At 71.6% G+C, this 115,343-nt stretch carries 94 protein-coding genes, 1 pseudogene and 1 riboswitch (2 of these 96 only partly in view); of the genes and pseudogenes, 68 read left to right on the forward strand and 27 right to left on the reverse strand.

Annotated features, from left to right (window positions below):
* On the reverse strand, nucleotides 1-436 hold the beginning of the coding sequence (locus DN051_RS35585; protein WP_112440746.1) for an MFS transporter. The gene continues 830 nt to the left of window position 1, outside the view; the window shows 436 of its 1,266 coding nt (coding positions 1-436); its start codon is at nucleotides 434-436; its stop codon lies beyond the left edge, outside the window.
* A gap of 74 nt (nucleotides 437-510) precedes the next feature.
* Between DN051_RS35585 and DN051_RS47575 the strand changes: the two genes are divergently transcribed.
* The 3 genes from DN051_RS47575 to DN051_RS35600 are packed head-to-tail and all read left to right on the forward strand — an operon-like array spanning nucleotide 511 to nucleotide 4,530.
* Nucleotides 511-1,347: a (2Fe-2S)-binding protein gene (locus DN051_RS47575; protein WP_342781501.1), complete on the forward strand. Its 837-nt coding sequence runs from the start codon at nucleotides 511-513 to the stop codon at nucleotides 1,345-1,347.
* On the forward strand, nucleotides 1,334-2,323 hold the full coding sequence (locus DN051_RS35595) for an FAD binding domain-containing protein (RefSeq protein ID WP_112440748.1): 990 nt from the start codon (nucleotides 1,334-1,336) through the stop codon (nucleotides 2,321-2,323). Before DN051_RS47575 ends, DN051_RS35595 begins: the two co-directional genes overlap by 14 nt.
* On the forward strand, nucleotides 2,320-4,530 hold the full coding sequence (locus tag DN051_RS35600; RefSeq protein WP_112440750.1) for a xanthine dehydrogenase family protein molybdopterin-binding subunit: 2,211 nt from the start codon (nucleotides 2,320-2,322) through the stop codon (nucleotides 4,528-4,530). The genes DN051_RS35595 and DN051_RS35600 overlap by 4 nt, the downstream gene beginning before the upstream one ends.
* An 18-nt stretch (nucleotides 4,531-4,548) precedes the next feature.
* On the opposite strand, the gene DN051_RS35605 is transcribed toward DN051_RS35600, so the two are convergent.
* Nucleotides 4,549-5,364, reverse strand: a complete 816-nt coding sequence (locus DN051_RS35605; protein ID WP_053762434.1) for an IclR family transcriptional regulator — start codon at nucleotides 5,362-5,364, stop codon at nucleotides 4,549-4,551.
* A 357-nt stretch (nucleotides 5,365-5,721) separates the two neighbouring features.
* On the opposite strand from DN051_RS35605, the gene DN051_RS35610 reads away from it, so the two are divergent.
* The 12 genes from DN051_RS35610 to DN051_RS35665 all read left to right on the forward strand — a co-directional run bounded on the left by DN051_RS35610 (nucleotide 5,722) and on the right by DN051_RS35665 (nucleotide 17,916).
* On the forward strand, nucleotides 5,722-7,056 hold the full coding sequence (locus DN051_RS35610; RefSeq protein ID WP_199314757.1) for an SLC13 family permease: 1,335 nt from the start codon (nucleotides 5,722-5,724) through the stop codon (nucleotides 7,054-7,056).
* 5 nt (nucleotides 7,057-7,061) lie between these two features.
* Nucleotides 7,062-8,270, forward strand: coding sequence for a CaiB/BaiF CoA transferase family protein (locus tag DN051_RS35615; protein WP_162625029.1), 1,209 nt, complete (start codon nucleotides 7,062-7,064; stop codon nucleotides 8,268-8,270).
* 3 nt (nucleotides 8,271-8,273) lie between these two features.
* Nucleotides 8,274-9,491 (forward strand): CaiB/BaiF CoA transferase family protein, encoded by a 1,218-nt coding sequence (locus DN051_RS35620; protein ID WP_053762431.1) that lies wholly within the window; start codon nucleotides 8,274-8,276, stop codon nucleotides 9,489-9,491.
* A gap of 1 nt (nucleotide 9,492) precedes the next feature.
* On the forward strand, nucleotides 9,493-10,296 hold the full coding sequence (locus tag DN051_RS35625) for an enoyl-CoA hydratase/isomerase family protein (RefSeq protein WP_053762430.1): 804 nt from the start codon (nucleotides 9,493-9,495) through the stop codon (nucleotides 10,294-10,296).
* 26 nt (nucleotides 10,297-10,322) lie between these two features.
* Nucleotides 10,323-10,760: a Zn-ribbon domain-containing OB-fold protein gene (locus DN051_RS35630; protein ID WP_112440757.1), complete on the forward strand. Its 438-nt coding sequence runs from the start codon at nucleotides 10,323-10,325 to the stop codon at nucleotides 10,758-10,760.
* Complete coding sequence (locus tag DN051_RS35635) at nucleotides 10,757-11,899, forward strand: thiolase family protein (RefSeq protein WP_112440759.1); 1,143 nt, start codon at nucleotides 10,757-10,759, stop codon at nucleotides 11,897-11,899. The genes DN051_RS35630 and DN051_RS35635 overlap by 4 nt, the downstream gene beginning before the upstream one ends.
* A 13-nt stretch (nucleotides 11,900-11,912) precedes the next feature.
* Nucleotides 11,913-12,536 (forward strand): SDR family oxidoreductase, encoded by a 624-nt coding sequence (locus tag DN051_RS35640; protein ID WP_112440761.1) that lies wholly within the window; start codon nucleotides 11,913-11,915, stop codon nucleotides 12,534-12,536.
* An 8-nt stretch (nucleotides 12,537-12,544) separates the two neighbouring features.
* A complete protein-coding gene (locus DN051_RS35645; RefSeq protein WP_199314759.1) occupies nucleotides 12,545-13,327 on the forward strand; it encodes an SDR family NAD(P)-dependent oxidoreductase in 783 nt (260 codons plus the stop codon).
* A gap of 413 nt (nucleotides 13,328-13,740) precedes the next feature.
* Nucleotides 13,741-14,307: a hypothetical protein gene (locus DN051_RS35650; RefSeq protein WP_162625030.1), complete on the forward strand. Its 567-nt coding sequence runs from the start codon at nucleotides 13,741-13,743 to the stop codon at nucleotides 14,305-14,307.
* Between the two features lie 2 nt (nucleotides 14,308-14,309).
* Nucleotides 14,310-14,957 carry a DedA family protein gene (locus DN051_RS35655; RefSeq protein ID WP_112440765.1) on the forward strand — a complete coding sequence of 216 codons (648 nt, stop codon included), beginning with the start codon at nucleotides 14,310-14,312 and terminating at the stop codon, nucleotides 14,955-14,957.
* A gap of 73 nt (nucleotides 14,958-15,030) precedes the next feature.
* Nucleotides 15,031-15,594: a MarR family winged helix-turn-helix transcriptional regulator gene (locus DN051_RS35660; protein WP_199314760.1), complete on the forward strand. Its 564-nt coding sequence runs from the start codon at nucleotides 15,031-15,033 to the stop codon at nucleotides 15,592-15,594.
* Between the two features lie 438 nt (nucleotides 15,595-16,032).
* Nucleotides 16,033-17,916, forward strand: a complete 1,884-nt coding sequence (locus DN051_RS35665; protein ID WP_112440767.1) for a LamG-like jellyroll fold domain-containing protein — start codon at nucleotides 16,033-16,035, stop codon at nucleotides 17,914-17,916.
* A gap of 135 nt (nucleotides 17,917-18,051) precedes the next feature.
* Here the strand turns inward: DN051_RS35665 and DN051_RS35670 are convergent, their stop codons facing one another.
* Nucleotides 18,052-18,525, reverse strand: a complete 474-nt coding sequence (locus DN051_RS35670; protein WP_112440769.1) for a MarR family winged helix-turn-helix transcriptional regulator — start codon at nucleotides 18,523-18,525, stop codon at nucleotides 18,052-18,054.
* 224 nt (nucleotides 18,526-18,749) lie between these two features.
* Here DN051_RS35670 and DN051_RS35675 point away from each other — a divergent pair, with 224 nt between their 5' ends.
* Nucleotides 18,750-19,583, forward strand: a complete 834-nt coding sequence (locus DN051_RS35675; RefSeq protein WP_112440771.1) for an oxidoreductase — start codon at nucleotides 18,750-18,752, stop codon at nucleotides 19,581-19,583.
* Nucleotides 19,584-19,665: 82 nt separating this feature from the next.
* Here the strand turns inward: DN051_RS35675 and DN051_RS35680 are convergent, their stop codons facing one another.
* The 3 genes from DN051_RS35680 to DN051_RS35690 all read right to left on the reverse strand — a co-directional run bounded on the left by DN051_RS35680 (nucleotide 19,666) and on the right by DN051_RS35690 (nucleotide 22,658).
* Nucleotides 19,666-20,313, reverse strand: a complete 648-nt coding sequence (locus DN051_RS35680; protein ID WP_053762420.1) for an FMN-dependent NADH-azoreductase — start codon at nucleotides 20,311-20,313, stop codon at nucleotides 19,666-19,668.
* Between the two features lie 147 nt (nucleotides 20,314-20,460).
* Nucleotides 20,461-21,762, reverse strand: a complete 1,302-nt coding sequence (locus tag DN051_RS35685) for an FAD-binding oxidoreductase (RefSeq protein ID WP_112440773.1) — start codon at nucleotides 21,760-21,762, stop codon at nucleotides 20,461-20,463.
* Nucleotides 21,759-22,658, reverse strand: coding sequence for an LLM class flavin-dependent oxidoreductase (locus DN051_RS35690; protein ID WP_162625031.1), 900 nt, complete (start codon nucleotides 22,656-22,658; stop codon nucleotides 21,759-21,761). The genes DN051_RS35685 and DN051_RS35690 overlap by 4 nt, the downstream gene beginning before the upstream one ends.
* A gap of 92 nt (nucleotides 22,659-22,750) precedes the next feature.
* Between DN051_RS35690 and DN051_RS35695 the strand changes: the two genes are divergently transcribed.
* The 6 genes from DN051_RS35695 (at nucleotide 22,751) to sbnA (ending at nucleotide 31,963) form a co-directional block, all read left to right on the forward strand.
* Nucleotides 22,751-23,137, forward strand: coding sequence for a winged helix-turn-helix transcriptional regulator (locus DN051_RS35695; protein ID WP_112440777.1), 387 nt, complete (start codon nucleotides 22,751-22,753; stop codon nucleotides 23,135-23,137).
* A 419-nt stretch (nucleotides 23,138-23,556) separates the two neighbouring features.
* Nucleotides 23,557-26,046 carry a Pls/PosA family non-ribosomal peptide synthetase gene (locus DN051_RS35700; protein ID WP_112440779.1) on the forward strand — a complete coding sequence of 830 codons (2,490 nt, stop codon included), beginning with the start codon at nucleotides 23,557-23,559 and terminating at the stop codon, nucleotides 26,044-26,046.
* Nucleotides 26,046-28,727, forward strand: a complete 2,682-nt coding sequence (locus tag DN051_RS35705; protein WP_112440781.1) for a non-ribosomal peptide synthetase — start codon at nucleotides 26,046-26,048, stop codon at nucleotides 28,725-28,727. Before DN051_RS35700 ends, DN051_RS35705 begins: the two co-directional genes overlap by 1 nt.
* Nucleotides 28,728-28,785: 58 nt before the next feature.
* A complete protein-coding gene (locus tag DN051_RS35710) occupies nucleotides 28,786-29,820 on the forward strand; it encodes a TauD/TfdA family dioxygenase (RefSeq protein ID WP_053762416.1) in 1,035 nt (344 codons plus the stop codon).
* The gene (sbnB, locus tag DN051_RS35715; protein WP_112440783.1) at nucleotides 29,817-30,887 is read left to right on the forward strand and encodes a 2,3-diaminopropionate biosynthesis protein SbnB; all 1,071 of its coding nucleotides are present in this window, start codon (nucleotides 29,817-29,819) and stop codon (nucleotides 30,885-30,887) included. Before DN051_RS35710 ends, sbnB begins: the two co-directional genes overlap by 4 nt.
* Nucleotides 30,888-30,940: 53 nt before the next feature.
* Entirely contained in the window at nucleotides 30,941-31,963 is a 1,023-nt protein-coding gene (sbnA, locus tag DN051_RS35720) for a 2,3-diaminopropionate biosynthesis protein SbnA (protein WP_053762414.1), read from the forward strand.
* Nucleotides 31,964-32,211: 248 nt separating this feature from the next.
* Here the strand turns inward: sbnA and DN051_RS35725 are convergent, their stop codons facing one another.
* A complete protein-coding gene (locus tag DN051_RS35725; protein WP_112440785.1) occupies nucleotides 32,212-32,949 on the reverse strand; it encodes an anti-sigma factor in 738 nt (245 codons plus the stop codon).
* Nucleotides 32,946-33,558 (reverse strand): annotated as a pseudogene (gene sigK / locus DN051_RS35730) (ECF RNA polymerase sigma factor SigK). Before sigK ends, DN051_RS35725 begins: the two are co-directional and overlap by 4 nt.
* 264 nt (nucleotides 33,559-33,822) lie before the next feature.
* Here sigK and DN051_RS35735 point away from each other — a divergent pair.
* The 4 genes from DN051_RS35735 (at nucleotide 33,823) to DN051_RS35750 (ending at nucleotide 39,563) form a co-directional block, all read left to right on the forward strand.
* Entirely contained in the window at nucleotides 33,823-35,370 is a 1,548-nt protein-coding gene (locus DN051_RS35735) for an FG-GAP-like repeat-containing protein (RefSeq protein WP_162625032.1), read from the forward strand.
* Between the two features lie 232 nt (nucleotides 35,371-35,602).
* A complete protein-coding gene (locus DN051_RS35740; protein WP_112440789.1) occupies nucleotides 35,603-36,289 on the forward strand; it encodes a FadR/GntR family transcriptional regulator in 687 nt (228 codons plus the stop codon).
* On the forward strand, nucleotides 36,286-37,725 hold the full coding sequence (locus DN051_RS35745; protein WP_112440791.1) for a hypothetical protein: 1,440 nt from the start codon (nucleotides 36,286-36,288) through the stop codon (nucleotides 37,723-37,725). Before DN051_RS35740 ends, DN051_RS35745 begins: the two co-directional genes overlap by 4 nt.
* Nucleotides 37,722-39,563, forward strand: coding sequence for a GMC family oxidoreductase (locus DN051_RS35750; protein WP_112440793.1), 1,842 nt, complete (start codon nucleotides 37,722-37,724; stop codon nucleotides 39,561-39,563). The genes DN051_RS35745 and DN051_RS35750 overlap by 4 nt, the downstream gene beginning before the upstream one ends.
* A 118-nt stretch (nucleotides 39,564-39,681) precedes the next feature.
* Here the strand turns inward: DN051_RS35750 and DN051_RS35760 are convergent, their stop codons facing one another.
* The gene (locus DN051_RS35760) at nucleotides 39,682-40,182 is read right to left on the reverse strand and encodes a DUF6174 domain-containing protein (protein ID WP_112440795.1); all 501 of its coding nucleotides are present in this window, start codon (nucleotides 40,180-40,182) and stop codon (nucleotides 39,682-39,684) included.
* Nucleotides 40,183-40,420: 238 nt separating this feature from the next.
* Between DN051_RS35760 and DN051_RS35765 the strand changes: the two genes are divergently transcribed.
* Nucleotides 40,421-40,855, forward strand: a complete 435-nt coding sequence (locus tag DN051_RS35765; protein ID WP_053762406.1) for a DoxX family protein — start codon at nucleotides 40,421-40,423, stop codon at nucleotides 40,853-40,855.
* Between the two features lie 132 nt (nucleotides 40,856-40,987).
* Complete coding sequence (locus tag DN051_RS35770; protein ID WP_112440797.1) at nucleotides 40,988-42,397, forward strand: alpha/beta hydrolase family protein; 1,410 nt, start codon at nucleotides 40,988-40,990, stop codon at nucleotides 42,395-42,397.
* A 104-nt stretch (nucleotides 42,398-42,501) separates the two neighbouring features.
* On the opposite strand, the gene DN051_RS35775 is transcribed toward DN051_RS35770, so the two are convergent.
* Entirely contained in the window at nucleotides 42,502-43,362 is an 861-nt protein-coding gene (locus DN051_RS35775) for a DUF5996 family protein (protein WP_246041158.1), read from the reverse strand.
* Between the two features lie 375 nt (nucleotides 43,363-43,737).
* Between DN051_RS35775 and DN051_RS35780 the strand changes: the two genes are divergently transcribed.
* Nucleotides 43,738-44,196, forward strand: coding sequence for a VOC family protein (locus DN051_RS35780; RefSeq protein ID WP_053762404.1), 459 nt, complete (start codon nucleotides 43,738-43,740; stop codon nucleotides 44,194-44,196).
* A 56-nt stretch (nucleotides 44,197-44,252) separates the two neighbouring features.
* Here the strand turns inward: DN051_RS35780 and DN051_RS35785 are convergent, their stop codons facing one another.
* Nucleotides 44,253-44,864, reverse strand: coding sequence for a TetR/AcrR family transcriptional regulator (locus DN051_RS35785; protein WP_112440799.1), 612 nt, complete (start codon nucleotides 44,862-44,864; stop codon nucleotides 44,253-44,255).
* Between the two features lie 179 nt (nucleotides 44,865-45,043).
* Between DN051_RS35785 and DN051_RS35790 the strand changes: the two genes are divergently transcribed.
* From DN051_RS35790 to DN051_RS35805, 4 genes are all read left to right on the forward strand, one after another.
* The gene (locus tag DN051_RS35790) at nucleotides 45,044-45,616 is read left to right on the forward strand and encodes an ester cyclase (RefSeq protein ID WP_234389028.1); all 573 of its coding nucleotides are present in this window, start codon (nucleotides 45,044-45,046) and stop codon (nucleotides 45,614-45,616) included.
* A gap of 185 nt (nucleotides 45,617-45,801) precedes the next feature.
* The gene (locus DN051_RS35795) at nucleotides 45,802-46,302 is read left to right on the forward strand and encodes a winged helix-turn-helix transcriptional regulator (RefSeq protein WP_112442659.1); all 501 of its coding nucleotides are present in this window, start codon (nucleotides 45,802-45,804) and stop codon (nucleotides 46,300-46,302) included.
* Between the two features lie 84 nt (nucleotides 46,303-46,386).
* Nucleotides 46,387-46,893: an SRPBCC family protein gene (locus tag DN051_RS35800; protein ID WP_112440801.1), complete on the forward strand. Its 507-nt coding sequence runs from the start codon at nucleotides 46,387-46,389 to the stop codon at nucleotides 46,891-46,893.
* A complete protein-coding gene (locus DN051_RS35805) occupies nucleotides 46,893-47,951 on the forward strand; it encodes an LLM class flavin-dependent oxidoreductase (RefSeq protein ID WP_112440803.1) in 1,059 nt (352 codons plus the stop codon). The genes DN051_RS35800 and DN051_RS35805 overlap by 1 nt, the downstream gene beginning before the upstream one ends.
* A 74-nt stretch (nucleotides 47,952-48,025) precedes the next feature.
* Here the strand turns inward: DN051_RS35805 and DN051_RS35810 are convergent, their stop codons facing one another.
* A complete protein-coding gene (locus DN051_RS35810) occupies nucleotides 48,026-48,886 on the reverse strand; it encodes a lysophospholipid acyltransferase family protein (RefSeq protein ID WP_162625033.1) in 861 nt (286 codons plus the stop codon).
* 183 nt (nucleotides 48,887-49,069) lie between these two features.
* Here DN051_RS35810 and DN051_RS35815 point away from each other — a divergent pair, with 183 nt between their 5' ends.
* From DN051_RS35815 to DN051_RS35870, 12 genes are all read left to right on the forward strand, one after another.
* Nucleotides 49,070-50,482, forward strand: coding sequence for an NsdA family TPR-like regulatory protein (locus DN051_RS35815; protein ID WP_246040704.1), 1,413 nt, complete (start codon nucleotides 49,070-49,072; stop codon nucleotides 50,480-50,482).
* A gap of 221 nt (nucleotides 50,483-50,703) precedes the next feature.
* Nucleotides 50,704-51,798, forward strand: a complete 1,095-nt coding sequence (locus tag DN051_RS35820) for a Dyp-type peroxidase (RefSeq protein ID WP_112440807.1) — start codon at nucleotides 50,704-50,706, stop codon at nucleotides 51,796-51,798.
* Nucleotides 51,779-52,600, forward strand: a complete 822-nt coding sequence (locus tag DN051_RS35825; protein ID WP_112440809.1) for a family 1 encapsulin nanocompartment shell protein — start codon at nucleotides 51,779-51,781, stop codon at nucleotides 52,598-52,600. The genes DN051_RS35820 and DN051_RS35825 overlap by 20 nt, the downstream gene beginning before the upstream one ends.
* A 146-nt stretch (nucleotides 52,601-52,746) precedes the next feature.
* Entirely contained in the window at nucleotides 52,747-52,962 is a 216-nt protein-coding gene (locus DN051_RS35830; RefSeq protein WP_234388577.1) for a twin-arginine translocase TatA/TatE family subunit, read from the forward strand.
* 170 nt (nucleotides 52,963-53,132) lie between these two features.
* Nucleotides 53,133-54,212, forward strand: a complete 1,080-nt coding sequence (locus tag DN051_RS35835) for an enoyl-CoA hydratase/isomerase family protein (protein WP_112440811.1) — start codon at nucleotides 53,133-53,135, stop codon at nucleotides 54,210-54,212.
* A 273-nt stretch (nucleotides 54,213-54,485) separates the two neighbouring features.
* Nucleotides 54,486-54,676, forward strand: a riboswitch (cobalamin riboswitch).
* A gap of 40 nt (nucleotides 54,677-54,716) precedes the next feature.
* Nucleotides 54,717-55,106 (forward strand): (2Fe-2S) ferredoxin domain-containing protein, encoded by a 390-nt coding sequence (locus DN051_RS35840; RefSeq protein ID WP_112440813.1) that lies wholly within the window; start codon nucleotides 54,717-54,719, stop codon nucleotides 55,104-55,106.
* Nucleotides 55,107-55,236: 130 nt separating this feature from the next.
* On the forward strand, nucleotides 55,237-56,226 hold the full coding sequence (locus tag DN051_RS35845) for an ABC transporter substrate-binding protein (protein WP_112440815.1): 990 nt from the start codon (nucleotides 55,237-55,239) through the stop codon (nucleotides 56,224-56,226).
* Nucleotides 56,227-56,351: 125 nt separating this feature from the next.
* Nucleotides 56,352-57,350: a FecCD family ABC transporter permease gene (locus DN051_RS35850; protein ID WP_112442663.1), complete on the forward strand. Its 999-nt coding sequence runs from the start codon at nucleotides 56,352-56,354 to the stop codon at nucleotides 57,348-57,350.
* On the forward strand, nucleotides 57,347-58,165 hold the full coding sequence (locus DN051_RS35855; protein WP_112440817.1) for a heme ABC transporter ATP-binding protein: 819 nt from the start codon (nucleotides 57,347-57,349) through the stop codon (nucleotides 58,163-58,165). Before DN051_RS35850 ends, DN051_RS35855 begins: the two co-directional genes overlap by 4 nt.
* Nucleotides 58,166-58,255: 90 nt before the next feature.
* Nucleotides 58,256-58,975, forward strand: coding sequence for a (2Fe-2S)-binding protein (locus tag DN051_RS35860; RefSeq protein WP_381275481.1), 720 nt, complete (start codon nucleotides 58,256-58,258; stop codon nucleotides 58,973-58,975).
* A 498-nt stretch (nucleotides 58,976-59,473) separates the two neighbouring features.
* Nucleotides 59,474-60,781: a bifunctional class I SAM-dependent methyltransferase/N-acetyltransferase gene (locus DN051_RS35865; RefSeq protein WP_112442667.1), complete on the forward strand. Its 1,308-nt coding sequence runs from the start codon at nucleotides 59,474-59,476 to the stop codon at nucleotides 60,779-60,781.
* Between the two features lie 594 nt (nucleotides 60,782-61,375).
* A complete protein-coding gene (locus tag DN051_RS35870; protein ID WP_112440819.1) occupies nucleotides 61,376-65,461 on the forward strand; it encodes a discoidin domain-containing protein in 4,086 nt (1,361 codons plus the stop codon).
* Between the two features lie 55 nt (nucleotides 65,462-65,516).
* On the opposite strand, the gene aceE is transcribed toward DN051_RS35870, so the two are convergent.
* Entirely contained in the window at nucleotides 65,517-68,195 is a 2,679-nt protein-coding gene (aceE, locus tag DN051_RS35875) for a pyruvate dehydrogenase (acetyl-transferring), homodimeric type (RefSeq protein ID WP_112440821.1), read from the reverse strand.
* A gap of 235 nt (nucleotides 68,196-68,430) precedes the next feature.
* On the opposite strand from aceE, the gene DN051_RS35880 reads away from it, so the two are divergent.
* A complete protein-coding gene (locus tag DN051_RS35880; protein WP_107093755.1) occupies nucleotides 68,431-69,660 on the forward strand; it encodes a glycoside hydrolase family 88 protein in 1,230 nt (409 codons plus the stop codon).
* A gap of 64 nt (nucleotides 69,661-69,724) precedes the next feature.
* Here DN051_RS35880 and DN051_RS35885 read toward each other — a convergent pair whose 3' ends face one another.
* Nucleotides 69,725-73,435: a S8 family serine peptidase gene (locus DN051_RS35885; RefSeq protein WP_112440823.1), complete on the reverse strand. Its 3,711-nt coding sequence runs from the start codon at nucleotides 73,433-73,435 to the stop codon at nucleotides 69,725-69,727.
* A 215-nt stretch (nucleotides 73,436-73,650) separates the two neighbouring features.
* Nucleotides 73,651-74,526, reverse strand: a complete 876-nt coding sequence (locus DN051_RS35890; RefSeq protein ID WP_112440825.1) for an SDR family NAD(P)-dependent oxidoreductase — start codon at nucleotides 74,524-74,526, stop codon at nucleotides 73,651-73,653.
* A 69-nt stretch (nucleotides 74,527-74,595) separates the two neighbouring features.
* Here DN051_RS35890 and DN051_RS35895 point away from each other — a divergent pair, with 69 nt between their 5' ends.
* The gene (locus DN051_RS35895; protein WP_112440827.1) at nucleotides 74,596-75,303 is read left to right on the forward strand and encodes a TetR/AcrR family transcriptional regulator; all 708 of its coding nucleotides are present in this window, start codon (nucleotides 74,596-74,598) and stop codon (nucleotides 75,301-75,303) included.
* A gap of 25 nt (nucleotides 75,304-75,328) precedes the next feature.
* Here DN051_RS35895 and DN051_RS35900 read toward each other — a convergent pair whose 3' ends face one another.
* The 4 genes from DN051_RS35900 to DN051_RS35915 form a co-directional block, all read right to left on the reverse strand.
* Entirely contained in the window at nucleotides 75,329-75,955 is a 627-nt protein-coding gene (locus tag DN051_RS35900; protein WP_112440829.1) for a hypothetical protein, read from the reverse strand.
* Nucleotides 75,956-76,122: 167 nt separating this feature from the next.
* Nucleotides 76,123-77,223, reverse strand: coding sequence for an AI-2E family transporter (locus DN051_RS35905; protein WP_112440831.1), 1,101 nt, complete (start codon nucleotides 77,221-77,223; stop codon nucleotides 76,123-76,125).
* A gap of 133 nt (nucleotides 77,224-77,356) precedes the next feature.
* The gene (locus DN051_RS35910; protein ID WP_112440833.1) at nucleotides 77,357-78,949 is read right to left on the reverse strand and encodes a glycerol-3-phosphate dehydrogenase/oxidase; all 1,593 of its coding nucleotides are present in this window, start codon (nucleotides 78,947-78,949) and stop codon (nucleotides 77,357-77,359) included.
* The gene (locus tag DN051_RS35915; protein WP_112440835.1) at nucleotides 78,946-79,545 is read right to left on the reverse strand and encodes a TetR/AcrR family transcriptional regulator; all 600 of its coding nucleotides are present in this window, start codon (nucleotides 79,543-79,545) and stop codon (nucleotides 78,946-78,948) included. Before DN051_RS35915 ends, DN051_RS35910 begins: the two co-directional genes overlap by 4 nt.
* Nucleotides 79,546-79,659: 114 nt before the next feature.
* On the opposite strand from DN051_RS35915, the gene DN051_RS35920 reads away from it, so the two are divergent.
* The 3 genes from DN051_RS35920 (at nucleotide 79,660) to DN051_RS35930 (ending at nucleotide 83,198) form a co-directional block, all read left to right on the forward strand.
* Complete coding sequence (locus tag DN051_RS35920; protein WP_112440836.1) at nucleotides 79,660-81,267, forward strand: FAD-binding oxidoreductase; 1,608 nt, start codon at nucleotides 79,660-79,662, stop codon at nucleotides 81,265-81,267.
* A 53-nt stretch (nucleotides 81,268-81,320) separates the two neighbouring features.
* Entirely contained in the window at nucleotides 81,321-82,199 is an 879-nt protein-coding gene (locus DN051_RS35925; RefSeq protein ID WP_053756039.1) for a YegS/Rv2252/BmrU family lipid kinase, read from the forward strand.
* Between the two features lie 129 nt (nucleotides 82,200-82,328).
* Nucleotides 82,329-83,198: a hypothetical protein gene (locus DN051_RS35930; RefSeq protein ID WP_112440838.1), complete on the forward strand. Its 870-nt coding sequence runs from the start codon at nucleotides 82,329-82,331 to the stop codon at nucleotides 83,196-83,198.
* 101 nt (nucleotides 83,199-83,299) lie between these two features.
* Here the strand turns inward: DN051_RS35930 and DN051_RS35935 are convergent, their stop codons facing one another.
* A complete protein-coding gene (locus tag DN051_RS35935; RefSeq protein WP_246040705.1) occupies nucleotides 83,300-83,938 on the reverse strand; it encodes a TetR/AcrR family transcriptional regulator in 639 nt (212 codons plus the stop codon).
* Between the two features lie 149 nt (nucleotides 83,939-84,087).
* Between DN051_RS35935 and DN051_RS35940 the strand changes: the two genes are divergently transcribed.
* Nucleotides 84,088-84,825 carry an SDR family NAD(P)-dependent oxidoreductase gene (locus DN051_RS35940; RefSeq protein WP_199314762.1) on the forward strand — a complete coding sequence of 246 codons (738 nt, stop codon included), beginning with the start codon at nucleotides 84,088-84,090 and terminating at the stop codon, nucleotides 84,823-84,825.
* Between the two features lie 57 nt (nucleotides 84,826-84,882).
* On the opposite strand, the gene DN051_RS35945 is transcribed toward DN051_RS35940, so the two are convergent.
* From DN051_RS35945 to DN051_RS35960, 4 genes are all read right to left on the reverse strand, one after another.
* Nucleotides 84,883-86,085 (reverse strand): PP2C family protein-serine/threonine phosphatase, encoded by a 1,203-nt coding sequence (locus tag DN051_RS35945; protein ID WP_246040706.1) that lies wholly within the window; start codon nucleotides 86,083-86,085, stop codon nucleotides 84,883-84,885.
* 176 nt (nucleotides 86,086-86,261) lie between these two features.
* On the reverse strand, nucleotides 86,262-86,900 hold the full coding sequence (locus DN051_RS35950; RefSeq protein ID WP_112440841.1) for an HD domain-containing protein: 639 nt from the start codon (nucleotides 86,898-86,900) through the stop codon (nucleotides 86,262-86,264).
* A 99-nt stretch (nucleotides 86,901-86,999) separates the two neighbouring features.
* Entirely contained in the window at nucleotides 87,000-87,965 is a 966-nt protein-coding gene (locus tag DN051_RS35955; RefSeq protein ID WP_246041160.1) for a GlxA family transcriptional regulator, read from the reverse strand.
* A gap of 153 nt (nucleotides 87,966-88,118) precedes the next feature.
* Entirely contained in the window at nucleotides 88,119-88,946 is an 828-nt protein-coding gene (locus DN051_RS35960; protein WP_053756034.1) for an alpha/beta fold hydrolase, read from the reverse strand.
* Nucleotides 88,947-89,331: 385 nt separating this feature from the next.
* Between DN051_RS35960 and DN051_RS35965 the strand changes: the two genes are divergently transcribed.
* Nucleotides 89,332-90,294 (forward strand): SLAC1 family transporter, encoded by a 963-nt coding sequence (locus DN051_RS35965; protein ID WP_112440842.1) that lies wholly within the window; start codon nucleotides 89,332-89,334, stop codon nucleotides 90,292-90,294.
* 26 nt (nucleotides 90,295-90,320) lie between these two features.
* On the opposite strand, the gene DN051_RS35970 is transcribed toward DN051_RS35965, so the two are convergent.
* Nucleotides 90,321-93,185 carry an AfsR/SARP family transcriptional regulator gene (locus DN051_RS35970; protein WP_112440844.1) on the reverse strand — a complete coding sequence of 955 codons (2,865 nt, stop codon included), beginning with the start codon at nucleotides 93,183-93,185 and terminating at the stop codon, nucleotides 90,321-90,323.
* A gap of 151 nt (nucleotides 93,186-93,336) precedes the next feature.
* Here DN051_RS35970 and DN051_RS35975 point away from each other — a divergent pair, with 151 nt between their 5' ends.
* A complete protein-coding gene (locus tag DN051_RS35975; RefSeq protein WP_112442675.1) occupies nucleotides 93,337-94,383 on the forward strand; it encodes a class I SAM-dependent methyltransferase in 1,047 nt (348 codons plus the stop codon).
* A 198-nt stretch (nucleotides 94,384-94,581) separates the two neighbouring features.
* Here the strand turns inward: DN051_RS35975 and DN051_RS35980 are convergent, their stop codons facing one another.
* Entirely contained in the window at nucleotides 94,582-95,868 is a 1,287-nt protein-coding gene (locus tag DN051_RS35980; RefSeq protein WP_112442677.1) for an ATP-binding protein, read from the reverse strand.
* Nucleotides 95,869-96,091: 223 nt separating this feature from the next.
* On the opposite strand from DN051_RS35980, the gene DN051_RS35985 reads away from it, so the two are divergent.
* The 10 genes from DN051_RS35985 (at nucleotide 96,092) to DN051_RS36030 (ending at nucleotide 108,964) form a co-directional block, all read left to right on the forward strand.
* Nucleotides 96,092-98,506: a SpoIIE family protein phosphatase gene (locus DN051_RS35985; protein ID WP_112440847.1), complete on the forward strand. Its 2,415-nt coding sequence runs from the start codon at nucleotides 96,092-96,094 to the stop codon at nucleotides 98,504-98,506.
* A gap of 455 nt (nucleotides 98,507-98,961) precedes the next feature.
* On the forward strand, nucleotides 98,962-99,990 hold the full coding sequence (locus tag DN051_RS35990) for a LacI family DNA-binding transcriptional regulator (protein ID WP_053756030.1): 1,029 nt from the start codon (nucleotides 98,962-98,964) through the stop codon (nucleotides 99,988-99,990).
* Between the two features lie 100 nt (nucleotides 99,991-100,090).
* Complete coding sequence (locus DN051_RS35995) at nucleotides 100,091-101,362, forward strand: extracellular solute-binding protein (protein ID WP_053756029.1); 1,272 nt, start codon at nucleotides 100,091-100,093, stop codon at nucleotides 101,360-101,362.
* Between the two features lie 9 nt (nucleotides 101,363-101,371).
* Nucleotides 101,372-102,331: a carbohydrate ABC transporter permease gene (locus DN051_RS36000; RefSeq protein ID WP_112440849.1), complete on the forward strand. Its 960-nt coding sequence runs from the start codon at nucleotides 101,372-101,374 to the stop codon at nucleotides 102,329-102,331.
* Between the two features lies 1 nt (nucleotide 102,332).
* Nucleotides 102,333-103,226, forward strand: coding sequence for a carbohydrate ABC transporter permease (locus tag DN051_RS36005; RefSeq protein WP_079000221.1), 894 nt, complete (start codon nucleotides 102,333-102,335; stop codon nucleotides 103,224-103,226).
* A 6-nt stretch (nucleotides 103,227-103,232) separates the two neighbouring features.
* Nucleotides 103,233-104,306, forward strand: a complete 1,074-nt coding sequence (locus tag DN051_RS36010; RefSeq protein WP_053756027.1) for a glycoside hydrolase family 130 protein — start codon at nucleotides 103,233-103,235, stop codon at nucleotides 104,304-104,306.
* Complete coding sequence (locus tag DN051_RS36015; RefSeq protein ID WP_112440851.1) at nucleotides 104,303-105,520, forward strand: Gfo/Idh/MocA family protein; 1,218 nt, start codon at nucleotides 104,303-104,305, stop codon at nucleotides 105,518-105,520. The genes DN051_RS36010 and DN051_RS36015 overlap by 4 nt, the downstream gene beginning before the upstream one ends.
* Entirely contained in the window at nucleotides 105,517-107,163 is a 1,647-nt protein-coding gene (locus DN051_RS36020; RefSeq protein WP_112440853.1) for a glycoside hydrolase family 13 protein, read from the forward strand. The genes DN051_RS36015 and DN051_RS36020 overlap by 4 nt, the downstream gene beginning before the upstream one ends.
* Nucleotides 107,160-108,536, forward strand: coding sequence for a phosphomannomutase/phosphoglucomutase (locus tag DN051_RS36025; protein ID WP_112440854.1), 1,377 nt, complete (start codon nucleotides 107,160-107,162; stop codon nucleotides 108,534-108,536). Before DN051_RS36020 ends, DN051_RS36025 begins: the two co-directional genes overlap by 4 nt.
* Nucleotides 108,537-108,724: 188 nt before the next feature.
* Nucleotides 108,725-108,964: a hypothetical protein gene (locus DN051_RS36030; RefSeq protein ID WP_112440855.1), complete on the forward strand. Its 240-nt coding sequence runs from the start codon at nucleotides 108,725-108,727 to the stop codon at nucleotides 108,962-108,964.
* 54 nt (nucleotides 108,965-109,018) lie between these two features.
* On the opposite strand, the gene DN051_RS36035 is transcribed toward DN051_RS36030, so the two are convergent.
* Nucleotides 109,019-109,645 (reverse strand): RNA polymerase sigma factor, encoded by a 627-nt coding sequence (locus DN051_RS36035; RefSeq protein WP_112440856.1) that lies wholly within the window; start codon nucleotides 109,643-109,645, stop codon nucleotides 109,019-109,021.
* A 155-nt stretch (nucleotides 109,646-109,800) separates the two neighbouring features.
* Here DN051_RS36035 and DN051_RS36040 point away from each other — a divergent pair, with 155 nt between their 5' ends.
* The 5 genes from DN051_RS36040 to DN051_RS36065 all read left to right on the forward strand — a co-directional run.
* Nucleotides 109,801-110,796, forward strand: a complete 996-nt coding sequence (locus DN051_RS36040; RefSeq protein ID WP_112440858.1) for a MerR family transcriptional regulator — start codon at nucleotides 109,801-109,803, stop codon at nucleotides 110,794-110,796.
* A gap of 418 nt (nucleotides 110,797-111,214) precedes the next feature.
* Nucleotides 111,215-112,462, forward strand: a complete 1,248-nt coding sequence (locus DN051_RS36050) for an NAD(P)/FAD-dependent oxidoreductase (RefSeq protein WP_112440862.1) — start codon at nucleotides 111,215-111,217, stop codon at nucleotides 112,460-112,462.
* A 256-nt stretch (nucleotides 112,463-112,718) separates the two neighbouring features.
* Nucleotides 112,719-113,954 carry a lycopene cyclase family protein gene (locus DN051_RS36055; RefSeq protein WP_053756018.1) on the forward strand — a complete coding sequence of 412 codons (1,236 nt, stop codon included), beginning with the start codon at nucleotides 112,719-112,721 and terminating at the stop codon, nucleotides 113,952-113,954.
* Nucleotides 113,951-114,679, forward strand: coding sequence for a methyltransferase domain-containing protein (locus DN051_RS36060; protein WP_112440864.1), 729 nt, complete (start codon nucleotides 113,951-113,953; stop codon nucleotides 114,677-114,679). Before DN051_RS36055 ends, DN051_RS36060 begins: the two co-directional genes overlap by 4 nt.
* Nucleotides 114,680-114,732: 53 nt before the next feature.
* Nucleotides 114,733-115,343 carry the beginning of an FAD-dependent oxidoreductase gene (locus DN051_RS36065; protein WP_425471798.1) on the forward strand. The gene runs 883 nt beyond the window's last position, so the window shows 611 of its 1,494 coding nt (coding positions 1-611); its start codon is at nucleotides 114,733-114,735; its stop codon lies beyond the right edge, outside the window.

Raw genomic sequence — 115,343 nt, forward strand, 5'->3', positions numbered from 1 at the left:
GGTGGAGCCGGCCGAGGGCCGTACCGGCGCTGCTGGTGAGCAGTCCGACGCCCACCCCCTGCACGAGTCGCGCCAGCCCCAGCACCCAGGCGCCCGTGGCCAGCATGAACGCCAGGAAGCAGCACACGATGACGGCCAGCGAGACGATGATGGTCCGCTTGGAGCCGATGTGCTCCGACAGGCTGCCCGCGAGCAGCAGGGTGAGGACGGCGCCGACCGCGTAGCAGGCGTAGATGACGGTCGTGGTCATCGTGTCGAGGTGCCAGCGCTGCTGGTAGAGGCCGTACAGCGCGGACGGCGCGCTGCTGGCGGCCATGACCACGAAGACGGCGCCCGCCACGGTCCAGAACTCCCAGCGCCGGCGTGCCCGTTCGGCGCTCCGGATGCGAGGAGGGCGCTGGTCGCGTCGCACCCGCGACACCGCGCTGGAGATCATGGAACGTCCTTCCCCGCACCGCCGGTGCCGGCTCTTCGGGCCGCCCGGGGCACTTCGCGATTTCAGGTGCACTCATGGTCGGCGCGGTCGGCGCGGGCATCCAGGCACATGTCTTCCTGGGCAGGCGAACCTGGGAAAGCCAGTACCAGGATCCGGAAATTCCGCGATGGGTGGCCGGCGGAAATTCCGTCGTGGAAAGGGAAGTTGCGGTCCGTGTGCGATCTGAGTCCCCGGACCGGGGCCGGGGGTTCGTCGGTGCCGCGGTTTCCTTGGATGGCGAGTGCGCCGACCCGGTTCTACCATCAAACAAATACTGCCCGAGTGATGAACGATTCCTGCCCATGCCTCGCCATGGCAAGCATCAATCGAATCGAGGCGCTATGAAGCATGCCGAGACCGCGGCGCGCACCAGGGGAACGACATCAGAGATTCCGGACGTGGACGTCACGCTGAACATCAACGGCGAGTCGTACCGTCTGCGGTTCGACTCGCGCGTGACGCTGCTCGACGCCTTGCGAGATCACCTCGGGCTCACCGGGGCGAAGAAGGGCTGTGACCAGGGCGCTTGCGGTGCCTGCACGGTCCTGGTCGACGGGAAGCGCATCGTGGCCTGTCTCGCGTTGGCCGCTCAGTACGAAGGCCGCGAGATCACCACGATCGAAGGGCTCGCCGAGAACGGCGAGCCCCATCCGATGCAGGAGGCATTCGCCCGGCACGACGCGTTCCAGTGCGGCTACTGCACACCGGGGCAGATCATGTCGGCGGTGTCCTTGATGGCCGAGGGCCGGGCCGGCACCGACGACGACATCTGCGAGTACATGAGCGGCAACATCTGTCGTTGCGGGGCCTATCCCAATATTCGTGCGGCGATCCGCGAAGTGGTGACGGAGGGAAACGATGCATCCCTTTGAATACGTCCGAATCGCCGACGCCGAACAGGCGGTCGCGGTGGTGACCGCGGACCCGGACGCGTCGTTTCTCGCCGGGGGCACCACACAACTGGATCTGATGAAGGACGGGGTGCTGGAGCCCGACCGGCTCGTCGACATCACGCGGCTGCCGCTGCGGGGCATCATGCACGGGGAGACGTCCGTGCATGTGGGTGCGCTGACGAGCATGGAGGAACTGGCGGCGGACACCCTGCTGCGCGAACGGCTCCCCTTCGTGCGTGAGGCGCTGCTGCTGGGCGCCTCCACTCAGTTGCGGAACATGGCCACCATCGGCGGCAACCTGTTGCAGCGTGCCCGCTGCCGGTACTTCCGCGACCCGACGGTCGCCGCGTGCAACAAGCGCAGCCCCGGTTCGGGGTGTGCCGCGATCACCGGCAACCAGCACATGCACGCGATCCTGGGGACGAGCGAGCACTGCATCGCGCTGCACGCCTCGGACGTGGCGGTGCCCTTCGTCGCGCTGGACGCCGTGGTGCACGTGCAGGGCAGGAACGGCTCGCGGTCGATCCCCCTGACGCGGTTCTACCTCCCGCCGGGCACGACACCGCACATCGAGAACGTGCTGGAGCACGGTGAGCTGATCACCGAGGTCGAGATCCCGCTGCTGCCGGAAGGAACGAGGTCGCACTATCTCAAGGTGCGCGACCGCGTGTCCTACGAGTTCGCGCTGACCTCGGCCGGCGTGGCTCTGCTGCTGGACGGTGACACCGTCCGGGAGGCCCGCGTCGGTCTGGGCGGGGTGGGTACCGTCCCGTGGCGGGCCTGGGGTGCCGAAGAGGTGCTCCGCGGGGCCGCGGTGAGCGGTGAGACGTTCCGCGCGGCGGCCGAGGCGGCGCTGGAGGGAGCCAGGACGCTGCCCGGAATCGCGTTCAAGGTGGAGTTGGCCAAGCGCACCCTGGTGCGTGCGCTGGAGACCGTCGCGGGAGTTCCGTCATGACCACTGTCGAAGGCGCTCGCACGGTCGTCGGTGCAGGGCTGGACCGTGTGGAAGCCCCACTGAAGGTCACGGGGTCGGCCCCCTACCCCAACGACTTCAGCTACCCGGGCATGGTGCACGCCGCCCTCGTGGGCAGCACGATCGCCGCGGGACGCATCCGCCGCATCGACGCGTCCGCGGCCCAGTCCGCTCCCGGCGTCCTCACGGTGATCACACATCTGACCGCGCCGCAGCTGGAACGCGGGCCGATGACGCTGCTCGGCCCGTCGCCGCCGGCGCCCATGCAGGACGACCGGATTCTGCATTACGGCCAGCCCGTCGCCGTCGTCGTGGCCGCCAGTCTCGAACAGGCCCGGCACGCCGCCTCCCTGGTGCGGGTGGAGTACGAGCCGACCGAGGCGCTGCTGGACGTGGAGGATCCCCGGGCGGAGATCCTGGTCGATCCCTGGGGACTGGACACCGAGCGCGGCGACGTCGCGGCCGGGTTCGCCGCCGCGGACGCCGTGGTCGAGGGCCGGTACACGACCCCTGACAACACCAACAACCCGCTCGGTCTGATGGCGACGATCGCATCCTGGCACGGTGACTCGCTGACGGTCCACGACTCCACCCAGTGGCCGCATAACGTACGCAACTCACTCGCCGCGATCTTCAAGATCCCCGAGAGCGGCATCCGGGTCCTCGCGCCGTACGTGGGCGGCGGCTTCGGCGCCGGCCTGCGGGTGTGGCCCCACACCGTGCTGACCGCGCTGGCCGCCCGCGAGGTCAGGCACCCGGTGAAGCTGGTGCTGACCCGGCCGCAGATGTTCACCTCGGTGGGACACCGGCCCAACAGCGTCCAGCACATCAAGATCGGCGTCACCGCGGCCGGCGACCTCGTCGCCATCGAGCACCGCGGCATCTCGTCGGTGGCGATGGAGGACGACGACTACGAGCCGGTCTCCCTCGGTTCGGCGGTCGCCTACACGTGCCCCAACGTGTTGACCCGTGACCGGCAGGCGCGGCTGAACGTCCCCTGCCCGGGGTCCATGCGCGCCCCCGCCGAGGGACAGGGGAACTTCGCCCTCGAGTGCGCCATCGACGAAGCGGCCCACGCCGTCGGCATGGATCCGCTGGAGTTCCGTCTGCGGAACTACACCGAGGTCCACCCCGTGCTCGGACTGCCCTGGTCGAGCAAGGCCCTGCGGGAGTGCTACACGCGGGGCGCGGAACGGTTCGGCTGGTCCCGACGCACCCCGGAAACCGGGTCCATGCGCGACGGCCGCTGGCTGATCGGATACGGCATGGCCGGGGTGAGCTACCCCTTCTACCAGGTGCCCTGCCAGGCGCGGGTCTCCGTGCGCCGCGACGGGTCGGCCTTCGTGCGCAGCGCCGCCACCGACATCGGCACCGGGACTTACACGGTGATGACGCAACTCGCCGCCGAGCTCCTCGGTCTGGACATCGACCGGGTCCGGTTCGACCTCGGGGACTCCGACATGCCCTACGCGCCGCAGGCCGGCGGTTCCGGTCTGACCGGGGCGCTGGGCAACGCGCTGCACACCGCGTGCGGCAACCTCGTCAGGGAGTTCCTCGAGATCGTCCGCGACGACGAGGCGTCGCCGCTGCGCGGTGCCGGCCCCGATGACGTGACGACGGGGGAGGGCCGTCTGTACCGTACCGACGCCCCCGACCGGGGCGAGAGCTTCACCGACATCCTCGGCCGGCACGGGCTCGAGGAGATCAGCGCCGACGGCCGGAGCACTCCGCCCGAGGCGCAGCAGCTGGGCAAGGCCACGGCCGGTGCCTTCGCGGCCAAGTTCGTGGAGGTGCGGATCGACCCCGGGCTGGGTCTGCTGCGGGTCACCCGGGCGGTCTCCGCCGTCGACGGCGGCCGGATCCTCAACGAGAAGACCGCCGCGAGCCAGATCGTCGGCGGCACCGTGGGCGGCATCAGTCAGGCCCTGTTCGAGGAGACCGCGACCGACCCCGGCACCGGACGTATCGCCAACGCGACCTTCGGCGACTACCTCGTGCCCGTCAACGCGGATGTTCCCGACATGGACGTCATCTTCTGCGGCGCGCCGGACCCGGCCAGCGCACTGGGTACCAAGGGCGTCGGAGAGATCGGACTGGTCGGCGTCGCGGCAGCCATCGGCAACGCGATCCACCACGCCACGGGCCGCCGTCTGCGCTCCCTCCCGTTCACGATCGACCAACTCCTCTGAGCCGACGAGGTGCCGCCGCTACTTCCCGTTCCTGCGGCGCTGTTCGAAGTCGCGGATCTCGTCGATGGTGCGCAGCGGAACCGTGTCCTCGGCGGCGCCCAACTGCCGTGAGATCTGCGCAGCCGCGAGCGACATGGCCGAGACGACGAACGGCAGCCGGTCCGCGGAGAGGCGTCCCCTGGGAGCGGACACGTGCACCGCGGCGCTGACGGAGCCGGCGGCGTCGACGATCGGCGTCGCCAGGCCGAGGATGCCCTCGACGCTCTCCCCGTCGCTGACGCTGTACGACCGGGCGCGAATGATCTCGTACTCGGTGCGCAGCCGCTCGCGGTCCACCAGGGTGTGCGGGGTGAACTGTTCGAGTCGGGCGGCCTGAAGGACCCGCTGCTCCAGGTCCGGGTTGTAGGCGGCCATCAGCTTGCCGACGCTGGAGCCGTGCAGGGGGCGGCCGCCGCCGAGCTTCATCACCACGGACAGGGTCTGCCCCGCCTCGTGCCGGTCGGCGTAGACGACGCTCGACCCGCTGCGCACGGCCAGATACGTGTTCTCGTTGATCTCCTCGCACAGGTCGGCGAGGTACGGCTGGCTGACATGCCGTAGATCGACACTGTCGACGATCGACAGCGCGAGGACGACCGACCGCGGTCCCAGCGCGTAGGTGCGCTGGCCCAGCATCTTCACCGCGTCCAGCCCGACGAGCGTCTGCAGCAGGTCGTGCGCGCTGCTCATCGGCAGCTCGAGATCGTCACTGAGGCGCTTGAGCGTGCACCCCTCCTGGTGCTGGGCCAGATAACCCAGGATCCCCAGCGCCCTGTCGATGCGGGCCGGATTCATCGACGACTCCTCTTTCTGCGGCGGTCGACGGGACCGGTACGCGTGCGCCGGCCGTCTCGGCAGAAACCCTATTCGAGTCCGGGTCCCACCCGGTGCGGGCTCTGCCCGTCGCCCGTTCCCCCTGCTCGGGCCTTTGGGGCGTCGAAGGAGCAGATGAGGCCCGCAGGAGGCGGGCCACGGGATCCGGCCTCTTGACGGCTCCTTGCTGCCTCCTTAGCATCACTGCTACGTAAATGCGGAGTTAACTTCGAGATCTCGAAGTTTCTGGTGCCGATGCCCTCCGTCCGATGCCTCCGTCCGTGCCCGCAGCGGACGTCCGGCCGGACGGCAGCAAGATCCGGTTTCAAGGAGACACGCTTGTCCGAACAACTCGTGTCGATCGTCGCGTTGCTGGCGATCTTCCTGATAGGCACGCTTCGCGCCGTCAACCTCGGTGCTCTCGCCCTGGTCGCGTCGTTCGCCGTGGGGGCCGCGACGCTGGGGATGGAGACTCCCGAAGTGCTCGCGGGCTTTCCGGCCGAGCTGTTCGTGATCCTGGTCGGTGTCACCTACCTCTTCGCCATCGCCAGGAACAACGGCACGGTCGAGTGGCTCGTCCAGGCCGCCGTACGAGTCGTCGGCGGCAGGGTGGCCGCGATTCCCTGGGTGATGTTCACCATCAGCTGCGTGCTCGTCTCGCTGGGCGCGGTCAGCCCGGCGGCCGTCGCGATCATCGCCCCGATCGGGATGACCTTCGCCGTCCGGTACGGCATCAACCCCCTGCTGATGGGCCTGATGGTCGTCCACGGCTCCGCCGCCGGGAACTTCTCCCCCATCGGAGTCCTGGGTGTCGTGACCAACGGTGTCGTCGACAGCAGCGGGATCGCCGGCGACCCGACCGTCCTGTTCCTGGCGAACCTGATCTTCAACGTGCTGCTGGGGGTCGGCATCTACCTGGCGTTCGGCGGCCGGCAGCTCATGACCGTCGGAGTCAAGGGCTCCGACAGCGGCGGCACCGGAGGCACGTCCGGCCGCCGCGAGCCGCACCACTCGCCGTCCGGCACCACCACCGTCCTCGCCACCGAGCCGCCGCAGACCGCCGTCACCGACGGGCTGTCGCTGAACCGGGACCGCGTCGTCACCCTGTGCAGCATGGTCGCGCTCGTCGTCGGCGCCCTGGTGTTCGACCTCGACGTCGGGCTGATGTCCCTGACCGCGGCCGTGCTGCTGACCCTTCTGTCACCCGGCAGCGCCAAGGACGCCGTCAGCCAGATCAACTGGGGTGTCGTGCTGCTGGTGTGCGGCATCGTCACCTACGTCGCGCTGATGCAGGAGATGGGCACCGTCGAGTACCTCGGCGACGCGATCTCCGAGGTGGACGCCCCGCTCCTGGCCGCCCTGCTGATCTGCTACATCGGCGCCGTCGTGTCGGCCTTCGCCTCGACGACCGGGATCCTCGGCGCGCTCATCCCGCTGGCCGTACCGCTGCTCGCCACCGGCCAGGTCAGCGCGATCGGTCTGGTGGCCGCCCTGTCCATCTCCTCCTCGGTCGTGGACAGCAGCCCCTTCTCCACCAACGGCGCCATGGTGGTCGCCAACGCTCCCAAGGAACAACAGGCCATGGTCTATCGGCAACTCATGAAGTGGGGCTTCGGCCTCGTCCTGGCCGCACCGGTCGTCAGCTGGGCCGCGCTCACGGTGGTGGCGGGGTGACGACCGTGAACGCCACGACGCCCCTCACCCCGCTCGACGGCATCCGGGTCGTCGACCTCAGCACCGGCCTCGGCACCTACGCGGGACGGCTGTTCGCCGATCTGGGAGCCGACGTCATCAAGGTCGAACCAGCGGGCGGCGCCCCCGAACGGGCCGTCCCCCCGCTCACCGAGGGGGGCCTGAGCCTCGCCTTCGCCTTCACCGAGGCCGGCAAGCGCAGCGTGATCCTCGAAGGGTCCGACGCCGACCGGGCCGAGCAGTTGGAGAACCTGCTCGGCACGGCACAGGTCCTGCTCACCAGTGAGGGGCCGGGACGGCTGCGCGAGCGCGGTCTGCGCCCGGCGGACGTCACGCGGCGGCACCCGGCGCTGGTCCATGTGTCCATCAGCCCCTTCGGCCTCACCGGGCCCTGGGCCGACCGCCCCGCCTCCGACCTCACCCTGCTCGCCGCGGGCGGCCTGCTCGCGCTGGCCGGGGACCCCGACCTGCCGCCCGTCCGCGCTTGGGGCAACCAGACCTCGATCATCTCGGGCGTGCACGCCGCCACGGCCGCCCTGATCGCCGTACTGGTCCTGGAGGAGACGGGACGCGGACAGATCGTGGACGTCTCGGCGCAGGAAGCCGTGGCCCATTCGCTGGAGAACGCCGTGCAGTACGTCGACCTGGAGCAGTCCGTGCGCCACCGCGTCGGGTCGGGTCCGGTGGAAGCCGGTACCGGGCTGTTCGCCTGCTCGGACGGGTGGGTCTACCTGGTGGGCGGCCTCGGCGGACTGCCCCTCGCCTGGAACGCGATCACCGAGTGGCTGGAGGGCGCCGGTGTCGCGGGCGCCGCGACGCTGCGCGAGCCCCGCTGGCTGGCGCGCGACTGGCGGCGCAGCGCCGAGGGGGTGCGTACGTTCCGGGATCTCTTCGAGCGTTTCGCGGCGCCGCGCACGAAGCGGGAGCTGTACGAGGACGGGCAGAGCAGGGGCATCAGCATCGCCCCCGTCTCGACGCCGGACGATCTCCTGGCCAGCCCGCAGCTGGTCGAACGCGGCTTCTTCCGCCCGATGACGGTCGACGGCAGGACCCTCGCCTTCCCGGGTTCCCCCTACCGCTTCGAGGGTCTCGACGTCGCGCCCGGCATCCCCCCGGCACGACCGGGCGCCGACACACGGGCCGTGCTGGACGCGCTGCCCGCGGCCGCCCGAACCACCGCACACAGCAAGGAGTAGCCGATGTCCTCCCGACTGCCGCTCGAAGGGGTGCGCGTCGCCGACTTCACCTGGGTCGGTGCCGGGCCCTTCCTGACCAAACCGCTCGCCGACCACGGCGCCGACGTCATCAAGATCGAATCACGGACCCGCACGGACCCCATCCGCAGCATGGCGCCGTTCCGCGACGGCCGCCCCGGCCCGAACCGCAGCGGCTACTTCGCCAACCGCAATTCGAGCAAGCGCTCCGTCTGCCTGGACCTCAAGTCCCCTCGGGGCAAGGAACTGGCGCTCGACCTGATGGCCAGGAGCGACGTCGTCGCCAGCAACTTCACACCCGGCACCATGGACCGGCTCGGGCTGGGCTACCAGGACGCCGTCGCGGTGAAGCCGGACATCGTGTACCTCGAAATGCCCATGCAGGGAAACACCGGGCCGCACCGGGACTTTCGCGGTTACGGCCTGACCATCGCGGCGGCCGGCGGGCTGCTGGGTCTCACCGGCCACCCCGAGCGGCCGCCGGTCGGAACGGGGACCAACTACCCCGACCACGTGCCCAACCCCCTGCACGCCGCCGTCGCGGTACTCGCGGCTCTGCGCCGCCGGCGCCGGACCGGCCAGGGCCAGTACATCGAGCTCGCGCAACTGGAGTCGACCACCAACGTCATCGGCCCCGCGCTGCTGGCGGCGGCGGCCGGCCGGCGCGTCGACCGCTCGGCCAACGAGGACGGCGCCGCAGCCCCGCACGGCGTCTACCCGTGTGCGGGGGAGGACCGCTGGTGCGCCGTCGGCGTGTTCACCGACCAGCAGTGGCAGGCCCTGGTCGAGGTGCTCGGCGCTCCGGAATGGGCGGCGAAACCCGGTCACACCACGCCGGGCGGCCGCTGGGCGGCCCGACGGGAACTCGACGCGCTCGTCGCCGACGCCACCTCGACCTGGGAAGCGTCGGAACTGGCCGACGCCCTGAGCGCCGCGGGAGTTCCGGCGGCGGTCGTCAGCGACGCGGCGCAGATCCTCGCGGATCCCCAGCTGAACGCGCGCGACCACTGGAAGACCCTGGAGCACCCCGAGATGGGCTCCAGCGTGTACGACAACATCCCCTACCGGCTGTCCGAGACCCCTGGCCACCTTCGCGGGCCGGCCCCTGTGCTGGGCGCCGACACCCGCGACGTCTGCCTGGACCTGCTGGGACTGACACCGGACGAGTACGAGCACCTCGCAGCACAAGGAGTCGTGGGCTGACATGGCCATCGAGACAGAGCGCGCCGGCCGGACCCTGGTCGTCCGGCTCAACCGCCCGGAAGCGCTGAACGCCCTGGACGTCGAGGCGATGCGCGCCCTCAACCAGGTCCTGCGCGACTTCCGCGACGACCCGACGCTCGCCGTCGGCATCATCACCGGCACCGGTGACCGTGCCTTCTGCACGGGCGCGGACCTGAAGAAGACGCTTCCCCCGCAGACCTCCTTCGCACAGGCGTACTTCGCGCCCTACGAGCAGAGCGTCGACGACGGTCTGTACGTACGGGCCATCACGCTCAGCGAACTGAACATCGGCAAGCCGCTCATCGCCGCCGTCAACGGGCACGCGCTGGGGGGCGGAGCCGAGATCGCACTCGACTGCGATCTGCGGATCGCCAGTGAGAACGCCACGTTCGGCCTGCCGGAGGCCCGTTGGGCGAGTGTGCCCGCGGTGGGCGGGGTCTCCAAGCTGCTGCGCGCGGTCCCGCGGGCCGTGGCGATGAAGATGATCCTCACCGGTGACCGCATCGGCGCCGAGGAGGCCCACCGCGTCGGCCTCGTCAGCGACCTCGTCCCGGCCGAGGACCTGCTGCCCGCGGCCCTGAAGCTGGCCGACCGGATCACCGCCAACGGACCCCTCGCGATCAAGAGCCTGAAGGCTCTCGCCGACCGCACCCAGGACATGCCCCTGACCCAGTCCGTGGCCGTCGAACAACTCCTGTGGGGTGTCCTGCGAGACACCGACGACCGGGTGGAGGGACGGACCGCTTTCGCCGAGCGGCGTCCCCCCGAGTACCACGGCCGCTGAAGCGGCCCGAGGAAGGACAAGAACCCATGTCAGCATCCCCGACACCCGCGGTGGCCCGCCAGGTCGGCGCCGCCTGGACCCAGCAGGACGGTGAGCGCACCACCCTCACCGTCACCGTCTGCCGTGCCTGCGCCGGCCGCTGGTTCCCGCCCCGCGACACCTGCTCGACCTGCGCCTCCGACGATGTGGAGGACGTCACCAGCGACACCCGCGGCACCGTCTACGCCTCCAGCGTCGTCAGGACCGCCCCGCGCGGCTTCCAGGCGCCCTACGTGCTGGCGTACGTCGACATCAGCGGTGTCCGCATTCTCGCCCACAGCCCCTCGTCCGACCGTGCCCTGACCCCCGGCACCGAGGTGGAACTGACGGTCGCACCGATCGCCGACTCCGCCGAAGGCGCGGTCCTGTCCTACGCCGTGACCCCGATCGACGACCAGCCCGCACCCACCGGAGAACAGCGATGAAGCCCGTCCATGTCGCCGGCGCCGCCGTCCACCCCTTCGGCAAGCACCGCGACCTCAACGCGGCCGAGCTCGGCCACCGTGCCGTCCGCGCCCTGCTCGACACGACGGGGATCACCCCGGACGCCGTGGACACCGGTTTCGTCGGCTCGTCCTACGGCGGTTCCCTGCTGGCCCAGCGGATCCTGCAGCGCGTGGGCGTGTCGGGGCAACCCGTCTTCACCGTGGAGAACGCCTGCGCGAGCGGCGCGTCCGCGGTGCATCTCGCCTGGCAGGCGGTGGCCTCCGGTGCCGCGCAGGCCGTGATCGCGGTGGGCGCAGAGAACCTGTCGGGCTTCGGCGGGGGCACCTTGCCCCTGACGACCAATGACATCGAGATCGAGCAGGGCGTCATCATGCCCGCCGCCTACGCCATGCGCGCCCAGCGCTATCTGCACGACTTCGGTGCCACGGTGGACGATCTGACCGCGGTCTCCGTGAAGAACCGGGCCAACGGCGCCGACAACGAGCGGGCGCACTTCCAGCGCGAGATCTCCGCACAGGACGTCGCCGAGTCCCGGCCCGTCGCCGACCCGCTCCGCCTGCTGCACTGCTGCCCCAACAGCGACGGCGCCGCCGCGGTGCTGCTGTGCTCCGAGGAGTTCGCCGCGCAGCTGGACACGCCGAGCGTCCGGCTCCGCGCCAGCGTGGTCCGCTCCGGCACCTTCCACACCCAGTACCGGGACATGACATGGCCCGACATCACCGAGCGCACCGCGAAGGCGGCCTACGCGATGGCGGGACTGGGCCCGGCCGACCTCGACCTGGTCGAGCTGCACGACGCCTTCAGCATCGCCGAGCTCCTGCACTCCGAGGCGCTCGGCCTCGTCGAGCGCGGCAAGGCGTACCAGGCCGTGCGCGACGGTGAGTTCGACCGGCACGGCCGGGTCGCGGTCAGCCCGAGCGGCGGCCTGATGTCCCGCGGCCACCCGGTGGGCGCCACCGGAACCACCCAGATCTGCGAGGCGTACTGGCAGCTCACCGGCCAGGCGGGCGCGTTGCAGGTGCCCGGCGCCTCCGTGGCGCTCACCCATGTGACGGGTGGCGGCATCTTCGGTGTCGACAACGGTGCTTGCTCCGTGCACATCCTCACCGCCGACTGAAAGGCCCAGTTCGATGTCCGCCCCACTCACCTCCCGTCGCGCCCTCGTCCTGGACCCGGCCGGCACCGCCACGGCGAGCGCCATCACGACCCGTCTGAAGTCGGCGGGTCACGTCGTCGAGACCCACGCGGTCTTCGCCGATCCCACCGGCCCGGTCGACGCGTTCGTCTACGAACCCGGCCTCCTGGACGGCACACCCACCCGCAACTCCGCCGAGCGGCTGCTCACCGTCGTGTCACGGCTGACCCCCTTCCTGCGCACACCCGAGGAGGGCGGGTCCCGGATCGTGGTCGTCGCGAGCCGTGACGGCCTCGGCTGGCCGAGCCGGCCGGAACTGGCGGCGCAGAGCGGTGCGCTCGTCTCCGCGGCACGCAGCCTCGCGCTGCAGCTGGGCCGTACGGGCACCACGGTGAACGTGGTCTCCGCGCTGCCCCCGCAGGGCAGTCCCCTGCGCGCGGCCGGACGCCCCGAGAACACGCACCTGTACGAGCCCGAGGCGCTGACCCCGCAGCCGGTCACCGTGGACGACATCGCGGAGACCACCGCCTTCTTCCTGGACTCCCGCAGCGGCTACATCACCGGCCAGGTGCTCAACTGCTGCGGCGGCGCGAGTCTTCTGTCGAGCCTCTCCGTCTAGGACCCACCATGATCAATACCGAAGGACACACCATGGATCTCGACGGACAGGTCGCGGTGGTCACCGGCGGAGCCAGCGGCATCGGCTGGGCCATCGCCCGCGACTTCGCCGCAGCCGGCGCGAAGGTGGCGATAGCCGACATCGACGAGGAACGGGCCCGGACCGCGGCCCGGGAGATCGCCGACACCGGTGCCACGGCCGTCGGGCTGCCCGTCGACGTCAGCTCGCGCGCGGCGGTCACCGGACTGTTCGCCGCGGTCGACGCGCAACTCGGCCCGGTGGACATCCTCGTCAACAACGCGGGCATCAGCGTCGACCGGGGAGTCCGCCGCATCACGGACGAGGAGTGGGACCGGACGCAGGCCATCAACCAGACCGGCGTGTTCCTGTGCAGCCAGGCCGCGGCCGGCTCCATGATCCCCCGTCGTACCGGGCGCATCATCAACATCGCCTCCCGGGCCTGGCTCGGCTGGTACGGGCAGCTCGCCTACGCCACCTCCAAGGGCGGCGTGGTCTCCGCCACACGGTCCCTCGCCATCGAGCTGGCGAAGTACGGCATCACCGTGAACTGCCTGGCGCCCGGACTGATCGACACACCGCTGCTGCGCCGGGAACCGCAGGAGGTCATGGACCGGCTCCTGACGGCACAGCCCATGGGGACGATCGGTGCCCCGGCCGACGTCGCCTGGGCCGCCCACTACTTCGCGGGTCCCGCCAGCCGTGCCGTCACCGGTCAGGTGATGTACGTCTGCGGCGGCAAGAGCCTCTACGCCCAACCGGCCAGGGGCTGAACCGGCCGGCACGCCGAGGGCAGTTCGACGATGCCTGTGCGGCGTGTCCTCGATCTCCGGTTCATTTCGTTCTCCCCGTTCTCCCGTTCTCCTCGCACCCCGTTTCCGTTCCGGAGACACGGATGAGGATTCGGTGTTCCGGAACACGGCCCGGCCGTGTGCGGACTTCGGTCCGTGCGCGGCCGGGCCGCTCCGTTCGGCGGCCGCCCGTGCCGTCTGCCGCCGTTCGTCTGTGATGAGGCCAACAGAAAGCGGAGGGGTGCCTCGGGTTATTGTGGCCGAGTGAATATGAGGTACCCCTCGATTTCATTGCTCCCTTCGACGGGAGCGATCCGGTGAGCTCGGTCGGCATACGCCCTCGTCGAGTGCGTCACCGGACGGAACCCGACCCCGGACCGACGCGGGAGACGGCCGTGCGGCGGCCGGCCCGCGACGCCGCGGCGGCAGCGGGCGCCGCCCTGATCCCCGCAGTGCTCCTGGCCATGAACGGGAACCCGGCGGTCTCCGCCGTCCAGACCGTCGCCCACTGGCCCCTGATGGCACTGACCCTGTTCTGGACGGCCCAGCGGCGCCAGGACCTCTACGCCCGCGGCGCCCTGGCCCTGCTGCTGGCCAGCGCCGCGGGCTTCGGCGTCTTCGCCTCGACCCGGCCGTGGTCGCCGCATGAGACAGCGCTCATCGAGGGCTATCTGGACATGCCCGGTGTGCGAGCGAGCTGGTACGTGCTGACGGCACTCGTGCTGGGCGCCGCCGTCACGGCGGCCTGGGCCCGTGCCGCTGTCGTGGCGGTGATCGCGCTGGTCGTCGCCTCGGCGGCGCTCACCGCGGAACGCCCAGTGCTCGGCGCACTGCTGGCCGGTGGCGTGCCGGTGCTGGCCTGGCAGGCCACGGCGCTCCTGCCTGACCGGCGTCCCGACCGCAGGCACGCCCGCGGCGCGTCGCCCGGCGCGGACTCCACGGCGCACCGGCAGGTGGACTGACCATGGACCTCGACGCCCTGATCGAAGCGGCCGGCTGGTGGTCGTATCTCATCGTGTTCGCCGTGACGGTCGGCGAGACCAGTGCCTTCGTCGGCCTGCTGGTTCCCGGTGAGACCGTCATCCTCCTCGCCGCCGCTCTCGCCGGCCGGGGCGACCTCGATCCGGTGGCTCTCGCCGTCGCCGTGGTGGCCGGGGGCATCCTCGGTGACAACGCCGGGTACGCGCTGGGCCGCCGGTGCCGTCGACGTCCGAGGAAGGCACGACGGCCTCGACCCCGTCTGGACCCGCATGTGCGGCGGTCACAGGAGTTCCTGGTGAGACACGGAGGAACGGCCGTGTTCACCGGCCGGTTCATCGGGTTCGTCCGGGCCTTTCTCCCCTTCGCCGCCGGTGCGTCCGCCACGCCCTACCGCCGCTTTTTCGTCTTCAGCTCTCTCGCGTCGATCGTGTGGGGGATCGGCAGCGTGCTCCTCGGATACTTCGCGGGCGCGGCCGCCACCGAGTTCCTGCACTCAGCGGGCCTTCTCAGCGTGCTCGCCGCCGCCGTCGCCGCCTTGGCCATCCTCGCGGGACTGCGGACGTTCAGGCGGCGCCGGCGCTCCGCCGGCGGCGCGAGTGTCCGTCCGGGTCAGCCGACCGGACCGGGGTAGGCCGGCCGCGGACGCCCTCGCGAGCGGCACGCCCGGGAGAACCGCCCGACGGGCATGTCCTAGGGTGGCCGACGTGACTTCGAAACGTGCGGGTGGTCCTGCAGACTCTTCGACCGGGGCTCCTCAGCTGGAGGAGGAGTTCGGGTTCGCCATCGGTGTGATCTTCCGTGCGTACGCGAAGGCCGTCGAGGCGACCGTGGCGGACCTGCCCGGTGGCCCGCGGGGCTACTTCATCCTCGCGGCTGCCGTCCGGGGGCAGGCCGGCAGCCAGCGTGCCATCGCCGATCGGCTCGGCATCGACCGTACGGTGATGACGTATCTGCTCGACGACCTGGAAGAGGCCGGACTCGTCGAACGCAAGCCGGACCCCGCCGACCGCAGAAGCCGCCACATCGTCGCCACCGAACGGGGCGCGGAACTCTGGGACGAACTGCACTCCCAGGTCGACCGGATCGACCGGCAACTGCTCTCCGTCCTGCCCGAGAAGTCGCAAACCGCGTTCCGGGACATGCTCACAGTGATGGCACGAGATGTCGACGCCATCGAACGCACTCTCCTCGGTGACCGGGCCGGAGAGCCGAGCGGCCCCGACAAGCCCGTGCGCGCCTCGCGCAGACGAGCCCGCCCCAACGTCTGACGCCGCGACCGCCGCGGGGCCGAAGCCTCGCGTCCCGACGGCGTCGAGGGCAGGGGAGGCCCACTGCGGATACCCGGCCAGGGTGTGCGGGCCCGCGACGAGGCGTTCGACAGCATCCGAGGGGGCCGGGACACCGAGGAAGCCGGGCCGGTACGCCGCGCCCGCGAGTACCGCTCGGTGCGTGCGACGCGGCGCGGTCCTCGCTCCGTGCGCCGGGTCCCCGGCTGCGGCCTCAACATCCCCCGACCGTGCCCCGGTCGCCGGCGGCGCACGTGGGCCTGGCCGCATCCTGGCAGCCGGACGCGCGACACGCCGCCCAGTTGGTGGTCTAGACCGCCTTCATGTGTCGGGTGTTCAGAAACGCTTCGCCCAACGCTTCCCACCGGCGCTCACGATCTTCGACGACGGGTGATGAATCAACGCACTTGTGGAGATCGTATGAGCAACTCGACCGACCCCGGACCGGGACGCCGCAGCCTGCTGCAGGCAGCGGTCGCCGTCCCCGCGGCTGGAGCCGCCGCCACCGTGCTGGGCGCCGGTACCGCCAGTGCGGCGCCGTCCTCCGGACCCGGCGTACAGGGCGGCCGCTTCGACACGGAGAGCCCGCGCTTCGCGCTGGCGGTGCTCCCGGACACGCAGTACCTCTTCGACGCCGACAGCGCCGACCCGCAGCCGCTGACGGCGACCTTCCAGTACCTGGTGTCCGAGCGCGCGGAGGCGAACATCGCCTTCATGACGCATCTCGGCGATGTGACCGAGCACGGTACGGAAGACGAGATCGAACTCGCCGCGGACACCTTCCGGACCATCCACGGCAAGGTCCCCTACAGCGTGCTCGCGGGCAACCACGACATCGCGGGCGGCACGGACGACCAGCGCGGCGACACCGCGTACCTGAGGGCGTTCGGGCCCAAGCGGTTCAGCGGCATGCCGACCTTCGGCGGGGCTTCCCCCGACGGCTACAACAGCTACCACGTGCTTCGGGCCGCGGACCGGGAATGGCTGGTGCTGGCCCTGGACTGGCGGGCCTCCGACAAGGGCCTGGCCTGGGCGCAGGGCGTGCTCGACAAGCACGCGACCCTTCCCACCATCCTGACCACTCACGACATCGCCTGGGCCGGCGACGACGGTGAGGCGCACCTGTCCGGCAACGGACAGCGGCTCTGGGACAGGATCGTCCGCGGCAACGACCAGATCTTCCTGGCGCTGGGCGGCCACTACTGGCCGCCGGGACGCACGGTGCTCACCAACGACGCCGGGCACGACGTGCACGTGCACATCACCAACTACCAGGACCGCTACTACGGTGGCGCCGGAATGATCCGGCTCTACGCCTTCGACATGGTCCGCAACGTCATCGACGTCGAGACGTTCGCACCCTGGTTCCTCAGCCGGGACCCGGCCAAGCGGACTCCGCTGGGCGCGGAGAACCTCGAACTGACCGGTTCGACGGACCGCTTCAGCCTCCCGATCGACTTCGCGGACCGCTTCGAGGGCTTCGCCCCGGTCGTCCCGCCGAAGCCGCGCCCGGCGCACCGCGTGATGCCGCGCGGCACGGTGGCCTACTGGCGCTTCGACAAGGACGGACTGGACGGTGCCGGTCGCCCCGGCTCCCCCGTCTCCGCGGGCACGGTGGCCCGCGACCTGAGCGGGAACGGCAACGACCTGGCCGTGCGGCTGCTGCACACCAGCGCCGCCGAGGTCCTGACCTGGTCCGGCGACCACCACGTCGACCAGCCCGCCCACGCCAGCCTGCGCTTCGACGGCGGCAAGCAGCCGGACCGGGGCGCGATCCTCACCACGAAGCCCACGGCACCCCTGAACGGCATGAAGTTCCGGGCCGGCTTCACCATCGAGACGTTCATCAAGCTGCCGGAGCCGTTCGAGGGCGACCACGCCTGGATGGGCATCCTGAGCTGGGAAGGCCGCAACGGCGACGCGGGCAAGACCACGGGATGGTCGAAGGAGGAACCCACCTGCAGCCTCAACGTCACGCCGGAGCGGTTCCTCCAGTTCGTCCTTTACCCGGACGTGCAGGACGCCGACCCCACCTCGTGGAGCCACGCCCTGCCCGTGGGCCGCTGGACCCACATCGCCCTGGTCAACGACGGCCGGCGCACCGTGATGTACGTGGACGGCTCGAAGATCGCCCGCAACCCGTCCCAGCCGGCCACCGGCATCGAGACGATGGGCAAGCCGTTCGTCATCGGCGGCACCCAGTTCGCGGAGAAGTACGGCCAGGGCTTCTACGGCTGGATCGGCGACACCCGGATCGTCGACCGCGCCCTCAGCCCGAAGGACTTCATGTTCCCCGGCGAGTGACGTCGGTGCCCGCCGCCCGACGGGGTTCCGGGGCGGCGGGAACGAACGACGGCCGACCATGGCGCCAGCCATGGTCGGCCGTCAGTTTTTCGACCAAGGGTGGCGACGCGTCACCCTTCCGCGCGTCCGTTTCGATCAGTCGCCCGCCGATTCCCGCTCCCTGATGTTCTCCAGCACCGCCTCGGACAGGGCGGCCAGCGCGTCGAGTTGCCGCGGGCTGACCGCGTCGAGGAAGGTGCGGCGCACGTCGCCCAGATACAGGGGCGTGGCCTTGCTGATCGACTCACGCCCCTGCGGGGTGAGGGCGACATGGCTGCCCCGGGTGTCCTCGGCGCAGGTCCGCCGTTCGAGCAGCCCGCGCGAGATCATCCGCGAGATCTGGTGGGTGAGGCGACTCTTCTCCCATCGGAGGCGCTCGCGCAGTTCGAAGACCCGCAGTGACTCGTCCGGTTGCATGGCCAGGGTGCTCAGCACCGCGTAGTCCGGCAGTGACAGGCCCGAGTCCTGGAGGAGTTGCCGGTTCAGATGGCGGCGAAGGTCCTCCTGCATGGTGAGGAATCCGTGCCAGGCGCGGCGCTCACGCTCGCTCAGCTCCGCGGGATCGGTCATGCGCCGAAGTTTAGCAAGGGGATGACGTGTCCACCTGGGGGCGCGGCGCGGACGGAACCCGCCCGGCGGCCACGTCCACCACTGACCGGCCATTGAACCGGACCTACAGGATGATGTGTCATCCATCTCTTGTCGTTGCCCTGCCTCCGAAGGGTGAGGCATCATCCCGCTACATCAAGGGTGACACGTCACCCTTTCGTTTCGGATGTGAGAGGAAGATCGTCATGGGACGAATCTGGTTGGTCACGGGCGCGGCCTCGGGGCTCGGTCGTGAAATCGCGCGGGTGGCGCTGGACGCCGGTGACACGGTCGTGCTGGCCGATCGCCGCACCGAGGGTGCCGGGGAACTGGCGTCCGCCCACCCCGGCCGGGCTCAGGCGGTCGGTATGGACGTCACGGACCCGGAGCGCGTCGAGGCGGTCGTGGACGGCGTCATCGAGCGGTACGGACGGATCGACGTGCTCGTCAACGCCGCCGGCCGGGGCCACATCGGTGCCGTCGAGGAGACCACGGAGGCCGAGCTCCGGCCGCTGATGGAGCTCCACTTCTTCGGCCCCGCCGCGCTCACCAGGGCGGTCCTGCCGCACATGCGCGAGCGGCGCAGCGGCGCGATCGTCCAGATCAGCAGCCTCGGCGGGCAGATATCGGTGCCGGGGATGTCGGCCTGCTCGGCCGGCAAGTTCGCTCTGGAGGGCCTGTCCATCTCGCTGGCCCAGGAGGTCGCACCGCTGGGGATCAAAGTGCTGATCGCACAGCCGGGAGCGATGCGGACGAACTTCGCCGGTGCGGCGATCAGCGAGTCCGCACGCATCGCCGACTACGAGGCCACGGTGGGCGGTCTGCGGGCCCACGTGGAGGAGGTCACGGGCAGGCAGCCGGGCGACCCCGTGAAGATCGCCACCGCGATCGTGTCCGCGCTGGCCGACGAGAGGACGCCGTTGCGGCTGGCGTTCGGCAACGACACCGTCGACCGGCTCAACGAGGCGGCCAAGTCGACGCAGGACGAGCGCGACGCCTGGGAGCACGTGACCCGGAGCACCGACTTCACCGACGTGTGAGGCCGGTCCGGCACGGTCCGACGCCGGAGTTTCCCGGCCGGTGGGGTTCCGCCCGCCGGGAAACCCCGGCGGGCGGGGTGACTCACGCGGCGAGCGGACCCCGTGCCCACCGTGCGTCGATGTCCTCCTCGGCGCGCGCCAGGCTCTTCTCCGCGAGCGGGATCAACTCCGACATGGCGGGGGTGACGTGAGCCAGGGTCAGTTCGGCGATGATGAACTCCGGCTCCAGGCCCGCCATGGACACACCGTGCGGCAGCCACTGTTCGGCGTGGTCCCAGCCCTCGCGGGGAGTACCGGCGCCGTAGCCGCCACCACGCGTGGCGATCACCAGGAACTCCCGGCCGCCGAGGAGCGGTTCACGGGTCTCCGGGTCGAGAGAGAGCCCCGGGGCGATCAGGTGGTCCACCCAGGCCTTGACGCTGCTGGGCGCGCCGTAGTTGTAGAGCGGAAGGCCGAGGACGATGGTGTCGGCGTCCTTGATCTCCCCGACGACCTCTTCGACCAGAGCCCAGGAGGCGGCCTGCGCGGGCGTCCTGTCGTCCGGCGCGACGAAACCGGCGTGCGCGGTCGTGCTGTCGAGGTGGGGCAGCGGGTTGCTGCCCAGGTCACGATAGGTGACCGACCCGCCTGGGTTGGCCGCCTTCCACGCCTCGACGGCACGCGCGGTCAGCTTCCGGCTGACGCTCTGGTCGCCCTGGATGCTGGAGTCGATGTGCAGCAGGTGTGCCATGTCTGTGATGTCTCCTGAGTACAGATTTCTTTGCATGCGGAGGACCGGCGCGATGGAGATCCGTCCTCCGGGTCTGGAGGGGGTCCGCCGGCTCGGCGGCGGTCCTCGGCGGCACGGTGGGAGTGCGGCCGGTGAAGGGGGCCCGGTCTACTTGCCGGGGCGGAGGACGCCCTCGGGGTCGTAGCGCTTCCACAGTTCGGTGACGCGCACGCCGGTCGGCCCCGGGTAGGCGAGGTCGAACGTGGCCTCGTCGGGGTGGCTCTCGAAGTTCACGTACGCGCCGTCCGCCTGAGCGGCGACGGGCCGCCAGGCGGTGGCCAGGGTCCTGCGGTTGTACGGCGGGAAGGTCGAGGCGACCACGAGGGTCCGCTGATGCCGGTGCGCGTAGGCGGTGGCCGACGGAGCGAGGTCATGGGTGGCGCCGCCGAGCGACCGCATCTGGACCAGTACGGGCGTGGATCCGCTCGCCGTTCCCACGATGGCGCGGGCCGCGGCGGGCGTGATCGTGGTCAGCAGCCCGTTGGTGGTGGTGGAGGGCATCTGGCCCGTGTTGGGGTGCAGATGCTGGGGCGGGACCAGGCTCGTGTACGGGGCCACGACTGCCTGCTGGAGTGTCACGTCACCGATGCCGAGCAGGGGTTCGAGCGCCCGGCGGATGGCGTCCGTGCTGTCGGTGGCGACGATCGCGGTGATGAACGCCGCGGTCATCGATCCCTGGGAGGACACTGTCACCGCGGTCGAGAGCTCTCGGGGGGCTTCCTTCATGGCGGAGTCCCAGCGCCGCAGCACCCGGCCCTCGGCGTCGACCCGGGCGACGAGCTGCGCGTACCCCACGTTGAGCAGCTCGACGGCCTCGATCTCGAAGGCCACCGCGATGCCCGCGCCGGCGCCCGCACCGCGCATCACCCACAGCAGGTCGGGCTCGTCACGGGCGTCGGCGCGCACCACGGAACCGTCGGCCAGCACCACCTCGACGGCGCGGATCCGGTCCACGGTGAGCCCGTAGTGCCGGACCAGCCAGCCGATGCCGCCCGCCGTCGCCAGACCACCCACGCCGACGTTGCCGTGGTCGCCCGAACTGATGGCGAGTCCGTGCGGCGTCAGTTCCTGCGCGACCTCCGCCCAGCGGGCGCCCGCCTCGACCCGTACCAGGCGCTGGGCGCGGTCGATCACGTGCACGCGGCTCATGCGCCGCAGGTCGATGACCAGCCCTCCGGTGTTGGTCGCGCTGCCGGCCAGTCCGTGCCCGCCGCTGCGCACGGCCACGGCGAGTCCGCGCTCCCGCGCCAGCTCCAGGGCCGCCGCGACGTCGCGGGCGGACTCCGGCACCACCACGACAGCCGGACGGCCCACCGTGGTGTACGTGGACCGGTACGCTCCGTAGCGGCTGTCGGACGGAGTGATCAGCTTGCCGGACAGCTCGGCCGGCACCGTGCCCTCCGTCGTCATCGCTGCCCTCGGAGGGACGCCACACGTGCGCGTACGGCCGGAACCACTTCCGAAGTGAAGAGGGAGAGCTGCTCCTCGGCGTCGGCGGCCGGCCAGAAGACGAAGGTGTCGAAGCCCAGCCGCACCGCCCAGTCGCTGAGCGTCTCCGCCCACATGTCGGCGGACCCGTTCAGCCCCGGACCCTCGCCGTGCGCGCCGATCGTGCCGATGACGTTGTAGATGCGCCGCACGGAACTCGGCTCGCGTCCCGCCGCCGTCGCGGCGTCGTCGATGAGCTGCTGGCGCCAGGGCACCTCCTCGGGAGGCACATAGATGTTCAGCGGGGAGATCCAGCCGTCCGCCGAGCGGCCGGTCACCGCGAGCATCCGGTTCTTCTGGGCACCCAGCCACAGCTGCACCGGCGCGGGCGGCCGGGGGCCGGCGTGGTAGCCGGTTACCGCGTGATGAGCGGTCTGCATCCGCACCACGCCACCGGCGAGCGCCTGGTGCATCAGGTGCAGCGACTCCTCGGTGAAGGCCACCATCTTCTCGCCGCGTCGCGGCAGGCCGCCCATCGAGGCGATTGCTTCGGCGAAGGCGCCGCCGCCGACACCGAGCTGCACCCGGCCGCCGGTGATGAGGCTCAGCGAAGCGGCCGCCTTGGCGAGCATCGTGGGCGGCCGCAGCTGCAGATCGGCGACATCGGTCATGAAGGAGATGCGGCTCGTCGACGCCGACAGGTGACTGATCAGCGTCCAGGTCTCCAGGTAGCCGGCCTGGTAGGGGTGGTCCTGGACGGCGAGATAGTCCAGTCCGTCGTCGTCGGCCCGGCGGGCGAGTCGCTGAGCCTGTTCGAAGGCGTCCGCTGCCGGGGTGAGGCTCAAGCCGAACGACAGGCGGTGTCCGTAGTCGGTCATGTCCACCACGGTGCGGGCAGCCGTCCCCACCGGGCAAAAGGCCGGTGAGTTGCTAATCTTTAGTAAGTAAGTGTGTGAAGGGAGATCGTCAGGTGTCGCAGCTCGAGCGCAGTTCCATCCACGACGACTCGTGCCCGAGTCTCCAAGAGGCTCTTGAGCTGGTCGGACGTCGCTGGGTGGGCGCGATCCTGGTCGCCGCGGAGCACGGTGCGCGGCGCTTCGGTGAGTACCGGGGCGTGATCGACGGCATCTCCGACCGGCTGCTGTCCCAGCGGCTGAAGGAACTGGAGAAGCTGGGCATCATCGAGCGCACCGTGATTCCGACCACACCCGTTCAGGTGCATTACGCCCTCACCGACACAGGGCAGTCCCTCATCGACGCGCTGCAACCCCTGGCGCAGTGGAGCAGGCAGCGTGCGGCCGGTATCGGGGCCGTGGGCGTGGGCGCGACGACCGCGCCGGTGCAACTCCCGCACTGACCGGGGACCGCCTTTGGATCTCCTCGCGTGGCGAGCGCGCCACAGCCGAGGCACGATGACCATGGCTGAGTAATCGGCAGCGGAGCTCAGGGCGATCACTGCCTCTGTCAGGTCCTCGACGTCGGTTGCCCGGTCCAGGTATGCGCTGTGCCGCCCCGGACGCGCCAGTGCGCGCCGGGGCGTTGCCCCGGGCGACGGGCACGGCGGCGCAGTGAGCGGTGGCGCGACACAGACCACCCGTGCCTGGCCGGGCGATGTGAGAGGTATCCGGCGATCGGCACCAGGGCTCACAGAGTCGGTGTCACCTATCGAGACGGGGTGCTCACGATGCAAGAAGCCGCCCGGCACCTTCATACCTCATCCCCTTGGCAACGAATACGTGGCAGGACGGTCGGCGGAAGCCAGCCGGAGGAGTGCCGATGACGGGACAGCAGCTGAAGGCAGTGGAGACTGCCGCCGTCCCGGACACGGAAGTCGCGCTCGCCGGGTTGCTCGCGGACGTCGCCAAGCTGGACGAGGTGCCGTTCGACAGCCACTTCTTCAACGACCTCGGGGCCGACTCCCTGGTCATGGCGCATTTCTGCGCCCGTGTCAGGAAGCGCCCCGACCTGCCGTCGGTGTCGATGCGCGACATCTACCGGTATCCGACCATCAGCGCACTGGTCGCCGCGCTGGCCGGCGGTACGCCGCAGGACACGGACCTCGGCGCACCACCGATCACCGCCCTCGACACCCGGCCGCCCGCCGAGCCGATCGGCCGGCCCCACTTCGTGCTCTGCGGCGTGCTGCAGGCGCTGTGCTATCTCGGCTACGCCTCCCTCGTCGCCGTCATCACCACGCGCGGCTACGAATGGATCGCGGGCGGAAAGAGCGTGCTGGCGAGCTACGCGCGGTCCGTCGTGTTCGGCGCCGTTCTGCTGGTCGTCCTGTGCGCGCTGCCCATCGTCATGAAGTGGCTGCTGATCGGCCGGTGGAAACCGCAGCGGATCCGCATCTGGAGTCTGCCCTACGTCCGCTTCTGGCTGGTCAGGACCCTGGTCCGGTCGAGCCCGGCCCGACTGTTCGCCGGGTCGCCGCTGTACCCGCTCTACCTCAGGGCGCTGGGCGCCCGGGTCGGCCGGGGAGTGACCTTCCTGTCGCGGAGCGTGCCCGTCTGCACCGATCTGCTGACGATCGGCGAGAACACGGTGGTCCGCAAGGATTCGCTGATCAGCTGCTACCACGCACATGACGGCGTGATCGAGACGGGTCCGGTCACCCTGGGCCGGGACGCGGTCGTCAGCGAGGCGACGGTGCTGGACATCGGCACCCGCCTCGGCGACGGGTCCCAGCTCGGCCACGCCTCCTCGCTGCACACCGGTCAGCAGGTCCCGGACGGCGAGCGCTGGCACGGATCACCGGGCGAGCCCACGGACGCCGAGTTCCAGCCGCTGGAGGCCGCCCGCTGCGGCACTCTGCGCCGTGCGGTCCACGGAGTGCTCCTGCTGCTGGTCCTGGTGACGGTGTACGTCCCGCTGGCGGTGGGCTGTCTGGACGTGCTGCTCACGCGCGTCCTGGCGAGCAACGCGATGCTGCGGGAGCAGACCTCCGCGATCGGCTGGAACTACTACGGGGACCTGTTCGTGGTGACGGTCGTGGGCTTCGCCCTCGCGTTGCCCGCCTCCCTCGTCCTCATGGCAACCGTCCCGCGGCTGCTCGCCCGGTTCGTCACCCTGGGCCGGACGTATCCGCTGTACGGCTTCCATCATGGCGTGCACCGGGCGATCCTCCTGCTGACCAACAGCCGCTTCCTCACGCGCCTGTTCGGCGACAGCAGCGCCATCGTGTACTACCTGCGCTGGATCGGCTACGACCTCCGGCACGTGGAGCAGTCCGGGTCGAACTTCGGCACCGGGGTCAAGCACGAGAGCCCCTTCGCCAGCAAGGTCGGCAGCGGGACGATGGTCGCCGACGGCCTGTCTTTGATGAACGCCGACTACTCCAGCACGTCCTTCCGTGTCTCGCGGATCGAGATCGGGGCGCACAACTTCCTCGGGAACCGGATCTCCTACCCCGCGCGCGGCAGAACCGGTGACAACTGCCTCCTGGCGACCAAGGTGATGGTCCCCGTCGACGGCCCGGTCCGGCACGACGTGGGACTGCTGGGATCTCCCAGTTTCGAGATCCCGCGGTCAGTGGTGCGGGACAGTACCTTCGACGAAGTGGCCGGCGGAGACGGACTGCGTCGAGGCCTGGCGGGAAAGAACCGGCACAACGCCGCCACGGTGGCGTGGACGCTGTTCGTCGCCTGGCTGTACCTCTTCTGCGTCGCGGCGCTCTATTCGACCGCGGCGAGCCTGTACGCCCGGTGGGGCACGACGACCGTCGCGCTGGCCAATGCCCTCGCATTGCCCTTCACGGTCTTCTATTTCGTCGTGGTCGAACGGATCGTGGCCGTCCGGCATCGTCCGGGACCGCTGTTCTGCTCCATTTACGACCGCCGCTTCTGGCAGCGGGAACGGTATTGGAAAGTTCCTGCGGAAACGTATCTCCAGGTCCTCAACGGCACGCCGTTCAAGGGATTCGTGTGGCGGATGCTCGGAGCCGACGTCGGCACCAGGCTGTTCGACGACGGCTGCCACCTCACCGATCGCTGGATGGTGCGGATCGGTGACAACTGCACGATCAACGCGGGAACCGTCATCCAGTGCCACTCGCAGGAGGACGGCGCGTTCAAGTCGGACCGCGTCGAGATCGGCTCCGGCTGCACCTTCAGCGTCGGAGCTTATGTGCACTACGGAGTGCGGATCGGCGACGGTGCCGTGCTCGCGACGGACTCCTTTCTCATGAAGGGCGAGGTGGTCCCCGAGCGCGCGCGCTGGGCGGGAAATCCGGCTCGCCCCGCACTCGAAGGTGGTGGTGAAGCGTGATGGCAAGGGCGACGGCGTTGACCGACGGCCGACCCCACGGCGAAGCGGGATCCGGCGGGGGAGCCGCGGTCGACGACTCGGCACGGGCCGACGACACGACCCGGGCCGAGGACGCCGCACGGACCGAGGGTGCCGCGCCCGGCGGCGGCACACCCGCCGAGGGCGGCTTCAGCGCGGTACCGCGCTGGACGCTCTCCCCGGTGCCGGGCACCGCCGAGCACATGGTGCCCGTCCCCGCGGACGTGACGGCGACACTGCACCGGCGGGCCCGCCAGATCGGCGTGCCCCTGTCCGCGGTCCACCTCGCCGCGCACGCCAAGGTGCTCGCCGCCCTCTCCGGCGACCCCGTCGTCCGCACCGGCCTGCTGTCCGGCGAGTCCACCGTCCCCCTGCACATCGAGCTGACCGTCGAGACGGGCACCTGGCGGCGGCTGGCGCTGGCGTCCCACCGGGCCGAATCGGGACTGCCCTCCTCCCCGAAGGCCGCGCCACCGGGCGCCGACGGCTCCGCGGAACGCCCGGAGGTCGTGTTCGACCCGACCGGCCGCGGTCCCGCGGGCGCGAGCGGCACCGTCCTCACCGTGACCGTGCTGGAGGAGGACGCGGGCAGCGCCCTGCGCGTGCGCTACCGCACCGACGCGATGGACGCGGACGCCGCGACCCGGATCGCCGGCTACCACCTCACCGCGCTCGAACGGATCGCCGACAACCCCGACGTACCGCACGACCAGCACACGCTGCTGTCCGACGAGGAGATCCGCTTCCAGATCGACGGGCTCGCCGGACCGCACCGCGAGCTCCCCGACCGGCGCTGCCACGAACTCTTCGAGGAGCGCGCCCGCAGCCGGCCGGACGCCGTCGCCGCCGTGCACCGTGACCGGCAGTGGACGTACGGGGAACTGAACGTGCGGGCCAACCGACTGGCCCGGGCCCTGCTCGCCGAAGGGCTGCGGCCCGAGGACACGGTCGCGGTGGTGACCGGCCGCGACCTGAACTGGCTCGCCGGCGTGCTCGCCGTGTTCAAGGCGGGCGGTGCCTACCTGCCCGTCGATCCGAACTACCCGCCCGGCCGCATCACCACCATGCTCACCCGGGCAGGCTGCCGCTTCGTGCTCACCGAGCCGGGCGCCACCACGAACCTGGAACCGGCGCTGGAGCCGCTGTCCGGCACCCGAACGCTGCACATCCCGGACATCACCGAGCAGGCCACCGACGGAACCGACCCGGGCGTCGACGTGCCGGCGAACGGGCTCGCGTACGTGTTCTTCACCTCCGGCTCCACCGGTGAGCCCAAGGGCGCGATGTGTGAGCACGCGGGCCTGCTCAACCACCTCTACGCCAAGATCGACGACCTGGGGATGGACGCCGGTTCGGTCGTGGCGCAGACCGCCTCGCAGTGCTTCGACATCTCGCTGTGGCAGTTGCTGTCCGGACTGCTGACCGGAGGTCGGACCCTGCTGATCGAGCAGGAGGCGATCCTCGACGCCGACCGGTTCCTCGACACGATCGCCGAAGGCCGGGTCACCGTGCTCCAGGTCGTGCCCTCCTACCTCGACGTCCTGTTGTCCGCGCTCGAACGCAGCCCCCGCGACCTGCCGGACCTGCGCTGCGTGTCGGTCACCGGGGAAGCGCTCAAGAGCGAGCTGGCCCAGCGGTGGTTCACCTCCGGGCCCGCGATCCGACTGGTCAACGCCTACGGACTGACCGAGACGTCCGACGACACCAATCACGAGGTGATGGACCGGGCGCCCGTCGGCGACCGGGTCCCGCTCGGCCCGCCCGTGCACAACGTGCGCGTCTATGTCGTCGACGACCAGCTGATGCCGGTCCCGCTCGGCGCCCCCGGAGCCATCGTCTTCTCCGGCGTCTGCGTCGGCCGCGGCTATGTCAACGACGCCGAGCGCACCCGGCTCGCCTATCTCGCCGACCCCCACCGTCCCGGTCAGCGGCTCTACCAGGGCGGCGACTTCGGCCGCTGGCTGCCCGACGGGAAGCTCGAATACCTCGGCCGAAGGGACGCACAGGTCAAGATCCGCGGATTCCGCGTCGAGATCGGTGAGATCGAGAACACGCTGCTCCGGGTCCCCGGCGTCCGTGACGGCGCGGTGGTGGTGACGGGAGAGGGGCACAGCAGGCAACTGGCCGCGTTCTGCACCAGCGAGGACGGCACCCTGACCACCGAGGAAGTCCGTGCGCGCCTCGGGGACCTGCTGCCCGAATTCATGGTCCCGGCCGTCCTCCACCAGGTGGCCCGACTGCCGCTCACGGCCAACGGCAAGATCGACAAGAAGGCGCTGACCGCGCTGGCGGACGAACTCGCTACGACCGGCGAAGCCCGCCAGGAGCCCCGGACGCCGACCGAGCGGCGGCTCGCGGAGAAGTTCGCGTCGGTCCTCGGTGTACCGCCGGACCGCGTCGGCCGGGACGACAGCTTCTTCGACCTGGGCGGCACCTCCCTGTCCGCCGTCCGCCTCGCGGTGTCCCTGGACCGGTTGATCTCCCTGCCCGACCTCACCAGCCATCCGGTCCTGGCGGACCTGGCCCGTCTCCTCGACACCCGGACGTCCGGTCCGGCCGGCACCCGGACATCGGACCGGACCGCGACACCCGCCGAGGACACCTCCCCACCGGTGGCCGCCACGTCCCGCGCACCCGCCCGGCCGAAGTCGCCGAGACCCTGATCCGGGCCCCCGCCGCGCCGGCCGCCCCCTGAACCCGCGCATCCCGAGGAGAAACCACATGCTGTCCGCACTGTTCCGCAAACGCCCGGCCCCCGAGGCGCCGGCTCAGAACGCCGGGAGCACCACCCCTCCGGCCCCCGGCGCGCCGCCGGTCCTTCAGGCCGAGGCCGTCTCGGACGCCGCGGCCTGGGTGGGCGTCCGGCGCGACAGACTGCGCGACCTGGTCGCCGAGCACGGCGTCGTCACGGTCCAGGGGCTCGGTCTGCGCACACCGGCGGACGTCGAAGCGGTCCTGCACCAGGTGGCCGACCGACCCGTGACCGAACGGGAGGCGTTCGCCGCCCGCGACCGTCACGCCGAAGGCGTCTACTCGTCGTCGGCATGGCCGCCCAACCAGCCCATGTGCATGCACCACGAACTCAGTTACACGCTGGAGTGCCCCAGCCTGCTGCTGTTCGCGTGCCTCGAGCCGCCCACCGAGGGCGGCGCCACCGCCGTGGCCGACTCGGCCGCCGTGCTGGAGGCGCTGCCGGCCGAACTCGTCGACCGGTTCGAACGGGAGGGCTGGCTGCTCACCCGCAGTTACAACGACGAGATCGGTGCCACGCTGAGCCAGTCCTTCGGCACCGACGACCACGACGCCGTCGAGGCGTACTGCCGCGCCAACGCCATCGACTGGTCCTGGCAGCCGGACGGCTCGCTGCGGACCCGGCAGCACCGGCCCGCCGTGGTGCGGCACCCCGAGTCCGGCCGGCGCTGCTGGTTCAACCAGATCGCCTTCCTCAACGAGTGGACGATGGCCCCCGAGGTGCGGGAGTTCCTCGTCGAGGAGTACGGCCCCGACGGCCTTCCCTTCAACACCCGCTACGGCAACGGAGACCCCGTGCCCCGCGAGGTCGTCGAGCAGATCAACACCGTCTACGACGCGCACACCGTGCGTCGCCCCTGGAACTCCGGAGACCTGATGCTCGTGGACAACATCCGCACTGCTCACAGCCGCGAGGCGTACCAAGGACCGCGGGATGTGGTGGTGGCCCTGGCGGACCCGGTGCGACCGGACCGCCCCTCAGCGACGGGAAGGGCGGCGGCATGAGCGCAGTACGTCCCGCTCCCGAGCACGCGGCCCCGGCCGGGACGCCGGCCGTCCCGTCCTTCGCGGTCATCCCCGGGGACGAGGTCAAGAACGTGCTCGAAGGCCGTGAGAAGGCCGTGGTCGAGGTGGTCGAGGCGACCTACCGCCTGCACGGGGCCGGCCGTACGGTCAATCCGCCGTCCTACTTCCTGCGCTTCCCCGACCGGCCCTCCTCACGGATCATCGCCCTGCCCGCCTCACTCGGCGGCGAGAACCAGGTGGACGGCCTGAAGTGGATCTCCAGCTTCCCCGCCAACGTCGAGTCGGGCATCCCGAGGGCGTCGGCCGTGCTGATCCTCAACGACCCCGGCACGGGCTATCCCTACGCCTGTCTGGAGAGCTCGATCATCAGCGCCGTCAGGACCGCCGCGTCCGCCGCGGCGGCCGCCGACCGGCTCAGCAGCGGGCGCCCGCGCCCGACCCGCCTCGGGTTCGTCGGAGCCGGTCTGATCGCCCGGTACATCCACACGTACCTGGAGGGCACCGGCTGGTCCTTCGACGCCGTCGGTGTGCACGATCTGTCCACCGACAGCGCGGCGGGATTCCGGACCTACCTGGAGCAGTCCGGAGCCGCCGGGCGCGTCACCGTGCACGGCAGCGCGGAAGAACTGATCCGCAACAGCGACCTGATCGTCTTCGCCACCGTCGCCGACCGGCCGCACATCGACGAACCCTCGTGGTTCCGCCACAACCCGGTGGTGCTGCACGTGTCCCTGCGCGACCTCGCGCCGCAGGTGCTGCTGTCCGCCGCGAACGTCGTCGACGACGTCGACCACTGCCTCAGGGCGGCGACGTCACCGGCGCTCACGGAAGACCTCACCGGAAACCGTGACTTCCTGCTCGGCACGCTGGACGACGTGATGGCCGGCCGGGTGACCGTGCCCGCCGACCGACCCGTCGTGTTCTCACCGTTCGGCCTGGGAGTGCTCGACCTCGCGGTCGGCAAGTTCGTCTACGAGGAGGTGGCCCGTTCCGGCGAACTACGGATCATCGACAACTTCTTCCACGAACTGCGCCGGCACGGCTGAGGACGGCACAGCACCGTTCGGCCGGCGTTCCGGTCACAGACTCGGAGGCCATCGTGCCAGTCATATCCGTTCCCGAGGCCTTCAACGAGGAGGATCTGTACATCGACCTCGAGTCGATGTTCGGACGCCGCCTGTTCCTCAAGTGCGAGGGATTCAACTTCGCCGGTTCGATCAAACTGAAGGCCGCGACCGAGATGGTGGAGTCCGCCGAACGGCGCGGAGTCCTCACCCGCAACTCGATCCTGGTGGAGTCCTCGTCGGGCAATCTCGGGGTGGCCCTGAGCATGATCGCGGCAAGCAAGGGCTACCGGTTCGTCTGTGTGACGGACTCCCGCTGCAATCTTGCCACCCGACAGATGATGGAGGCGCTCGGCAGCCAGGTGCACGTCATCGCCCATGAGCACGCCGCCGGGGGCGGCCTGCTGGGAGCACGGCTGGAGTACGTGCGCAGCCTGTGTGCCGCGGACGACCGGTACGTGTGGCTGAGCCAGTACACCAACCCGGAGAACTGGAAGGCGCACTACCGCCGAACGGCTCCGGCCATCGCCCGCTTCTTCCCGAAGCTGGACGTGCTGTTCATCGGTGTCGGCACCACCGGCACCCTGATGGGGTGCGCACGCTGGTTCCGGTCCTGGCACCGGCCGGTGCGGATCGTCGCCGTGGACAGCGTCGGCTCCGCCATCTTCGGCGACCCGCCGGGCCGCCGTATGATCCCCGGCCTCGGTATGAGCGTCCGGCCGCCGCTGCTGGACGAGTCGTACGTGGACGAGGCGGTGCACGTCGAGGAGACCGACACCATCCGCACCTGCCGGCAACTGGCCAAGCGGGGCTTCCTCTTCGGCGGCTCCACCGGCACGGTGGTCAGCGGGGCGATGAGCTGGCTGGACCGGCACGACTCCCGCGGCCTCACCACGGTGGCGATCGCCCCCGACCTCGGTGAGCGCTACCTCGACACGATCTACCAGACCAACTGGGTGCAGGCACTCTACGGTGCCGATTTCCTCGCCCAGGAGGCGCCGGCGGCCCCGGGTACCACGGCCCGTGAGCCGAGCACGGTGCACGGCCGGCCCAGCTGAGGGGCGACCCGCCGGGCCGGTCCGTGCAAGGCGGGTCGGCGGCCCCGGCGGGAGCCCGGCAGATTCGTCACCGTCCGCCGCCGGAACGTCGGTTCCGGCGGCGGACCGGTGCGTCCGTACCCGGTGGTGGACGGTCGCGGTGGCCGGGCGGGCGACGCAGGTGACGACGGTCCGAGCGCGGGCCGCAGACCGTCGCGGTCGCCGGCACACCGTGAACGGTGGGCGCCGGGTGACGCGTCCAGCCGTCCTCAGGCGGCCACCGGGATCCTGGCGATCGGTTCGGTGGTCGGCTGCGGTGAGCCGCCGGCCGGCTCGACAGTGACGCAGACGGCGGTGGACTCCCCGAGCCGCCCGTCGAGGACGCGTGCCTGACGGCCGCCCGCGGCGGGCAGCAGACCGGCGGGACGGTAGCTGCCCTCGTACGCGTACCAGAGTTCGTAGACCCGGTCACGACCGAGGGCCGGCAGGCCCGAGGCGATGAACGCGGTCCGGCCCTGGGCCCGGGAGGCGATCACGCTCGCCGTCCCGCCGTGCGGCAGTGCGGAGGTGCTGATCGTGGCGTCGGCCGCGGTCACCACATCGGCCAGCGTCCCGGCCTCGGCGCGGACCTCGGCGACCTGCCGGCGTGCTGTCTCGGCCTCGGAGTACTGCCACCGGACGACTCCGCCCAGAGCGGTGGCGGCCGCCAGGCACGCGGCGAGCGCCAACCCGAGGACCCGCTGCCGCCGACGCTGCCGCGGTGCGGGGGCGGGCGGCTCCTGGCGGACGGCCGCGATCCGTTCGAGGACGACGCCGCGCAGGTCCGGGGAGGGGGGCCGGGCCTCGGCGGCGCCCATCCGGGCGGCGGTCCGTGCCATCTCCGCCGCCTCGCGCCGGCACGCCGCGCAGCCCGCCAGGTGGTTCTCGAAGGCGGCCTCCTCGCCCGGGGGCAGAGCGTGCAGGACGTAGGCGCCCACGTCGGCGTGCGGGTCGTCGGAGCCGCTCATGACGCTCTCTCCAGACACTCGCGCAGGCGATGCAGCCCCTGGCGCATGCGGGACTTGACGGTGCCGACGGGTGTGGCCAGGGAATCGGCCACCTCCGCGTACGTCAGGCCCTCGTAGTAGGCGAGGACGAGGGGCAGCCGCAGACGCGCGGCCAGCTCCGACAGACAGCGGAACACGATCCGGTAGTCCTCGCGCACCTCGACCTCCTCGGCCACCGGGTCGAAGGGCCGCTCGTGCTCCAGGGCCCAGTCGCGCAGCTCGCGGGCCCGGCTCGCCGCCACCGACCGCACGCGGTCCACCGCCCTGCGGTGGGCGAGGGTGAGCACCCAGACGCGGGCGGCGCCCCGCTCCGCCCGGGAACCGGCCGGCGGTGCGCCACACCTCCACCATGACGTCCTGCGTCACCTCCTCCGCCTGCGCCTCGTTCCTCAGCACCCGGCAGACCAGTCCCATCACCGGCGGCGCCAGCGCGTCGTACACCCCGGCGAACGCCTGCTCGTCGCCCTCGGCGGCGCGCAGGAGCAGATCGTCGACCCGGGCATCGTCCGGTGACCGAGTCCGCCGGATCGGCGCGTCGCCGTGCGCGCCCGAGTCGTCTCCACGCTCCATGGCCGCTCCTCAGCTCTGCTCGACAGTGGCCTCGGTTCGCGGGGAGCGCACCTCGTCCGGAGCCGTCCGCCTGACAGATTTCACCTTTCTGCTGGAGGCGGCCGGAGCGGGGGCGAACGAGGCCCTGTCAGTTGTTCGGAGCCGCGGCGTCCGAGGATCGGCGAACCTGCCGTACTTCGACGGATTCTGCGAGGTGAACAGGAGTTGTACACCGCACAACTTTTCGGATCCGCGGCGAGTCTTGCGGGGGTGTACGGGCCGAAGGTGATCACAGGACACCTCGGCGTCGACTCTGAGCAGGAGGAACGGGTGCCCCAGCGCGCACTTCTCATCACGGCGGCCGTCGCCGTGGCCATGGCGGCCACCGCCGCGACCGCACCCGCCGCGTGGGCGGATCTGCCGTCCGCCCCGGCCGGCGGGAACGCGTCGGGCGCCGAGCGGAACGACTTCAACGGCGACGGTGTCGCGGATGTGGCGACCGCGGCGCCGCAGGGGACGGTGAGCGGCAGGACCGGGGCCGGCTACATCGCCGTGTCCTACGGCATCAAGTCGGCAGGGCTGGACGCCGCGGCCAGGAAGGTCTACCACCAGGACTCGCCCGGAATACCGGGCGGCGCGGAAGAGGGCGACAACTTCGGCACCGCGCTGACGACCGGTGACCTCGACGGCGACGGCTACACCGACCTCGTCGCAGGTTCGCCGTACGAGGACGCCGGCACACTCCAGGAGGCCGGCAGCCTCACCGTGCTGTGGGGCGGTCCCGGCGGGCTTTCCGGGGCCACCGTCGTCAAGGGCACGGAGTACGGTCAGTACCTGGGCGAGGCGCTGACTGCGGGCGACTTCGACGGAGACGGCCGACCGGACCTGGCCACCGGTACCACCGTCGCGTACGGGCCTATCGGCCGGACCACGGGGCCGGCCCGCACGGAGACCATGGACGTCGAGGTGGGCGGCTCACCGGACGTGCTGTGGAACCGCCCCGCGCTCGCCGCGGGCGACGTGAACGGCGACGGCATCAGCGATCTGCTCGCCGTCGTCTCGCACGGCTCGGGAGAACTGCCGTACCACGGCCCTCGGCTCGTGCAGTACCTGGAGGGCAGCCGTTCCGGGCTCACCGCGGCGCGGACCCTGAAGGACGCCACCACCGGCGAGCACCTCGACGGGGGCCGGGCCGTGGCGGTGGGCGACCTCGACCGCGACGGCCACGCCGAGGTCGTGCTCGGCCGCGCCGACGACGAGGACATGCGGGGCACCGACGACGTCAACTCTCTCGGCGGCGCCGTGGAGATCGTGCCCGGCAGTGCTTCGGGGCCGGACACCCGGGCTGCGCGCCCGTTCCTCCACCAGGGCACCGCCGGTGTCCCGGGCACGCCCGAGAAGACGGACGAATTCGGCGGCAGCCTGTCCCTCGGCGATGTGAACGGCGACGGTCGGCCGGATCTCGCGGTCGGCGCGGCAGGTGAGGCCGTGGGGACGGCGGCCGACGCGGGCTCGGTCACCGTCCTGCTGGGCACCGCCTCGGGCCTGACCGGTGCGGGCGCCAGGTCCTTCACCCAGAGCACGGCTTCGGTGCCCGGGAGGGCCGAGGCTCGGGACGCCTTCGGTGCCGCTGTCCGGCTGGCGGACACGAACGGGGACGGCCGGGCGGACCTGTTCGTCGGCGGTCCGGGTGAGAACACCCGGGCCGGTGGGGTGTGGGTCCTGCCGGCCGGCGCCTCACAGGTGACCGGGACGGGCTCCGTCTCGTTCGGCCCGGGTTCCCTGGGGGCCGTGGCCGCGCAGGCGTACCTGGGCGCCGCCTTCGACGACTGACACCCGATCCGGTGCGACCGGCCGCCGACGACTGCGGGTCGGCGGCCGCTCGCACGGGTCCTTGTTCGTGGTCGCCGTCGACCGGAACGCGGCGGCGAGGAATCATGACGAACCGTCAAATCATCGGCGCTCAGCTCGTGTTCACGGATTCGCCCGAGTCCGTCACGGCCATTGACTGCCTCCCCGTCCACTGATTGGGTGGATCACCCACTGAGCCACTGGGGAGGACCGCGTGGAAGCACTGCCCCGCGAGACCATCGTCGATGTCCTGGAGAGCCGCCTGCGCGAGGACATCCTCACCGGACGCCACCCGGCCGGCAGCTACCTGCCGCCGGAGCGCACCCTCGCCGACGGTTACGGCGTCACCCGCAACACCCTCAAGCACGCCTTCGCCCGTCTGATGCAGGCGGGCCTGCTGGAGACCCGGCACGGCGTCGGCACCCGCGTGCGGGACTATCTCCGCCTGGGCGGAGCCGACCTGCTGCCCATGCTCGTCCGGCACAGCCCCGACTGGATCGGTGAGATCTTCGAAGTACGGCGGAGCATCGGCGCGTTGATCGCCGAGCGCGCCGCGACGCGGGCGACGGGCAAGCAACAGGCCGAGCTGCGAGCCCTGCTGGCCGCGGTGCGCGAGGCACCGGACGCGGATGCCGTGCAGCTCGCGGACATCGAGGTGCACCGGGCCCTGGCCCGAGCCACCGGGAACCGCGTCTACGTACTGCTGACCAACACCCTTTTCAACGCCTATCTCCCGGTGCGCGCGGCTCTCGCGGGCCCCTTCGAGGACCCGGGTGCGGCCCACGGGCGGCTGGAGCCCGTGGTGGAGGCGGTGGCCGCGGGCGACGCGGACACCGCCCGGCGGGCGGCCGAGGAGTACCTGACCGTGACCGAGCGGATCATGCTGGAGGGCCTGGCATGAGCGCGCACCCCACCCCGGACCGGAGCGCGCCGGCCGCCGCCTCGCGCCGCGGGACGGACTTCTCCGAGACGATGCTCGGCACGCTGTGGCTCGACGGCGAGGACCGCACCCGCGCCGTGCGCCTCGATCTGCGGGTGTCGGCGGACCGTGTCCTGCGACCTCTCGGTACGACCGAGGCACGCGCCACCGGCCGCGTGCGGATCCACGGCTGGGCCGACGACCAGCACGCCGAGGGCGAGTTGGAGATCGCCCCCCTCGCGCGGCGCCGCATCCGCTACCGCATCACCTTCACCGCCGAGGGCCGCCGACTGCTGCTGGACGGCTGGAAGTCCGTCACACCACGCCGTCCCGTGGCCTCGATGACCGTCCTGCCGTACACGCTGTACGAGGACGGCGAGCAGATCGGCACCGGCACCCTCCGCTTCCCCCTGGCCACGGGACTCCTCCCCTTCCTCGCCGGCTTCCGATTCCCTCGGCGCGAGGACACGGACGCGCTGCTGGCACCCCGCTGGAACGGCGAGCCGGGTCGCACCGAGGTGTGGTACACGACCGTCACCGACCCCGCCACCGGCACCGGACTGTGGCTGCACCACGAACTCACCGCGCCCACCGACGGATCAGCGCCCCGCGCACACGGCTGGGCCGCGGTGTTCCCCAAGGACGGACCCGTACGGCACGCACGCTTCGGCCCCACCGCGTGGACCGGCGGCGGAACCGGGTTCCACGCGGACGGCATCGCGGTACGGCCCGGACACCTGAGCGGCTCAGCGCAGGACGGCGCCCTGCGCTGGGAACTCACGGAACGCCCGCTGGACGAACCGCTGTACACCTTCCCCCGCTGGTCCTGGCGGCGCCCGCTGCTGCCCGCCGCCCAGATGCTCCCCGCCGCGCGGGCCGCCTACCACGGCACCTTCACCCACGACGGCACGACGCTGACGCTGACCGGCGCTCCGGGCGCCTCCGCCCGGATCTACGGCCACGGCAACGCCCGCCGCTGGGCCTGGCTGCACGCCGACCTCGGCGGCGGAGACGTGCTGGAGATCGTCGCCGCGGTCTCCATGCGGCCGGGTCTGTGCAGACTTCCCCCCTTGGTCTTCCTGCGGCTGCGCCGCGGGGGCCGCACCTGGCCGCGCCGTCCCGAACGTCCTGCGGTCGGCTGGGCGGGATGGGGCCGGTTCCGCGCCGCCGTCGACCTGCCCACCTGGACGGTCACCGGCCGTGCCGGACTGCGCCGGATCCGCGTCGAGGTCACCCAGCCCCCGGACCGCACCCTCGCCCTGGACTACTCCGACCCCGACGGCGCCCGCGCGGTCTGCCGCAACAGTGAACGCGCCGACACCCATGTGCTGCTCGAGCGGTGGTGGTTCGGCGGCTGGCGCACCGAGGCCGAATGGACACTCGACGGCACGGCGCACGCGGAGGTGGGCACACGATGAGCGTCGACGGCCTGGTGTCCGCTCTCCTCGCCGACGACGGCGGCGCCGACTGGCCCGCGCGCGTCCCGGCCAGGCTGGAGACGTTCCTCGCCGCGCTGCCGCTCCCCGCGCGGGCCGGCGTACGGGCTGCCGCACGCGGCCTCGACGCGTACGCGCTGCTCCGCACCGGACGCCGACTGACCGCGCTCAGCGTCCCCGAGCGCGAAAGGGTGCTCGGTGAACTCTGCGCCCGGCCCACGCTCCTTCAGGCGCTGGACGTGCTCAAGGTTCCCGTTCTCCTCGCCGCCGGAACCGAGCGGCTGCTCCAGGACGGACTGCCGGGACGGGAAGGGACACCGGGGCCGGAGGACCCGCCGCTCGACTGCACGCCCGCCGACGAGTGGCCCGCCCGCTCCACCGCCGACGCCGTCGTCATCGGCTCGGGCGCGGGCGGAGCGACAGCCGCCCGGACCCTGGCACGCGCCGGGCTCCACGTCGTCGTCCTGGAAGAGGGCCGGCACCACTCCACGCGCTCGTTCGGCCGACGCACCCCACTGGACCGGTTCGCGGAGCTCTACCGGGACGGCGGCGCGACCATGGCCGTGGGCAGCCCGCCGCTGCTGCTGCCGGTGGGGCGTGCCGTGGGCGGCACCACCCTGGTCAACTCCGGTACCTGCTACCGCACTCCGGACCACGTTCTCACCCGGTGGGTCCGGGACTGCGGGTTCACACTCGCCGAGGACTTCGGCCGTCACCTCGACGAGGCCGAGCGCACCCTGCGTGTCGCCCCCCAGCCTCTGGACGTCCTCGGCAACAACGGCCGTATCGCGCTGGAGGGCGCACGTGCCCTCGGCTGGCACGCGGCGCCCCTGCGCCGCAACGCGCCCGGGTGCCGCGGATCCTGCGAGTGCGTGGTCGGCTGCCCGACCGGAGCGAAACAGAGCGTGCAGCTCTCCGTGCTGCCCGACGCCTGCGCGGCGGGGGCCCGTATCGTCACCGGAGCGCGCGTGACGCGGATCCTCGTCGACGGGGACCGGCCCGGCGGGCCGCGGGCGGCGGGGGTGCGGGTACGACGGGAGGGCGGCGGTGTGTTCGAGATCCTCGCGCCCCTGGTCGTGGTCGCCGCGGGTGCCCTGCAGTCACCGCCGCTGCTGCGCCGTTCCGGTCTCGGCCGCCACCCGCGGATCGGGCGCAACCTCAGCGTCCATCCGGCCACCAGTGTCGCCGGCCGCTTCCCCGAACCGGTCACCGCCTGGCGGGGGGTGCTGCAGAGCGTGGGAGTGGAGGAGCACCACGACGAGGGGATCCTCATCGAGGCCACCGCCACTCCGCCCGGCATGGGCTCCTTCATCCTCCCCGGACTGGGTGGCGAACTGCGCCGCGAACTGGACCGTGCCGACCATCTCGCCACCCTCGGCGCGATGATCGCCGACCGGCCCTCGGGCCGGGTCCTCGGGCGGGACCGGACTCTGGTCCAGTACGACCTGGACCCCCGTGACGCGGGACGGCTGATGCGGGCGGTGCGCGCGATGGGCCGGCTGTTGTTCGCCGCAGGTGCCGAGGAGGTGCTCACCGGCATCGCCACGGCCCCCCGGGTCCGTGACGTCGAGGAACTGGACGCCGCCCTGGCCGGCACCGGCGCGCGCGGCCTTCACCTGTCCGCGTACCACCCCACCGGCACCGTTCCCGCCGGCGCCGACCCCCAGCGCCACCCCACCGACCCCACCGGGCATCTGCGCGGCGTCCACGGAGTGCTCGTGGCGGACGCCTCGGTCCTCCCCAACTGCCCCGAGGTCAACCCGCAGCTCACCATCATGGCCGCCGCCCACGCGGTGACCACCGCCCACGTCGAGCGTTGACGCCGGACGCCGGACGCCGGACGCCGGACGCCGGACGCCGGACGCCGGACGCCGGACGCCGGACGCCGGACGCCGGACGCCGGACGCCGGACGCCGGACGCCGGACGCCGGACGCCGGCTAGCGGTCGGCCGGCGTGAAGCCGCTGATGACGTACAGAGCCTCGTCGTCGATCGTGTTCTTCTCCCGGTCCAAGGAGATCCGCACCGGGTGGCCGTCGGCCGCGTACTCCGCCTCGGCGGTGTGCGCGGCGTCCCGCCGGGCCTGTTCCAGATCCTCCAACAACATGCCGATGGTGGGCACTTCAGCGAGCCCGCGCCGCACCACCTGACGGCCGCTGTCGTCGAGACCGACCGCCCGCGCCACCTCTCCGTCCCGGACCGTCACCCGGAACGTCCCGATCAGGGCACGTTCTCCCTGACTCGACACCAAGGTGTAGGTGTAGGAGGACGGCTCCTCCCAGGCGCCAGAACTCCCGGACGTGGCACCTGCCCCGCCGGACCGCGCGGCGGAACCCGTGGAAGCGGCTTCCTCGCTGCCGCAGGCGACGGTCGCGCACATCAGTGCCCCGATCAGCGCTGTGGTGCGGAGGCGGGGGCGGCTGCGGTGTACGGCGGTCATGTCGGAAGTCCCCTCCTGGCGGCTGACCCTGTGACGGCGGACCGCGGGGGAACGTTCAGTGCCGGTGCCAGCCCTGTCTGGAACGGCGCGGGTGTGCCATGCTGCCTCAGCCGGCCGGTCACCGCCGAAACAGGCTGAACCGTGGGGCTCGCGAGCACGTATACCCGAGAGAAAGTGATCACAGCCGCGCTGTCGCGGCCAGATCACGCACCAGCTGTTTTCGTAGAGCTCAGGAGCAATGGTGGACCCCTCGAAGCTGACCAGGCATCAACCCCTGGCCCTCGGCCTGTTTCGCATCGTGTTCGGACTTCTCTTCGCCAGCCAGGGCGCGGCGAGCGTGTTCGGCGTGCTGGGCCGCAAGGCCGAGGAGGTGGGGGACTGGCCCTACTGGTACGCCGGTGTGATCGAGGTGGTGTGCGGAGTGCTCATCATGGTGGGCATAGGGACGCGTTCCGCGGCCTTCCTGAGTTCGGGCGCCATGGCCTTCGCCTACTTCACCGTCCACCAGAAGGACGGACTGTTCCCGTTGCAGAACGGCGGCGAGAGCCCCGCTCTGTACTGCTGGGCCTTCCTCCTGTTGGTCTTCACCGGTCCCGGCGCCCTGTCGCTGAGCGGTCTCCTCGGTGCGCGCCGCCGGGCAGCCGCACCGGAGCCCAGCGCTTCGTCGATCTGACGTCACGGTTCCCCGTCCTCCGCGGCCCCGGCACCGAGGTGTCCGCGTCGCGGAGGAGCCCCGCCCCCGTTCGGTGGAAGCCCATGCGTGGCGTGCGGGGCCCCGGTGGCAGAAGTCGTATGTTCGGGTCGTATGAGAGACGTATCCGGAGAGAGCACGCATACGCCCACCCGCCGCTCCGCGCTCGCCGGACTCGTCGGTGGGGCCGGGGCCGTGCTGGCCGCCGGATGCTCCTGGTCGGGCGCCACCTCCGCGAGCGTGCCCACCCCCGGCTCCGCGACGCCGTCCGGCGCGGCGGGCGACCCCACCCCCGGCGTGATGACGCTGTTCGAGGACCCGGCGTTCAACTTCAACGGGCTGCTCGCGCTCGGCAGTTCCGGTGCCGGCGCGGGTGAGGTGGGCGAGGTGCTCACCGCCGTCAACGCGATCAACAAGGCGGGGCTGTCGTCACAGTCGTACGTCGAGACCTTCAGGAAGCTCGGCGACCAGCTGATGGCGGCGCCCGAGGGCAGCGCCGCCGACGACCAGACCACGCGCCTCCGGGCGCTGCGAGCCGCGCAGTACTACGGCCAGGCGCTGTTCTTCGTCCTCGGTTCCGACGACCCGGGCAGCGAGGAGCAGCTGTACAAGTCGGGTCGCGGCGCCTGGGACAAGTTCTGCGACCTGTGCGACCCGGCGCCGGTGAAGACGAACGTCCCGTACGGGAAGACGCCGCTGCCGGTCTGGTTCTTCCGGCCGGACGAGTCCGAACAGCGCCGCCCCACCGTGATCCTGACGAACGGCAGCGACGGGCAGAACGTCGACATGTGGACGTACGGCGTCCCGGCCGCCCTGAACCGCGGCTGGAACGCCCTCGTGTACGACGGGCCGGGCCAGGGGCAGTTGCTCTTCGTGGACCAGGTGACCTTCACACCCACCTGGGAGAAGGTCGTCTCCCCGCTCGTCGACTGGCTGGTCGCCCGCTCGGACGTGGACACCGAGAAGATCGCCCTGACGGGGCTGAGCATGGCGGGCGACCTGGCGCCGAGAGCCGCGGCCTTCGAGGACCGGCTCGCCGCCGTGGTCGCGATGCCCGGCTGCCTGACACCGTGGCTGGGCTTCCCTCCGGAGGTCCGGGAGATCCTCACCCCGAACAAGGAGGAGACCAACACCGTCTGGAACGAGGAGGTCGTGCCCGAGCTGTCCGCGGCCGACGCCGCGACGTTGAAGAAGCGCTTCGAGCCCTTCTCCGCGCAGGCGATGCTCGACGCCCGCGAAGGCAAGATGTTCACCGACTTCTACACACCGGCCAGGGCCGTCGAGGCGCTGGACATCACGGATGTCGTGAGCCGTATCAAGATGCCCGCGCTGGTCCTGGACTACGAGTTCGAGCAGTTCTACCCGGGCCAGGCGCGCCAGATGTTCGACAAGCTGACCTCGCCCAAGGACTACGTGAAGCTCACGGCCGCCACCGGCGCCCAGCTCCATTGCTCCCCGATGGCACCGCAGCAGCACTGCGAGGTCGTCTTCGACTGGCTGGACGAGACGCTGTCAGGTCAGTGAGCGGCAGGTGCTGCCCCGCCGGTCGGGCATCTGCACCGCCTGACGCCGATCACCACGATCCGTGACCAGCCTCCTGGTCCTGCTCGCTCACCGGAAGGGTCGTGTCACTGGAAGTACTCAAGGCGCCGGGGATCGCATTCGAGCGTGGCCCGGTCCCAGCCGCCGCGTTCGGCTGCCGCCTCGTAGGTCGTCTGGAGGAACGACAGGAGCGCGGCATCCGGTTCACGGGCGGTGCGTACGGCCTCGTACGGCAGCAGGAACTGTCCGTACTCCCCGCTGTAGAAGGCCTCGGACGGTGTGACCGGATGGTCGGCGAAGCCTTCGGGCTCCGGGTAGGCGTAGGCGTAGAAGGCGCCCTCCTCACCGCCGCCCGGCCAGAAGCCGCAGCTGCTCAGTTCGTGGGAGTAGCCCTCCACCATCACCCAGTCCCCGCAGTTGGGCGCGCCGCCCGGGTGCGGTGGGGCCGCGCGGCCGGAGAACCTCGTGCATGCCAGGTCCATGGCCCCCCAGAAGAAGTGCACGGGACTGACCTTGCCGGTGAAGCGTGCCCGGAAGACCTCCATGACACGGCGGGCCTGGAGCAGTTGGCGCCAGAACAGGCGGGCCGCGTCCGGGTCGTAGGAGGCGTGGCGATGGTCCTCGGCGAACGGGATCGCCGGTTCGACTTCGTTCGGGTGGCCCTGGATCCGCGCCTCGACGCCAACCTCGTCCAGGGCGCGCATCGTTTCGGCGTAGAACCGGGCCACCGGCTTGGGCTCCAGCGCCACCGTGCGGACACCGCCGTCGCTGGTCAGGACGCGCAACTGGTGATCGATGAAGTCGAACTCGATCTCAAAGGCTCCGGACCCGTACGGGACGGCCGAGGTGGTCAGGCCGCGTGGACCGACGTACAGGGTCACCTGCCACCAGTGGTTGAGCAGCGGTGCGTGTGCCAGCCGAACCTTGCCGACGATCTGGGTCCACATGTGCAGTGTGTCCCGGGTTTCGGCCCAGTCGGTCACCCGGAGCTTCGGCCATGCCTGGCGCGTGTGCGTTGTCTGCTGGGTCACCGTCGTGCCTTTCGGATCGGCGTCGTCGTGGCGCCTGCCGTGAAGGGTTCCTTTCAGGCTCGCCTCCCCGAGCCGGGTGGGCAACTCGAACGGGTGCACGGCCGCCGGTGCGGCCCGGGCCGTCCGAGGCGTGCCGGTGACCTGGGTGAACGCTGACCGTCCGCGCCGTCGCTTGTGGCCGGAACGAGCGGGAACCCGGTCCGAGCCGGTCGGGGCACGAAAGGGTCGGGGCCACGCGACACGGTCCTGGTGTGCCGACCGGCTCCGCACCCGTACGAGAGGAGCACGGCGATGACGGCTCCCGGCGATCTGCCCGCGCCTGAGCAAGGGCTGGTCCTGACCCATTTCCTCACTGTGCGCGACGTGGCGAGATCACGTCGCTTCTACGCGGAGGTCCTCGGCGGTGAGGTCGTACTGGAGGAGAACCCGGCCATCGTGAAGGTGGCCAACAGCTGGATCATCATGAACCCCGGCGGCGGCCCCACTCCGGACAAGCCCGGGGTGACCCTCGTGCCGCCGGAGGACGGCGACACCGTCTCCAGCTTCCTGAACGTCCGGGTCGCCGACATCGAGGCCTTCCACACCGCGGCGGTGGCCAAGGGCGCACGGTTCCTGACCGAACCGCTCGACCGGAAGGCCGAGCTGCGCTGCTACATGCGCGATCCCGACGGCTACCTCATCGAGGTCGGGCAGGCCACGGGCATGCTCCACGGCGTGTTCGCCGACCGGCCCGCCGGGGAGGACCGCTGACGTCCGACCGGCCCCACCCGTCCCCCTGCCGCTGCCGGTCCCGGCGCCGATGCGGGTCAGCGCAGCGTCGCGACGGCCGTGCGGTACAGGACTTCCTCGGCGCGGTCCCACGACCAGCCGTTCTCGGCCACGAGCGTGCGCCAGCCGGTCGGTCCGAACCAGAACCACAGCAGGTCCGCCGTCTCGTCCGGCGAGTAGGGCGGCGGTGGACTCAGGGTGTGCAAGTGCCGGGCGGTGGCGTGGAGTGCGTCCCGGTAGGCCGCGGTGGCGCGTTCCCACAGCGTCTCGGCGTTCTCGTGGACGGGGAGGGCCTTGCGGATCGCCTCGTGCACCGAGAACTGACTCTCGTTGCCCGTCCGGGTGCCACGAGCCAGCGCTTCGAGGACCGACTCCGGGGTGTGCAGGGTGAACACCTGCTCCATCGCCTGTTGGTAACCGGAGGCGATCACGCCCTGGTCGACGATCCGGTCCAGGACGTCACCCTTGCTTCCCACGCTCGCGAAGACGGTCTTCGGGGCGACGCCGGCCGCGGAGGCGATGTCCGCGACGGTCACTCGTCCGTAGCCGCGGTCGGCGAACAGTTCGGTCGCTCGCTGGAGGATCAGCTCGCGCGTGCGCGCGGCCGCCTGTTCGCGCAGGGGAGAGGCGTAGGGGCGCTTGGTGGGCATGAGGCCATCCTAGTCATCTTGATCACATGCCTACCCTAATCATTAGGTGCTGTGTAACCTCAAATCACGGCTCGACGATCACGCTCGACACAGCTGTCACCCCCGCCCGCCGGGCAGGCCGACGTCGATGTCGACGCCGACGTCGTGAAGTCGGAGAACGTACGACCGTCGTGAGAGGTATGAACGCCATGGGAATGGACGCCACGCAGCTGGCCCACGGACTCTTCCGGGTCCTCGAGACGGGTGATCCGGCGCTGGCCGTCGAGGTCGTCGGCGACGACTTCCACAACCGGGAGGCGGCCGTGTCGCCCAAGGCCTGTTCGCTTCCCGGGCCCGCGGGCGTTCTCGCCTCCGGTGCGTGGATGCGGTCCGCCTTCAGCGACCTGCGCTTCGCCGTGCTCGGAGTCGCGGGCAACGACGAGCAGATCTGGGTGCGGCTGCGTATGCAGGGTCGTCACACCGGTCCGTTCGTCCGCTTCCGGCACGGCTCTCTCGATCAAGCCGTTCCGCCCACGGGCCGCGAGATCGACTTCGAGCAGATCCATGTGCTCCACCTCCGTGACGGCAAGGTGGTCGGGCACGAGGCGGTCCGTGACGACGTGACCATGCTGGGGCAGCTCGGTGTCTTTCCTCCGGCGCCGGCCACCGGGCTGAACATGCTGGCCTGGCGAGTGACCGGACGGTCCGCCCGCGCCGCCGCCGATGTCACGGAGCGGGCGGCCGAAGCCGCCGCTCAGGTGCGCTCCCGGTAGCCCGGAGCCGGGCGCTTCGTCTCGGCGGGCGAAGCCTGCCTGGTGCGGGGTGCGTTCCCCGGTGGTCGTTCGTGCCGCCGGTCCAGGCCGTCCCGGTGCCGGCGCCGGACCGCGCCGCACCCGCTCGTACCCTTGGCTGAGGCTTTCCAGCTCAGTTTTTTCGTGAGACTCACTAGGGTATGGGCATGAAACGTACGTCGTTCGCCGACTGGCCGTGCTCGATCGCACGGACCGCCGACCTGCTGGGTGACCACTGGACGCCGCTCGTCGTGCGCGAGGCGTTCTACGGGATCCGTCGCTTCGACGAGTTCCAACAGGAACTGGGCATCGCCCGCAACACCCTGACCGACCGGCTGCGACGCCTGGTCGACGAGGGGGTGCTGGAGAAGAGGCTCTACGAGACCGAGCCGCCACGCCATGAGTACCTCCTCACGGAGAAGGGGCGCGACCTGTTCGCCGTGCTGCTGACCATGTCCCGTTGGGGGGACCGGTGGCTGGCCGGCGAGGAGGGCGTCCCGGTCGTGGTGCACCACGACGCGTGCGGCCACGACACCAGCGCCGAACTGGTCTGTTCCGTATGCCGCAAGCCCCTGGTGGCCCAGGAGACCTCGATGCGGATGGGGCCCGGCTACCCCGAGCGCCTCAGACGACGGCCGGACGTGCAGCGCCGGTTCGGAACGGCGTGAGCCCCACCGTCGCGCCTCTTGACAGGTAAGTCTCACAAAGAAACTCTGTTGGCCACATTCTCGATGGCGAGGAGGCCGAGGGACGTGGAGTGGACGGGCGCGCGTTACGCCGACAAACCCACTGTGGAGGTGCGGACCTGGATCGATGCCACGCCGGACCGCGTCTGGGCCCTGGTGAGCGACATCGCGGTGATGCCGACGATGAGCGAGGAACTCCAGTCGGTGGAATGGCTCGACGGCGCCGAAGGACCGGCCGTGGGCGCCCGGTTCCTCGGCCGCAGCAGGCACGATTCGTTCGGGGAGTGGTCGACGACCTCGCACGTGATCGAGTGCGAGCCGGGACATGTGCTCGCCTGGGCGGTGGAGGACCCCACCGACCCCTCCGCGGTCTGGCGCTTCCGGCTCCGGCCGCGGGACGGCGGGACGGAACTGTCCGAGTGGATGCAGCTCGGCCCGGGACGCTCCGGCCTGTCCTTCGCCATCGACACGATGCCGGACAAGGAGCAGAAGATCGTGTTCGTGCGACTGCGTGAGTTCGAGCGGAGCATCACCGCGACCCTGGAGCAGATCAAGCAGCGGGCGGAGGCGTGATGCGCACGGCCACCACCGTCGAGGCCTCGACCGACGGGAACTGGGCTCAGCAGGCGGACTTCGTGGTCGAGGCGGAGAAGCTGGGCCTGGACATCTGCTGGGTCGCCGAGGCCTGGGGCTCCGACGCACCCTCCGCGCTGGGCTACTACGCCGCGCTCACCGACCGGATGCTGCTGGGATCCGGCGTCATCCAACTGGGCACCCGCACGCCGACAGCCGTCGCGCAGACCGCCATCACACTGTCCAACCTCTCCGCTGGGCGCTTCCTGCTCGGCCTCGGTGCCTCGGGCCCGCAGGTGATGGAGGGACTGCACGGCGTCCCCTTCGCCCGGCCCCTGCGCCGTATGCGGGAGACCGTCGAGATCGTCCAGCGGCTGTTCGACGGCGGCAAACTCTCCTACTCCGGCGCGGAGTTCACCGTTCCGCTGCCCGGCGGTGACGCGGTTCCGATGCGGCTGTCGATGCGCTCCGAGCACCGGATCCCCGTCTACCTGGCCGCGCTGTCACCGGCCATGCTCCGCCTGACGGGCGAGATCGCCGACGGCTGGCTGGGGACGAGCTTCGTCCCGGAGGGCGCGGCGGACGCGTACTTCGCCCACCTGGACGACGGCCTGGCGCTCAGCGGCCGGTCACGGGCCGCGCTGGACGTGTGCCAAGGAGCCGAGGTCGCCTTCGCGTCCGACGAGGAGTCCCTCGGCGCGATGACCGCCCGGCGCAAGAAGGAACTGGCCTTCAGCCTCGGCGGGATGGGATCGGCCGCCACCAACTTCTACAACAACGCCTACAGCCGCCAGGGCTGGGCCGAGGTCGCCGCCGAGGTCCGCGAGCGATGGCAGAGCGGCGACCGGGACGGCGCGGCGGCGCTGGTGACGGACGAGATGGTCCTCAGTACGACGCTGATCGGCACCGAAGCCATGGTCCGCGACCGGCTCCGGGTGTGGCGCGAGGCCGGCGTCGACACCGTACGCCTCTATCCGGCGGGGGAGACCCTGGAAGCCCGGCTGAACACCCTGGCCAGGGCGATCGAACTGGTGCGGGACGGCGACGGCGCTGCCTGAGTCCGCTGATCGCCGGCTGCCGAGGGCCGGGTGAGCGACGGCCCGTGCGCTCACCCGGCCCCGATCCGAGCCGGTCACCTGCGACGGGGCGGGTCGTCGCCCTCCAGCATCTGCGCGATCCGGTCCCGGGCCTGCTCGGGCCCGACGAGGTGTTGGGGCCCCGCGAACTCCAGCCGCACCGGGGACCGGTGGCAGCGCCGGGCGTTCTTGGCCAGGACGCCGGCCGTACCGGAGATCGCCACGGGCACGACGGGGACACCGGCCGTGCGTGCCAGGTCGAAGGCTCCCGTGTGGAAGCGGCCGAGGCCGGTCCCCGTGCCACGCGTTCCTTCCGGGAAGACCACCACGATTCCCTCGGCATCGAGGAAGCCGACCGCGCTCAGGAGGTCCTCGCGACCGCCGCCGGCCCGCCGGACCGGGAACCCGCCGACCAGCCACCGGCAGAAGTACCGGCGGTGCCTGCGGGCGAACCAGTGGTCGGCCGCCGCGGCCACCCGCGGCCTGCCGCGTGCCGACAGCGCCGCCAGCAGCGCCGGAGCGTCGGCGTGCGAGCGGTGATTGGCCACCACGACGCAGGGACCGTCGGGGACGGGACCCGCCACGGTCAGTCCCCCCAGTGCCGTGACGGTGGACCGCCACAGGGCCCGCCGTACGGCCGCCACGCCGACGTGCAGACCACGGAGCACCGCGGAGGAGCCGCCGGGCCGGACGGTGCCGTGGGGGCGCAACACCCCGCCCCACAGTCCGGCTTCGCGTACGCGCGCCGCCGACTCCACCACGGCCACGCTCAGAGCCAGTACCAGCACGTCCTGCGACTGCTCCACGAACCACAGACCGAGAGGGGCCAGGGAGCCGAGCCACGAGCGGACCGCGGTGGACGCGGGACGGGCCCGTGCCGGCTCGGCGGGAGTCCCGCGACGTCCGATTCGGAACATGTTCACCTCCCACACGCACCCGTGACACCCGACCGTCTGTCCGGGCCTCGGATGGAGGACCACGAAAACACCACCGGTCGGTGGCGGGTCAGGGCGCACGAGGGGGCTCATAGCGCCACTCATGGGCCCAAAGGCCCGTGATGTGCGGCACGCTTGAGTTCCACCCACGAGGGCGGTGATCCTGTGAGCACTTCACCGGCGGCACGCGGCGACACGTCCCGGCAGGCCTCGAGCACGCCGGCTCCGAACAGCCACCTCCTGCGGTTGCTGGAGCTGTCGGGCCTGAGCCACAAGGCGTTGGCCAGGCGGGTCAACGAACTGGCCGCCCTGCGCGGTCTGTCCCGTTGCTACACCCACACCTCGGTCGCCAACTGGTGCCGCAGAGGCATGGTGCCCCGGCATCCGGCTCCACAGCTGATCGCCGAGACCTTCTCGGAACGCCTCGCCCGCCGCGTGACCGTCGTCGAGACGGGTCTCGTCGCCGCTCCGGGAGCCGGGCAGGAGCCCGGTGACGGGCTCGGCTTCCCCCGGACCAAGACCGCCGCGCTCGTCGAAGCGGCCGACTACTGGAGCCACGTGAACAGACGCGAATTCATCAGCAGCGCGCCCTTCACCGTCTCTGCCTTCTCCACCCCCTTCCTGCGCTGGCTGACACAGCCCGCGGACGGCGCCCACGCACCCGGCGACGGGCCCCGGGTCGGCGCGGAAGAGGTCGGCGAGTTGCAACGCGCCGCCGACGAAGTGCGTCGCTGGGACTCCCGCTACGGCGGCGGCAGCTGGCGTACGGCCTCGGTGCCCGCGCGTCTGTTCACGCAGACCGCCCCGCTGCTGCGCGGCTCCTACTCGGAGAAGGTCGGCGCCCAGTTGTTCGGTGCCGCCTCCCAACTGGCCAGGCTCGCCGGGTGGGTCGCGTTCGACGCGGGCAGGGACCAGGTCGCGCAGCGGCACTTCATCCAGTCCCTGCGGCTCGCGCGCGCGGCGGACGACCGTGCGCTCGGCGCCTACGTCCTGACCACCATGGCCATGCAGGCCCTGCTGCGGGGACACCCGCAAGAGGCGATCGACATGACGCAGGGCGCGTACCTGCGGGCCGGCGGTCCGCAGGCGGCCTCGGTCCGCGGTTTCGCCAAGCTCATCGAGGCCCGCGCACACGCCCGGGTGGGCGACGAGCCGTCGGCCTGCCGCGCCCTGGCGACCGCCGAGGACCTCTGCGTCAGGGGCCACGGCGCACCGGACACCCCGGAGTGGATCGACTTCTTCGGGCACGCACGGATCGTCACCGACGCGGTCGAGGTCTTCCGCGACCTGAACAAGCCGGACGTCGCGCTTCGCTGGGACAACATGGCGGCCCTGCCCGCCAACCGCTACACACGGTGCCACGGCATGCGCCTGGCCGTCGTCGGAACGACACACGCCCAGCGGGGGGAACTGGACGCCGCCCTGCATGCCGGGCGGCAGTGCCTGGACGTGCTCAGAACCGTCGAGTCCGAGCGTGCCAAGGAACACCTGCGCACCCTCGGATCCCACCTCGCCCGCTGGCGCACCGCACCGGAGGCCCGTCCCTTCCTCGCCGAACTGTCCGCCTGCGCCCGGTGAGCCTCACAGCCTCACACACGGTGGCCGGTCGCCCGACGGGAACCCTCCGCGGTGGCGGGTGCCGGAGTGCCCGACTTACAGTGAAGGAGGTGTTTCCCGCCACGTCTTTCCACGCTGATCGGCCGATTCGTCCACGCCCGGCCGGTTCCGACGGCCACGGGACAGGTGTCTCCGGGGGTGCGTGACGGCCCGCCCGTGATGACCGGGAAGGGGTTTGGCTCATGGCCCGATGCTCTCCAGGGCCGGTTCCCCAGTCGGTGTTGGCGCCGCTGACCGCTGCCGCGATCTTCCTGGTGGTGACGGTGGATCCGGGCGGCGAGCGGGTGGTGCGCGGGCTGCTCTCCGATATGACGGGGTTGCAACGGGCGGTCGGCTTCCGGGCTCCGAACGGGAAGCTGAGTTGCGTCACCGGCATCGGGCCGAAGGTGTGGGGACGCCTCTTCACCGGGCCGCGCCCCGCGGAGTTGCACCCGTTCCGTGAGCTGGTCGGGGCCCGGCACCGTGCGGTGTCGACCCCCGGCGATCTGCTCTTCCACATCCGGGCCGCCCGGCTGGACCTCTGCTTCGGGCTGGCCGCCGAGATCATGGAGCGTCTCCGCGGCAGTGTCACGGTGTTCGACGAGGTCCATGGGTTCAAGTACTTCGACGTGCGTGACCTGCTCGGCTTCGTGGACGGGACCGAGAACCCGGTGGGGCCGGTGGCGAGTGCGGCGGTCCTGATCGGCGACGAGGACCCGCAGTTCACGGGAGGCAGCTATGTGATCGTCCAGAAGTACCTCCATGACCTGCGGGCGTGGAACGCCCTTCCGGTGGAGGCGCAGGAGATGGTGATCGGACGGAGGAAGCTGTCCGACATCGAACTCGCCGACGAGATCAAGCCGCCGGACTCCCATGTGGCCCTGACCACCATCGAGGATCCGGACGGGACGAAACACGAGATCCTGCGCGACAACATGCCCTTCGGCAGCGTGGGGGAGGGCGAGTTCGGCACCTACTTCATCGGCTACGCCCGCACCCCCACGGTGACCGAGACGATGCTGGAGCGCATGTTCCTGGGCGACCCCCCGGCGTCCCACGACCGCATCCTGGACTTCTCGACCGCGGTCACGGGATCGCTGTTCCACGTGCCGACGACCGATTTCCTCGACGACCTGCCCGATCCGCCCGCCGCGGGCGTGAAGACCGACGCCGACGCCGATGCGGAAGCCGATGCCGATGCTGACGTGCCGTCGGACGCCGGAGCCGGTCCGGTGGACGTCACCCTGGGGATCGGCGACCTGAAGGCGAGCACCACCGATGAACAACCTGCATCGTGAACTGGCGCCCATCTCCGACGTCGCATGGGCCGACCTCGAGGAAGAAGCGCGACGCACGTTCAGGCGCCATGTGGCGGCCCGCCGGATCGTCGACGTCCCGGAGCCGGGCGGTCCGGAACTCGCCGCGGTGGGCACCGGCCATCTGGGCGCCGTGGACGCTCCGGCCGAGGGCGTCGTCGCGCACACGCGCCGCTCCCAGCCCGTCGTCGAGCTGCGTGTGCCCTTCACCGTGGATCGCCGGCAGGTCGACGACGTCGCGCGAGGGGCGAAGGACGCGGACTGGCAGCCCGTCAAGGACGCCGCCCGCCAGATGGCGTTCGCCGAGGACCGGGCGGTGTTCGAAGGGTACGCCGCGGCCGGCATCACGGGCCTTCGCGAAGGCTCCTCGAACCCGCCCCTGACGTTGCCGCAGGACGTGCGCGACTATCCGGACGCCGTCAGTCAGGCCGTGTCCGCGCTGCGCCTGGCCGGTGTCGGCGGCGCGTACACGCTGGCGCTCAGTGCCGAGGCGTACACGGCCGTCAGCGAAACCGCCGACCACGGATACCCGATCATCAAGCACATCGGCCCGCTGCTGGACGGCGACATCGTCTGGGCGCCCGCGATCGACGGGGCGTTCCTGCTGTCCACGCGGGGCGGAGACTTCGAACTGCGGCTGGGCCAGGACCTGTCCATCGGCTACCTGTCGCACAACGACAGCAGCGTACGGCTGTACTTCCAGGAGACGCTGACCTTCCTGGTGTACACCTCCGAGGCCGTGGTGGCACTGGCGGCGGCGGGACCGACGGCCGGCGGCGGATGAGCCCGCTCGACGCGGCGGGCCGGATACGGGCTTGTTCGGCGGGCGCGTGTCGGGGGAGACTTCTACAGCACTGTAGATCGCGGTGCGTCGGCAGGGCGACCGACGGCCGTCGTCCGCCCCGGAAGAGAGCAGACCTGATGTTCGGTATGAGCGAGTTGGCCCTGATCCTCCTCGTCGTCGTGGTGGTCCTCGGGATCAGGAAGCTGCCCGAACTCACACGCTCTGCGGGCAAAGCGGCTCGTATCCTCAAGAGCGAGAGCAAGGCGCTCAAGGAGCAGGACGCCCCCGAGGCCCGGGACAGCTCGGGGCGCGTCGTCCAGGGGAAGATCGTCGAGCGCGACGATCCTTCGGCTCGCGCCTGACGGACGTGCCCCGGTCGCCGGCCGGGACGCTGGGCCCGCACGGCGGCTCCGGCCGCAACTCGGCGACCAGGGTGGTGAGAAGATCGTCCGTGAGCGGACCCATCAGACCCTGGAAGGACCTACGAGATCATGCGCGTCATCGTGGCCCGCGGCCCGGCGGAGGCGTTCGGATGACCGGCGGCGACGCCGACCACGTCCTGCTGCACACCGCCGGACGTGCCGCCCACATCACCCTCAACCGGCCCCGAGCCATCAACGCCCTGAACCACGCCATGGTGCGCCGCATCGACGAGGCACTCACCGTCTGGGAGCGCGACCCGGCCGTGGAGACCGTCGTCCTCACCGGAGCCGGTGAGCGCGGCCTCTGCGCCGGCGGAGACATCCGCGCCATCCACGACGACGCCAGGGACGGCGACGGTACCGCCTCCGCCGCGTTCTGGCGCGACGAGTACCGCCTCAACGCCCGTATCGCCCGGTTCCCCAAGCCGTACGTGGCCGTCATGGACGGCATCGTCATGGGCGGCGGTGTGGGCGTCTCCGCGCACGGCGGCATCCGGATCGTCACCGAGCGATCCCGGATCGCCATGCCCGAGACCGGGATCGGCTTCGTACCGGATGTCGGCGGCACCCACCTGCTCACGCGGACACCCGGCGAACTGGGCACCCACCTCGCACTCACGGGCGCGCAGATCGGCGCCGGAGACGCCCTGCTGTGCGGGCTCGCCGACCACTGTGTGCCGTCGGCCGCACTCGGGGCGCTGGTCGCCGATCTGGCCGAACTTCCCGCGCGTGCGGCGGTCGCCCGTCATGTACAGGAGCAGCCGCGGGGGGAGTTGGCGGAGCACAGGGAGTGGCTCGACGCCTGCTACGCCGCCGACACCGTCGAGGAGATCGTGCGGCGCCTGCTCGCGCACGGCTCTGCGGTGGCCAAGGAGACCGCCGAGACGCTGCTCGCCAAATCGCCCACCGCGCTGAAGGTGACGCTGGCCGCTCTCCGCGGCGCCCGGCGACTGGGTTCCCTGGAGCGGGTCCTGGAACAGGAGTACCGCATCTCCTGCGCCGCGCTGACCAGCCCCGATCTGGTGGAAGGCATCCGCGCCCAGGTCATCGACAAGGACCGCAGCCCGCGCTGGTCGCCGGCTTCTCTGAGCGAGGTCACCGACGCCGACGTCGCGCGCTTCTTCACCCCGCTCGGCGAGCGTGAACTGGCTCTCGCGGACCGCGTCACCGTCGCGGAGACGGCCCGGTGAACAGGCCGTGGGCCCTGTCCGGCGCCGACGCCTTCGTAGCGTGTCCGGCGGCGGATTCGTCCGGCTGAGGGGACGCCCGACGACTCGGGTACGCCGCTCCACACGGTTGTGTGCCTCTCTGGGACGCCCGCTGTCGGGCGGCCCGTGTCCGACCCCGTGACGGCTCGTTCGTCGACGGCGCGAGCGAGCCGTCAGGGCGCTCACCCGCCGTTGCCCGGGCGGCGCGCGGCGCCGTGCGCCGCCCGGCCCGTCCGGCCCCGGGCTTATGACAGAGAGATCTTTCTGTCATGATGTCCCGCGAACAGGGCGACGGCGGAACGAGGAAGCCGGTGTGAATCCGGCGCGGTCCCGCCACTGTGATCGGCGAGCGGATCCCGAACAGACCACTGCCCCCTTGTGGGTGGGAAGGCCGGGACGAGCACTGACCCGAGAGCCAGGAGACTCACGCGGTCGCCTCCTCGAAGTGACTGGGGCGGATTTCCCCGGAGAGGTGGGCTCGTCGGTATGCCCGGAAAGCCGTCGCCGGTCGGCTCCTTGCCGTGCCGGTTCGTGGTGTGCCGCGACTGTTGCTGCGGCAGCCCCAAGGTGAGCGGTGTGGACCACGCGCGGCAGACCGCGCGGCTCGCCGAGGAGGCGCCGGTCCGCGTCTCCGACTGCCTCGACGTGTGCGACCACGCGAACGTCATCGTCGTACAGCCCTCCTCCGAGGGGCGCGCGGCGGGCGGACGGCCCGCCTGGTTCGGCCTCGTCAACGACAGCGCCGCCACCGAGGACATCGCCGCCTGGGTACGGGTCGGCGGACCGGGCGTCGCCGCGCTGCCGGACATCCTGGAGCTCTACGCCTTCACCCCACCCCGGCGGGCCCGCTCCGGGCCGCTCACCGACGCAGGCTGACCCGCGGCCCGCCGTCGCTCCCACCGGCGCGCCCGCACCAGCGATCTGCGCCGGATCCCCCGATTCCGAACAGCCTCCGGACCACCCTCCGGACCGTCCAGAACCATTTCGCGGTGAGAGGATCCGCCTCATGATGGGCAAGCGCCCGCCAACCCTGCTGTCGGCCATGGCAGTGGCCCTCCTGTTGTCCGGTTGCGGCGGTGCTCCCGCCCCCGAGGACGCCGCGCCGAACGGCCCCGCCGTCGAGGGCTTCCCGCTCACCGTGTCCAACTGCGGCGTGAAGACGACCTTCAAGCGGCCCCCGCGGCGCGCGGTGTCGATGAACCAGCACGCGACCGAGGTCATGCTGGCGCTGGGGCTGGAGAAGTCGATGGTGGGGACCTCCTACCTCGATGACAAGATCCTTCCCGAGTACCAGGGGGCCTACGACGGCATCAAGGTCCTGGCGGAGGAGTACCCGTCGTTCGAGACGCTGCTGACCGCCGAACCGGACTTCGTCTACGGCGGTTTCGCCAGCGCCTTCGACGAGAAGGAGGGCCGCAGCCGCGCCGCCCTGACCGAGTCGGGGATCAACACCTACCTGAACATCGAGGGGTGCGCGACCGGTCCGGTGACGATGTCCACGATGGACCGGGAGATCCGGAACGTGGCGAAGATCTTCGGCGTGCCGGACCGGGCGGAGCGGCAGTTGAAGGAGCTCCACGGCACGCTGGACACGGTCACGGACAAGCTCGCCGGAGCCACCCCGGTGAAGGTCTTCGTGTACGACAGCGGCGACAAGACCGCCTTCACGGCGGGCGGCGCGGGCATCGGCGACGAGATGATCGAGCAGGCCGGCGGTGCGAACCTCTTCGCGGACCTGGACAAGGCCTTCGGCGACGTCTCGTTCGAGCAGGTGGCGGAGCGCGCCCCCGAGGTCATCGTCATCTACGACTACGGGGACCAGCCGGTCGAGGACAAGAAGAAGTTCCTTCTGGCGAACCCGGCGCTGAAGGACATCCCCGCCATCAGGAACAAGCGGTTCGCGGTGCTTCCGCTGTCGTCCACGGTGCTCGGCGTCCGGGTGCCGTCCGGCGTCGAGTCCCTGGCCCGCCAACTCCACCCGGACCGGTTCGAGTGACCGGCGCTCCCGACGCGACGCGTGTGGCGGAGGCGAAGGAGCCAGCCGGTGCGACCGGGGGGACGAGGGGCGGGGCGGCTGCCGGTGCCGCCGCCGTCCGCCGCCCCGGGGTCCCCTACCCGCTCGTGCTCGCGCTGCTGGCCGTACTGCTGGGCGTGGCGGCCACGTTCGGGATCGCGCTCGGATCCATCGGCATCCCGCCCGAACAGGTCTGGGGCATCCTGCTGCACCGTGTGCATCCCTCGCTCGCCGATCCGACCTGGACACCGGTCCGCGAGACGATCGTCGTGGACGTCCGGCTGCCCCGGGTGCTGCTGGCCGGCGTCGTGGGTGCCGGACTCGCGGTCTGCGGCATGGCGCTCCAGGCTCTGGTGCGCAACCCCCTCGCCGACCCGATGCTGCTCGGGGTGTCGTCGGGCGCCTCGGTCGGCGCGGTCCTGGTCGTCGTCTTCAACCTCAGCCTGTTCGGGATGTTCTCCCTGCCGGTGGCCGCGTTCATCGGGGCGCTGGCCGCCCTGGTCGCCGTGTACTTCCTGGCCCGGTCCGGCGGACGTATGACGACGGTGCGGCTGGTGCTGGCGGGGGTCGCGACGGCCGAGGTGCTGTCCGCGCTCGCCAGCTTCCTGGTCGTCACCTCGAACGACCCGCACAAGACGCAGTCGGCGCTGCGCTGGATGCTCGGCGGACTGGCCGGCACGACCTGGACGGTGGTGTGGATCCCGGGCGCCGCCGTCCTGCTCGGTACGGCCGTGCTGCTCGGCGTCTCCCGCTCGCTCAACCTTCTCCTCGCGGGGGAGGAGGCCGCCGTCGCGCTCGGCCTGGACGTGCACCGCTTCCGCGCCGCGCTGTTCACCCTCGTCGCCGTCATGATCGGCACCATCGTCGCCGTCAGCGGCCAGATCGGCTTCGTCGGCCTGATCATGCCGCACGTGGTGCGGCTGGTGGTCGGCGCCGACCACCGCCGCGCCCTGCCCGCCGCGGCGCTGCTCGGCGCGGCCTTCCTCATCGCGGCGGACCTGGCCGCGCGCACCTTCATGACCCCGGAGGAGATCCCCGTGGGGATACTCACCGCGCTCGTCGGCGGTCCCTTCTTCCTCTGGCTGATGCGACGGAGGTCCGTATGACGCAGCCGGTCACGGGACCCGTGCCGACGGCGGCCGGCACATTGGTCGTCGAGGACGTCTCCGTGGTCGTGGGCGGCCGGGCGCTGGTGGACGCCGTGTCGCTCCGGGTCACCCCCGGCGAGGTGGTGGGGCTCGTCGGCCCCAACGGCGCCGGGAAATCAACCCTGTTGCGGACCGTGTACCGGGCGCTGCGGCCGACCTCGGGGCGGGTGCTGCTGGACGGCGAGGACATCCGCCGGATGTCCGGCAAGGGCCTGGCCCGCCGGCTGGCCGCCGTCCTCCAGGAGTCCGCCGGGGACTTCGAACTCTCGGTGCACGAGGTGGTGGCCATGGGCCGCACTCCGCACAAACGGGCTTTCGAGGGCGACGACGCCGAGGACCGCGGCATCATCGTGCGCGCCCTGGGCGAACTCGATGTCGCGGGCCTCGCGCACGCCCCCTTCAGCCAGTTGTCGGGCGGCGAGAAACAGCGGGTGCTGATCGCCCGCGCGCTCGCCCAGTGCGCGGGAACGATGGTGCTGGACGAGCCGACCAACCATCTGGACCTGCGCCATCAGCTCGACACATTGCGCCTCGTACGACGCCTCGGCGTGACCGCCGTCGTCGCCCTGCACGACCTCAACCTGGCTGCGGCGTTCTGCGACCGAATCTGCGTGCTGGACGGCGGACGTGTGGTGGCGACCGGACCCCCCGAGGAGGTCCTCACCCGCGAACTCCTCTCCGAGGTCTACCGAGTCGACGCCGACGTCGCGCCGCACCCCCGTACCGGGATTCCGAACATCACCCTGGTCGGCGATCCACTCGGGCGGAGGTGACCGGCGTCCTGCCCGGTCCGCGGCGACCCGGCCGAGACCGAGCGTTCCGTGGCCCTGCACGGCGCAGCGCCCTGATGCGTGGGAGTCGATGTGAAAACCCTGCGGCGGGCCCCCGCCGGAGCCGTCGCCGCGGCCCTGGAGGACGTGGCGGCCCTCGGCCCGTTCTTCACGATCGAACCGGGCGGCACGGACCAGGGCCGGCACCCGGTCGAGGACAGCTACGCGGCCGGCTGCGCGGACCTGATCGCAGCGAAGGCCGACCGCTACGGCACCCGCGAACTGCGCGTCGGTGCCTCCATCGTGCAGCTCGGGCACGCCGCGCGCCTGTGGTCACCCGTGCTGGCCTGCACCGTCCTGCACGGGATCGTCCCCGACCTGCACGGGCTGCGGCGCGCCGACGACGGTCCGGCACTGCACCTGCCCGAGCGGCCGACCGGCTGGTACGCGGACGATGCCCCGCACCTGACGGACGTCCTGTACGAGGTCGTGGTCGCGCAGCACCTCGACGTGCTGGCGGCCGGCCTCCGCGTCAAGGTGGCGCCCGGACTGTCGGCCGGGAACGCCGCCTCGGCACTGGCCGAGTCGGCGCGCGCGATCGTGGCGGCCCGACCGGACCTTCGCCGCACTCTCGGCGCCCTCCTGGACGACCTGCTGCGCACCGGCCGGCTGGCCGGTACGGGAACCGTCGTCGGCCCCGATCTGCGTTTCCGCCGCCGGAGCTGCTGCCTGTACTACCGCGTGCCGTCCGGGGTGAAGTGCGAGGACTGCTCCCTGACCGGACCGGCCGGATCGCGTGGCCCGACGTGTTAGCGTTGACGCGCGCGACGACAACCGGGTCGGCTGCGGGACCAGATGCGGGAGGTGAGTTGATGACTGTCGTGGAGACCACTGCCCTGTGCAGTGCCCGCCGGACCATCCTCACGTCCCGGGCCCCGGTCTGACCTGACATCGAAGCCTCGGCAGAGCCCTGACGGCTCACCCGAGGCAATGCTCCGTTCGCATCGGGGTCCCTGTTCAAGGGTCTCTACGTATGTTGTCCCGACCTTCATGGTTGTCCCGACCTTCCTTCGCGCACGCCCCGCCATGTCCCACGGACCACGGTCCTGACGACGCGTGGGCGCGACGCGCCCTCGCACCGCGCCGCCCCGCCGAGCGGGCCGGACGCACCCTCGCACCGGATCGCCCCGCCGGGCCGGCCCCGGCCCGCGTCGTGCGTCCCACACGCGACTCGCGCGACGTCGGCACGTCCGACGTCCTCCGGAGTTCCGGCACCGCCCACCGACGCCGGGAGCCCCGCCCGTGAACGGCATCGACAGACCCGAACCGGCCCCCGGCCACGACGCGGTGACCGAGGCGTTCTTCAACCTGCACGACGGTCTGCCCCGGCAGGGCCCCGGCTCGGACGCCACCACGCGCCGCCTGCCGGCGGCCGCCGGGCCGCTGCCGGAGCACCCGCGGGTGCTGGACGCGGGCTGCGGCCCCGGCCGCTCCGCACTGCTGCTGGCCGAAGAGGCCGGCGCACACGTGACCGCCGTCGACCTGCACCAGCCGTTCCTGGACAGCCTCACCGCCGAGGCGTCCCGCCGCGGCCTGGCCGACCGGGTCACGGTCCTCAACCGCTCGATGGACCAGCTGCCCTTCCCGGACCACAGCTTCGACGTGGTCTGGGCCGAGGGCTCCGTCTACAACATCGGGTTCGACACCGCCCTGCGCGCCTGGCGCCGCCTGCTCGCCCCCGGCGGGGTCCTCGTCGTCACCGAGATCGAGTGGACCGTGCCCGCACCCGCGGAACCGGTCCGCGCCCACTGGGACGCGATGTACCCGCTGCGCACGCACTCCGCCAACGCCGACGCCGCGCAGGCGGCCGGCTACCGGGTCCGAGCCCACTGGCCGCTGCCGGACGGCGACTGGTGGCCCGAGTACTGCACACCGCTCACGGAGCGCATACCGCGAGCGGACCCACGGGTGCCCGGCATGACGCAGGCGCTCACGGCACTCCAGGAGGAGATCACCATGCGGCGCGAGCACGGCAGCGCCTACGACTACGCCGCCTACGTCCTCCAGCCCCACGACCACAGCACCGGCACCCTCACGAACGGAACCGCCATGACCGACTGGACCACCCGCCCCGAGACCACCGCCGACATCCCGGCCGTTCGCGCGATCAACCTCGCCGCCTTCCCCACCGCCGAGGAGGCGGACCTCGTCGAGGCCCTGCGTGCCGACCCGGAGGCGTGGATCGACGGACTCTCCATGATCACCACCGCTTCCGACGGCACGCCGGTCGGGCACGCGCTGCTCACCCGGTGCCATGTCGACGGCGCACCCGCCCTCGCCCTGGCGCCGTGCGCCGTGCTCCCCTCCGCGCAGCGCACCGGGGCCGGTTCGGCCGCCGTCAGCGCCGCCCTGGAAGCGGCCCGGGCGAGGGGAGAGAACCTGGTCGTCGTGCTGGGCCACGCCGACTACTACCCGCGGTTCGGTTTCACCCCGGCCTCCCGCTTCGGCATCCGTGCCCCGTTCGAGGTGCCCGACGAGGCCATGATGGCCATGTCGCTCGACGACACCCGCCCGCTCCCCGCCGGAACCATCCGGTACCCGGCCGCCTTCGGCGTCTGATGTCTGCGGGGTGCCCCGGGACCATGCCCCGGGGCACCACCGCCGGTTCGTGACCGGAGCGGTCCGTCCGGCGGTGGCGGAACCGCCCGGCGCGGGGATCCGCGGCCGGGCGCCGGGCAGCCGGTGGCGTGCGGGAGCATGGTCGCGATCGCCAAGTCCGACCGGGGCGGTGGGGCGGCGCCCGGGCCCGCGTCGGGTTTCCGGCGGTACCGGCGTCCCGGACGCGGTGCGTGGGCCCGCCCGGGTCCGCGACCCCGCACGATCGCTGGCCGAGCACTTCGAACCAGGCCAAGGGCGCAGCCCGCAGGACATCGCAAGCCACCGACGGGCACCGGCCGCCGAGCGGAGGAATCTGCTCCGTATCGCGGACGCTGCGACAGCGGTCCCTCCCGCGTGTCGGAGCCGAGCCCGGACGCGGTTGCGGAAGCAACTCCGGTATATCGCGGCTCAGTCGCCCCGTTTGCCGCTCCCGTCGAGGGACTTGACAGAAGGGCTCGCGGGGCACAGCCTTTGGCAACGTTGTCATGCTGTCGAGTCGTGCCGTTGTGAGCCGCTCGTACCGACGCCGTCGTCTTGTGATTGGAACTCCCGTTCATGGCACTTCAGGTGGATCCAACGCGCCGTCCCTCACGTCGCTCCGTCGTCGTGACCGGCTCGACTCTGCTGGCCAGTTGCGGCTTGGGCGCCGCCTTCGCCGGCACCAGCGCGGCGGCCGAACCCGCCGGCGCCCCCGAGGCACCGGCCTCGTCCGGTGAACTCGCCGCTCACCGTCCCGTGCAGGTGTCCTCCACGGCCTACGCGCCGACTCCGCCGGAGTTCGCCGTGGACGGCATCTCCGTGAAGGGCGTCCGGGGCACGGGGTGGCGAGCGGGCGGCGGTGACCCGCAGTGGATATCCGTCGACCTCCAGGCCGCGTGCCTGCTCACCTGGATACGGCTCACCTTCGAGGCCGACGCCAGCGACCCGGTGTTCGTGCCGCCGACGACCGGCAACCCGGCCAGTGGCACGACCGGCAAGGAGATCCAGTCGAGCTACGCGGTCGAGTTCGTCGTGGAGACGTCCGAGGACCACAGCTCCTGGACCAGCGTCTACCGCACGACCGCCGGCACCGGTGGCGTCGTGGAGATCCAGCTGCCCCGGCCGGTGCGGGCGCGCTGGGTCCGTATGACGGCCCGCAAGCGCTCCAACGCGAACCCGCTGGGCCTGAACGGTTTCGAGGTGTACGGCGTCCCCAAGGGCCATCGGCCGGACGTCACCGGCTGGACCGACTGGGGCACCCATCACGGCAAGGCGCCGCGGCTCGAGGTCGCCGACGACGGCACGGTCGCCCTCGAGTCCGGCTGGACGCTCACCATGGACGACTGGGCGGGCGGAGAAGGTGCCGACCTGTCGAAGCCGACCGTGGACACCAGCGGCTGGCTGCCCGCCACCGTCCCGGGCACGGTGCTCTCCTCGCTGGTCGACCAGGGCAAGCTGCCCGACCCGGTCGCCGGACTGAACAACCTGCACATTCCCGAGGCCCTGTCCCGCCACTCCTGGTGGTACAAGCGCGACTTCGACCTGCCCCGCGGTCTGCGGACCGGGACCGGACGCAGGATCTGGCTGGAGTTCGACGGCATCAACCACGAGGCCGACATCTGGCTCAACGGTGAGCGCGTGGGCGGGCTGACCTATCCGTTCGCCCGCTCCGCGCACGACATCACCCGACTCCTCGCCACCAAGGGGGAGAACGCGCTGGCGGTGCGGATCACGCCGATGCCCGTTCCCGGCAGCCCCGGCGACAAGGGTCCCGCCGGTGAGGCCTGGGTGGACGCAGGAGCCAACCAGATGAACCTCAACTCGCCGACGTACCTGGCCTCTTCGGGCTGGGACTGGATGCCGGCCGTCCGTGACCGCGTGGCCGGCATCTGGAACCATGTGCGCCTCAGATCGACCGGCGACGTGGTGATCGGCGACGCCCGCGTCGACACCCTGCTGCCCGGGCTGCCGGACACCTCGGTCGCCGAGCTGACCGTGGTGGTGCCCGTCCGCAACGCCTCGGACTCGGATCGCGAGGTCACCGTGTCGGCGGCCTTCGACCGCGTGCGGGTGGCGCGCACCGTCACGGTGAAGGCGGGGCAGAGCGCGGACGTCACCTTCGCCCCCGACGCCTTCGCGGGCCTGCGCCTGAAGAACCCGAAGCTGTGGTGGCCCAACGGCCTCGGCGAGCCGAACCTGCACGACCTCACCCTGGTGGCCGTCGTGAACGGCACCGAGAGCGACCGGCGCACCGTCCGCTTCGGCATCCGGCAGTTCGGCTACGAGTTCGACATCCCGCTGCCGTTCGAGGCCGGCGAGGACGCGTACACGCAGTCGCTGGACCTGGGCCGGCAGCAGGCCCGCTACGTGCGGGTCAAGTGCCTCACCCGCGCCACGGGCTGGGGCAGCTCGCTGTGGACGCTGTCCGTGTTCGACGGCGCGCGCCAGGGCGTCGACCTCGCGCTGCACGCCGACGCGACGGCGTCCAGCACCGACGGCGACCACCACGGCGCGGGCAACGTGACCGACGGCGACCCGACGACCCGGTGGTCCTCGGCCTACCAGGACGACGAGTGGATCCGTGTGGACCTGGGCTCCCAGCAGTCCTTCGACCGGATCGACCTGGTCTGGGAACAGGCGTACGCGGCCACGTTCGTCGTGCAGGTGTCCACCGACGACTCGGCCTGGACCGATGTGAAGTCGGTCGACAACTCCGCGGTGCCGCTGCCGTTCAACAGAGCCGACGCGAGTCTCCAGATCGTGGACTTCGAGGCCCGGACCGCCCGCCACGTCCGTATCAACGGCGGTCTGCGCAACACCAGTTGGGGCAACTCGCTGTGGTCCCTCGCGGTGCTGGACAGCGCCGCGCCCGGTACCGACCTCGCGCTGCGCAAGAAGGCCACCGCCTCCAGCGAGGACGGTGACCACGTCGCCGCGCACGCGACCGACGGCAACCCGGGGACCCGGTGGTCGTCGCGGTACGAGGACCACCAGTGGATCCAGGTCGACCTCGGCGAGGCGCACAGGATCGACCGGGTGGTCATCGTCTGGGAGGTGGCCCACCCCAAGACGTATGTCGTCCAGGTGTCGGAGAACGGCGAGGACTGGACCGATGTGAAGTCGGTCGACAACAGCCCCGAGCCGCTGAAGATCAGCGTCAACGGTGTCCGGGTGCTCGCGCGCGGCGGCAACTGGGGCTGGGACGAGCTGCTGCGGCGTATGCCGGCCGACCGTATGGACACTGCGGTGCGGATGCACCGGGACATGAACTTCACGATGATCCGGAACTGGGTGGGCAGCTGCAACCGGGAGGAGTTCTTCGCCAGTTGCGACGAGCACGGCATTCTGGTGTGGAACGACTTCCCCAACGCGTGGGGGATGGACCCGCCGAACCGTGACGCCTTCAACTCGATCGCCCGGGACACCGTCCTGCGGTACCGCATCCACCCCTCCGTGGTGGTCTGGTGCGGCGCCAACGAGGGGAATCCGCCCGCGGCGATCGACAAGGGCATGCGCGCGGCGGTCGAGCAGCAGGCACCGGGCATCCTGTACCAGAACAACTCGGCCGGCGGTGTCGTCACCGGAGGCGGACCCTACAGCTGGGTCGAGCCGGAGAAGTACTTCGACGCCGCGACGTACGGCAGCAAGAACTTCGGGTTCCACACCGAGATCGGCATGCCGGTCGTCTCGACCGCGGAGAGCATGCGGAACATGACCGGGGACGAGCCCGAGTGGCCCATCCGCGGCGCTTGGTACTACCACGACTGGAGCGAGCGCGGGAACCAGGCCCCCCAGCACTACAAGGCCGCCATCGAGACGCGCCTCGGCACGGCGGAGGACCTCGACGACTTCGCCCGCAAGGCCCAGTTCGTCAACTACGAGAACGCCCGGGCGATGTTCGAGGCCTGGAACGCCAACTTGTGGGACGACGCCACCGGCCTGATGCTGTGGATGTCCCACCCGGCCTGGCACAGCACCGTCTGGCAGACCTACGACTACGACTTCGACGTCAACGGCACCTACTACGGCGCCCGAGCCGCCTGTGAGCCGCTGCACGTCCAGGCCGACCCCGTGAAGTGGCAGGTCCTCGCGGTCAACCACACGGGCCGGGAGGTGAAGGACGCCGTCGTCACCGCTCGCGCCCACGACCTGTGGGGCCGCCCGCTGGGCCGGGAGCGCCGTACGCGGATCGACGTGGCGTCGGCGTCCAAGGCCGAGGCGTTCTCCGCGGAGTGGACCGACGATCTGCCCGACCTGCACCTCCTGCGGCTCACGTTGGAGGACGGCCGGGGACGCACGCTGTCCCGCAACACCTACTGGCGGCACAGGTCGCCCTCGGCGATGCAGGCGCTCAACAAGCTCAAGCAGGTACCGCTGTCGCTGTCGGCCACCCGTGTGTCGGGCTCCGGTGAGCGCCGCACGCTGACCGCCACGGTCCGCAACCGCGGTTCGGTGGTCGCCGCCATGGTCCGGCTGTCCTTGCTGGACGACAAGAAGGGCGGTCGCGTGCTGCCGACGCAGTACAGCGACAACTACCTGTGGCTGCTGCCCGGGGAGTCGCGGGCCGTGACGCTGTCCTGGCCCGAGAACGCCCCGCACTCCGATCACCCGGTGGTGCAGGCGCAGGCCTACAACAGCAGGCCGGTAAAGGCCCGTCCGTAGCACGACGCCGACGCGACCGGCCCCCGTCGGGGGCCGGCCGCGTCGGTCTGCCGGCTCAGAGCCCGTAGCGGGTCCGGGCCTCCTGCACGGTCTCGCGCTTGACGTCGCCGCGTTCGGCGAGCGCGGCCAGCGCGGCCACGACGACCGACTGCGGATCCACACCGAAGTGCCGGCGGACCGCCTCACGGGTGTCCGACAGGCCGAACCCGTCGGTGCCGATGGAGTGCCACTCCTGCGGCACCCAGTGACTGATCTGGTCCGGCACCGAGCGCATCCAGTCGCTCACCGCCATGACCGGACCCGGCGCGCCCTCCAGCACACGGGTGACGTAGGGCGCCTGCGGGTCCTCACCGCGCAACCGGGCCGCGTCATGGGCGAGACCGTCCCGGCGCAGTTCGCTCCAGGAGGTGACCGACCAGAGGTCCGCGGCGACACCCCACTCCTCGGACAGCAGCCGCTGTGCCTCCATGGCCCAGTGGATCGCGGTGCCGGAGGACAGCAGTTGCAGGCGCGGCGCGTCGGACGGGAGCGCCGCCTCGTCGGCACCGCGGAAGCGGTACATGCCCTTGATGATGCCCTCTTCCACACCCGGCCCGGCGGGCATGGCGGGTTGCACCTTGGGCTCGTTGTAGACCGTCAGGTAGTAGAAGACGTCCTCCGCGTCCGGTCCGTACATGCGGCGCAGGCCCTCACGGACGATGACACCGATCTCGTAGGCGAAGGCCGGGTCGTAGGAGATCGCCGCCGGGTTGGTGGACGCGATCAGGTGCGAGTGGCCGTCCGCGTGCTGCAGGCCCTCGCCCGTCATGGTCGTACGGCCCGCGGTCGCGCCGACCAGGAAGCCGCGGCCGAGCTGGTCGGCGAGCGCCCACATCTGGTCGGCCGTGCGCTGCCAGCCGAACATCGCGTAGAAGATGTACAGCGGGATCATCGGCTCGCCGTGGGTGGCGTACGAGGTGGCCGCCGCGGTGAACGCGGCCATCGAACCGGCTTCGCTGATGCCCTCGTTGAGGATCTGCCCGTTCTGCGCCTCCTTGTAGTAGAGGAGCATGTCGCGGTCGACCGGGTCGTAGGTCTGGCCGAGCGGCGAGTAGATCCCGGCGCTCGGGAAGAGCGACTCCATGCCGAAGGTACGGGCCTCGTCGGGCACGATCGGCACCCAGCGACGTCCGGTCTCCTTCTCCCGCATGAGGTCCTTGAGCAGCCGGACCAGGGCGGTGGTGGTCGCGATCTCCTGCTCCCCGGAACCCTTGGCCAGGGAGTCGAAGGGCCTCGCGGAGGGCTCCGGCAGTGCCACCGGGTGCACGCGGCGCGCCGGGGCGGGACCGCCGAGCTCGGCGCGCCGCTCCTGGAGGTAGCGCACCTCGGGGGAGTCGGCGCCCGGGTGGGCGAACGGGACCAGGTCGACGTCGAGCGCGCTGTCCGGGATGGGCAGTTCGAGCAGGTCGCGCATGGCGCGGAACTCGGCGCCGGTGAGCTTCTTCATCTGGTGGTTGGCGTTGCGCGACTCGAAGCCGGGACCCAGGGTCCAGCCCTTGACGGTCTGGACGAGAATCACGGTCGGCGCACCCCGGTGCTCGGTGGCCGCACGGTAGGCGGCGTACACCTTCCGGGGCTCGTGGCCCGCGCGGGAGGTGTGGAAGCACTCGGTGATCTGCTGATCGGTGAGGTGCTGCGCCATCCGGGCCAGGGCCGGGTCGGCGCCGAAGAAGTGCTCACGGATGTACGCGGCGTCACGCGTGGCGTACGTCTGGAACTGCCCGTCGGGGACCTCGCCCAGCCGTCGTACGAGCGCGCCCGTGGTGTCGGCGGCGAACAGCGCGTCCCACGCCGAGCCCCACAGCGACTTGACGACGTTCCAGCCGGCCGCGCGGAACTTCGCCTCCAGCTCCTGGACGATCTTGTAGTTGGCCCGGACGGGGCCGTCCAGCCGCTGGAGGTTGCAGTTGATGACGAACGTCAGGTTGTCGAGCCCCTCGCGTCCGGCCAGGCCGAGTGCCGTGGTCGACTCGGGCTCGTCCATCTCGCCGTCGCCGAGGAACGCCCACACCCGGGACTCGGCGGTGTCCTTGAGGCCGCGGTGGTGCAGGTAGCGGTTGAAGCGTGCCTGCTGGATCGCGGAGAGCGGGCCGATGCCCATCGACACGGTCGGGAACTCCCACATCCAGGGCATTCGCCGCGGGTGCGGGTAGGAGGGGAGGCCGTCGCCGGCCACTTCCTGCCGGAAGCGGTCGAGCTGGGCCTCGGTGAGGCGGCCGTCGAGGAACGCCCTGGCGTAGATGCCGGGAGTGGCGTGACCCTGCACGAAGAGCTGGTCGCCCGAGCCGGGGCCTTCCTTGCCGCGGAAGAAGTGGTTGAAGCCCGTCTCGTAGAGCCAGGCGGCGGAGGCGAAGGTGGAGATGTGACCACCGAGACCGTATCGGCTGCCACGGGTGACCATGGCGGCGGCGTTCCAGCGGTTCCAGCCGGCGATGCGCCGCTCCATCTCCTCGTCGCCCGGGAGCTCGGGCTCGGCGGCGGTGGCGATGGTGTTGATGTAGTCGGTCTCCAGCACGGACGGCACGGCGAGCCCGGACGCGCGCGCGTGGTCGTAGGTGCGGCGGATCAGGTACGCGGCGCGGTCCGGGCCGGCGGCACGGGTGACCGCGTCGAGGGACTCGACCCATTCGCCGGTCTCCTCGGGGTCGGGGTCCGGCACCTGGTCGAGGGCGCTGAGGTGAGCGTCGTTGATCATGGTGAGCGCCTTCCGGTCGTTCTGTGCGGCGAAGATCTCGCCGACATCCCCAGTGTAAATATGATCGATGATCGATCAAAACGCCTGTGTCTACCGTCACAGCCTTCGCCCGGCGGGGCCCTCGGGGCGTCGATGTTCATATCCATGAACTCTGCGCACATGGGTGTACGGCGGTGTGGCGACCATGCCAAACTCGCTCAACGTCCCAGTGGTAACGCCCAGTTGGAGGACACCCATGACCATTTCCCGGCGCACAGTCCTCTCCGCGGCAGCCGGTGCCACGGCAGCGGCCACCGCCTCACCGGCCCAGGCCGCGAGCACGACGGACGACCGGGCACCCGCGTTCGCCGTGCACGACTTACGGACGGCGGCCGACTACGCGGTGACCAAGCTGCGCGCCGTCGCGCCGGGTGTCAGTGCCTTTCCCGTCGGCACACGGTTCGAGAAGTGGGTCTACTCCCAGAACGGCGACTGGGTGGGCGGCTTCTGGCCGGGAACGCTGTGGATGGCGTACCTGCACAGCAGAGACGACATGTTCCGGACGCTGGCACTCGACTCCGCCCGCAAACTCGCCCCCCGCCAGGACGACACCACCACCCACGACCTCGGCTTCCTCTTCTACCCGTCGTGGGTCACCGCGTGGCGGCTGACCGGCGACGACAGCTGGCGCGCCGGAGCCCTGCGCGCGGCGGACACGCTGATCCGGCGCTACAACCCGCGCGGACGCTTCATCCGGGCGTGGGGAGGGCTGAGCGACCCGAACAACGCGGGCCGCGTCATCATCGACACGATGATGAACCTCGATCTGCTGGCCTTCGCCAGTCAGCAGACCGGCGACGGGAAGTACCTCGACATCGCCGTGGAACACGCCCGGACGACCCAGCGCGTCTTCCCCCGCCAGGACGGGTCGACCCCGCACGTCTACGACTTCAACCCCGACACCGGCGCGCCGATCGGCCCGAACACGGTCCAGGGCTACAGCCCCACCTCGTGCTGGTCGCGCGGGCAGTCCTGGGGCCTGTACGGGTTCACCACGATCTACCGGCGGACCGGGGACGAGCAGTTCCTGGCCACGGCGCGCAGGCTCGCCGACTACGCGATCGGAGCGCTCGGCGCGGACCACGTGCCCGTGTGGGACTACCGCGCGCCCCAGCAGCCCCATGACATCAAAGACGCGTCGGCCGGCGCGATCATGGCCTGCGGACTCCTCGACCTGTCCGAAGCGACCGGCAGGGCCGAATACCGCCAGGTGGCCGTCCGCATCCTGACCGCGCTCGCGCAGACCTGCCTGACGAGGAAGTCGGCCCGGGCGGAAGCCTCCGTGGCCCGCTGCACCCGCAACCGGCCCGCCGAGGACGGCGTCGAGATCTCCCTTCCCTACGCCGACTACTACCTGCTGGAAGGCATCCTGCGCGTGCTGCGGCCGGACGACATCGACCGCGCGATCGATCTCTCGAGGGTGTGAAGCCCGAGCCCGAGGGTGGGGCCGCCGGCTGCGGCCCCACCCCTGTTCGGGCGTCCCGGTGACGTCAGCGCAGGCCGAAGGCCCGGATGATCGTCTGCGAGACGGTGCTGCCGGCGGTGTCGCGCCCGGTCACCCGGAGGCTGACGAATTCCGCTGATCGCGGTGCCTTCAGACCCGTACGCCATCCGTCACCGTGACGGTCCACGTCGGCCCGCTGCCAGGTCGCCCCGTCGTTGTAGGAGACCTCGACGGAGAGCTTCCCGATGGCGGCGGTCAGACCCGGCAGATGCGACGCGGTCACCGTCAGTCCGGCCCGCCGGTCGGCCCGGCCCGCCTTGTCGGTGTCGACACCGTAGTCGAGCTGGATCAGCGGCAGCGGCTCGGCCGACTCGACACCGGTGGCCGCGGAGCTGAAGTTCCACTCCGTCAGCGTGTGCGTCGAGTAGGGGTGGGTCCAGCCACCGCGCTTGTTGTCGATCACCAGGCGGTAGGGCAGGCGCTCCGTGGCGAGACCGGGGGTCGTCAGCTTCTCGGCGTTGCCCCAGTCGAGCTCCTGGTCACCCTGGTACAGCGTCACCCGGTTGTCCACGTCGTAGTTGCCGTAGGCGTCACCGACATGGCCGGCGCCCGAGTCGCCCCAGCCGGGCGCGGCCACGTACATCGTGTCGAGGTAGCGCACCGGCTGGCTGCCGGGACCCATCCGCGGGCGGTGGATCGGCCCGAACCAGCTGGACTCGCCGGTCTTCCCGCGCGGGTAGCGCACGACGTCGATCGACGTCTGCAAGGTCTCCCCGAGGATGTTGGCGCTCTCCAGCCACTCGGTGCCGGCGGACACCCAGTCGGTCCGCTCGCCCTGGGCGGGAACGGTGAGCTGGTTGCCGGCCTGCCAGCCGTGCCACAGGTCGTAGCGGTACTCGTTCGCCTTGCCCGGCCGGTGGTTGCGGAAGGAGACGTCCACCTTGGTCAGGTCCCGCGACTCCACACGCCACGTCGGGTCCGCCGGGACCGCGCCGGACCAGTGGTGCACCACGTCGTACGCGTAGTCGGTGGTGGGGCTCGAGGCGACCTTCAGCGTGACGGGCCCGCGCCGCAGGCGGTCGATCAGGTCGGCTCCCTGGTCGGCGTTGAGCGTCGCCACCGTCACCGGCGCCGGGCTCTGCGGGGTCCAGGGCATCTCGTCCCAGGGCTTCAAGCGGCCGACGCCGTCATTGACGACCACGAGCAGACGCGCGCCCGCCGCGGCTGCGGCCCGTGCCTGCTCGCTGATCTCGACCGTGTCGCTGCGCCGTACCACCACGGCCTTGCCGCGCACGTCGTGCCGGGCCGGTGCCGCGCCCTCGTCGGCGAAGACCGCCTTCAGCGTCCGGACTCCGGTCGGCAGCGGCTGCGCCGCACGCTTGACCAGCGGGTCGTGGTAGTCCTCGGTCCCCGTGCCCACGGTCAGCTCCGGCTCCTCGAGGCGGAACCGGGCACCGAACTCGAACGTGCCGTCGGTGACCTTCTTGCCGGTCGGCAGGGCCCAGATGCTGTCGTAGGCGTTGTTGGGCAGCATCGAGGTCGAGAAGAGGCTGTTCGTGTAGGACCGCAGGAGGTCCAGGCGGGGTGCGACGGCCGTGGTCTGCCTCGGTGCGCGCGCGGTGACCTGGCGGGCCTGCCTGGCGTCCAGGGTGACGGTACGGGCCCGGTCGAGTTCCACGTCGTTGAAGGCGAGCACCGCCATGCCGAGCGACTTCGGCCCGTTGGCCCCGCGCACGTCGGCGGTGATCCAGCCGCTGTAGCTGCCGACGGGCAGCCGCACCGTGCCGGTGCCGGACGCGTCGAGGTCGACGACCGTGAAGATGTCCTCGGAGATGAGGTAGACCCGGCCGGACAGCGGCTTGCCGGACCGGTCCTTGGCGACGAAGGTCAGCGGCTGCCGCATTCCCTCCCTCGCACCGCCGATCAGGGTGCGCGCCCGGACCGTGCCGGAGCCGTCCGTGGCGGTGACCGTGCCGCTGATCGGCTGGTCGGCCGGCAGCCGCTCCAGGTCGGCGGTGAGGGAGACCGTGGCGGTGCCGCGCGCGGGAACGGTGACGCGCTCGTCGGAGAGCGTGAACGTCCCGGCCGGCGCGGTGGGCGCGCCGATCGCCAGGTCGAGGGCGACCGGGGTGTCGCCGACGTTGGTGTACGTCACCTTCCGGACGTCGGTCTCACCGGGCTTCGGCGGCCAGGCGTGGAAACCGGAGTAGGCGCTGACGGTCGCGAAGACCGAGGCGCGCACCGCCGCCGAGGCGTCGAGCCGTCCCGCACCCGCCTCGTACGCGGTGTACCCGGGGGTCGCCTTGGCGCTGCTGACCAGCGCCTCCTTCAGCCGAGTGCCGCTCCAGTCCGGGTGCTTCGCGGCCAGCAGCGCCGCGGTACCGGCGACGTGCGGCGTCGCCATCGACGTACCGCTCATCGTGGTGTAGTACCCCTGGCCGCCGCGGCGGTGGTGGGAGCGGGCCGCGACGATGTCGACACCCGGAGCGGTGATCTCGGGCTTCAGCCCGAGATCGCCCGGCCGCGGGCCCCGGCTGGAGAAGTCGGCGAGCCGGTCCGCGGAGTCGACGGCGCCGACGGTCAGCGCCGCGTCCGCGGCACCCGGGCTCAGGATGCTGCCGGTCGGGCCGTCGTTGCCCGCCGCGACGATGAAGAGCGCGCCGGTCTCGCTGCTGAGCCGGTCGACCGCCGCGCTCATCGGGTCGGTGTGGTCCCCGGCGCCGCCGAGGCTCATGCTGACGATCTTGGCCTGCTGGTCCCGGGCGGCCCATTCCATACCCGCGATGATCCAGGACTCCTGGCCCCGGCCCTCGTTGTCGAGCACCTTGCCGATGTCCAGCCGCGCCCCGGGGGCGACGCCGCGCTCCGTGCCGTCGGAGGCGCTGCCGGTGCCGGCGACCGTGGAGGCGACGTGGGTGCCGTGACCGTGGTAGTCGGCGATCTCGGTCTCGTACGGGACGAAGCTGGCGCTGTCCTCGATCTGCCCGGCCAGGTCGGGGTGTTCGGTGTCCACGCCCGTGTCGAGGACGGCGACCGTCACGTCCTTGCCGGTGTTGCCCTCCGCCCAGACCTGCTGCGCGCCGATCTGCGCGGTGGACTCGGACAGATCGGCCTCGACCTTGCCGTCGAGCCACACCTTGGCGATGCCGTTCGCGAAGGCCGGCTCGGCCGACCGGGCCGACGCGGCGCCCTTGCCGCCGGTGAGCGCGGACCAGAACTCCGGGGCCTGCTCGCGGTTCTGCGCGACGGCCGCACCCTGCATGCTGTCCAGCCGGCGGACGACCTTGGCGCCGGGCACCTTCGGCGTGGTGCGGGACCTGGCCGCCGCGTCGGTGTAGCCCACGATGAGCGGAAGCCGGGCGGCGTGCGCGTCGTCGTAGCCGTCGGCGATCAGTTGGGTGACGTTGAACAGGCGCTTGTCCAGCTTCCCGGAACTGACGTACGGCATGACCGAGTCGGGGTAGACGTACGTCGCGCCGTCGACGACGGCGCGGTGGTAGCCGGTGGTGGCTCCGCCGGCTCCTTCGAACTTCCGGATGACGGTGCCGTCGGCGGCGGTGCCGATCGTCACCTTGTCACCGGTGATCAGCGTGACCGTGTGTGCGGCGTCGCTGCCGGGGGACCGTTGTGCGGTGCCGGCGGACGGCGCGGAACCGGCCGGGTACGCGGGTACGGCGGTGGCGGCCGGTATGACCCCGAGTGCCAGGGCGGCGACCACGCCGAGCGCGATCGGCCCGGGTCTGGGGTTGGGAACCATGCGCAAGGCAACTCCTCAGACTCTTGCGAGGATTGGAAACCTCCTGATCGTCCGGGGGGCCTGTGCGGTCCTCAATAGGGGTGGGCCGACGAGCTTGTGCCATGGCGCACATGTGACGCCAGGGGATTCCCCTGGCGTGTGGGCGAGAAGTGAGAAAGACGCGCCGGGCGGACCCCGGAGTCCGGAGCCCGGAGTCCGCCCGCGGGAACGGTGCCTCAGGCGGCGGTGCCCTCGGGCGGGAGCGGCGCGGGGTAGGGCTCCGAGAAGTCGGCCGACCGGCTGACGGCCTCCCAGGCGGTCGCCTCGGCGAGTTGGCCGCGGGAGTGGTCCAGCGCCATGGTCGCCGCGTTCGCGCCGAGCAGCAGGTGGGTCGGGACCCGGTCGCGGTGGACGGTGCGCACGATGATCTCGGCGGCGCGCCGGGGGTCGCCGGCCGCTCCGTCCGTGCTCTGCCGCACGCGACGGTTCATCGCCCCGACGGTCTCGTCGTAGGCGTCGGGGATCGGGTGGACCGTCATGGAGGAACCGGCCCAGTCGGTGGCGAAACCGCTCGGTTCGACGACCATCACCCGCACACCGAACGGCGCCGTCTCCGTGGCGAGGACCCGGCTGAAGCCGTCGACCGCGAACTTGGCGGCCTGGTAGGAGGCGATCCCAGGTGACCCGCCGACACGCCCGCCGATCGAGGAGATCTGCACGACGGTGCCGGCCCGCTGTCGGCGCAGGGCGGGGAGCGCGGCCTTGGTGACGTGGTAGACGCCCCAGAAGTTGGTTTCGAACTGTGCGCGGAAGTCGTCGTCGTCCGAGGTCTCGATGGGCGACACGTTGGCGTACCCCGCGTTGTTCACGAGGACGTCGATGCGTCCGAAGCGCTCGAGCGCGGCCTCGACGGCGTCCCGCGCCGCCTCGGCGCTGGTGACGTCCAGTGCGAGGGGGTGAATGCGGTCGCCGTACTCCTTGAAGGTCTCCGCGAGGGTCTCGGGGCGGCGGGCGGTGGCGACGACGACATGACCGGCTTCCAGGGCGGCGGTGACCAGGGCGTGCCCCAGACCGCGCGAGGAACCGGTGATGAACCAGATCTGTTGACTCATGCCGTTAGTACAACACCGTTCTCTTAATTACGCAACGATGTTGCCTTAAGGGTTTCTATGATGTCTCGCATGACTACCCCTGCCTTTCAGCGTGCGCGCAGTGCCGAGGCCAAGCAGGCGCGCGAGGAGGCGATCCTGGAAGCGGCCCGCGCGCTGGGGCGCCTGCACGGGGTCCGGGAGGTCTCCCTCACCGACATCGCCGCGGCCGTCGGGATGCACAAATCGGCCCTGCTCCGCTACTTCGAGACGAGGGAGCAGATCTTCCTCAGGCTGACCGCCGAGGGCTGGCGGGAGTGGTCCGCCGACCTGCGTGCCGATCTCGCGCGCCGGGACCGTGCCGCACCGGCCGAGGTCGCCGAGGTGGTCGCCGCGACGCTGGCGGCGCGACCGATGTTCTGCGACCTGCTGGCCCAGGCGCCCCTGAACCTCGAGCGCAACGTGTCCATGGAGTCGGTCCGCGCCTTCAAGCTCGTGACGCTCGCGGAGATCCAGCTGATCGACGGGGAGCTCCGGCGGCTGCTGGGGCTGACCGAGTTGCAGACCGTCGACCTCGTCGCCACCGCGACCAGCATGGCCGGGGCGCTGCTGCAGATGGCCACGCCCGGCCCGCGCCTGCGCGAGCTGTACGAGAGCGACCCCCGGCTGGGACACGCCCTGGTCGAGGTGGAACCCCGACTGCGCCGCGTCCTCGCGGCCTTCCTGGCGGGGCTCGACGAGCAGCCGGCGCAGGAGTCGGCCGGGGAGCCCGCGGAGGGGTCCGCGGCGGGCCGTCCGTAGCGGGCGCGGCGCGCACGCCGCGCGGTCATGGCCGGTACGAGCGGGCCCTCATCTGCCGCAGGGCCCGCCTGCGTCCCGACTCCGTGGTGCGCCAGCGCCGGGTCGCACGCGCCAGACGCCCGCGCCCGGGTGCCGTGGGCGGGCGCGGCGTTCCGTCCGACCGCCGCAGGCCGACGTCGGCGTAGAACACGTGGGGATCGACTTCCTTAGCCAGCACGTAGGCGTCCTCGAAGAAGGGGAAGACCAGCCGCCCCCGTCGCGCACGCTCGGCCGAGATGTACGGCTCCAGGGTCTCCCACGTCCTGATCAGACGGTGCTGGGCGAGGCTGATCAGGATGACCGGTGTGACGATGTCGTAGCGCAGCATGATCGATACGGATTCGTAGACGAAGGCGACGTTCCACACGCGGTAGTTCGCCGGGTAGGGCAGGCCCTCGATGCCGTTCTCCGGACCGTGCTCGTCGGGCAGCTCGTAGATCACCCACAACTGGTCCCGCTGGAAGTCCTCGTCCCGGATGTGGGTGAGCAGCAGGTCCGTCGTCATCGCGAGGTCGCTGGCCGCCCGGGCCCGGCCGACCTGCCGGTAGACACCCCACGCCGACGTGCCCAGGGCCAGCAGCGACAGGACCAGCGATACGAGGTTGAAGACCACGCGCACTCCCGGTGGTGTCGGGGCGGTCCTGCCCGCAAGCGGTCGATCGGTTCGGCGACGAGGCCCCCGGGGTCGTCGTCCACGCCGGATGTCCCCGGTGCTCACAGCGTGACGTACGCCCGCGCCTTCGCGACAGACCTTCGCGTCGCCGGCCGCGCACGCCGCCCCTACGGCGCGTGTCTCGTACGGTTCAGCAGCGCCTGGTACACCGACCACACCACGGCGACCAGCGGTACGGCCACCACCGCGCCGATCACCCCCGCCGCGACCGCGCCTCCGATGACCGACAGCGCGACCACGACCGGGTGCAGCCGGACGGCCCAGCTCATCACGAGCGGGTGCAGCAGATGCCCCTCGATCTGGCCGATGACCACGATCAGGGCCACGACCACCAGGGCGATCAGCGGTCCTTTGGACGCCAGGGCGACGACGGCCGCGATCCCGAGGGCGATCGGCGACCCGATCAGCGGGATGAACGCGGCGAAGAACTCCAGCAGGGCCAACGGCAGGGCGAGCGGCACGTCCAGGGCGAACAGGGCGAGGCCCACGAGGATCGCGTTGGTCACGGCCACCAGCAGGATGCCGTGCGTGTAGCCGGTGAACGTGCGCCAGGCGGCCACGCCGCCGACGTCGACGGGGTTGCGCGCCGCGGCGGGGAGTTGGTCGCACACCCATCGCCACTGCCGGTCGCCGGAGTGCATGAAGAAGACCGAACAGAACACGGCCAGGGCGAGGACGGTGAGCACGTCGATCAGCCTGGTCACCCCGCTCAGCGCCGTACTGACGATGGCGGAACTGTGGCTGGAGAGGAGATCGCCGATCCGGGACTGGAGGTCGTCGAACACGGCCGGAGGAAGCCGGAACGGCGGTCCCTCCAGCTGACGCTCGATCCGGTCGATTCCCTCCGCGAACTCCTGTTCCAGACCGGTCAGCTGCGCCGCCACGGTCTCACCCACGAGCGTCAGCGCCCCGAGGACGAGCACGATGCCGCCGACGAGCGAGGCCGCGACCGCGAGCCCGCGCGGCATGACGCGCGCGAAGACGGAGACCACGGGCCGCAGCACGGCCGTGATGACCATCCCGAGGAACACCGCGACGGCGATGCGCTGGTACTGCCCCAGCACGGAGAAGGCGGCCCGGACGACGAGTCCGACGGCGAGGATCCGCCAGGAGTAGGCGGCCGCGGTCCGCAGTACGCGCGGCACGCGGGCGTCCCCGCCGCTCAGGGGTCCGAGCGGCGACGCGGGCGGATCCGGGGGCGTGGGCATCTCATGCTCGTACCACCGGCCGACCGCGACGCCACGCGGGCGGCCCCGGATTCCCCCGAAGGCACGTCCGACGCCCGCTCGGCGTCGAGCGCCGTTCGACGGGGGACGTGTCGTTCCGGGCGGGCCGGCGCCCTCAGCGCGAGCGGTTGTCGATCACTTCCCGTGCGGCCTCCAGGGCGAGGGCCCGGTCGCCGGGGACCAGGCCTATGCGGGTACGGCGGTCGAGGAGGTCGGCCGCGTCGAGAGCGCCTTCGTGGCGCACCGCCCACAGCAGTTCCGCGCGGGTCACCGGGTGCCCGTCCAGCACGGGCCGGGCGAGCCACGGATCCGACGCGGCCAGTGCGTGCACGGCCGGTGCCTCGGTGCCGTAGCGGCTGACGAGGCGTCGCGGTGCGCGCAGGCCGCCCAGGGTCCGGGATGGTGCCGCGCCGATCAGGGGGAGGGCGGCCGTGGGGGAGGGGCCCGCGGACAGGCCGTGGCCGGCCAGGGCGGCGTCGACGGCGTCCTCGGCCATACGCCGGTAGGTGGTGAGCTTGCCGCCGACCACGGTGACCACGCCCTCCCGCGACGTGAGCACGGCGTGCCTGCGGGAGATGTCGGCGGTGCTCGGCGCCGCGCCGGAGGCCTCGCCGGATTCGATGTCCAGCAGCGGCCGGAGTCCCGCGAACGCCCCCACCACGTCGTCCCGGTGGACGGGGACGTCCAGCGCGGAGCCGAGGACGTCGAGCAGGAACCCGATGTCGGTCTCCGGCACGTCGGGCACGTCCGGCACATCGCCCTCCACCGGCTCGTCGGTGAGTCCGACGTACACCCGGCCGTCGCCCTGCGGCAGGACGAGGACGAAGCGATTGGTTTCGCCCGGGACCGGGATGTGCAGACCGGCGGTCAGATGGCCCAGGCTGTCCGTGCGCAGCACGACGTGCGTGCCCCGCGAAGGGCGGATACGAACCCCGTCGACCAGGCCGCCCGACCACACTCCGGAGGCGTTGATCACCGCGCGGGCGCGGATCTCGCCTTCCTCGCCGGTGAGTTCGTCGCGTACCCGGGCGCCGGACGCGGTGAGTTCCAGCGCCCGCACCCGGGTGAGGACGCGCGCTCCGCGTGCCGCCGCCGTGCGCGCGATCGCGGTGACCAGGCGGGCGTCGTCGGTCACCCGGCCGTCCCAGGACAGCAGTCCGCCGCGGAGCCCGGAACCGCGCAGTGCGGGAGCCAGGTGGCGGGTCTCCTCCGCCGAGAGCCTGCGGGGTGCGGGCAGTGTGGCCCTGGCCGTGCGTGCCGCCAGCCGCAGGGTGTCGCCGGCCCGGAACCCGGCCCAGGCCAGTGCGGCCTGGCCGCGGGAGACCAGCGGGGTGAGCGGCAGGACGAACGGCTGGGCCCGCACCAGGTGCGGAGCGGTGCGCTCCATCAGGACGCCGCGTTCGCGGGCGCTCTCGTGAGCGACGTCGAGCTGGGCGGAGGCGAGGTAGCGCAGACCGCCGTGGATGAGCTTGGAGCTCCAGCGGGAGGTGCCGAAGGCCAGGTCGTGGGCGTCGACCGCGGCCACCGTCAGGCCACGGGCCGCGGCGTCCAGGGCGGCGCCGGCGCCGGTCGCGCCGAGCCCGACCACGAGGACGTCCACGGGCTCGCCGCCCACGGTAAGGGCCAGTTCGCGGGCACGGCGGGCGGCGGTCAGGGACGAGCCGGGGGCCCGGGCTCCCGAGGGGGGCGGACTGCTGCTGGGGCTCATGGGGTGAGGGTCCTCTCGAGGATGGTCCGCAGTTCCGCGGAGAAGGCCTCCGTGCTCAGCTCGGGGTCGTCCTCCTCGGTCATGGTGCGCAGCGACAGGGTGAACGACTGGGCGACCAGAAGCAGTGACCTGGCCTGCCGTTGAGCGTGGCCGGGGCGCACCGACGCGTCCGCGTGGCCCTCGCCCAGTGCCTCGGTGAGCAGGGCCAGGAGGGCTTCCTGACTCGCCCCGCGTCTGTCCAACACGTAGGGGATGAGCAGTTCGGGATCGACGTCGACGATCTTGCGGAAGAGGGGATGGCCGCGGAAGGCGTGCACGCCGGCGACGAGTCCGTCCACGATCCGGGTCCGCGCGGCCGTGCCCGCCTCGCGGTCCGGCATCGCGCCGGTGGCCGCCTCGATCCACTCACGGGTCATCAGGTCGCCGACCAGTGACCGCACATCGGGCCAGCGGCGGTACAGCGTCATCCGGGAGACGCCCGCACGGCGGGCCACGTCGGTCAGGGTGGTGCGCCGTACGCCGACGGCCAGGATGCAGTCGCGGACCGCGTCGAGCACCGGATCACCGTCGGAAGCGTTGTGACGAATAGGCGTCATGTGTCACAGTGTAACGCCCTCGGACGGCGAGGGAACGGCACTCTTCCGCGACCGCACCGACGCGACGACAGACCCGCGACGGTGCTGCCGCAACGACCGGTGAGGACTGGCGCGATGGACATGCTGTGGAGCGGCTGGGGCGACCCGGCCAGGGCGACGCCGCTGCCCGACTCGGTGATCGGCCTGCTGCGAGACCTGCTCGGAGTCAAACCGCGCAGCTCCGAGCCGGTCGCCCTGGCGGGAATCCTGGAAGGGATCAGCGTGCCCCAGCCGCCGCTGGAGGGGACCGCCCACGGGGACCTGTGCGCCGCCGTCGGCGGTGCCGAGCACGTGCGCACCGACGCCGAGGCCCGGCTGCGGCACACCCGCGGCAAATCCACCCCCGACCTGCTGCGCATGCGCGAGGGCGACCTGGCGGACCTCCCGGCGGCCGTGGCGCTCCCGGCCGGGCACGACGAGGTCCTCGACGTGCTCGGGGCGTGTGCCGCGCACGACCTGTCCGTGGTCCCGTACGGCGGCGGCACCTCCGTCGTCGGCGGGCTCGCCCCCGAGCGGCGGCGTCCCTTCGTCGCACTCGACCTGCGCCGCATGGACGCCCTGCTCGACCTCGACCCGGTCTCCCGCACGGCCACCCTGCAACCCGGTCTGCGCGCCCCGCACGCCGAGGCCCTCCTGAACGAGCGGGGCTTCACACTCGGTCACTTCCCGCAGTCCTACGAGTGGGCGACGATCGGCGGATTCGCCGCCGCCCGCTCCAGCGGCCAGGCCTCCGCCGGCTACGGCCGCTTCGACGACATGGTCCTCGGCCTCACCCTCGCCACCCCGTCCGGCACGCTCGACGTGGGCCGCGCCCCGCGCTCGGCGGCCGGACCGGATCTGCGACAGCTGGTCCTCGGCTCCGAGGGCGCGTTCGGTGTGATCACCTCGGTCACCGTCCGGATCCGCCCCGTCCCGCGGACCCGCGTCTACGAGGGATGGCGCTTCGACTCCTTCGAGGCGGGCGCCGCCGCGCTGCGGCGCCTGGCGCAGGACGGGCCGCAGCCGACCGTACTGCGCCTGTCGGACGAGACCGAGACACTGATCGGCCTTGCCCAGCCCGACGCGATCGGCTCCTCCGGCCTGCCGCAGAACGCGGGCTGCCTCGCCATCACCGGCTACGAGGGCACCGAGGAGGACACCGCGCACCGACGGGAACGAGTAGCGGCCGTCCTGCGCGAGGCCGGCGGTACCAGCCTGGGCGGCGAACCGGGGGAGCGGTGGGCGCACGGCCGCTACTCGGCGCCCTACCTGAGGGACTCGCTCCTGGACGCCGGTGCCTTCGCCGAGACACTGGAGACCGCCACCTTCTGGTCCCGCCTCCCCGGTCTGTACGCAGCCGTCCGGGACACGCTCACCGCCACCCTCACCGAGTCCGGCACACCGCCGCTGGTGATGTGCCACATCTCGCACGTCTACGAGAACGGCGCCTCCCTGTACTTCACCGTCGTCTCCGCGCAGGGCGAGAACCCGGTGGCGCACTGGGCAACCGCCAAGCGCGCCGCCAACGAGGCGATCCTGGCCGCCGGCGGCACCATCAGCCACCACCACGGCGTGGGCACCGACCACCGCGACTGGTACGTCCAGGAGGCCGGCCCGCTCGGCATCGGCGCGCTCCAGGCCGTCAAACGACGGCTGGACCCCGACGGCCTCCTCAACCCCGGCGTCCTCCTGCCCGCCGATTGAGCCGCTCCACCCACCCCGACCCCCGTCAAGAGCCGCGCCCTGGAGGCACACCGATGCGTCAGTTCACCGCCATCGTCAACCCCACCGCGGGCGGTTCCGCCGGGGTCGCGGTGCTGCTCCGCGTGGCCCGCCTGCTGCGGCAGGCCGGAGCCGGGCTGGAGACCGAGTACAGCCGCAGCCTGGAGCACGCCCGGGACCTCGCCCGCGAGGCGGGGCAGCGCGGCCGGGTCGTCCTGGCCGTCGGCGGCGACGGTATCGCCGGCGGCATAGGCGGCGCGCTGAGCGGCACCGACACGCTTCTCGGCCTGGTCCCGGCCGGGCGGGGCAACGACTTCGCCCGCGCCCTCGGTCTGCCCACCGAGCCCGAGGCACTGGCCCGGGTGCTGCTCGACGGCGCCCCCCGCGCCGTCGACACCATCGAAGTCGAGTCCGTCCACGGCCGGGCCGTCGTCCTCGGCAGCGTGTACGCAGGCGTCGACGCCCTCGCCAACCGCCACGCCAACCGATCCGCCCTGTTCAAGGGGGCCGCCTCCTACTACGCGGGCGGACTGCGGGCCGTCGCCTCGTGGCGTCCGGCCGCCTACCGCGTCACCGTCGACGGCGAGCAGCTCGCGCACCGCGGGTACACCGTCGTCGCCGCGAACTCCGCCTACTACGGTTCCGGCCGCATCATCGCCCCCGGCGCCCGCGTCGACGACGGACTGCTGGAGGTGGTGATGATCCGTGAGGCGCCGCGCAGGCTGTTCTTCGCCTTGATGCAGGAACTCAAGTCGGGCGACCACGTCCACCGGCCGGAAGTGCGGATCGTCCAGGGCAGAGAGGTGCGCATCGAGGCCGACCGCGAGGTGCCGTGGGGCGCCGACGGCGAGGTCGACGCGGTCCTGCCCGTCACGGCCCGGGTACTGCCCGGCGCCCTCACCGTGCTCGGCTGACCACGGCGCGACGGCCGGCGGTGCTGCGCCTTCCACGAAACCCGGTCCAGGTCCGTGAGCCGACGAGGGCCGCGGGAGTCACGCATCGCGGCTCGTGCGAACCCGCACCGCGGACGTACGATCACCGGCATGCCGAGGGCCGAGTCGAGTGGGGGAGCGGCGGGCGACAGCGCCGCCGCATGGCGTGCGGAACTGGTGGACCACCGGCGCACGGTGGGGCCGTCACCGGACGGGCGGTCCGGGTCCGCGCGGGAGTTGCTGGCACGCCGGGGCGAGCTGCGCATCCATGGCGGGATCGGGTCGGTCGGCTGCGTCGACTCGGCCGGCCGCACCCGCTGGACGCACCGCTGCGCCGGGCGGCCCAACGCGGCCCATGTGTCCGGCGACCGAGTGCTGGTCACCACGGACTCCCTGGAGTACACGCCCTGGGGCCTTCTCGGCCCGGCGCTGCTGCTCGACCTGGCGGACGGGCGGCTGGTCGCCGAGTTGCGCGGGCGGCGCGCCGCGGCCCGGGGAGGCGGCCGCTTCGTCCTCGGGCTGGAGGGCTACGACGTCTTCGACACCTGGGAGTACGACCGCGACGGCACTCTGACCGACTCGTGGCGCTCGTACGGCCACTACGTCGTCGGCACCGGCCTGCGGGTCGTCGAGGCCGACCGCAGTATTCCGACCGACGGCCGGGTCGTGCGGCTGCTGCCCGGCGGTGTGGTGGAACGGGGCCCGCGCCTGTCCGATCCGCAGCCGCCCGAGCCGCTGGTCCTCGGCGACGGCACGATCCTGGTCCTCGACCGCTGGGCGCTCCGCGCGGTCGGCCGCGGCCTGGACAGCGCAGTCCTCGCCGAACTCGCCCCGGCCGACAAGAAGGTGGACGCGCGGACGGTCCGGGCGCTGCGCCGGGACGGCGACCGGATCGCCGTGGTCGTCAGGGAACGGGACGCCGACGAGCCGACCCGGTACACGGTGGACACCTGGACGTTCGGTCTGCGGCGCCGCGCCTGACCGGGACGCGGTGGCACCGGCCCCGTACGGCAGAGGGGCAGGCCGGGCGCGCGAGCCCGGCCCGGCGGTGCGAGGGCGGGCCTTCGGGTGCGGTACCGGTGTCAGCCGAGGCCGGGATCCGTGAGGTTCAGACGGCTGGGCGGCTGGTGCGGCAGCGGGTGGGGGTCGGGGGTGCGCAGCCCGTCGAAGGTGAGCTGGAGATAGCGGCGCCATACCTGCGGGTGCGAGGCGAGCAGGGGCTCGGCAGTCTGGTGGATGCCGCCGAGCAGCAGCACGATGTCCGTGCCCGTGATGTCGCTGCGGACGGCGCCCTGCTCGCGCGCCCGTGCGGTGAGCGTCTCGGCGATGTCGCTGAGGCGGGCGATCGCGTCCCGCACCTCGGCATGTTGCAGCGACGGCCTTCCGATCACTTCGCAGAAGGCGCGGTCGGTGGCGAGCGCCTCGACACCTGCCGTCATGAACTCCCGTAGTGCCTCACCCGCGTCGTCGGCCTCCTGAAGGCGGTCCGCGGTCCCCAGGAGCCGGTCGAGCAGTTGGAGCATGATCGCCGCGAGGAGGTCGTCCTTCGACGCGAAGTGCCGGAACACCGTGCCCTTGGCCACACCGGCGCGTTGGGCGATCTCGCCCATCGACACCTCCACCCCGCGCTCGGCGAACGCCTCGGTCGCCGCGGTGAGCAGCAGGCGCCGGTTGCGCACCATGTCCGCCCTCGGGGCGGGAGCGGCTGCCTTCTCGATCATGCGCGCCTCCTCACGGCGAAGAGCCTACCAGCAACGTGACCGGCGGGTCAGGTTAGGTGTTACGCTCAACATGACCCGGCGGTCATCTTATGGCGCGCCGGCCGTCAGGCATCAGGCCTGCCCCTCACCATGCATCCCTGGGAGAACACGTGAACAACACACTTGAAGGAAAGGTCGTCCTGGTCACCGGAGCGTCCTCCGGCATCGGCCGGGCCACGGCGCTCGCGCTGTCGAAGGCGGGGGCCCGCGTGGCCGTCGGGGCTCGCCGGGCCGACCGGCTCAAGGAGCTGGCCCAGGAGGCGCCCGGCGAGATCCTCGTCCTGGAGGTGGACGTCACCGACCAGCAGTCGGTGCGGGACGCCGTCGAGGCGACCGTCGACCGTTTCGGCGCCCTCGACGCGCTGGTGAACAACGCGGGCGTCATGCTCAGCGGCATGATCCTGAACGCGGACACCGCGGAGTGGACGCGCATGGTCGAGACGAATCTGCTCGGATCGATGTATGCGGTCCACGCCGCCCTGCCGCACCTGCTTCGCTCCAAGGGCGCCGTCGTGCAGATCTCGTCCACCTCGGGACGTATCTCGTCGGCCGCGAGCGGTGTGTACGCGGCCACGAAGTCCGGGATCAACGCCTTCGCGGAGGCGCTGCGCCAGGAGGTCACCGCGGAGGGCGTGCGGGTCGTCGTCGTGGAGCCCGGATTCGTCTCGACCGAGCTGACCAGCCACATCACCGACCCCGCGATTCAGACCATGGCCAAGAACATGGCCGAGTCCATGCGGACCCTCCAGCCCGAGGACATCGCCGGTGCCGTCGTGTACGCGCTCACCCAGCCCGAGCACGTCGCGGTCAACGAGATCCTGATCCGGCCGACGGACCAGACCCGCTGACCCCGGTGCGGGCCCGCCGCCGGGCCCGCACACCCGACGGCGGCCGGCGTCACCACGTCATCGGGCCGCGGCGCTCTGAACGGCCACGAGCGCCACGTCGTCGTTCAGGCGGCCCCGTGTGTGGCGGAGCAGGCCGTCCTGGAGCTGCTGGAGCAAGGCCTGCGGATCACCGGCCGTGCCCCGGGCGATGTCGCGTCCGGTGACCGAGTAGAAGGCTCCGGTGCGGTCCCTGGCCTCGGCGAGACCGTCGGTGTAGAGCACGAACGCGTCGCCCGGCGCGTACCGGAACGTGTCCTGTCGGTACGCCGCGGGGTCGGCTCCGGCCAGGCCGAGCGGCGGTGCGGGCATTCTCCCCTTCAGCGCGGTCACACGGTGGTCGCGTACGACCAGCGGCATGGGGTGTCCGCAACTGACGGTCCGCAGGACGCCTCCCTCGGCCGGGAACTCGACGAGCAGGGCCGTGATGAAGCGCTCCGCCGCGTCCGCGTCGGTGTGCGCGGCCTCGGCCACATGGCGCCGGACGCTCACCTCGAGTGCCGCGGCCAACTCGGGCAGGGTGGCGTACTGGTGTGCCGCCTCACGGAACGCGCCGAGCACCGCCGCCGTGTCGTCCAGCGCCGCAAGACCCTTGCCCTTGACGTCACCGATGAGAAACCGGGTGCCGTACGGGGTGCCGGCCGCCGCGTAGAGATCGCCTCCGACCTCGGCCAGCGGGTCGGCCGCCTGGTAGAGGGAGGCGATGCTCAGGTCCCCGATGCGGTCGGGGAGCGGCCGGAGTACGACGTGTTGCGCCGCTTGGGAGATTGCTCGCAGCCGGCTCGTCTCCTGGTGACTGCGCTCCCGGGACCGGCAGAAGGCGATGAGCAGCAGGGAGACCACCAGCAGCGAGGCAACGTGGAAGACGAGGACGGGTGAGCCGAGCAGCCCGTCGCGGATGTCGCAGACCAACGCGGCCACGAGGGACAGGGCGGCGATGTTCCCGGTGGCGAGCGCCGTGGAGTACGCCGCCATCAGCGCCGGTGCCGCGATGAACAGGGACGCCAGATGCACATCGGTCGGCACGATGAGACCGACCGTCGTCAGGACGAGGACGAGGACGAGTACGACCGGGACGGCGGCAGCGGTCGCGGACCCGGGTCGCCGGGACGCGGCCGAGTCGGCACCGACGGCCTTCTGCGGTCGAACGGCGGCCGACAGCCGACCCGTTGCTCCCGCTCCCGAGGTGATACCGACCGCATCTCGCCGGGTCAGCGTGTCCACCGTGGACCTCCTCCTCCTCGTCCGAGCCGGTCCGGGTGACCCTCGGACCGGCTCGTCCCCGATCGCCCGTTGCGGCCGACCGGCCGAGGACCGCGCCGATCCGTCGATCGGCGCGTGCCGCACACGGCGTCCTCAGCCGGGTGGCCGAACTCCGCCGGGGCCGGGCGGCGTGCGAACTACTCGGGCCAGGCCGAGTTCTGGATGACGTCGACGAAGTCGACGCGGCGGAAGCCGGGCACGAAGTGTTCCAGCACATCCGCGTTGACCGTGCCGAACGTGGTGTCCGGGCGGTGCCTGAAGCCGTCCGTGAACGCCTGGAGGATCTGCTCCTTGAAGTTCGGGCGGGGGTGCGCCGCGGTGACCTCGTCGATCTCGGCCCGGCTGAGGTCGGCCAGATGGAGGCCGAGCACATCGGTCTCGACGCCCGCGGTGGTGGCCGCGATCTCCGGCGCCAGCTTGTACGGCACCTCCGGCGTGGTGTGCAGCGCGATGGCCGTCCACACCGTCTCCGCGTCACCGTTCATCACGTCATGGCTGCGCAGGAACGCCCGCGCCTGGTCCGCGCCGTCCATCTCGAACCGCTGGTCGTCGCTGCGGTAGGGCGGCACCAGGCCCGTGTCGTGGAACAGCGCCGCCACGTACAGCAGCTCCGGGTCGGGCCGGATCCCCCGCACCCGGGCCTGGAGGCTGCCGAAGAGGTAGACCCGCCGGGAGTGGTGGAAGATCAGCGGGGGTGTGGTGTCGCGGATCAGCTCGGTGGCGTCGTGGACGAGCTTGCTGTCCGGGATCTCGACGCCGGCGATCTTCTCTGCCATGGCGGCCTCCTCGAAGGGTGGTGTGCGATGTGCTTCCACCGTCCCTCCGGCCGGGCGGCCGCGTCCGCTACCGGACGGCCGACAAGTCCTCGAAAACGGTCATCGGTTCCCCGGGACATCGGGGAGAGCGGGCCTCGTGGCGTCGACAGCCGGCCGTGTGGTGGTGAAGCGGTGCCGATAGCGGGTCGGTGACACGCCCAGATGGCGGGCGAAGGTGCGCCGCAGGCTCTCGTAGCTCGGGAAACCCGACAGGGTGGCGGCCTCGGTGGCGCTGTGCCCGGCGTCCAGCAGCGCCTTGGCCATGTCGAAGCGGATCAGTTCCACGTACTTCATCGGCGTGGTGTCCAGCTCGGAGCGGAACATACGCGTCAGATGACGCGGACTGACCCGGACCCGTTCGGCGAGCCTGTCCAGGCTGTGGTCCGCGGCCGGGTCGGCCTGCACCATGTCCTGGATGAGCCGCAGCACGGGGGTCCGGGGGGCCGGGCCCTGCAGCGAGGCGGAGAACTGGGACTGCCCGCCGGCCCGCTGCATGTACACCACCAGCGACCGGGCCACGTCGCGGGTCAGGTCCGGGCCGTGGTCCTCCTCCACCAGGGCGAGCGCGAGGTCGATACCGGCCGTGACGCCGGCCGAGGTGTACGTCGTTCCGTCCTTGACGTAGATGGCGTCGGGCTCCACCCGCAGGGAGGGATAGCTGCGCGCCAGCAGCGTCGTGTGCTGCCAGTGCGTCGTCGCCCGCTTCTCCTCCAGCAGGCCCGCCGCCGCCAGGATGAACGCCCCGGTGCAGATCGACGCGATGCGTCCGGCCCGCTCGGCGAGCCTCCGCGCGGCCGCGGTGAGGTCCGGGTCGATGGGGGTGCCCGGCAGCAGATCACCGCCCGGAACCAGCACGGTGTCGAACGGCGGAGCCGACTCGGCGGCGGCGTCCGCCGGCACACGCAGGCCGATGGAGGTGCGAACCGGCTCACCGCTCACCGAGACGATGGTGAGCCGGTACTCCGCTCCGAAGCGACCGGCTTCGCTGAAGACCTCCGCCGGCCCGGACACGTCGAGCATCTTCATGTCGTCGAACACGAGAATGCCCACGTGGTGTGTCTTGGGTGCCACTCGCCTCTCCCTGTCCACCCGCCGGTCGTGAGCGTACGTCCCTCGGGGCGGGGCCGGCGAACCGTCCGGCCGGCGAACCGCGCGCGTACCGGCGAGTGGACCGCGGGATCAGCTGCGGGCGAATTCGAGGAGGTCGGCGTTGAACGTCTCCGCGAACTTGGGCACCATCGACAGTCCGTGCGGGGCGCCGGGGTAGACCTTGAAGATCGAGTCCTTGACCAGCTTGGAGGACTTCTCGCCGGCCGCCACGATCGGCACGATCTGATCGTCGTCGCCGTGCACGATCAGGGTGGGCACGTCGAACTTCTTGAGGTCCTCGGTGGTGTCGGTCTCGGAGAACGCCTTGATGCAGTCGTACGCTCCCTTGATCCCGACCGTCATCGACCAGAGCCAGAACTCGTCGCGGGTGCCCTTCGAGACGGTGGAACCCTCGCGGTTGTCTCCGTAGAAGGACGCGCTGAGGTCCTGGTAGAACTGCGACCGGTCCGTCAGCACGCCTTGCCGGATCTCGTCGAAGACCTCGACCGGGAGGCCCTCGGGGTTGGACTTCGTCTTGAGCATCAGCGGGGGGATCGCGGAGAGGAGCACGGCCTTGGCCACTCGACCGGTACCGTGCCGGCCGATGTAGCGGGCCACCTCGCCGCCGCCGGTGGAGTGGCCGACCAGGATGGCGTCACGCAGGTCGAGGGCCTCGATGACGGCCGCCAGGTCGTCGGCGTAGGTGTCCAGGTCGTTCCCGTCCCAGGTCTGGCCGGAGCGTCCGCCCCCGCGCCGGTCGTGGGCGACGGCACGGAATCCGTTGTCCGCCATCAGCTTCAGCTGCGGGTCCCACGCGTCAGCGGTGAGCGGCCAGCCGTGGGAGAAGACGACCGGCTGGCCCGTCCCCCAGTCCTTGTAGAAGATCTGTGTGCCGTCCTTGGCGGTGGCGAAGGGCATGGTGGCTTCCTTTCACGCGGACGCCGAAATTCAGATTGGGGGTTGTTTCGGTGACGTGCGATCGCGCCGGGACTCAACGGCGGACACCTCGAGAGACGACGCGGTGGCTGGCAGCAAAGGCGACCTGAATGACCTCGTCGTGTTTTTCACCGTACCCGATTGCCCGGACTTCAGCCGCTCGGGTCGTCACGGCGGCGGACCGGAGTGCGGAATCCGTTCAGGAAGTGCGGGAGCAGCAGGGCACTAGTATCATTGCTGAACTCTTGTGATCTGCCGCCCCAGGCGGGCGGGACGGGCGGACCGGGTTTTCCGGAATCGGCCTCGGTGAGTACCGGAATCTCCTGACCAGAATATGCCATCATTCGCTGATTCAGGGACAGGCGTCATGCGTCCGACCGCTCAGAAATCTAGGAATCGGCTGGTCGAGCTCTCCCATTTCGCTATTCCGCTGGGATTCGCAGGAATAGGGGGTTCCTGGAATGCGGCAAGCATCTTCCTGGACGCGCCCCGATGGGTCTCCGGCATTTTCTACACCGTTTCCGGAATTCTCTGGTTGATGTTCTCCTTGGTGTACATCGCTGAGCGGGTGCGGAACGTCGCGACCTTCCGGGAGGACCGGGAGAGTCCGGTCTCCGGAGCCGGGGCGGCGTTCCTGCCGGTCATCGGGATTCTGCTGATCGCGCATTTCGGCCAGTACCTGCCCCGCGAGCTCGCCGGTGCGATCTGCTGGTTCCTCGTGGCCGCGCTCGGGGTGGTGGCGGCCCAGTTGTTCGCCCACTGGCTGACCGGGCACCTCAGCTTCGCCCAGCTGCACCCCGGCTACACACTGCCGCTGGTGGCCGGGCCGTTCATCGCCAGCATCGGCCTGTCCAGCGTGCACGCGGTCTCCGCGGCCCGGGCGGCACAGGGCGTGGGGATCTTCTTCTGGGTCGTCATCGGAGGAGTCATCACCGCTCGGCTCATCACCGGTGGCCCGCTTCCGCTCTCGGCCACACCGTCGCTCTCGGTCCTGCTGGCCCCGCCTGCGACGGGCGGAATCGCGTCCTTCGCGGCGTACCCCGGAACGATCGGACCGCTGCAACTGGCCTTCTTCGGCATCTTCGTCATGATGGTGCTCATCCAGATCGCCCTGCTCAGGCGATATGTGAAGCTGCCGTTCGGCCTCAACTTCTGGAATTTCACGTTCCCGGTGTCGGCGTCGACCACCTACGGGCTGCACTGGCTCGGCATGTCGGACTTCGGCGGCCGGCGGGAGATCGCCTGGGGCCTCCTGAGCCTCGCGACGGTCGTCGTGCTGGCCATCGCCGCCGCGACCGTGCGCAGTCTCGTCCCGTCCGGACGAAGTTGAGCGACAGGCGCCCCTGACCGCTTCCGTCACCGGGTGTTCCGGCGCTCGGGGCCGAGGTTCCGCTCGATGGCCTGCCGGGCGGCGTCGAGCACGGCCGTCCGGCCCGGAACCGGTCGGCGTGCCGTGGCAGGCGCGGAGCCGGCGGCCGCGGGCGCGTCGGGAGCCTGGTCGGCCGCGGCGTCGATCGACGCCGCCGTCTCGTCGTCGCCGAGGCGGCGCAGCAGCTCGGCGAGGTTGCGCAGGGTCGTCCACAGATGGGTCCAGTTGCCGGTGCGGGCGAAGTACCCGACGACGTCGCGGTAGCCCTCCAGAGCCTCGTGGATGCGGCCCTGCGCCGCACGCACCGACAGCAGCCCGACGGTGGCGACGCCGACGAGGAACGTCGCGCCCCCGGAGCGGGCCAGGTCGACGGCCTCGACGTAGTGCCGTTCGGCGAGTTCACCGTGACCTGCCAGGTTCTCGATCTCTCCGGCCACGTAGGACCCCCAGGCCCGCATCGATGGCGACACCGCGTGGGCGCGCCCCCGGTCGTTGAGGGCGCGCGCGGCGTCCGGGTCACCGGCGTAGGCCGTCGCGAGGGCGGCGATGCCAAGGCTCTCGCGGTGCGGGCCGGCCAGTTCGGCGGCGGCCAGCGAGTGCCGCACCACGGCGTCGTGGGCGCCGCGCGCCAGTTCGGCCACCGACAGCACCATCAGACACTGCCACGGTGTCCTGCCCTCGGCCCCCTCGGCCCCCTCGGCCCCCTCGCCCTCGACCCCCTTCTTCAGCCCGGCGCGGGCGAGCCGCTCCGCACGGACGTAGTCGCCCCGGTGGTAGACCGCCTCGGCTGCGGCACCGAGGACGAGACCCGCATGCGGGTGGCCGTCGAGGGCGGGATCGTCGGCGAGTTCCTCCGCCCAGTTACGGATCTCCACGAGGTCGCGGTAGGCGATCGCGTCGTACAGGGCGACGACCATCGCCACGGCGTCGTCCAGCGACCCGCTGTCCCGGATCAGCCGCCACGCGGTCCGCAGGTTCGGCAGTTCACGGCGCAGCTCGGCGTCGGCGTCGGCCTCCCGCCGGGTTTGCGTGGCGGCGTGGAACCGGGCCGTGAGTTCGACGGCCCAACGCGCCATCCGCTCGGCCGCCGCCCGGTCCTCGCCGTCGGCGGCGAGTCGGTCCAGACCGAACGCCCGCAGCGTCTCGAGCATGCGGTAGCGGGTGGTCCCGTCGAAGGCCGCGTTGATCATGGACGCGTCCACGAGACGGGCCAAGGCGCTGCCGGGGTCGCCCGTGAGGTCCAGTTCGGTGGCGACACGCTCGGCGGTGTCGAGGTCCACCCCGTCGGTGAACACCGACAGGTGCCGGAACAGCCGCCGCTCGTCCTGTGCGAGGAGGCGGTAGGACCACTCGACGGTGGCGCGCAGCGTCCGGTGCCGGCACTCCGCACTGGTGCTGCCGCCGCCGAGCAGGTCGAGGGAGCGGTCCAGACGCCCGCTGAGATCGTCCAGGGAGAAGGTGGACAGACGTCCGGCGGCCAGCTCGATGGCCAGGGGCATCCCGTCGACGCGCCGCACGATGTCAGCGATGGTGCGCAGCTCCCGCGCGGTGGGGTGCGGGCCGGGGCGGACCCGCCGGGCCCGCTCCAGAAAGAGCGCCACGGAGGGGGCCTGCGCGGGATCCCGGCCCGGCCGGGGCAGCCCGAGCGGCGTCAGGCGCCGTACGTGCTCCGGGGCCAGACTCAGTGGTTCACGGCTGGTGGCCAGCACGGTCGTGCCGGGGCAACAGGACAGGATCTCGTCCACCGTGTCCCGGACCCCGTCGAGCAGGTGCTCGCAGTTGTCGATCACCAGCAGACCGGTGCGTTCGCCCAGCACCGAGACGCAGGCCGTGAGGACGTCGCCGCGGTCGACGTTCAGGTGCAGGGCCGCAGCCAGCGCGTGCGCGATGGCCGCGGGATCGGTGACGGGTGCCAGTGCCAGGACCGTCGCCGTGCTGCTCTGCCGCGCGACCTCCACGGCGACCCGGGTCTTTCCGACTCCGCCCGGCCCCACCAGCGTGACCAGGCGCTCCGTCGCCAGCAGCCGGTGCAGGGCGGCCACCTCGGGCTCCCGGCCGATCAGCACGGTGACGGGCGGGGCGGACACGGGTGCGCTGCCGACGCCGACGATGTCCTTCTCCAGGTCGTCCAGTGCGGGCGACGGGTCGAGGCCCGTCTCCTCGACCAGCCGGCGCCGGTACTCCCGCCCCGCACGCAGGGCCCGCGGCGCCTCCCCGGTCGCCGCGAGCGCCCGCATGTACAGCAGTACGGCGGGTTCCCGCAGCGGATCGGCCGCCGCCGACGCGGCGGCCGGACCCACGACCTCCTCGGCTCGTCCCGCGCTCACGGCGGTGGCGATCAGGGCGTCGGTGACCTCGCGCCCCAACTGCTCGCACTCCTCGACGGCGGCGGCGACGGGCTCCACGTCGGTGAGGTCGGCGAGCAGGGGTCCGCGCCACAGGGCGTGCGCCTCTCGAAGCAGCAGGAACGCCCCGCCGGGATTCCGCTCCGCGGACGCCTGGGCCAGTGCGAGCAGTGCCCGGGCCTGTGCCAGGTCCAGCTCGTCGCGTTCGAGGCCGAGCCGGTAGCCGTCGTGGTGGCGCTGGAGCCGGCTCGCCGCGGGACCGAGGTGGCCACGGAGCCGGGACACGTGGTTGTGCAGGGCCTGCCGCCCGGATGCGGGCACCCCTGACGGCCACAGTGCGTCCACCAGCCGGTCGACGGTCACGATCCGCCCTTCCGCGAGTGCGAGCAGGGCGAGCACCGCACGCCGCCGGCCGCCGGGCACGTCCACGGGAGCGCCGCAGACAAGGAGGCGCAACGGCCCCAGCACCTCCACCCGTAGGGACGCCGGCAGCGGGCCGTCGGTCATGAATCCTCCCGCATTCGACGTATCGGCTGATTCGCGGCACATCGGGAGTGTTAGTACGACGATAGTCGGTGCGAGGCCCGTGACAGGGCGCCTGCCGAGTGTTGCTGCTGTGACCGGCGCGAACCGGTCCGAGGGCAAGGAGGCAGGGAAGATGGACCACGACAAGGTGAACGAGTTCCTGAACCGCTTCGTGACCGACCTGGCGGCGACCGAGGCCGCCGGCTCCGTGGCGATCGGCCACCGGCTGGGCCTGTACCGCTCACTCGCCGAGGGTCCCGCGACCCCCGAGGAGTTCGCCGACCGCACCGGCTGTCACCCGCGGTATCTCACCGAGTGGCTGCGTGGCCAGGCGGCCGGCGGATACGTCGAGTACGAACCCGCCACCGGCCGTTTCGCGCTGACCGAGGAACAGGCGTACTGCCTGGCCGACCCGCACGGGCCGAACGTGGCGGCCGCCTTCCGTTTCGCCCTCGGCATGCTGCGTGCCGAGCCCCGTGTCGCGGAGGCCTTCCGCAGCGGCGAGGGCGTCGGCTGGCACGAGCACCACGACGATGTGTTCGTCGGCGTCGACGCGTTCTTCCGGCCGGGCTACGAGGCCGAACTGGTTCCGCACTGGATCCCGGCACTGGACGGGGTCGACGCCAGGCTCACCGCCGGAGCGCGCGTCGCCGACGTCGGCTGCGGGCTCGGCTCGACGTCGGTGCTGCTGGCCGAGGCCTATCCGCGGACGACCGTCGTGGGCTCGGACTACCACCCCGAGTCGATCACACGGGCCCGCAAGAACGCCGCGGAGGCCGGTCTCTCGCACCGCGTCACCTTCGAGGTCGCCACCGCCCAGACGTTCACGGGCACGGACTACGACCTGGTGACCACGTTCGACTGCCTGCACGACATGGGGGATCCGCTGGGCGCTGCCCGCCGGGTGCGCGAGGCGCTGGCCGAGGACGGCACCTGGCTCCTGGTGGAACCGGCGGCCTCCGACCGGGTCGAGGAGAACTTCCACCCGGTGGGCCGGCTGTACTACAGCGGCTCGACGTTCCTCTGCGTCCCCAACGCCCTGTCTCAGGAGGGCGGTCACGCCCTCGGCGGGCAGGCAGGTGAGGCGGCGGTCCGCGAGATCGCCACGGAGGCGGGCTTCACCCGTTTCCGGGAGGCCGCGCGGACCGCGTTCAACGTGGTCTACGAGATTCGACCGTGACCGCGTCCGCCGTGACCGCATCCGGGGACGCGGTGCCGCGTCGGGTACCGGAGCTCCGCCCAAGCCAGGGGGCTCCGGTGCAGGACGGCCCGCGCTCCGGACTCCCGGGACCTTCGTCGGGCAGGGCGGCGGATCTCGAGGGCTGATGGGGACGTGACGAGCGGCCCGGCGGCCATGGATCGGGGAGGCGGCGGCCCCTCACAGCCGGCTGTATTTCTCTATGTCCTCCGTGAACTCCTCGATCAGCCGGGGTGTGAGCGTGGACCGGGTGTCGGCGATGGCGGCCATGTAGTCATCCGTGCCGGCCGGTCGGCCCTGGCGGTCCGTGACCTCGCGCTCGAAGGCGGCCTGCGCGCCTTTGCGGGCCGCGAACTCGATGTCCGCCGGGGTGAACAGCTCGCTCGCCGCGACCAGTCGGTCGACGTCGATCGAATCGGTGGCAGTCCTGAGGTAGCGCGCCCAGATCGCCGACCGGGCGGTCGGGTCCGGCGGCCCGATGGGGATGACGTAGTCGAACCGGCCCGGTCGCAGGAAGGCCGCGTCCAGGGAGCGGACCGAGTTGGTGGCGCAGACCAGCAGCCGTGAGTCCCGCTCGCGGAAGACGGGGATGAGTTTGAGCAACTCGTTGGTCACCCCGTGTCCCGGGTCGACCGCCTTGCCCGACCGCGCGGCGGCGATCTCCTCCACCTCGTCGATGAAGAGCAGCACCGAGTCGAGTTCGGCGAGTTCCGCGAAAGCCTCCCGCAGCGCTGTCGCCAGCCCCTCGTTCGTGTCGGCGGCCAGCCGGGACGGGAAGAGTTCCACGAACGGCCAGCCGAGCCGGGAGGCCACCGCCTTGGCGAAGCTGGTCTTCCCGGTGCCGGGCGGACCGAACAGGATGATCGCCTTGGGCGGGACGACTCCGTAGCGGTCGGCCAGCGACGGTTCCTTCAACGGCAGTACGACACGGCGCTCGACCACCTGCTTCTCCCGGTTCATGCCGGCCATGGCGTCCCACAGGCCGTCGGGCAGCAGGCGCCCGCCCAGTGCGGTCAGTACGTCCGCGTTCGCGCACCCGGGCGGTTCGAGCTTCTCGTAGTAGGTCAGGTCGTCGCGGAATCGGTAGCCGGAGTTCTCCAGGGCCTTGGCCCCGGCGGCGCCCTCGGGCAGCAGCGCACTGACATGCCGTACGCCCAGGGCGCGCAGGCGCCGCTCCAACTCCATGAGCAGAGCACTGCCGATCCCGCGATCGCGCCACCGGGAGGCGAGCGCCACGAGCAGAACCCACCCCCGCTTGCCGTGCACCTGCGCCATGGCCATGCCGACCAGTTCGTCACCGACGACCGCGACGACCGCGGGCTGCCCCGCCTTCGCCGCGGCGATCACCTCCGAGACCGGGAAGACCGGGTCCTGGCCGGCGTGCCCGGCCTGGCGGCTCTGGTCCCAGACCTGGATCGCCTGGTCAAGATCGTCGTCGTGATAGTCGCGCAGATGCCAAGCGGGCATCACCACCACCTCTCCCGGCGCAGAAACTCTCATTGTTCCCTGCCGAGGCCCGACCCGCTCGGCGGCGTGTGACGCGGGTGGCGCGGACGTGGAGGCAGGACATCGTGGTGTTTCCGGCCGGCTACCGGCTGTCGCCGAGGGGCGATGGGCCCACCCCCGTGCGGCCCGCGGCGCCTGCGGGCGTCGCTTTGCAGGCGCATGACGGCAGAACTAGCGTAGGAAAATGTCCGGTTTCGACGCCGCACCCGGTGCCGGTTCGGCGTACGACAACGCCGGGGCGGCGCTGGCGGTCGTCGGTCGGGGCGGGGTGGTGACCCGGTGGACGGACGCCGCCCGGCATCTCCTCGGCCATCGGGCCGAGGAGATGCTCGGTCAACCGGCCGAGCGGCTTGCGGCCTCGCCGACCGATGCGGCGGGCTGGTTCGGCCGGGAGTGGTCGGGACGCACGATCCTGCGCCGTCGAGACGGGCGGACCGTGCACGCCGGTCTGCGGGTCACCGCGCTGCCGGGGCCGGACGGGACGGTGGACTGGCTGGTCTCGGTGCTCGGAGCGGCGGAATCGACGCCCGCGGTCTGGGTCGCGGAGAACAGCCCCTTCCCGACCGCGGTCTGGGACTCCGAACTGCGCATGGTGTGGCTGAACGCGGCCCTGGCACGCGCGTACGGGCCCTCCTGGACGGAGCGCCTGGGCCGGCCCTTGGAGGAGTCGCCGCTGTACGCGGACACCGAACAGGTCAGGGCGCTGTTCCAGCAGGTGCTGGAGAGCGGCGTCGCGGTGATCGACCGCGAGCTCGACCAGCGGGACCGCCGCTGGCGCCGCACCTACGCGCTGTCGGTGTTCCCGGTGGAGAACGCACGGGACGGCAAGCCCGGGGTGTGTTCCACGAACGTCGACGTCACCAGCTCACGGCGGGCGCGGGAGCGGGTCACCCTGCTGAGCCGGGCGGGCACCCGCATCGGCACCACTCTGGATGTCATGCAGACCGCGCAGGACCTGGCCGACGTGCTGGTGCCGGCGATGGCGGACTACGTGACGGTCGACCTCGCGGACGCGGCCGAACTCGGTGACGAGCCCCTGGCCCGGCTCGGCACGACCGGCTCCGGCGCCGTACCGGCCTTTCACCGCGGGGGCATGGCGTCGATCCGCGAGGGCATCCCGGAATCCATCTGGGCGCGCGGCGATCCGGTCTACGTCCCCCCGCACTCACCCTTCATGGAGGTGCTGGCCACCGGGCGTTCCCATCTGGAGCCCGTCCTGGACACCTCGCCAGGTTCGTGGCTGGACCACGACGCGGGCCGGCGCGAGAAGATCATCTCGCTCGGTATGCACAGTCTGCTGGTCATCCCCATCCACGCCCGCGGCGAGATCCTGGGCGTCGCGGTGCTGGTGCGCACGGAGAACCTGGTGCCGTTCGACGAGAACGACCGCATGGTCGCCGAGGAACTGGTCAGCCGGGCGGCACTGAGCCTGGACAACGCGCGCCGCTACACCCGCGAGCACACCGCGGCCCTGGCGCTGCAACGCGACCTGCTGCCACGCAATCCGAGCGGCGGGAACGCGCTGGACGTGGTGTGGCGCTATCTGCCGTCCGACCGGCGGGGCGGCGTCGGCGGCGACTGGTTCGACGTGATCGAACTGTCGGGTGCCCGGGTCGCCCTGGTGGTCGGCGACGTCGTCGGCCACGGCATCAGCGCCGCGGCCGGTATGGGCCGGATCCGCGCCGCGACGCTCACGCTCGCCGCTCTGGACCTGCCCCCCGCCGAAGTGCTGGCCCACCTCGACGACCTGCTCGCCCGCCTCGCGGCCGAGGACTTCGAATCCAAGGCCATGCCCACCACCATCACCGGGGCCACGTGTCTCTACATCGTCTACGACCCGGTCAGCCGGCGGTGCTGCGCAGCACGGGCCGGCCACCCGCCGCCCGCGCTCGTGGAAGCCTCCGGCGCCGTCACGCTGCTCGACATTCCCGCGGGTGCGCCGCTCGGTGTGGGCCGGCAGACCTACGAGAACGTGGAGCAGGAGCTGAGTGAGGGAAGCACGCTCGTCCTGTACACCGACGGCCTCGTCGAAACCCGGGACCATGACATCGACTTCGGACTGGAGCGTCTGCGGGGCGCTCTGACCCAGCGGCCGGGCGCCTCGCTGGAGGACCTGCGCTCGGCGGCCGTCGGTACCGTGCCGGCCGGTGAGCAGGCCGACGACGTAGTGGTGCTGCTCGCTCGGACCCGATCCCTCGGTCCGGACCAGGTCATGGAATGGGAACTGGACGCCGACCCCGCCGTGGTCGGAGGTGTCCGCGCGACAGCCGTGCGGGCACTGGCCGAGTGGGGTCTGGAACGGCTGGTGCCCGCCGCCGAGCAGATCATCGGCGAGCTGCTGGCGAACGCCGTACTCCATGCGGCGGGACCGTTGCGGATGCGATTGATCCGCGACCAGGTGCTGGTGTGCGAGGTCTTCGACAGCAGTCTCAACGTGCTGCGGACGGTCAGTGCCGGACCGGGCGACGAGGGCGGACGCGGCCTGGCGATCGTCGCCGCGCTGGCGTCGCGCCACGGCTCCCGGGGGACACCGACCGGCAAATGCGTCTGGGCGGAACTCCCGTTGCCACCGGGATCGGCCACCGACGACAGTATGTGAGCGGCAGGCAGACCGAGACAGGGTGTCGGGCTGTTCGCGTCGGCCGGTACGTCGGTCGACCTGCCGGGCCGGAAATTGACGCGGCCGTACGGGGAGCTGTGCGGGACGGGACGGCACGACCTCGCTTTCGCGCCCTCACGACGGAGTGCGCGGGGCCCAGGGCGCCTGTGCGCTCCATCGCAATCGCAAAGTCCCCAATCTTCGATCGACGGCTGCCGTGATCCGCCTTCTGTCGGAGATCGTGTTGCCGCCGACCTTCCCCATGTCACTCGGTGCAAATCGAGCATTGACCATCAAACTGCCGCAAACTGGATAGTTTTCCATGGGGGCTTGACTCCGCTCCAGGTGAGAGCGGAAGGTACGGTTCAGTCATTCAAACCGGTTCAAACGCCGGCCCGGTGTCCTCCCCGTGACGCCGCCGTGGACTGTTCCCGTCGGAAGAAAGCGGTACGTGTATGCCTCGTCGTCCCACCATCGCGGATGTGGCGCAGCTGGCCGGGGTCTCGCGTGCGACCGTTTCCTTCGTCCTCAACAACCGCCCCGGTGTGGCGTCCAGCACACAGCAGCGCGTCCGGGCCGCGGCCGAGGAACTGGGGTGGACCCCGAGCTCCAGCGCCCGCGCGCTGTCCACGGGCCGGGCCCGCGCCGTGGGGCTGGTCCTCTCCCGCGAACCCGAACTGATCGGCACCGACCCGTTCTTCCCCGCGTTCATGGCGGGGGTCGAGACCGTCATCTCCGAGACCGGCGACGGTCTGATGCTGCAGATGAGCCGTCCCGGGAGCGAGGAGGACACCTACCGCAGGCTCGCGGCCGACCGGCGGGTCGACGGCGTGTTCCTCACCGATCTCCGCGCCGACGATCCCCGCCCGGCGCTGGTCGCCGAGCTCGGCCTGCCGGCCGTGGCCGTCGGGGCGCCGGAGGACGGCGTCGGCCTGCCGACGGTCAACCTCGACGACCGTCCCGCCGTCCGCGAGGCGGTGCGGCATCTGATCGAACTCGGGCACCGCGACATCGCCTACATCGCAGGCCCCGACGAGTTCGTGCACGCCCGGCGCCGCCGTCAGGCCTGGGAGGACGCGCTCGCCGAGGCCGGTCTGCCCGAAGGAACGTTTCTGCCGGGCGGGTTCACCGCCGACGGCGGAGCACGGGCGACCCGGACGCTGCTCGAACGACGCACTCCGCCGACGGCGATCGTCTACGGCAACGATCTGTCGGCCACAGCGGGCATGGCGGTCGCTCAGGACGCCGGACTGCGCCTGCCCGACGACCTGTCGGTGGTCGGTTTCGACGACGTCCCGCTCGCCTCGTACACCAACCCTCCCCTGACCACCTGTCGTGCGAACCCGGTCTCCTGGGGCCGCGCGTCCGCCCAGGCACTGGTGGAGCTGATCGAGACGGGCACCACCGCCGATGTGGAGCTGCAGTCGGCCGCCCTGGTCGTGCGCGGTTCCACCGGTCCGGTGCCGGTCCGCGAAGACAGATGACCCGCGCACGGCGGGTGCGGCTCCGCCCCCGGGACGGGGCGGCCACGCGCCGGCCGTGCGGCACAGCAAGTAATTCGTCCAGCCAGAAACGGAACCTCCAATGAAGAAGGCCCTCCTCGTCATGCTGCCGGTGGCCGCCCTCACGCTCTCGGCGTGCGGCAGCGGCGGATCGGACTCCGGCGCATCGAACGATGCCCGCGGCCCCGTCACCATCTGGTACTCCAACAACGCGCAGGAAGTCGCGTGGGGCAAGAAGATGGTGGCGGAGTGGAACGCAGCGCACCCCAAGGAGAAGATCACCGCTCAGGAGATCCCCGCGGGCAAGAGCTCCGAGGAGGTCATCGGCGCGGCCATCACCGCGGGCAACGCGCCGTGCCTGGTCCTCAACACCGCCCCCGCGGCGGTGCCTGGGTTCCAGAAGCAGGGCGGCCTCGTACCGCTGGACGAATTCCCCGACGGCGAGAAGTACCTCCAGGAGCGCGTCGGCGGCAAGCTCTCCCAGTACGCGTCGCCGGACGGCAAGTACTACCAGATGCCGTGGAAGAGCAACCCGGTGATGATCTTCTACAACAAGGATCTGTTCAAGAAGGCCGGGCTGGACCCGGAGAAGCCCGCGCTGGCCGGCTACGACGAGTTCCTGGAGACGTCGCGCAAGCTCGTCGAGAGCAAGGCCGCGAAGGCGGCGATCTGGCCGGCCCCGACATCGGAGTTCTACCAGTCCTGGTTCGACTACTACCCGATGTTCGCGGCGCAGACCGGCAAGCAGCTGGTCGAGGACGGCAAGGCCCAGTTCGCCTCGCCCGACGGCCTCAAGACCGCGCAGCTGTGGAAGACCATGTACGCCGAGGGCCTGGCGCCCAAGGAGACCTTCAACGGCGACGCGTTCGCCGAGGGCAAGGCCGCCATGGCGACCGTGGGCCCGTGGGCGGTGTCCGTCTACGGCGACAAGGTCGAGTGGGGCGTCGTGCCGGTGCCCACCGCCGACGGCACGGCCGCCAAGGGGACGTTCAGCGACGAGAAGTCCATAGGCATGTACTCCTCCTGCAAGAACCGCGGGACGGCCTGGGACGTCATGAAGTTCGCCACCAGCAAGGAGCAGGACGGCAAGCTGCTGGAGGCGACCGGCCAGATGCCGATGCGCACCGACCTGACGGCGGCCTACCCCTCCTACTTCGCCTCGCACAAGGACTACGAGGTCTTCGCCGAGCAGGCCGAGCAGACCGTCGAGGCACCCAACGTGCCCAACTCCGTCGAGGTCTGGCAGACGTTCCGGGACGCCTACACCAAGTCGGTGATCTTCGGCAAGGGTGACCTCGACGCGGCCCTCAAGGACGCCGCGGCCAAGGTGGACGAGCTCGCGGAAGGCCAGTGAGCACCCGTCATGTCCTCCATCAAGTCTGAGACCCTCCGGTCCCGGCGCACCGCCGGGACCGCGGGTGGGGCGAAGAAGCCGAGGCAACCCTGGCGTCTGCGGCTCGGCGGTCACCAGCCCATCGGCATGGTGTTCGTCTCGCCCTACCTGCTCTATCTCGCCGCGATCTTCGTGTATCCCCTCGGCTTCGCCGTGTGGATGTCCTTCCACGACTACTTCTTCGCCGCCCCCGGCGTCGAGGTCGAGCGGCCCTTCGTGGGGCTGGACAACTACACATCGGTGCTCACCGACCCCGATGTGTGGCGCTCCTTCTACAACATCGCCGTCTTCCTGGTCATCAATGTGCCGCTGACCGTGGTCGGCTCCCTGGTCCTCGCGACGGCGCTGAACAGAAAGCTGCCCCTGCGGTCCTTCTTCCGCACGGCGTACTACATCCCTTACGTCACGGCGAGCGTCGCCGTCGTCGGTGTGTGGATGTTCCTGTTCAACTCCGACGGACTGGTCAACCGGGCCCTCGGCCCGCTGGCACCGGAGCCGTCCTGGCTGGTCAACTCCCACCTGGCGATGCCGGTGGTGGCGGTCTTCGTGGCCTGGAAGCAACTGGGCTTCTTCGTGGTGCTGTACCTCTCGGCGCTGCAGAACGTGCCCAACGAGCTGTACGAGTCAGCGGCCCTCGACGGCGCCGGCCGACTGCGCATCTTCCGTTCGATCACCGTTCCCGCGGTGCGGCCCGCCACGCTCCTGGTCCTCATCCTGGCCACCATCACCGGGGCCAATCTGTTCACCGAGCCCTATCTGCTCACCAGCGGCGGCGGACCCGACGGGGCGACGACCTCGCCCGTGCTGCTGATGTACCAGCGGGGCCTCCAGCAGGGCCACCCGGACGAGGCGGCGGCCATCGGCGTGATCCTCGTCGTACTGATCACCGCCATTTCGCTCATCTACCGCCGGCTCGTGGAGAGGGACTGAGATGACCACCGACGTCGCAGCCCGTCCCACGGACGAGCGCCGCGCCACCGAACATCCCCCGCCGGCCCGTCCGCGCACGGTCTGGTCGTGGATCGCCCTGCTCATCGGGGCGTTCGCCTTCCTCTTCCCCTTCTACTACATGATCATCGGCTCCCTTCAGAAGGAGCCCGACTCCGGACCCTCGGGCGCGTTCCCGAACCCGGCGAACCTGGGCCTGCACAACTACGCGGCGATCGACTCGGCCATCTCGCTGGGGCGTTCGCTGGTGAACTCCGGCATCTTCACCGGCGGTGTCATCATCTGCACCACCGTGTTCGGTCTGCTCGCAGGCTACGCACTGGCCAGGCTGCAGTTCCGCGGCCGCGGCTCGACCTTCGCACTGGTGCTGCTGGTCCAGGTCGTACCGTTCCAACTGCTGCTGATCCCGCTGTACGTGCTCATCGTCCGCGACTACGGGCTCGCCGACTCCTACCTCGGCATGATCCTGCCGTTCGCGATCAACACGAGCGCGGTCTTCATCTTCCGCCAGTTCTTCCTGCAACTGCCGGCCGCCATGTTCGAGGCGGCCCGCATGGACGGCGCGAGCGAGTTGCAGATCCTGTTCCGCGTGGCGCTGCCGCTGTGCAAACCGGCCGTGCTGTCGGTCGTGCTGCTCAGCTTCACCGGGCCGTGGAACGAGTTCCTGTGGCCGTTCCTCGTGACCAAGGACCAGGACATGCAGCCGCTGGCCGTGTCCCTGGCCAACTACATCAGCACCGTGGCCGCCGCCGCGGCCAATCCCTTCGGCGCCATCCTCGCCGGCGCCTGCGTACTCGCCGCACCGGCGGTCGCGCTCTACATCATCTTCCAGAGTCGTTTCAACTCCACCGACATCGACTCAGCAACGAAGGGCTGAATCCCCGTGTCCCACAGCACCACCGCCACCGTCCCCTACAAGCTCACCCGGGTCGGCGTCGTGATGTCCCCGCTGCCCGGCGAGGCCCATGAGACCGAGGGCGTGCTCAACCCGGCCTCCGGCCGGACCCCCGACGGCACGCTGCACCTGCTGCCGCGACTGGTCGCCGAGGGCAATGTCTCCCGCGTCGGCCTCGCCGAGGTCACCCTCGAGGACGGCGTGCCCACCGGCGTCGAGCGCCGCGGCGTCGTCCTCGCACCGGACGCGGGCTGGGAGCGCGGCAAGAACAACGCCGGCGTGGAGGACCCCCGCACCACCTGGATCGCCGACCTGGGCCGGTACGTCATGTCGTACGTGGCCTACGGCCCGCTCGGCCCCAAGCCCGCACTCGCGCTCTCCGAGGACCTGGTCCACTGGGAGCGCCTCGGCCCGATCCAGTTCGCCTACCAGCCCGACCTGGACACCGACCTCAACCTCTTCCCGAACAAGGACGTCGTGCACTTCCCCGAGCCCGTGCCGGGCCCGGACGGAACGCCGTGCTACGCGATGCTGCACCGTCCGATGTGGGACCTCGGCTGGTTCCGGCCCGGCGAGGGAGTGCACCTGCCGGCCGGCGTGACCGACGAGCGCCCCGGCATCTGGATCTCCTACGTACCCGTCGACGAGGTGAAGCAGGACCTGAGCGCCCTGACCCGGCCGCGCCACCACCGCCTGGTGGCGCTGTCCGAGCACCCCTGGGAGGCGCTCAAGATCGGCGCCGGTCCCGCCCCCATCCGGGTCGACGAGGGCTGGCTGCTCATCCACCACGGTGTCTCCGGCACGATCGAGGACCCCTTCGCCCAGGTGCAGACGGTCAACTACGCGGCCGGCGCCATGATCCTCGACCCCGCCGACCCGGCCCGCGTCATCGCCCGCACCGCCGAACCGCTGATGGCCCCGGAGACCCCCGAGGAGCGCTCCGGCACGGTGCCGAACGTGGTCTTCCCGACCGCCATCGAGGAGATCGACGGCGTGCGGTACGTCTTCTACGGAATGGCCGACGCGCACATCGGCGTGGCCCGCCTGGACCGGTCCGAGTGACACCCGGACCCACCCCGTACGCCGTCGCGCTGGTCGGCTGCGGAGCCTTCGGCACCTTCGTGCTGGACGCGATACACGACATACCCGGGCTGCGTGTCGTCGTGTGCGCGGACGCCGACCGGCGGCGGGCGCAGACGCTCGCCGCCCGGTACGGCGCGGCCGTCCGCACGAGCGTGGCGGACGTGGCCGCGCTCCCGGAGGTGGACGTGGTCCTGCTGGCCACCCCGCCGGCCGCGCACGCGGACGCCGCCGTGACCGCCCTGCGGGCGGGCAAGCACGTGTTCTGCGAGAAGCCCATGGCACTCACCGTCGAGGACGCCGAGCGCGTCGCGGCGGAGAGCCGTCGCTCGCCGGGCGTGTTCGTCGTCGACCACGTGCTGCGCTACAACCCCGTCCTGCGTCTGCTCCAGCGCCTCGGGCAGGAGGGGCTGCTCGACCCGCTGCGGCGGTTCGCCTTCGAGAACGACGCGTCCGACGAGGACCTCGGCCCCGACCACTGGTTCTGGGACCCGGCGCACAGCGGCGGCATCCACGTCGAGCACGGAGTGCACTTCTTCGACGCCGCCAACGCCCTGATGGGCGGCGAACCGCTGGAGGTGCAGGGCACCGAGGTCCGGCGGGAGGGCGGCCCGGTGGACATCGTGGTGGCCACGGCCACCCACCCCGGCGGAGCGGTCGCCACCCACACCCACTCCTTCACCCACGCCCACCGCGCGGAGCGCCAGTTGATGCGGCTCGACTACGGCTTCGCCGAGGCCCGGGTCACGGGCTGGATCCCGACGTACGCCACGATCACCGCCTGGACCGACGACGCGGGTGCCGCCCGGTGGGAGGCGCTGCCGGCCCGGACCGCGGAGCTGCTCGACGTCCCCGGGCTGAGGCCGCACGGGCAGGAGCGTGTCACGGTGTCCGTGGCACGCGACGCGGGCTCCGCCCGCCCGGCCCGCGGCCGGGGCGTCACCCGGAGCGTGCCGCACCGCGTCGACTGCCGTGTCGACCTCGGCGGGGAGGACCTCAAACCCCATGTGTACGCCGAGAGCGTGCGGGCCGCCATGACGGACCTGCTGCACTGCGCGGCGCACGGCGGCACACCGCGGGCCGACGCGACGGCCGGGCTGACCGCCGTGGCCGTGGCCCGGGCCGCGACCCGGTCCGCGCAGAGCGGCCGGACCGTCACCCTCGCCGGCACCGTCCCCGCCGAAGGCGTCCGATGACGGCACCGGCGGTGTCCGGCGGCGACGAGCACGGCGTGTGGTGGCGGGAGGCCGTCTGCTACGAGATCCATCCGCGCGCCTTCCGCGACGGCGACGGGGACGGCATCGGGGACCTGCCCGGAGCCACGGCCCGCCTGGACCACTTGGCGGACCTCGGCGTCGACGCGGTGTGGATCACCCCCTTCTACCCCTCGCCGCTGGCCGACGGCGGGTACGACATCGCCGACCACACCGGCGTCGCACCCGACCTGGGAACGCCCGCCGATTTCGACGCTCTGGTGGCGAGGGCGCACGCGCTGGGCATCAAGGTCCTCATCGACGTGGTCCCCAACCACACCTCCCACCGGCATCCGTGGTTCCGCGAGGCGGTCGCCGCCGACCCCGGCTCACCGGCCAGAGGGCGCTACATCTTCCGGCCGGGCCGCGGCGACCGGGGCGAACTGCCGCCCAACGACTGGCAGTCCGCGTTCGGCGGCCCCGCCTGGACCAGGGTCGACGAGGCGGACGGCCGTCCCGGCGAGTGGTACCTGCACCTGCACGCGCCCCAACAGCCGGACCTGGACTGGCGCAACCGCGAGGTCGTCGCGGAGTTCGAACGCGTCCTCCGGCACTGGCTGGACCACGGTGTCGACGGATTCCGTGTCGACGTCGCGCACACCCTGTTCAAGGCCGAGGGCCTGCCCGACGCCGGACCCGGCCAGCACCGGGACGTGCACCGCAACCACCTGATGCCCTACTACGACCAGGAGGAACTGCACCCGCTGTTCCGCGACTGGCGGGCCCTGCTGGACCGGCACCCCGCCCCCGCCGGGGCGGTCGCCCCCAGGGAGCGCGTGCTGGTGGCGGAGGCGGGCATCTTCGACCCCGCCCGGCTGGCCCGCTACGTCGCCCCCGGCGAGATGCAGCAGACCTTCAACTTCGCCTTCCTGGAGTGCCCCTGGGACGGAGCGGCGATGCGCGAGGTGATCGAGCGGTCGGCGTACGGGATGCAGGCGGTGGGCGCTCCCGTCACCTGGGTGCTGTCCAGCCACGACGCGATCCGGCCGGTCACCCGCTACGGAGGAGGATCGCTCGGGGAACGACGGGCACGTGCCGCCGCACTGCTGATGCTGGCCCTGCCCGGCGCGGCCTACGTCTACCAGGGCGAGGAACTCGGCCTGCCGCAGGCCCGCATCCCCGACGACCGGATCCGCGACCCCCTGTGGGAACGCTCCGGGCACCTGGACCGCGGACGCGACGGCTGCCGGGTGCCGCTGCCGTGGGAGGGAAGCGCCCCTCCCTACGGCTTCAGTGCCGCCGCCCCGGAGGACTGCTGGTTCCCGCAGCCCACCGACTGGGCGGAACTGTCCGTCGCCGCACAGCACACCGACGAGCGGTCCGTGCTCGCCCTGTACCGGGCCGCACTGCGGCTGCGCCGTGCCCACCCGGCGCGCGACACGGCGCCGCGTGTGCACGGCCCCGCCGACGGAGCCTGGTTCGCCTTCGACCGTTCGGCCGGGCTGCGCTGCCTGGTCAACTTCGGAGCGCGGCCGGTACCGCTGGACGACCGCGCCGAGGTCCTGCTGTCCAGCGCCCCGCTCGACGGCCGAGAAGTCCCTCAGGACACCGCCGTCTGGATGACCCACGAGGAGTACCCGCAGTGAACGTCGGACCGAACGTCGACCTGTCCGCACTGGTGAAGGCCTACGACATCCGCGGCGTCGTCCCCGACCAGCTCGACGAGGAACTGGCCCGGCTGTTCGGCGCCGCCTTCGTCGAGACGACCGGTGCCGACGCCGTCGTGACCGGCCACGACATGCGGCCGAGCTCACCCGCGCTGGCCCGCGCCTTCGCGCGGGGCGCCGCCGGGCAGGGAGCCGACGTCATCGAGATCGGCCTGTGCTCGACGGACGAGCTGTACTTCGCCAGCGGCACTCTCGGCCGGGCAGGCGCGATGTTCACCGCCAGCCACAACCCCGCCCGGTACAACGGCATCAAGATGTGCCGGGCGGGCGCGGCCCCGGTCGGCCAGGACACCGGCCTGCGCCGGATCCGCGCGCTCGTGGAGAGCTGGGCGGCCGGCGAACCGCTGCCCGAGCCCCGCAGCGCCCCCGGCTCGGTCACCCGGCGCGACCTGCTCGGCGACTACGCGGCCCACCTGCTGAGCCTCGTCGACGTCGGCGCCGTACGGCCGCTCAGGATCGTGGTGGACGCCGGCAACGGCATGAGCGGACTGACCGTACCGGCCGTCTTCCGCGACGTCCCCGTCGAGATCGTCCCGCTCTACTTCGAACTCGACGGCACCTTCCCCCACCACGAGGCCAACCCGCTGGACCCGGCCAACATCGTCGACCTGCAACGCGCGGTGCGTGAGACGGAGGCCGACCTGGGTCTGGCCTTCGACGGTGACGCCGACCGCTGCTTCGTGGTCGACGAGCGCGGCGAGGCCGTGGCACCGTCCGCGATCACCGCGCTGATCGCCACCCGGCTGCTCGCCGACCATCCGGGAAGCACGGTTCTGCACAACCTGATCACCTCGCGGACCGTGCCCGACGTGATCCGCCAGCACGGCGGCACCCCGGTCCGCACCCGGGTGGGCCACTCCTTCATCAAGGCCGAAATGACCCGCACGGGCGCGGTGTTCGGCGGTGAGCACTCGGCGCACTACTACTTCCGCGACTTCTGGAACGCCGACACCGGCATGCTGGCGGCCCTGCACGTCATCGCCGCGCTGGGTACGCAGCCGGAAGCCATGTCCCAGCTGGTCCGCCGCTACCAGCGCTACGCCGCCTCGGGAGAGATCAACAGCACCGTCGCCGACCAGCGCACCGCGATCACCGCCGTACGCGAGCTGTTCACGGCCCGACCGGGGGTGACCGCCGACGATCTCGACGGCCTCACCGTCACCACCGCCGACTGGTGGTTCAATCTCCGCCCCTCCAACACGGAACCACTGCTCCGCCTCAATGTGGAGGCGACGGACACGCAGACCCTGAACCGGGTGCGGGACGAGGTGCTGGCGGTGGTGCGGCGCTGACCGGCACCCGGTCCGGGTCCGGTCCCGTCCGTCGGTGTTCCGCCCGGACCCGGCGTCGGTACTGTTCTCCCGCGTCTGTGACAGTCCGTTGGTGAGGCGTTCAACTCGCGCCGGTACCAAGGTTGTAGAGGTGCGGGGAGCGGTATCCGTCCGGCTTTCCCGCGATCCGGAGCGAACGGGGGAGACTGATGAGGGGACGTCGGAGAGCCGCACTCGTCGGTGTGGTGGCCGCCGGAGTGCTGCTGCTCGCCGGGTGCGCGGACCGCACCGAGGTCGTGACCTGGACCGACGAACACGGCAGGGCGTGCACCGGTGTCGCCGTGGTCGACTCGGACGACGGCGACCGAGAGGTCACCAGCATCGACTGCGACTACCCGCCCGAGGGCCGGCAGCCGGGCGAGGCCACGTGGAAGCCGCTGCCCGACTGACCGCCGGCGCAGACCCGGCGGGCCGCTCCGCCGAGGCTGCGCCGCGGTGTGCGGCTATTCGTCGGTCGTTTCGGTGTGGCCCTGTTCGATGCCCCGGCGCAGGCGGTGCAGGCCGCGGCGGGCGTGGCTCTTGACGGTGCCGAGGGGCATTCCGGTGCGTTCCGCGATCTGGGCCTGGGTCAGGTCCTCGTAGAAGGCCAGACACAGCACCTGCCGTTGTTGCCGCGGCAGCCGGGACAGCCTGTCCACCAGGAGGACCCGGTCGAGGACCCCGTCCGGCGCCGCTCCGTCGGGTGGCGGCGCGTACGGGCCGTGTGCCACCGATTCGATCAGCGCGAGGCGTCTCGTCCTGGCGGCCAGCGCGTCGACGATCTTGCGTCGGGTGATTCCGACGAGCCAGGCGCCGAGCGGGCCGCGCTCCGGGCGGTAGCCGTCCCTGCCGCGCCAGGCTCCGAGGAACACCTGCTGGGTCACGTCCTCGGCCTCGTAGGTGTCGCCGAGCGACCGGGTGGCCATGGTGTGGACCAGCGACCCCCATTGGCGGTAGATCGCCGCGAACGCCTCTTCGTCGGCGGCCCGCAGGCCGCGGCCCAACTCGTCCTCGTACCGCGACGCTTCGGCGGGTGGGGACCCGGCGGTCGGTGCGAGGGCCGAAGGGGAGGTCAGCGTGTTCGTGCTCATGGCCTGGTTTCTCCTGCGGTGCGTCAGGTGCGAGGACGGAGGTCCGCCTGCCGAGCCACTCCGGTCGCCGCCTGCCGCGGTGACCGGTGCATCCAGTTTTGGACGCACAAACGACGCACACAACATGCGTCGTTTGTGCGTCGTACGCTCGGCACGTGGAAGTGAGCCGAGACGACGGCGACGAGGACACCCGGCGCGGCGGCGGGCTGACGACCGGCGAGGTGGCCAGACGGCTCGGCGTGGCGCCGACCACGATCCGTACCTGGGACCGCCGCTACGGCCTCGGCCCCGACGCGCACACCGGCGGCCGGCACCGCCGCTGGACGGCGGCCGACGTGGCGCGGCTGGAACGCATGTGCGCCCTGACGGCGACCGGTCTGCCGCCCGCCGAGGCCGCGCGCCTGGCACGCAGCGAAAGGCCGCTCGACCCGGAACGGGCACGCCGGAGCGCGGCGCCGCCGTCACGATCACCGGTCGGCGAACGCGGCCGGCTCGGCGGCGGCCTGCGCATGGGCGATGTGCGTCAGGAGTGCAAGGGTGTCGCCCGTGCCGCGCTGCGCCTCGACGCCGTCGCGCTGGACGAGCTCCTGGTGGCCGCGATCGAGGAGCACGGGCTGGTCGCCGCCTGGACGGAGGTGATCATGCCGACGCTGCAGGCGGTCGGCCGCAAGTGGGAGAGCTCGGGCGAGAGATACGTCGAGGTCGAGCACTTCCTGTCCTGGCACGTGTCCGGTGCCATGCGGCGCTGCGCCCCGCCCGTGGCCGCCGACCGGTCGGGTGTCGGCGTCGTGCTCGCCTGCGTGCCGGGCGAGAACCACACACTGGCACTGGAGGCGCTGGCCGCCGCGCTGGCCGAACGCGGCGTTCCGGTGCGCATGTTCGGCGGCGCGCTGCCCGTCGAGTCGCTGGTCGCGGCGGTGCGCAGGACCGGGCCGGCCGCGGTGGGACTGTGGGCGCAGTCCCGCACCACGGCGAGCCGGCCGCTGGCTCAGCACGTGGCGGGCATCGAGTGGGGCGTACGCGGTGCCCGGAGGAAGCCGGTGGTCCTGACGCTGGGGCCCGGCTGGGCGGGGCAGTCGGTGTCGGGGCTGCCCCGCCCACCGGGTCTGGCCGAGGCCGTCCAGGCCGTGGAGTCCATCGCGCCGGGGTGATCGGCCGGCCCCGACCCGCCACTGCGGTGGGCAGGTTGCCGGCGTCGCCGGACGTATGGCGCGCGGCCGGGCGGATCCGTCGGACGCCGGTACGGCCTGTGCGCGGACGGTTCCGTCGACGAGTGCCGCCCCGCCGGAGGGACGGACCCCGCACGGCGGCGGGCTCCGCCCGACGAGCGCCGAGACACCCGCGCGTGCCCGCCCGGCACGCCCGCCCACTCCCGCATGACCCGGCTTGTGTCACGCCGGTCCGTCCCCGCCCGGCCCGCCCCGCATCACACCCTCCATGCCCGGGTGACAGGCCGAGGAAGCGGCCGCGCCTACGGCGAGTCGGGTGGGCCACGTCGAGCGTCGGGCGAGCCGGACGGTCTGCTTCCAGCCCTCGGTGTACAGGTGATCGGGTCGATGGAGGAGGAACATGACCGTTCATCACCGCGAGGGCCCGGACACCGTCGTCGTCGGAGCGGGTCTCGCCGGCCTCGCGTGCGCGCTGGACCTGAGCCGTGCGGGACGGCGCGTCGCCCTGCTGGAGGCGTCCGACGGCGTGGGTGGCCGTATGCGCACGGACCGCCGGGACGGGTTCCTGCTCGATCGCGGGTTCCAGGTGTTCAACACCGCGTACCCCCAGGTCAAGCGGCGGGTGGACCTTCGGCGTCTGCGTCTGCGGCCCTTCACCCCCGGCTACGTGGTCCAGCACGGCACCGGGCCGCTGCGGCTGGCCGACCCGACCAGACGGCCGGGCTGGGCCGGCTCACTGCTCACGGGCAAGGCCCTGCCGGCCCGGGACCTGGCGGCCATGGCCGCGCTCACCGCACGGGACGCCCTGGTGCCCGCGGACTTCCTCAAGCGACGCCCGGACGACTCCACCGCCGCTTCCCTGTCCCGCGCGGGGGTGTCCGCCGCGACCGTCGACCGCGTCCTGCGGCCCTTCCTGTCCGGCGTGTTCCTGGAGGACCGGCTGGAGACCTCCGCCCGCTTCTTCCATCTGGTCTGGCGGAGCATGGTCAGAGGGACGGTCTGTCTGCCCGGCGACGGCATCGGCGCGGTACCGGCCCAGCTCGCCGACGGCCTGCCCGACGGTGTCCTGCGGCTGGAGGCTCCCGTCGCCGCGCTGACCGCGTCGGGAGTGCTCCTGACGGACGGTGCCGAACTGCCGGCGGCGACGGTGGTCGTGGCGACGGACGCCGCCACGGCGGCCCGCCTGCTGCCGGGACTGTCCGTGCCGGACAGCCGTACGGTCACCACGTACTACCACGCCGCCGAACGCAGTCCGCTCGCGGAACCGACGCTCGTGGTGGACGGATCAGGCACCGTACTGAACACCTGTGTCCTGACCGAAGCCGTTCCCGCGTGTGCACCGCCCGGTACCGCGCTCGTCTCGACCTCCGTGCTTGGCGCGGGCCGGGCCGGTGCGGGCGAGACGGTGCTGCGGCGCCTGGCCGAGCTGTACGAGACCGACACGAGCGGCTGGCAGCAGGTGGCCGTCCGCACCGTGGCGGGCGCACTGCCCGTCATGGTGCCGCCGTGGCCGCTGAGCCGCACCACCCGGTTCGGCCCGGGCAGATACGTGTGCGGTGATCACCGGGCGACCGGTTCGGTGCAGGGCGCGCTGGCGTCGGGCGCGCGAGCCGCGCGGGAAGTTCTGACCGACCTGGCGCGCCGATGAGGCAGCACCGGCCGATCCTGGTCCGCGCGCGTCCCGGCCTGCATCCGTACGTCGTCGGTGGACCGAAACAGACCATGGACGCGGAAGCAGCACCGACCCCCGAGATACGAGGCCTACATCCGGAGCCAGGCGTGGAGACCGACGGACCACAGGTGCGCGTGGCCGGCGCCACCGGCGTACGTGACAGAGCCCTCACTGCGGACCCCGTCCGCTCGACACCCGACGGCGCGGGCCCCCCGATCGAACGGCGGGCCCGATGAGCCGACGCGACACGTCCCAGCACGGCACCTCCGACGTGGCCATCGTGGGTGGCGGCGCGGCCGGACTCAGCCTCGCACACCGGCTGGCGCGGTCCGGCACCCACACCGTGACCTTGGTGGACGCGCCGGACGGTCCGCTGCGGCCGCCCGAACGCACCTGGTGCTACTGGGACCGGGGCGCGGGCGACCTGGAGGAGGCGATCAGCGCTTCCTGGTCCCGGTTGCGTGTGCACGGCGCCGACGGCGGCGACGTCACGGTCGAACCGGAGCCCCTGCGCTACTACATGCTGCGGTCCGCGCGGTTCGAGCGGCTGGTGCACTCCCGGCTGGCCGAGGCGCCCGGAGCGCGCGTGGTGCGCGCCACGGTGCACGCGGTGCGCAGCGTGGCGGGCGGAGCGGAGATCCGCTGTTCGGGCCACGACGGCCGGAAGCTGACCCTGCGTGCCCGCCGCGTGTTCGACTCCCGCCCCCTGACGGTGCTGCCGCCGGCCAGGACGCTGCTGCTCCAGCACTTCCGAGGGTGGTTCGTGCGTACCGCCGCTGACCGGTTCGATCCCGCGGTGGCCGATCTCATGGACTTCCGCGTACCGCAGCCCGGCCACGGCCTCGCCTTCGGTTACGTCCTTCCCCTGGCGCCGGACCGGGCGCTCGTCGAGTACACCGAGTTCTCGCGCCGGCCACTGGGCACCGCGGCGTACGAGGCGGCCCTCGGCCACTACAGCCGCAAGATCCTCAACCTCGGCGAGTTCACCGTGCAAGCGGTGGAGCAAGGCGTCATCCCCATGACGGACGCGCGCTTCCCGAACCACCTCGGCCCGGGCGTCTTCCGGATCGGGACGGCGGGCGGCGCCACCCGCCCGGCGACGGGCTACACCTTCGCCGCGGTGCAGCGGCACAGCGGGGCCATCGCCGCCGCGTTGCGGAAGGGGCGCGCCGCCATGCCCCGACCGCACGGTCGCCGGGCGCTGGCCATGGACGCGGTGCTGCTGCGGGCCCTGGACACCGGCCGGATCGACGGCCCCGACTTCTTCACCGGGCTGTTCCGCCACACGCCCCCGGAACGGCTGCTGCGCTTCCTCGACGGCGGCACCACACCGTGGGAGGAGTGGGGCATCGGACTGCGCACCCCGCTCGGCCCCATGCTGCGGACGGCCGTCGAGCTTCCCTTCCTGCCCCGCCGATCCCACGGCCCGACCGGCATCGAACCCCGACACCGAGAGAGCTCTCGATGACATTGCTGCGCGACCACGAACTGGCACGCGCCTTCGACCACGCCTCACACACCTACGACCGCCTCACCTCCCTCAACCCCGGATACCGCACCGACCTGCTGCGCTCGGCGCGCCGGCTCCGGCTGCCCGGCGACGGCGCGGATCTGCACGTGCTCGACCTCGGCTGCGGCACCGGCGCGTCCACCCGGGCCCTGCTGCGAGTCGCACCCCGCGCCCGCATCACCGGAGTCGACGCCTCGCCGGGGATGCTGCGGCGCGCACTGGCCAAGCCGTGGCCCGCGCGCGTGCGCTTCCTGCACCTCACCGCGGAGGATGTCGCGACGGCCGGCGAAGGCCCCTTCGACGCGGTCTTCGCGGCCTACCTGTTCCGCAACGTCGCCGACCCGGACCGTGTGCTGGAGACCGTACGAGCCCTGCTGCGCCCCGGCGGAAGACTCGCCGTGCACGAGTACAGCCTCAGCGGCTCGGCCGTGCACCGGGCGCTGTGGACGGCCGTGTGCCGGGGGGTGATCATTCCGGCCGGCACCGTCAGCGGCGACCGCGGCCTGTACCGCCATCTGTGGCGCAGTGTCCTCGCCTTCGACACCGCCCCCGTCTTCGCGGACCGTATGAGGCGGGCGGGCTTCACGGGCGTGCGTGCGGCCCCCGTCGCCGGATGGCAGACGGGCATCGTGCACACCTTCCTCGCCCGCAACGGCTCCGGCCCGACGGACTGCGTCCGGTGAGCGCCGGGCAGCCCACCGCCCGGCGGGGCCGCGATCGCCGGGCCGAGGTCCTGATGCCGGCACCCGGCCGGGACCGGTTCGGCCGGGCGGACGCTCCGGGCGTCGCCGTGGTCGGCGGAGGCATCGCCGGACTCGCCGCGGCGACCCTGCTGGCCGAACGCGGAGCCCGCGTGACGCTCTACGAACGCGAGGACGCGCTCGGCGGCCGGCTCACCGGCCGACGCACCCGCCTGGCCGACGGCTCCGAGGTCACCATGAGCCGGGGGTTCCATGCCTTCTTCCGCCAGTACTACAACCTGCGCGGCCTGCTGCGGCGCACCGACCCCGCGCTCACCCGGCTGACCGCCCTGCCCGACTACCCGCTGCGGCACAGCGGCGGCCTCACCGACAGCTTCGCCCGCGTCCCGCGCACACCGCCGTTCAGCGCGCTCGGATTCGTCGCCCTGAGTCCCACCTTCGGCTGGCGCGACCTCACCACGATGGACGCCCGGGCGGCGCTGCCGCTCCTCGACGTCCGCGTGCCCGACGTCTACGCACGTTTCGACGACGTCAGCGCCACCGCCTTCCTCCGGCAGGTCCGCTTCCCCGAGGCCGCGCACCATCTGGCCTTCGAGGTCTTCTCGCGCAGCTTCTTCGCCGACCCCCGGGAACTGTCCGCCGCCGA

It is taken from the genome of Streptomyces cadmiisoli (assembly GCF_003261055.1).
Lineage (GTDB): Bacteria > Actinomycetota > Actinomycetes > Streptomycetales > Streptomycetaceae > Streptomyces > Streptomyces cadmiisoli.

Bases quoted from the DNA above. Each gene is read 5' to 3' on its own strand.
- DN051_RS47575 (WP_342781501.1), top strand. From the start codon at position 511: ATGGTCGGCGCGGTCGGCGCGGGCATCCAGGCACATGTCTTCCTGGGC.
- DN051_RS35595 (WP_112440748.1), top strand. From the start codon at position 1,334: ATGCATCCCTTTGAATACGTCCGAATCGCCGACGCCGAACAGGCGGTC.
- DN051_RS35600 (WP_112440750.1), top strand. From the start codon at position 2,320: ATGACCACTGTCGAAGGCGCTCGCACGGTCGTCGGTGCAGGGCTGGAC.
- DN051_RS35605 (WP_053762434.1), bottom strand. From the start codon at position 5,364: ATGAATCCGGCCCGCATCGACAGGGCGCTGGGGATCCTGGGTTATCTG.
- DN051_RS35620 (WP_053762431.1), top strand. From the start codon at position 8,274: ATGTCCTCCCGACTGCCGCTCGAAGGGGTGCGCGTCGCCGACTTCACC.
- DN051_RS35625 (WP_053762430.1), top strand. From the start codon at position 9,493: ATGGCCATCGAGACAGAGCGCGCCGGCCGGACCCTGGTCGTCCGGCTC.
- DN051_RS35630 (WP_112440757.1), top strand. From the start codon at position 10,323: ATGTCAGCATCCCCGACACCCGCGGTGGCCCGCCAGGTCGGCGCCGCC.
- DN051_RS35635 (WP_112440759.1), top strand. From the start codon at position 10,757: ATGAAGCCCGTCCATGTCGCCGGCGCCGCCGTCCACCCCTTCGGCAAG.
- DN051_RS35640 (WP_112440761.1), top strand. From the start codon at position 11,913: ATGTCCGCCCCACTCACCTCCCGTCGCGCCCTCGTCCTGGACCCGGCC.
- DN051_RS35645 (WP_199314759.1), top strand. From the start codon at position 12,545: ATGATCAATACCGAAGGACACACCATGGATCTCGACGGACAGGTCGCG.
- DN051_RS35655 (WP_112440765.1), top strand. From the start codon at position 14,310: ATGGACCTCGACGCCCTGATCGAAGCGGCCGGCTGGTGGTCGTATCTC.
- DN051_RS35665 (WP_112440767.1), top strand. From the start codon at position 16,033: ATGAGCAACTCGACCGACCCCGGACCGGGACGCCGCAGCCTGCTGCAG.
- DN051_RS35670 (WP_112440769.1), bottom strand. From the start codon at position 18,525: ATGACCGATCCCGCGGAGCTGAGCGAGCGTGAGCGCCGCGCCTGGCAC.
- DN051_RS35675 (WP_112440771.1), top strand. From the start codon at position 18,750: ATGGGACGAATCTGGTTGGTCACGGGCGCGGCCTCGGGGCTCGGTCGT.
- DN051_RS35680 (WP_053762420.1), bottom strand. From the start codon at position 20,313: ATGGCACACCTGCTGCACATCGACTCCAGCATCCAGGGCGACCAGAGC.
- DN051_RS35685 (WP_112440773.1), bottom strand. From the start codon at position 21,762: ATGACGACGGAGGGCACGGTGCCGGCCGAGCTGTCCGGCAAGCTGATC.
- DN051_RS35690 (WP_162625031.1), bottom strand. From the start codon at position 22,658: ATGACCGACTACGGACACCGCCTGTCGTTCGGCTTGAGCCTCACCCCG.
- DN051_RS35700 (WP_112440779.1), top strand. From the start codon at position 23,557: ATGACGGGACAGCAGCTGAAGGCAGTGGAGACTGCCGCCGTCCCGGAC.
- DN051_RS35705 (WP_112440781.1), top strand. From the start codon at position 26,046: ATGGCAAGGGCGACGGCGTTGACCGACGGCCGACCCCACGGCGAAGCG.
- DN051_RS35710 (WP_053762416.1), top strand. From the start codon at position 28,786: ATGCTGTCCGCACTGTTCCGCAAACGCCCGGCCCCCGAGGCGCCGGCT.
- sbnB (WP_112440783.1), top strand. From the start codon at position 29,817: ATGAGCGCAGTACGTCCCGCTCCCGAGCACGCGGCCCCGGCCGGGACG.
- DN051_RS35725 (WP_112440785.1), bottom strand. From the start codon at position 32,949: ATGAGCGGCTCCGACGACCCGCACGCCGACGTGGGCGCCTACGTCCTG.
- DN051_RS35745 (WP_112440791.1), top strand. From the start codon at position 36,286: ATGAGCGCGCACCCCACCCCGGACCGGAGCGCGCCGGCCGCCGCCTCG.
- DN051_RS35750 (WP_112440793.1), top strand. From the start codon at position 37,722: ATGAGCGTCGACGGCCTGGTGTCCGCTCTCCTCGCCGACGACGGCGGC.
- DN051_RS35760 (WP_112440795.1), bottom strand. From the start codon at position 40,182: ATGACCGCCGTACACCGCAGCCGCCCCCGCCTCCGCACCACAGCGCTG.
- DN051_RS35765 (WP_053762406.1), top strand. From the start codon at position 40,421: ATGGTGGACCCCTCGAAGCTGACCAGGCATCAACCCCTGGCCCTCGGC.
- DN051_RS35770 (WP_112440797.1), top strand. From the start codon at position 40,988: ATGAGAGACGTATCCGGAGAGAGCACGCATACGCCCACCCGCCGCTCC.
- DN051_RS35775 (WP_246041158.1), bottom strand. From the start codon at position 43,362: ATGTGGACCCAGATCGTCGGCAAGGTTCGGCTGGCACACGCACCGCTG.
- DN051_RS35780 (WP_053762404.1), top strand. From the start codon at position 43,738: ATGACGGCTCCCGGCGATCTGCCCGCGCCTGAGCAAGGGCTGGTCCTG.
- DN051_RS35785 (WP_112440799.1), bottom strand. From the start codon at position 44,864: ATGCCCACCAAGCGCCCCTACGCCTCTCCCCTGCGCGAACAGGCGGCC.
- DN051_RS35790 (WP_234389028.1), top strand. From the start codon at position 45,044: ATGAACGCCATGGGAATGGACGCCACGCAGCTGGCCCACGGACTCTTC.
- DN051_RS35795 (WP_112442659.1), top strand. From the start codon at position 45,802: ATGAAACGTACGTCGTTCGCCGACTGGCCGTGCTCGATCGCACGGACC.
- DN051_RS35805 (WP_112440803.1), top strand. From the start codon at position 46,893: ATGCGCACGGCCACCACCGTCGAGGCCTCGACCGACGGGAACTGGGCT.
- DN051_RS35810 (WP_162625033.1), bottom strand. From the start codon at position 48,886: ATGTTCCGAATCGGACGTCGCGGGACTCCCGCCGAGCCGGCACGGGCC.
- DN051_RS35820 (WP_112440807.1), top strand. From the start codon at position 50,704: ATGGCCCGATGCTCTCCAGGGCCGGTTCCCCAGTCGGTGTTGGCGCCG.
- DN051_RS35825 (WP_112440809.1), top strand. From the start codon at position 51,779: ATGAACAACCTGCATCGTGAACTGGCGCCCATCTCCGACGTCGCATGG.
- DN051_RS35830 (WP_234388577.1), top strand. From the start codon at position 52,747: ATGAGCGAGTTGGCCCTGATCCTCCTCGTCGTCGTGGTGGTCCTCGGG.
- DN051_RS35835 (WP_112440811.1), top strand. From the start codon at position 53,133: ATGACCGGCGGCGACGCCGACCACGTCCTGCTGCACACCGCCGGACGT.
- DN051_RS35840 (WP_112440813.1), top strand. From the start codon at position 54,717: ATGCCCGGAAAGCCGTCGCCGGTCGGCTCCTTGCCGTGCCGGTTCGTG.
- DN051_RS35845 (WP_112440815.1), top strand. From the start codon at position 55,237: ATGATGGGCAAGCGCCCGCCAACCCTGCTGTCGGCCATGGCAGTGGCC.
- DN051_RS35855 (WP_112440817.1), top strand. From the start codon at position 57,347: ATGACGCAGCCGGTCACGGGACCCGTGCCGACGGCGGCCGGCACATTG.
- DN051_RS35870 (WP_112440819.1), top strand. From the start codon at position 61,376: ATGGCACTTCAGGTGGATCCAACGCGCCGTCCCTCACGTCGCTCCGTC.
- aceE (WP_112440821.1), bottom strand. From the start codon at position 68,195: ATGATCAACGACGCTCACCTCAGCGCCCTCGACCAGGTGCCGGACCCC.
- DN051_RS35880 (WP_107093755.1), top strand. From the start codon at position 68,431: ATGACCATTTCCCGGCGCACAGTCCTCTCCGCGGCAGCCGGTGCCACG.
- DN051_RS35885 (WP_112440823.1), bottom strand. From the start codon at position 73,435: ATGGTTCCCAACCCCAGACCCGGGCCGATCGCGCTCGGCGTGGTCGCC.
- DN051_RS35890 (WP_112440825.1), bottom strand. From the start codon at position 74,526: ATGAGTCAACAGATCTGGTTCATCACCGGTTCCTCGCGCGGTCTGGGG.
- DN051_RS35895 (WP_112440827.1), top strand. From the start codon at position 74,596: ATGACTACCCCTGCCTTTCAGCGTGCGCGCAGTGCCGAGGCCAAGCAG.
- DN051_RS35905 (WP_112440831.1), bottom strand. From the start codon at position 77,223: ATGCCCACGCCCCCGGATCCGCCCGCGTCGCCGCTCGGACCCCTGAGC.
- DN051_RS35910 (WP_112440833.1), bottom strand. From the start codon at position 78,949: ATGAGCCCCAGCAGCAGTCCGCCCCCCTCGGGAGCCCGGGCCCCCGGC.
- DN051_RS35915 (WP_112440835.1), bottom strand. From the start codon at position 79,545: ATGACGCCTATTCGTCACAACGCTTCCGACGGTGATCCGGTGCTCGAC.
- DN051_RS35920 (WP_112440836.1), top strand. From the start codon at position 79,660: ATGGACATGCTGTGGAGCGGCTGGGGCGACCCGGCCAGGGCGACGCCG.
- DN051_RS35925 (WP_053756039.1), top strand. From the start codon at position 81,321: ATGCGTCAGTTCACCGCCATCGTCAACCCCACCGCGGGCGGTTCCGCC.
- DN051_RS35930 (WP_112440838.1), top strand. From the start codon at position 82,329: ATGCCGAGGGCCGAGTCGAGTGGGGGAGCGGCGGGCGACAGCGCCGCC.
- DN051_RS35935 (WP_246040705.1), bottom strand. From the start codon at position 83,938: ATGATCGAGAAGGCAGCCGCTCCCGCCCCGAGGGCGGACATGGTGCGC.
- DN051_RS35950 (WP_112440841.1), bottom strand. From the start codon at position 86,900: ATGGCAGAGAAGATCGCCGGCGTCGAGATCCCGGACAGCAAGCTCGTC.
- DN051_RS35955 (WP_246041160.1), bottom strand. From the start codon at position 87,965: ATGAAGATGCTCGACGTGTCCGGGCCGGCGGAGGTCTTCAGCGAAGCC.
- DN051_RS35960 (WP_053756034.1), bottom strand. From the start codon at position 88,946: ATGCCCTTCGCCACCGCCAAGGACGGCACACAGATCTTCTACAAGGAC.
- DN051_RS35965 (WP_112440842.1), top strand. From the start codon at position 89,332: ATGCGTCCGACCGCTCAGAAATCTAGGAATCGGCTGGTCGAGCTCTCC.
- DN051_RS35970 (WP_112440844.1), bottom strand. From the start codon at position 93,185: ATGACCGACGGCCCGCTGCCGGCGTCCCTACGGGTGGAGGTGCTGGGG.
- DN051_RS35975 (WP_112442675.1), top strand. From the start codon at position 93,337: ATGGACCACGACAAGGTGAACGAGTTCCTGAACCGCTTCGTGACCGAC.
- DN051_RS35980 (WP_112442677.1), bottom strand. From the start codon at position 95,868: ATGCCCGCTTGGCATCTGCGCGACTATCACGACGACGATCTTGACCAG.
- DN051_RS35985 (WP_112440847.1), top strand. From the start codon at position 96,092: ATGTCCGGTTTCGACGCCGCACCCGGTGCCGGTTCGGCGTACGACAAC.
- DN051_RS35990 (WP_053756030.1), top strand. From the start codon at position 98,962: ATGCCTCGTCGTCCCACCATCGCGGATGTGGCGCAGCTGGCCGGGGTC.
- DN051_RS35995 (WP_053756029.1), top strand. From the start codon at position 100,091: ATGAAGAAGGCCCTCCTCGTCATGCTGCCGGTGGCCGCCCTCACGCTC.
- DN051_RS36000 (WP_112440849.1), top strand. From the start codon at position 101,372: ATGTCCTCCATCAAGTCTGAGACCCTCCGGTCCCGGCGCACCGCCGGG.
- DN051_RS36005 (WP_079000221.1), top strand. From the start codon at position 102,333: ATGACCACCGACGTCGCAGCCCGTCCCACGGACGAGCGCCGCGCCACC.
- DN051_RS36020 (WP_112440853.1), top strand. From the start codon at position 105,517: ATGACGGCACCGGCGGTGTCCGGCGGCGACGAGCACGGCGTGTGGTGG.
- DN051_RS36030 (WP_112440855.1), top strand. From the start codon at position 108,725: ATGAGGGGACGTCGGAGAGCCGCACTCGTCGGTGTGGTGGCCGCCGGA.
- DN051_RS36035 (WP_112440856.1), bottom strand. From the start codon at position 109,645: ATGAGCACGAACACGCTGACCTCCCCTTCGGCCCTCGCACCGACCGCC.
- DN051_RS36050 (WP_112440862.1), top strand. From the start codon at position 111,215: ATGACCGTTCATCACCGCGAGGGCCCGGACACCGTCGTCGTCGGAGCG.
- DN051_RS36055 (WP_053756018.1), top strand. From the start codon at position 112,719: ATGAGCCGACGCGACACGTCCCAGCACGGCACCTCCGACGTGGCCATC.
- DN051_RS36060 (WP_112440864.1), top strand. From the start codon at position 113,951: ATGACATTGCTGCGCGACCACGAACTGGCACGCGCCTTCGACCACGCC.